This is a genomic window from Rhizobium sp. 3T7 (assembly GCF_020166565.1).
Lineage (GTDB): Bacteria > Pseudomonadota > Alphaproteobacteria > Rhizobiales > Rhizobiaceae > Rhizobium.
Window position 1 is genome coordinate 112,656 of sequence record NZ_JAIQXS010000005.1, and the last position, 111,960, is coordinate 224,615.

General features: G+C 58.7%; 113 protein-coding genes, 3 tRNA genes, 2 pseudogenes and 1 riboswitch (2 of these 119 running past the window's edge). Of the genes and pseudogenes, 70 read left to right on the top strand and 48 right to left on the bottom strand.

Going from position 1 to position 111,960, the window contains the following annotated elements:
* The 5 genes from clpX to K9B32_RS09710 all read left to right on the top strand — a co-directional run.
* Positions 1 to 928, top strand: partial view of an ATP-dependent Clp protease ATP-binding subunit ClpX gene (gene clpX / locus K9B32_RS09690; RefSeq protein WP_007792128.1) — the 3' portion only. 350 nt of this gene lie to the left of the window's left edge; 928 of the gene's 1,278 nt are visible here — the last part of the coding sequence; its start codon lies beyond the left edge, outside the window; the stop codon is at positions 926 to 928.
* Between the two features lie 415 nt (positions 929 to 1,343).
* Positions 1,344 to 3,758 carry an endopeptidase La gene (gene lon / locus K9B32_RS09695; RefSeq protein WP_007792121.1) on the top strand — a complete coding sequence of 805 codons (2,415 nt, stop codon included), beginning with the start codon at positions 1,344 to 1,346 and terminating at the stop codon, positions 3,756 to 3,758.
* 207 nt (positions 3,759 to 3,965) lie between these two features.
* Complete coding sequence (hupB, locus tag K9B32_RS09700) at positions 3,966 to 4,241, top strand: DNA-binding protein HupB (RefSeq protein ID WP_007531759.1); 276 nt, start codon at positions 3,966 to 3,968, stop codon at positions 4,239 to 4,241.
* A gap of 123 nt (positions 4,242 to 4,364) precedes the next feature.
* A riboswitch (FMN riboswitch) is annotated at positions 4,365 to 4,513 on the top strand.
* 81 nt (positions 4,514 to 4,594) lie between these two features.
* Positions 4,595 to 5,494: a DMT family transporter gene (locus tag K9B32_RS09705; RefSeq protein ID WP_224561693.1), complete on the top strand. Its 900-nt coding sequence runs from the start codon at positions 4,595 to 4,597 to the stop codon at positions 5,492 to 5,494.
* Positions 5,495 to 5,566: 72 nt separating this feature from the next.
* A complete protein-coding gene (locus K9B32_RS09710; RefSeq protein ID WP_224561859.1) occupies positions 5,567 to 7,777 on the top strand; it encodes an esterase-like activity of phytase family protein in 2,211 nt (736 codons plus the stop codon).
* Positions 7,778 to 7,840: 63 nt separating this feature from the next.
* On the opposite strand, the gene K9B32_RS09715 is transcribed toward K9B32_RS09710, so the two are convergent.
* Positions 7,841 to 8,827 (bottom strand): aldo/keto reductase, encoded by a 987-nt coding sequence (locus tag K9B32_RS09715; protein WP_224561694.1) that lies wholly within the window; start codon positions 8,825 to 8,827, stop codon positions 7,841 to 7,843.
* A gap of 314 nt (positions 8,828 to 9,141) precedes the next feature.
* On the opposite strand from K9B32_RS09715, the gene K9B32_RS09720 reads away from it, so the two are divergent.
* Entirely contained in the window at positions 9,142 to 9,543 is a 402-nt protein-coding gene (locus K9B32_RS09720; protein WP_037082545.1) for a cupin domain-containing protein, read from the top strand.
* A gap of 6 nt (positions 9,544 to 9,549) precedes the next feature.
* On the opposite strand, the gene K9B32_RS09725 is transcribed toward K9B32_RS09720, so the two are convergent.
* The 3 genes from K9B32_RS09725 to K9B32_RS09735 form a co-directional block, all read right to left on the bottom strand.
* On the bottom strand, positions 9,550 to 10,155 hold the full coding sequence (locus K9B32_RS09725) for a class I SAM-dependent methyltransferase (RefSeq protein ID WP_224561695.1): 606 nt from the start codon (positions 10,153 to 10,155) through the stop codon (positions 9,550 to 9,552).
* Between the two features lie 128 nt (positions 10,156 to 10,283).
* Positions 10,284 to 11,330, bottom strand: coding sequence for a GGDEF domain-containing protein (locus K9B32_RS09730; protein ID WP_224561696.1), 1,047 nt, complete (start codon positions 11,328 to 11,330; stop codon positions 10,284 to 10,286).
* A gap of 348 nt (positions 11,331 to 11,678) precedes the next feature.
* Positions 11,679 to 11,754: transfer RNA gene (locus K9B32_RS09735), tRNA-Val, on the bottom strand.
* Between the two features lie 399 nt (positions 11,755 to 12,153).
* On the opposite strand from K9B32_RS09735, the gene K9B32_RS09740 reads away from it, so the two are divergent.
* The 25 genes from K9B32_RS09740 to K9B32_RS09860 all read left to right on the top strand — a co-directional run bounded on the left by K9B32_RS09740 (position 12,154) and on the right by K9B32_RS09860 (position 36,052).
* Positions 12,154 to 12,230, top strand: a tRNA-Asp gene (locus K9B32_RS09740).
* Between the two features lie 53 nt (positions 12,231 to 12,283).
* Positions 12,284 to 12,360, top strand: a tRNA-Asp gene (locus K9B32_RS09745).
* A gap of 323 nt (positions 12,361 to 12,683) precedes the next feature.
* The gene (locus K9B32_RS09750) at positions 12,684 to 13,049 is read left to right on the top strand and encodes an NADH-quinone oxidoreductase subunit A (protein WP_224561697.1); all 366 of its coding nucleotides are present in this window, start codon (positions 12,684 to 12,686) and stop codon (positions 13,047 to 13,049) included.
* Positions 13,040 to 13,624 (top strand): NuoB/complex I 20 kDa subunit family protein, encoded by a 585-nt coding sequence (locus K9B32_RS09755; protein ID WP_007789655.1) that lies wholly within the window; start codon positions 13,040 to 13,042, stop codon positions 13,622 to 13,624. Before K9B32_RS09750 ends, K9B32_RS09755 begins: the two co-directional genes overlap by 10 nt.
* A 15-nt stretch (positions 13,625 to 13,639) precedes the next feature.
* Positions 13,640 to 14,242 (top strand): NADH-quinone oxidoreductase subunit C, encoded by a 603-nt coding sequence (locus K9B32_RS09760; protein WP_224561698.1) that lies wholly within the window; start codon positions 13,640 to 13,642, stop codon positions 14,240 to 14,242.
* Positions 14,243 to 14,314: 72 nt separating this feature from the next.
* Positions 14,315 to 15,505 (top strand): NADH-quinone oxidoreductase subunit D, encoded by a 1,191-nt coding sequence (locus K9B32_RS09765; RefSeq protein WP_224561699.1) that lies wholly within the window; start codon positions 14,315 to 14,317, stop codon positions 15,503 to 15,505.
* Positions 15,505 to 15,777: a hypothetical protein gene (locus tag K9B32_RS09770; protein WP_224561700.1), complete on the top strand. Its 273-nt coding sequence runs from the start codon at positions 15,505 to 15,507 to the stop codon at positions 15,775 to 15,777. The genes K9B32_RS09765 and K9B32_RS09770 overlap by 1 nt, the downstream gene beginning before the upstream one ends.
* 16 nt (positions 15,778 to 15,793) lie before the next feature.
* Positions 15,794 to 16,930 (top strand): NADH-quinone oxidoreductase subunit E, encoded by a 1,137-nt coding sequence (locus K9B32_RS09775; protein ID WP_224561701.1) that lies wholly within the window; start codon positions 15,794 to 15,796, stop codon positions 16,928 to 16,930.
* Between the two features lie 11 nt (positions 16,931 to 16,941).
* Complete coding sequence (nuoF, locus tag K9B32_RS09780) at positions 16,942 to 18,246, top strand: NADH-quinone oxidoreductase subunit NuoF (RefSeq protein WP_224561702.1); 1,305 nt, start codon at positions 16,942 to 16,944, stop codon at positions 18,244 to 18,246.
* Positions 18,247 to 18,251: 5 nt separating this feature from the next.
* Positions 18,252 to 18,887, top strand: coding sequence for a 5' DNA nuclease (locus K9B32_RS09785; RefSeq protein WP_224561703.1), 636 nt, complete (start codon positions 18,252 to 18,254; stop codon positions 18,885 to 18,887).
* Positions 18,888 to 19,107: 220 nt separating this feature from the next.
* Positions 19,108 to 21,189 (top strand): NADH-quinone oxidoreductase subunit NuoG, encoded by a 2,082-nt coding sequence (gene nuoG / locus K9B32_RS09790; protein ID WP_224561704.1) that lies wholly within the window; start codon positions 19,108 to 19,110, stop codon positions 21,187 to 21,189.
* A gap of 12 nt (positions 21,190 to 21,201) precedes the next feature.
* The gene (nuoH, locus tag K9B32_RS09795; protein WP_224561705.1) at positions 21,202 to 22,245 is read left to right on the top strand and encodes an NADH-quinone oxidoreductase subunit NuoH; all 1,044 of its coding nucleotides are present in this window, start codon (positions 21,202 to 21,204) and stop codon (positions 22,243 to 22,245) included.
* A gap of 40 nt (positions 22,246 to 22,285) precedes the next feature.
* Positions 22,286 to 22,777 carry an NADH-quinone oxidoreductase subunit NuoI gene (gene nuoI / locus K9B32_RS09800; RefSeq protein WP_224561706.1) on the top strand — a complete coding sequence of 164 codons (492 nt, stop codon included), beginning with the start codon at positions 22,286 to 22,288 and terminating at the stop codon, positions 22,775 to 22,777.
* 141 nt (positions 22,778 to 22,918) lie between these two features.
* Positions 22,919 to 23,533: an NADH-quinone oxidoreductase subunit J gene (locus K9B32_RS09805; RefSeq protein WP_224561707.1), complete on the top strand. Its 615-nt coding sequence runs from the start codon at positions 22,919 to 22,921 to the stop codon at positions 23,531 to 23,533.
* A 29-nt stretch (positions 23,534 to 23,562) separates the two neighbouring features.
* Complete coding sequence (nuoK, locus tag K9B32_RS09810; RefSeq protein WP_007531803.1) at positions 23,563 to 23,871, top strand: NADH-quinone oxidoreductase subunit NuoK; 309 nt, start codon at positions 23,563 to 23,565, stop codon at positions 23,869 to 23,871.
* 6 nt (positions 23,872 to 23,877) lie between these two features.
* On the top strand, positions 23,878 to 25,878 hold the full coding sequence (gene nuoL, locus K9B32_RS09815; protein WP_007789675.1) for an NADH-quinone oxidoreductase subunit L: 2,001 nt from the start codon (positions 23,878 to 23,880) through the stop codon (positions 25,876 to 25,878).
* On the top strand, positions 25,878 to 27,389 hold the full coding sequence (locus K9B32_RS09820) for an NADH-quinone oxidoreductase subunit M (protein ID WP_007789678.1): 1,512 nt from the start codon (positions 25,878 to 25,880) through the stop codon (positions 27,387 to 27,389). The genes nuoL and K9B32_RS09820 overlap by 1 nt, the downstream gene beginning before the upstream one ends.
* An 18-nt stretch (positions 27,390 to 27,407) precedes the next feature.
* Positions 27,408 to 28,853 carry an NADH-quinone oxidoreductase subunit NuoN gene (nuoN, locus tag K9B32_RS09825; RefSeq protein ID WP_132593990.1) on the top strand — a complete coding sequence of 482 codons (1,446 nt, stop codon included), beginning with the start codon at positions 27,408 to 27,410 and terminating at the stop codon, positions 28,851 to 28,853.
* Positions 28,853 to 29,617 carry a biotin--[acetyl-CoA-carboxylase] ligase gene (locus K9B32_RS09830; protein WP_224561708.1) on the top strand — a complete coding sequence of 255 codons (765 nt, stop codon included), beginning with the start codon at positions 28,853 to 28,855 and terminating at the stop codon, positions 29,615 to 29,617. The genes nuoN and K9B32_RS09830 overlap by 1 nt, the downstream gene beginning before the upstream one ends.
* 17 nt (positions 29,618 to 29,634) lie before the next feature.
* Positions 29,635 to 31,305: a ribonuclease J gene (locus tag K9B32_RS09835; protein WP_224561709.1), complete on the top strand. Its 1,671-nt coding sequence runs from the start codon at positions 29,635 to 29,637 to the stop codon at positions 31,303 to 31,305.
* Between the two features lie 3 nt (positions 31,306 to 31,308).
* Complete coding sequence (gene mce, locus K9B32_RS09840) at positions 31,309 to 31,713, top strand: methylmalonyl-CoA epimerase (RefSeq protein WP_224561710.1); 405 nt, start codon at positions 31,309 to 31,311, stop codon at positions 31,711 to 31,713.
* Between the two features lie 132 nt (positions 31,714 to 31,845).
* A complete protein-coding gene (locus K9B32_RS09845; protein ID WP_007789695.1) occupies positions 31,846 to 32,127 on the top strand; it encodes a DUF1467 family protein in 282 nt (93 codons plus the stop codon).
* A gap of 577 nt (positions 32,128 to 32,704) precedes the next feature.
* The gene (gene proS, locus K9B32_RS09850) at positions 32,705 to 34,027 is read left to right on the top strand and encodes a proline--tRNA ligase (RefSeq protein ID WP_224561711.1); all 1,323 of its coding nucleotides are present in this window, start codon (positions 32,705 to 32,707) and stop codon (positions 34,025 to 34,027) included.
* 16 nt (positions 34,028 to 34,043) lie between these two features.
* Entirely contained in the window at positions 34,044 to 35,354 is a 1,311-nt protein-coding gene (locus K9B32_RS09855) for a lipoprotein-releasing ABC transporter permease subunit (protein ID WP_224561712.1), read from the top strand.
* A 14-nt stretch (positions 35,355 to 35,368) separates the two neighbouring features.
* Positions 35,369 to 36,052, top strand: coding sequence for an ABC transporter ATP-binding protein (locus K9B32_RS09860; RefSeq protein ID WP_224561713.1), 684 nt, complete (start codon positions 35,369 to 35,371; stop codon positions 36,050 to 36,052).
* Here the strand turns inward: K9B32_RS09860 and K9B32_RS09865 are convergent, their stop codons facing one another.
* Both K9B32_RS09865 and K9B32_RS09870 read right to left on the bottom strand, forming a co-directional pair.
* On the bottom strand, positions 36,053 to 36,517 hold the full coding sequence (locus tag K9B32_RS09865; RefSeq protein ID WP_224561714.1) for a DUF5680 domain-containing protein: 465 nt from the start codon (positions 36,515 to 36,517) through the stop codon (positions 36,053 to 36,055).
* A 70-nt stretch (positions 36,518 to 36,587) separates the two neighbouring features.
* A complete protein-coding gene (locus K9B32_RS09870) occupies positions 36,588 to 37,172 on the bottom strand; it encodes a hypothetical protein (RefSeq protein ID WP_224561860.1) in 585 nt (194 codons plus the stop codon).
* Between the two features lie 303 nt (positions 37,173 to 37,475).
* On the opposite strand from K9B32_RS09870, the gene dnaE reads away from it, so the two are divergent.
* Complete coding sequence (dnaE, locus tag K9B32_RS09875; protein ID WP_224561715.1) at positions 37,476 to 40,973, top strand: DNA polymerase III subunit alpha; 3,498 nt, start codon at positions 37,476 to 37,478, stop codon at positions 40,971 to 40,973.
* A 2-nt stretch (positions 40,974 to 40,975) separates the two neighbouring features.
* Here dnaE and K9B32_RS09880 read toward each other — a convergent pair whose 3' ends face one another.
* Both K9B32_RS09880 and K9B32_RS09885 read right to left on the bottom strand, forming a co-directional pair.
* Positions 40,976 to 42,211, bottom strand: a complete 1,236-nt coding sequence (locus K9B32_RS09880; RefSeq protein WP_224561716.1) for a L,D-transpeptidase family protein — start codon at positions 42,209 to 42,211, stop codon at positions 40,976 to 40,978.
* Positions 42,212 to 42,304: 93 nt separating this feature from the next.
* Entirely contained in the window at positions 42,305 to 43,624 is a 1,320-nt protein-coding gene (locus K9B32_RS09885; RefSeq protein WP_224561717.1) for a DNA polymerase IV, read from the bottom strand.
* A gap of 45 nt (positions 43,625 to 43,669) precedes the next feature.
* On the opposite strand from K9B32_RS09885, the gene K9B32_RS09890 reads away from it, so the two are divergent.
* Entirely contained in the window at positions 43,670 to 44,257 is a 588-nt protein-coding gene (locus K9B32_RS09890; RefSeq protein ID WP_224561718.1) for a GNAT family N-acetyltransferase, read from the top strand.
* Here the strand turns inward: K9B32_RS09890 and K9B32_RS09895 are convergent.
* Positions 44,232 to 44,903, bottom strand: coding sequence for a hypothetical protein (locus K9B32_RS09895; RefSeq protein ID WP_224561719.1), 672 nt, complete (start codon positions 44,901 to 44,903; stop codon positions 44,232 to 44,234). The genes K9B32_RS09890 and K9B32_RS09895 overlap by 26 nt on opposite strands.
* A gap of 2 nt (positions 44,904 to 44,905) precedes the next feature.
* Positions 44,906 to 45,214 (bottom strand): DUF3572 domain-containing protein, encoded by a 309-nt coding sequence (locus tag K9B32_RS09900; protein ID WP_224561720.1) that lies wholly within the window; start codon positions 45,212 to 45,214, stop codon positions 44,906 to 44,908.
* 132 nt (positions 45,215 to 45,346) lie between these two features.
* On the opposite strand from K9B32_RS09900, the gene K9B32_RS09905 reads away from it, so the two are divergent.
* Entirely contained in the window at positions 45,347 to 45,718 is a 372-nt protein-coding gene (locus K9B32_RS09905) for a response regulator (protein ID WP_007531841.1), read from the top strand.
* Positions 45,719 to 45,736: 18 nt separating this feature from the next.
* Entirely contained in the window at positions 45,737 to 47,107 is a 1,371-nt protein-coding gene (locus K9B32_RS09910) for a PleD family two-component system response regulator (protein WP_224561721.1), read from the top strand.
* A 708-nt stretch (positions 47,108 to 47,815) separates the two neighbouring features.
* Here K9B32_RS09910 and rpmG read toward each other — a convergent pair.
* The 11 genes and pseudogenes from rpmG to K9B32_RS09965 all read right to left on the bottom strand — a co-directional run bounded on the left by rpmG (position 47,816) and on the right by K9B32_RS09965 (position 60,022).
* A complete protein-coding gene (gene rpmG, locus K9B32_RS09915; protein WP_003587245.1) occupies positions 47,816 to 47,983 on the bottom strand; it encodes a 50S ribosomal protein L33 in 168 nt (55 codons plus the stop codon).
* Between the two features lie 93 nt (positions 47,984 to 48,076).
* The gene (locus tag K9B32_RS09920; RefSeq protein ID WP_224561722.1) at positions 48,077 to 49,264 is read right to left on the bottom strand and encodes an MFS transporter; all 1,188 of its coding nucleotides are present in this window, start codon (positions 49,262 to 49,264) and stop codon (positions 48,077 to 48,079) included.
* Positions 49,265 to 49,523: 259 nt separating this feature from the next.
* Positions 49,524 to 49,979, bottom strand: a complete 456-nt coding sequence (locus K9B32_RS09925) for a DUF983 domain-containing protein (protein WP_224561723.1) — start codon at positions 49,977 to 49,979, stop codon at positions 49,524 to 49,526.
* Between the two features lie 32 nt (positions 49,980 to 50,011).
* The gene (gene rnr, locus K9B32_RS09930; RefSeq protein ID WP_224561724.1) at positions 50,012 to 52,384 is read right to left on the bottom strand and encodes a ribonuclease R; all 2,373 of its coding nucleotides are present in this window, start codon (positions 52,382 to 52,384) and stop codon (positions 50,012 to 50,014) included.
* Entirely contained in the window at positions 52,381 to 55,038 is a 2,658-nt protein-coding gene (topA, locus tag K9B32_RS09935; RefSeq protein WP_224561861.1) for a type I DNA topoisomerase, read from the bottom strand. The genes rnr and topA overlap by 4 nt, the downstream gene beginning before the upstream one ends.
* 444 nt (positions 55,039 to 55,482) lie before the next feature.
* A pseudogene (locus K9B32_RS09940) lies at positions 55,483 to 56,523 on the bottom strand (DNA-processing protein DprA).
* Positions 56,486 to 56,641, bottom strand: a complete 156-nt coding sequence (locus tag K9B32_RS09945) for an entericidin (protein WP_224561862.1) — start codon at positions 56,639 to 56,641, stop codon at positions 56,486 to 56,488. Before K9B32_RS09945 ends, K9B32_RS09940 begins: the two are co-directional and overlap by 38 nt.
* Positions 56,642 to 56,737: 96 nt before the next feature.
* A complete protein-coding gene (locus K9B32_RS09950; RefSeq protein ID WP_224561868.1) occupies positions 56,738 to 56,908 on the bottom strand; it encodes a Thivi_2564 family membrane protein in 171 nt (56 codons plus the stop codon).
* 231 nt (positions 56,909 to 57,139) lie between these two features.
* Entirely contained in the window at positions 57,140 to 57,760 is a 621-nt protein-coding gene (gene plsY / locus K9B32_RS09955; protein WP_224561725.1) for a glycerol-3-phosphate 1-O-acyltransferase PlsY, read from the bottom strand.
* 19 nt (positions 57,761 to 57,779) lie between these two features.
* On the bottom strand, positions 57,780 to 59,069 hold the full coding sequence (locus tag K9B32_RS09960) for a dihydroorotase (RefSeq protein ID WP_224561726.1): 1,290 nt from the start codon (positions 59,067 to 59,069) through the stop codon (positions 57,780 to 57,782).
* Positions 59,066 to 60,022 carry an aspartate carbamoyltransferase catalytic subunit gene (locus K9B32_RS09965; protein WP_224561727.1) on the bottom strand — a complete coding sequence of 319 codons (957 nt, stop codon included), beginning with the start codon at positions 60,020 to 60,022 and terminating at the stop codon, positions 59,066 to 59,068. Before K9B32_RS09965 ends, K9B32_RS09960 begins: the two co-directional genes overlap by 4 nt.
* Before the next feature lie 179 nt (positions 60,023 to 60,201).
* Between K9B32_RS09965 and K9B32_RS09970 the strand changes: the two genes are divergently transcribed.
* From K9B32_RS09970 to K9B32_RS09985, 4 genes are all read left to right on the top strand, one after another.
* Positions 60,202 to 61,851 (top strand): acyl-CoA dehydrogenase family protein, encoded by a 1,650-nt coding sequence (locus K9B32_RS09970; protein WP_224561728.1) that lies wholly within the window; start codon positions 60,202 to 60,204, stop codon positions 61,849 to 61,851.
* The gene (locus K9B32_RS09975; RefSeq protein WP_224561729.1) at positions 61,851 to 62,468 is read left to right on the top strand and encodes a GNAT family N-acetyltransferase; all 618 of its coding nucleotides are present in this window, start codon (positions 61,851 to 61,853) and stop codon (positions 62,466 to 62,468) included. Before K9B32_RS09970 ends, K9B32_RS09975 begins: the two co-directional genes overlap by 1 nt.
* 152 nt (positions 62,469 to 62,620) lie before the next feature.
* The gene (locus K9B32_RS09980; protein ID WP_224561730.1) at positions 62,621 to 63,283 is read left to right on the top strand and encodes a TetR/AcrR family transcriptional regulator; all 663 of its coding nucleotides are present in this window, start codon (positions 62,621 to 62,623) and stop codon (positions 63,281 to 63,283) included.
* A 293-nt stretch (positions 63,284 to 63,576) separates the two neighbouring features.
* Positions 63,577 to 63,909, top strand: coding sequence for a DUF6105 family protein (locus K9B32_RS09985; RefSeq protein WP_224561731.1), 333 nt, complete (start codon positions 63,577 to 63,579; stop codon positions 63,907 to 63,909).
* Here K9B32_RS09985 and ruvX read toward each other — a convergent pair.
* Positions 63,846 to 64,340 (bottom strand): Holliday junction resolvase RuvX, encoded by a 495-nt coding sequence (ruvX, locus tag K9B32_RS09990; protein WP_224561732.1) that lies wholly within the window; start codon positions 64,338 to 64,340, stop codon positions 63,846 to 63,848. The genes K9B32_RS09985 and ruvX overlap by 64 nt on opposite strands.
* Positions 64,341 to 64,457: 117 nt before the next feature.
* Here ruvX and K9B32_RS09995 point away from each other — a divergent pair, with 117 nt between their 5' ends.
* The 5 genes from K9B32_RS09995 (at position 64,458) to K9B32_RS10015 (ending at position 67,896) form a co-directional block, all read left to right on the top strand.
* Complete coding sequence (locus K9B32_RS09995) at positions 64,458 to 65,162, top strand: metal-dependent hydrolase (RefSeq protein ID WP_224561733.1); 705 nt, start codon at positions 64,458 to 64,460, stop codon at positions 65,160 to 65,162.
* 125 nt (positions 65,163 to 65,287) lie between these two features.
* Positions 65,288 to 65,575, top strand: a complete 288-nt coding sequence (gatC, locus tag K9B32_RS10000) for an Asp-tRNA(Asn)/Glu-tRNA(Gln) amidotransferase subunit GatC (protein ID WP_224561734.1) — start codon at positions 65,288 to 65,290, stop codon at positions 65,573 to 65,575.
* Between the two features lie 54 nt (positions 65,576 to 65,629).
* Entirely contained in the window at positions 65,630 to 67,111 is a 1,482-nt protein-coding gene (gatA, locus tag K9B32_RS10005; protein WP_224561735.1) for an Asp-tRNA(Asn)/Glu-tRNA(Gln) amidotransferase subunit GatA, read from the top strand.
* Between the two features lie 197 nt (positions 67,112 to 67,308).
* A complete protein-coding gene (locus K9B32_RS10010; RefSeq protein WP_318013323.1) occupies positions 67,309 to 67,596 on the top strand; it encodes an N-acetyltransferase in 288 nt (95 codons plus the stop codon).
* Between the two features lie 24 nt (positions 67,597 to 67,620).
* Positions 67,621 to 67,896 (top strand): hypothetical protein, encoded by a 276-nt coding sequence (locus tag K9B32_RS10015; RefSeq protein ID WP_224561736.1) that lies wholly within the window; start codon positions 67,621 to 67,623, stop codon positions 67,894 to 67,896.
* A 39-nt stretch (positions 67,897 to 67,935) separates the two neighbouring features.
* On the opposite strand, the gene K9B32_RS10020 is transcribed toward K9B32_RS10015, so the two are convergent.
* On the bottom strand, positions 67,936 to 68,193 hold the full coding sequence (locus tag K9B32_RS10020; RefSeq protein WP_224561737.1) for a YjhX family toxin: 258 nt from the start codon (positions 68,191 to 68,193) through the stop codon (positions 67,936 to 67,938).
* A gap of 293 nt (positions 68,194 to 68,486) precedes the next feature.
* Between K9B32_RS10020 and K9B32_RS10025 the strand changes: the two genes are divergently transcribed.
* On the top strand, positions 68,487 to 68,993 hold the full coding sequence (locus tag K9B32_RS10025; protein ID WP_224561738.1) for a GNAT family N-acetyltransferase: 507 nt from the start codon (positions 68,487 to 68,489) through the stop codon (positions 68,991 to 68,993).
* Here the strand turns inward: K9B32_RS10025 and K9B32_RS10030 are convergent.
* Positions 68,985 to 69,299, bottom strand: a complete 315-nt coding sequence (locus K9B32_RS10030) for a DUF1294 domain-containing protein (RefSeq protein WP_224561739.1) — start codon at positions 69,297 to 69,299, stop codon at positions 68,985 to 68,987. The genes K9B32_RS10025 and K9B32_RS10030 overlap by 9 nt on opposite strands.
* A gap of 139 nt (positions 69,300 to 69,438) precedes the next feature.
* Between K9B32_RS10030 and gatB the strand changes: the two genes are divergently transcribed.
* The 5 genes and pseudogenes from gatB (at position 69,439) to K9B32_RS10055 (ending at position 72,956) form a co-directional block, all read left to right on the top strand.
* Positions 69,439 to 70,941 carry an Asp-tRNA(Asn)/Glu-tRNA(Gln) amidotransferase subunit GatB gene (gene gatB / locus K9B32_RS10035; protein ID WP_224561740.1) on the top strand — a complete coding sequence of 501 codons (1,503 nt, stop codon included), beginning with the start codon at positions 69,439 to 69,441 and terminating at the stop codon, positions 70,939 to 70,941.
* Between the two features lie 4 nt (positions 70,942 to 70,945).
* Entirely contained in the window at positions 70,946 to 71,449 is a 504-nt protein-coding gene (locus K9B32_RS10040) for a GNAT family N-acetyltransferase (RefSeq protein ID WP_224561741.1), read from the top strand.
* A gap of 13 nt (positions 71,450 to 71,462) precedes the next feature.
* A pseudogene (locus tag K9B32_RS10045) lies at positions 71,463 to 71,923 on the top strand (GNAT family N-acetyltransferase).
* A gap of 104 nt (positions 71,924 to 72,027) precedes the next feature.
* Positions 72,028 to 72,426 carry an NADH:ubiquinone oxidoreductase subunit NDUFA12 gene (locus K9B32_RS10050; protein WP_224561742.1) on the top strand — a complete coding sequence of 133 codons (399 nt, stop codon included), beginning with the start codon at positions 72,028 to 72,030 and terminating at the stop codon, positions 72,424 to 72,426.
* A 104-nt stretch (positions 72,427 to 72,530) separates the two neighbouring features.
* Entirely contained in the window at positions 72,531 to 72,956 is a 426-nt protein-coding gene (locus K9B32_RS10055; protein ID WP_224561743.1) for a DUF2155 domain-containing protein, read from the top strand.
* Between the two features lie 3 nt (positions 72,957 to 72,959).
* On the opposite strand, the gene aat is transcribed toward K9B32_RS10055, so the two are convergent.
* The 5 genes from aat to K9B32_RS10080 form a co-directional block, all read right to left on the bottom strand.
* The gene (gene aat / locus K9B32_RS10060; protein ID WP_224561744.1) at positions 72,960 to 73,574 is read right to left on the bottom strand and encodes a leucyl/phenylalanyl-tRNA--protein transferase; all 615 of its coding nucleotides are present in this window, start codon (positions 73,572 to 73,574) and stop codon (positions 72,960 to 72,962) included.
* Positions 73,575 to 73,580: 6 nt separating this feature from the next.
* Positions 73,581 to 74,927, bottom strand: a complete 1,347-nt coding sequence (accC, locus tag K9B32_RS10065; RefSeq protein WP_224561745.1) for an acetyl-CoA carboxylase biotin carboxylase subunit — start codon at positions 74,925 to 74,927, stop codon at positions 73,581 to 73,583.
* A gap of 10 nt (positions 74,928 to 74,937) precedes the next feature.
* On the bottom strand, positions 74,938 to 75,411 hold the full coding sequence (accB, locus tag K9B32_RS10070) for an acetyl-CoA carboxylase biotin carboxyl carrier protein (RefSeq protein WP_224561746.1): 474 nt from the start codon (positions 75,409 to 75,411) through the stop codon (positions 74,938 to 74,940).
* Positions 75,412 to 75,433: 22 nt separating this feature from the next.
* Positions 75,434 to 75,871 (bottom strand): type II 3-dehydroquinate dehydratase, encoded by a 438-nt coding sequence (gene aroQ / locus K9B32_RS10075; protein WP_224561747.1) that lies wholly within the window; start codon positions 75,869 to 75,871, stop codon positions 75,434 to 75,436.
* A 144-nt stretch (positions 75,872 to 76,015) separates the two neighbouring features.
* The gene (locus K9B32_RS10080) at positions 76,016 to 76,774 is read right to left on the bottom strand and encodes a DsbA family protein (RefSeq protein WP_224561748.1); all 759 of its coding nucleotides are present in this window, start codon (positions 76,772 to 76,774) and stop codon (positions 76,016 to 76,018) included.
* Positions 76,775 to 76,984: 210 nt separating this feature from the next.
* Here K9B32_RS10080 and K9B32_RS10085 point away from each other — a divergent pair, with 210 nt between their 5' ends.
* A complete protein-coding gene (locus tag K9B32_RS10085; RefSeq protein WP_224561749.1) occupies positions 76,985 to 78,142 on the top strand; it encodes a pyridoxal phosphate-dependent aminotransferase in 1,158 nt (385 codons plus the stop codon).
* Positions 78,143 to 78,231: 89 nt separating this feature from the next.
* On the opposite strand, the gene K9B32_RS10090 is transcribed toward K9B32_RS10085, so the two are convergent.
* On the bottom strand, positions 78,232 to 79,239 hold the full coding sequence (locus K9B32_RS10090) for a ketopantoate reductase family protein (RefSeq protein WP_224561750.1): 1,008 nt from the start codon (positions 79,237 to 79,239) through the stop codon (positions 78,232 to 78,234).
* 70 nt (positions 79,240 to 79,309) lie between these two features.
* Entirely contained in the window at positions 79,310 to 79,525 is a 216-nt protein-coding gene (locus tag K9B32_RS10095; RefSeq protein WP_037117532.1) for a hypothetical protein, read from the bottom strand.
* A 198-nt stretch (positions 79,526 to 79,723) separates the two neighbouring features.
* On the opposite strand from K9B32_RS10095, the gene ftsZ reads away from it, so the two are divergent.
* Positions 79,724 to 80,752 carry a cell division protein FtsZ gene (ftsZ, locus tag K9B32_RS10100; protein WP_224561751.1) on the top strand — a complete coding sequence of 343 codons (1,029 nt, stop codon included), beginning with the start codon at positions 79,724 to 79,726 and terminating at the stop codon, positions 80,750 to 80,752.
* Positions 80,753 to 80,981: 229 nt separating this feature from the next.
* The gene (locus K9B32_RS10105; protein WP_224561752.1) at positions 80,982 to 81,179 is read left to right on the top strand and encodes a hypothetical protein; all 198 of its coding nucleotides are present in this window, start codon (positions 80,982 to 80,984) and stop codon (positions 81,177 to 81,179) included.
* Positions 81,180 to 81,418: 239 nt separating this feature from the next.
* Here the strand turns inward: K9B32_RS10105 and K9B32_RS10110 are convergent, their stop codons facing one another.
* The gene (locus K9B32_RS10110; protein ID WP_224561753.1) at positions 81,419 to 81,745 is read right to left on the bottom strand and encodes a hypothetical protein; all 327 of its coding nucleotides are present in this window, start codon (positions 81,743 to 81,745) and stop codon (positions 81,419 to 81,421) included.
* A gap of 2 nt (positions 81,746 to 81,747) precedes the next feature.
* The gene (locus K9B32_RS10115) at positions 81,748 to 82,002 is read right to left on the bottom strand and encodes a DUF2188 domain-containing protein (protein WP_224561754.1); all 255 of its coding nucleotides are present in this window, start codon (positions 82,000 to 82,002) and stop codon (positions 81,748 to 81,750) included.
* Between the two features lie 211 nt (positions 82,003 to 82,213).
* Here K9B32_RS10115 and K9B32_RS10120 point away from each other — a divergent pair, with 211 nt between their 5' ends.
* The gene (locus tag K9B32_RS10120) at positions 82,214 to 82,387 is read left to right on the top strand and encodes a hypothetical protein (RefSeq protein WP_224561755.1); all 174 of its coding nucleotides are present in this window, start codon (positions 82,214 to 82,216) and stop codon (positions 82,385 to 82,387) included.
* Positions 82,388 to 82,399: 12 nt separating this feature from the next.
* Here the strand turns inward: K9B32_RS10120 and K9B32_RS10125 are convergent, their stop codons facing one another.
* The 4 genes from K9B32_RS10125 to K9B32_RS10140 all read right to left on the bottom strand — a co-directional run bounded on the left by K9B32_RS10125 (position 82,400) and on the right by K9B32_RS10140 (position 86,095).
* Positions 82,400 to 83,338 (bottom strand): MBL fold metallo-hydrolase, encoded by a 939-nt coding sequence (locus K9B32_RS10125; RefSeq protein ID WP_224561756.1) that lies wholly within the window; start codon positions 83,336 to 83,338, stop codon positions 82,400 to 82,402.
* A gap of 133 nt (positions 83,339 to 83,471) precedes the next feature.
* Entirely contained in the window at positions 83,472 to 84,302 is an 831-nt protein-coding gene (locus tag K9B32_RS10130; protein WP_224561757.1) for an alpha/beta fold hydrolase, read from the bottom strand.
* Between the two features lie 270 nt (positions 84,303 to 84,572).
* Positions 84,573 to 84,794, bottom strand: a complete 222-nt coding sequence (locus K9B32_RS10135; protein WP_224561758.1) for a helix-turn-helix domain-containing protein — start codon at positions 84,792 to 84,794, stop codon at positions 84,573 to 84,575.
* A gap of 242 nt (positions 84,795 to 85,036) precedes the next feature.
* The gene (locus tag K9B32_RS10140) at positions 85,037 to 86,095 is read right to left on the bottom strand and encodes a LacI family DNA-binding transcriptional regulator (protein WP_224561759.1); all 1,059 of its coding nucleotides are present in this window, start codon (positions 86,093 to 86,095) and stop codon (positions 85,037 to 85,039) included.
* A gap of 212 nt (positions 86,096 to 86,307) precedes the next feature.
* Here K9B32_RS10140 and K9B32_RS10145 point away from each other — a divergent pair, with 212 nt between their 5' ends.
* The 11 genes from K9B32_RS10145 to K9B32_RS10195 all read left to right on the top strand — a co-directional run bounded on the left by K9B32_RS10145 (position 86,308) and on the right by K9B32_RS10195 (position 95,893).
* On the top strand, positions 86,308 to 87,582 hold the full coding sequence (locus K9B32_RS10145; RefSeq protein ID WP_224561760.1) for an amino acid ABC transporter substrate-binding protein: 1,275 nt from the start codon (positions 86,308 to 86,310) through the stop codon (positions 87,580 to 87,582).
* A gap of 69 nt (positions 87,583 to 87,651) precedes the next feature.
* Positions 87,652 to 88,398: an ABC transporter ATP-binding protein gene (locus tag K9B32_RS10150; protein WP_224561761.1), complete on the top strand. Its 747-nt coding sequence runs from the start codon at positions 87,652 to 87,654 to the stop codon at positions 88,396 to 88,398.
* The gene (locus tag K9B32_RS10155; protein WP_224561762.1) at positions 88,398 to 89,129 is read left to right on the top strand and encodes an ABC transporter ATP-binding protein; all 732 of its coding nucleotides are present in this window, start codon (positions 88,398 to 88,400) and stop codon (positions 89,127 to 89,129) included. Before K9B32_RS10150 ends, K9B32_RS10155 begins: the two co-directional genes overlap by 1 nt.
* Positions 89,130 to 89,141: 12 nt before the next feature.
* Complete coding sequence (locus tag K9B32_RS10160) at positions 89,142 to 90,020, top strand: branched-chain amino acid ABC transporter permease (RefSeq protein ID WP_224561763.1); 879 nt, start codon at positions 89,142 to 89,144, stop codon at positions 90,018 to 90,020.
* The gene (locus K9B32_RS10165; protein ID WP_224561764.1) at positions 90,020 to 91,063 is read left to right on the top strand and encodes a branched-chain amino acid ABC transporter permease; all 1,044 of its coding nucleotides are present in this window, start codon (positions 90,020 to 90,022) and stop codon (positions 91,061 to 91,063) included. The genes K9B32_RS10160 and K9B32_RS10165 overlap by 1 nt, the downstream gene beginning before the upstream one ends.
* A 65-nt stretch (positions 91,064 to 91,128) precedes the next feature.
* On the top strand, positions 91,129 to 91,911 hold the full coding sequence (locus K9B32_RS10170) for a glutathione S-transferase family protein (RefSeq protein WP_224561765.1): 783 nt from the start codon (positions 91,129 to 91,131) through the stop codon (positions 91,909 to 91,911).
* A 33-nt stretch (positions 91,912 to 91,944) separates the two neighbouring features.
* Positions 91,945 to 92,871 carry a dioxygenase gene (locus K9B32_RS10175; protein WP_224561766.1) on the top strand — a complete coding sequence of 309 codons (927 nt, stop codon included), beginning with the start codon at positions 91,945 to 91,947 and terminating at the stop codon, positions 92,869 to 92,871.
* A 2-nt stretch (positions 92,872 to 92,873) separates the two neighbouring features.
* On the top strand, positions 92,874 to 93,635 hold the full coding sequence (locus K9B32_RS10180; RefSeq protein WP_224561767.1) for an SDR family NAD(P)-dependent oxidoreductase: 762 nt from the start codon (positions 92,874 to 92,876) through the stop codon (positions 93,633 to 93,635).
* Positions 93,635 to 94,513, top strand: coding sequence for a 3-keto-5-aminohexanoate cleavage protein (locus K9B32_RS10185; protein WP_224561768.1), 879 nt, complete (start codon positions 93,635 to 93,637; stop codon positions 94,511 to 94,513). Before K9B32_RS10180 ends, K9B32_RS10185 begins: the two co-directional genes overlap by 1 nt.
* 32 nt (positions 94,514 to 94,545) lie before the next feature.
* Positions 94,546 to 95,550, top strand: coding sequence for a zinc-binding alcohol dehydrogenase family protein (locus K9B32_RS10190; RefSeq protein ID WP_224561769.1), 1,005 nt, complete (start codon positions 94,546 to 94,548; stop codon positions 95,548 to 95,550).
* Between the two features lie 10 nt (positions 95,551 to 95,560).
* Positions 95,561 to 95,893, top strand: coding sequence for a cupin domain-containing protein (locus K9B32_RS10195; RefSeq protein ID WP_224561770.1), 333 nt, complete (start codon positions 95,561 to 95,563; stop codon positions 95,891 to 95,893).
* A 116-nt stretch (positions 95,894 to 96,009) separates the two neighbouring features.
* On the opposite strand, the gene K9B32_RS10200 is transcribed toward K9B32_RS10195, so the two are convergent.
* From K9B32_RS10200 to K9B32_RS10210, 3 genes are all read right to left on the bottom strand, one after another.
* A complete protein-coding gene (locus K9B32_RS10200) occupies positions 96,010 to 96,843 on the bottom strand; it encodes a hypothetical protein (RefSeq protein WP_224561771.1) in 834 nt (277 codons plus the stop codon).
* Positions 96,840 to 98,033, bottom strand: coding sequence for a toll/interleukin-1 receptor domain-containing protein (locus K9B32_RS10205; RefSeq protein WP_224561772.1), 1,194 nt, complete (start codon positions 98,031 to 98,033; stop codon positions 96,840 to 96,842). The genes K9B32_RS10200 and K9B32_RS10205 overlap by 4 nt, the downstream gene beginning before the upstream one ends.
* A 102-nt stretch (positions 98,034 to 98,135) precedes the next feature.
* A complete protein-coding gene (locus K9B32_RS10210) occupies positions 98,136 to 99,032 on the bottom strand; it encodes a hypothetical protein (RefSeq protein WP_224561773.1) in 897 nt (298 codons plus the stop codon).
* A gap of 206 nt (positions 99,033 to 99,238) precedes the next feature.
* Here K9B32_RS10210 and K9B32_RS10215 point away from each other — a divergent pair, with 206 nt between their 5' ends.
* Complete coding sequence (locus K9B32_RS10215; protein ID WP_224561774.1) at positions 99,239 to 99,727, top strand: hypothetical protein; 489 nt, start codon at positions 99,239 to 99,241, stop codon at positions 99,725 to 99,727.
* Positions 99,728 to 99,760: 33 nt separating this feature from the next.
* Here the strand turns inward: K9B32_RS10215 and K9B32_RS10220 are convergent, their stop codons facing one another.
* From K9B32_RS10220 to K9B32_RS10245, 6 genes are all read right to left on the bottom strand, one after another.
* Positions 99,761 to 100,351 carry a TIR domain-containing protein gene (locus tag K9B32_RS10220; RefSeq protein WP_224561775.1) on the bottom strand — a complete coding sequence of 197 codons (591 nt, stop codon included), beginning with the start codon at positions 100,349 to 100,351 and terminating at the stop codon, positions 99,761 to 99,763.
* Between the two features lie 66 nt (positions 100,352 to 100,417).
* Entirely contained in the window at positions 100,418 to 101,086 is a 669-nt protein-coding gene (locus K9B32_RS10225) for a uracil-DNA glycosylase (protein WP_224561776.1), read from the bottom strand.
* On the bottom strand, positions 101,083 to 102,225 hold the full coding sequence (locus K9B32_RS10230; RefSeq protein ID WP_224561777.1) for a nucleoside triphosphate pyrophosphohydrolase family protein: 1,143 nt from the start codon (positions 102,223 to 102,225) through the stop codon (positions 101,083 to 101,085). Before K9B32_RS10230 ends, K9B32_RS10225 begins: the two co-directional genes overlap by 4 nt.
* An 11-nt stretch (positions 102,226 to 102,236) precedes the next feature.
* A complete protein-coding gene (locus K9B32_RS10235; RefSeq protein WP_224561778.1) occupies positions 102,237 to 102,851 on the bottom strand; it encodes a hypothetical protein in 615 nt (204 codons plus the stop codon).
* Positions 102,851 to 103,333: a TIR domain-containing protein gene (locus tag K9B32_RS10240; RefSeq protein WP_224561779.1), complete on the bottom strand. Its 483-nt coding sequence runs from the start codon at positions 103,331 to 103,333 to the stop codon at positions 102,851 to 102,853. Before K9B32_RS10240 ends, K9B32_RS10235 begins: the two co-directional genes overlap by 1 nt.
* A 66-nt stretch (positions 103,334 to 103,399) precedes the next feature.
* Positions 103,400 to 104,005: a dTMP kinase gene (locus tag K9B32_RS10245; RefSeq protein ID WP_224561780.1), complete on the bottom strand. Its 606-nt coding sequence runs from the start codon at positions 104,003 to 104,005 to the stop codon at positions 103,400 to 103,402.
* Between the two features lie 36 nt (positions 104,006 to 104,041).
* On the opposite strand from K9B32_RS10245, the gene K9B32_RS10250 reads away from it, so the two are divergent.
* From K9B32_RS10250 to K9B32_RS10265, 4 genes are all read left to right on the top strand, one after another.
* The gene (locus tag K9B32_RS10250) at positions 104,042 to 104,566 is read left to right on the top strand and encodes a TIR domain-containing protein (RefSeq protein WP_224561781.1); all 525 of its coding nucleotides are present in this window, start codon (positions 104,042 to 104,044) and stop codon (positions 104,564 to 104,566) included.
* 3 nt (positions 104,567 to 104,569) lie between these two features.
* A complete protein-coding gene (locus K9B32_RS10255; protein WP_224561782.1) occupies positions 104,570 to 105,211 on the top strand; it encodes a hypothetical protein in 642 nt (213 codons plus the stop codon).
* Positions 105,212 to 105,269: 58 nt separating this feature from the next.
* Positions 105,270 to 107,930: a patatin-like phospholipase family protein gene (locus K9B32_RS10260; protein WP_224561783.1), complete on the top strand. Its 2,661-nt coding sequence runs from the start codon at positions 105,270 to 105,272 to the stop codon at positions 107,928 to 107,930.
* 339 nt (positions 107,931 to 108,269) lie between these two features.
* Entirely contained in the window at positions 108,270 to 108,992 is a 723-nt protein-coding gene (locus K9B32_RS10265) for a hypothetical protein (RefSeq protein WP_224561784.1), read from the top strand.
* Between the two features lie 184 nt (positions 108,993 to 109,176).
* Here K9B32_RS10265 and K9B32_RS10270 read toward each other — a convergent pair whose 3' ends face one another.
* Together K9B32_RS10270 and K9B32_RS10275 are read right to left on the bottom strand one after the other, a co-directional pair.
* The gene (locus tag K9B32_RS10270; RefSeq protein ID WP_224561785.1) at positions 109,177 to 110,625 is read right to left on the bottom strand and encodes a hypothetical protein; all 1,449 of its coding nucleotides are present in this window, start codon (positions 110,623 to 110,625) and stop codon (positions 109,177 to 109,179) included.
* Between the two features lie 712 nt (positions 110,626 to 111,337).
* On the bottom strand, positions 111,338 to 111,960 hold the 3' portion of the coding sequence (locus K9B32_RS10275) for a hypothetical protein (RefSeq protein WP_224561786.1). Its footprint extends 34 nt past the window's final position; the window shows 623 of its 657 coding nt (coding positions 35–657); its start codon lies beyond the right edge, outside the window; the stop codon is at positions 111,338 to 111,340.

The window sequence follows — 111,960 nt, forward strand, 5'->3', positions numbered from 1 at the left end:
CATGCTGGTCGGCCCGACTGGCTGCGGCAAGACCTATCTTGCCCAAACGCTCGCTCGCATCATCGACGTGCCCTTCACCATGGCCGATGCGACGACGCTGACGGAAGCCGGCTATGTCGGTGAGGACGTCGAAAACATCATCCTGAAGCTGCTGCAGGCTGCTGACTACAACGTCGAGCGCGCTCAGCGCGGCATCGTCTACATCGATGAAGTCGACAAGATCTCCCGCAAGTCGGACAACCCGTCGATCACCCGCGACGTGTCTGGCGAGGGCGTCCAGCAGGCGTTGTTGAAGATCATGGAAGGCACGGTCGCCTCCGTGCCGCCACAGGGCGGCCGCAAGCATCCGCAGCAAGAGTTCCTGCAGGTCGACACCACGAACATCCTGTTCATCTGCGGTGGTGCCTTTGCCGGTCTCGACAAGATCATCTCCGCGCGCGGCGAGAAGACCTCGATCGGCTTCGGCGCAACGGTCAAGGCTCCGGACGACCGCCGCGTCGGCGAGGTTCTGCGCGAACTCGAGCCCGAAGATCTGGTCAAGTTCGGCCTGATCCCTGAGTTCATCGGCCGTCTGCCGGTCCTGGCGACGCTCGAGGATCTCGATGAGGATGCGCTGATCCAGATCCTGTCCGAGCCGAAGAACGCGCTGATCAAGCAGTACCAACGCCTGTTCGAGATGGAAGACGTGGAACTAACCTTCCACGAGGACGCTCTTCGCGAGATCGCCCGCAAGGCGATCGTGCGCAAGACCGGTGCTCGCGGCCTTCGCTCGATCATGGAAAAGATCCTGCTCGACACGATGTTCGAACTGCCGGCGCTGGAAGGCGTACGTGAGGTCGTTATCTCCGAGGAAGTGGCGCGCGGCTCCGCCCGTCCGCTTTACATCTACGCCGATCGACAAGACGAGAAGGCCAACGCTTCGGCGTGAGGCATTAGAGATATCTTTACGATACGAACCGTGAATTTAAGGGGCTTGCCGTCGGCAGGCCTCTTTCTATTTCAAAACCAGTGCACGACCTTGATAAATCTTGCTAAAGAGGTCTGAAAGCGCTTCTGCTGCCGTTGCGGATTTCCAAGTCCGTGGCAATTATGGAATGATTCCGTTGGTGTGTTTCGGCCTTGTGCGTTAGCCGGCGCGGATGTGGCAAGCGCCGGTCCAGCCTGGCGCTCCAGAGTGAAGGTGTTCCGTTGTAGCATAGCTGTCATGTCCAGGGGGACACCGGCCATGGCGCAGCTTGAAAAGCATAATCAGAACCTCCACTTGTTGTCTCAAGTGGAGTGCGGCCCGGTTCTAGTGGCCGCGCCAGAAGAGCCCGGCAACGGGACGATGGAAAGGAAATAAAATGACGAAGAAAACGTCAGTTGCGAGCATCGCATATCCGGTTTTGCCCCTGCGCGATATCGTCGTCTTCCCGCATATGATCGTGCCGCTGTTCGTCGGCCGCGAGAAGTCGATCCGTGCGCTTGAGGAGGTCATGGGATCGGACAAGCAGATCATGCTCGTCACGCAGATCAACGCGAGCGATGACGATCCGGAACCCTCTGCCATTCACAATGTCGGCACCGTCGCCAACGTACTGCAGCTGCTGAAGCTGCCTGATGGCACCGTCAAGGTTCTGGTCGAAGGTCGCGCACGCGCGGAGATCGACGCCTACACCGATCGCGAGGACTTTTATGAAGCCCTTGGCCATGTTCTCGAAGAGCCGCATGACGATCCGGTCGAACTGGAAGCGCTCAGCCGCTCGGTCGTGTCCGAATTCGAGAGCTACGTAAAGCTCAACAAGAAGATCTCGCCTGAGGTCGTTGGCGCCGCTAGCCAGATCGACGACTACTCGAAGCTTGCCGACACGGTTGCGTCGCACCTGTCGATCAAGATCACCGAGAAGCAGGAGATGCTGGAAACCACCAGTGTCAAGGCCCGCCTCGAAAAGGCGCTCGGCTTCATGGAAGGCGAGATCTCGGTCCTGCAGGTCGAAAAGCGCATTCGTTCGCGCGTGAAGCGCCAGATGGAGAAGACCCAGCGCGAGTACTACCTGAATGAGCAGATGAAGGCGATCCAGAAGGAGCTCGGCGACGGCGAGGAAGGCCGCGACGAGATGGCCGAACTGGAAGAACGCATCTCCAAGACGAAGCTGTCGAAAGAGGCACGCGAAAAGGCCGATGCCGAGCTGAAGAAGCTGCGGCAGATGAGCCCGATGTCGGCTGAAGCGACTGTTGTCCGCAACTATCTCGACTGGCTGCTCGGCATTCCGTGGGGCAAGAAGTCGAAGATCAAGACGGACCTCAACAACGCCGAGAAGATCCTCGAAGCAGATCACTTCGGTCTCGACAAGGTCAAGGAGCGCATCGTCGAGTACCTGGCTGTTCAGGCTCGCGCGACCAAGATCAAGGGTCCGATCCTGTGCCTCGTCGGCCCTCCGGGCGTCGGCAAGACCTCGCTCGCCCAGTCGATCGCCAAGGCGACTGGCCGTGAGTATGTCCGCATGGCGCTCGGCGGCGTTCGGGACGAAGCTGAAATCCGCGGTCACCGCCGCACCTACATCGGTTCGATGCCCGGCAAGGTCATCCAGTCGATGAAGAAGGCGAAGAAGTCCAATCCGCTCTTCCTGCTCGACGAGATCGACAAGATGGGTCAGGATTTCCGCGGCGATCCGTCGTCTGCTCTGCTCGAGGTGCTGGATCCGGCTCAGAACTCGACCTTCATGGATCACTACCTGGAGGTCGAATACGACCTGTCGGACGTGATGTTCATCACGACGGCGAACACGCTGAACATTCCGGCGCCCTTGATGGACCGCATGGAAGTCATCCGCATCGCCGGCTACACCGAAGACGAAAAGCGTGAGATCGCCAAGCGGCACCTGCTGCCGAAGGCCATCAAGGAGCATGCTCTGCAGCCGAATGAATTCTCGGTCAGCGACGATGCCCTGATGGCGATCAGCCAGCAGTACACCCGCGAAGCCGGTGTTCGTAACTTCGAACGCGAATTGATGAAGCTCGCCCGCAAGGCGGTGACCGAGATCATCAAGGGCAAGACGAAGTCCGTTCATGTGACGGCCGAAAACATTGACGACTATCTGGGCGTTCCGCGCTTCCGCCACGGCGAAGCAGAACGCGAAGATCAGGTCGGCGTGGTCACCGGTCTGGCCTGGACGGAAGTCGGCGGCGAACTGCTGACGATCGAAGGCGTCATGATGCCGGGCAAGGGTCGGATGACCGTGACCGGCAACCTGAAGGAAGTCATGAAGGAGTCGATCTCCGCAGCGGCATCTTACGTCCGCTCGCGCGCTGTCGATTTCGGCATCGAGCCGCCGCGCTTCGATAAGAGCGACATCCACGTGCACGTGCCGGAAGGTGCGACGCCGAAGGATGGTCCGTCGGCCGGTGTCGCCATGGCGACCGCGATCGTCTCGATCATGACCGGTATCCCGGTCGACAAGAACGTCGCGATGACCGGTGAAATCACCCTTCGCGGCCGGGTGCTGCCGATCGGCGGCCTGAAGGAAAAGCTGCTCGCAGCGCTTCGCGGTGGCATCAAGAAGGTGCTGATCCCGGAAGAAAACGCCAAGGATCTGGCGGAGATTCCGGACAACGTGAAGAACAACATGGAGATCATCCCGGTGTCCCGCATGGGCGAGGTGATCAAGCATGCGCTGGTCCGCAGACCCGAAGCGATCGAGTGGGATGGCACGGTGGAAACACCGGTCATTGCAACGGTCGAAGGGCTCGACGAAACGGGTGCAACCATAGCTCACTGAGCTTTGTTTGCCACATTCGTGCCCAATTGCTTAAAAACCCTGAAAAGGCTGGCGTTTTCGCCAGCCTTTTTTTGTGAAATCGACGCGCAGACTCTTGCATTTCCTTGATTTGCAGGGTCTTTGGGGTGCGGCGGGCCTGATGAACTCTATTCTGAGCCTAGCTTATAAATTTGAGTCGTTTCGAACCATTTAGAAAGGGGTGGAAACATGAACAAGAATGAACTCGTGTCCGCAGTTGCTGAAAAGGCAGGACTCTCGAAGACCGATGCTGCTTCCGCAGTCGACGCTGTTTTCGAAGTTGTCCAGGCTGAACTGAAGGGCAAGGGCGACGTTCGCCTCGCTGGTTTCGGTAGCTTCACCGTTTCCCATCGCGCTGCCACGAAGGGCCGCAACCCGTCCACGGGCGCAGAAGTCGATATTCCGGCTCGCAACGTGCCGAAGTTCACGCCCGGCAAGGGCCTGAAGGACGCCGTTAACGGCTGATATGAATTTGCTTGGCGGTCGGGCAACGAGACCGGCGGTGCAAGTTTCGAAGGGTTCGGCCACGGCCGGACCCTTTTTGCATCTCGCGGACTTGTCGGCACGCGAGGTATGTCTTACGGAAAATACTGTTCTCAGGGCGGGGTGAAAGTCCCCACCGGCGGTAAGGGCCTCGGCTCAAGCCCGCGAGCGCCTTTCGGCCGGTGCCAAAAGGGTCAGCAGATCCGGTGCAATTCCGGAGCCGACGGTTACAGTCCGGATGAAAGAGAATGAGCGGAGCGGGCGAGGGCGAATTCTGTCCTGGCTGCGGTATCGCGCTCATGCGTCCTGATTTGTGTTGGTTTCGGAAAGAAAACATGAATCAGACTTCCCCTACATTTTCTGCTTCGCGAGCAATGATCGGCGCTGCCTGGATGGTCGCTGCAGGCATCGCCTTCTCGATCCTCAATGTCGTCACGCAATGGCTGACGATGAAGCTCGCCTTCCCCTCCGCCTCCGCAGCCTTCTGGCAATATGCCTTTGCGCTGGTCTTCTCGTTGCCCTTTCTCCGGCGCGTCGGCTTTGGAGCAATGCGAACGCGCTATCCTTGGCGTCATGTCGTGCGTGTCGCCTTGGCAGCCTTCGGTGTGATGACCTGGGTCGCAGGGCTTGCGTCCGTGCCGATCTGGCAGGCGATCGCCCTGGTAATGACTTCGCCATTCTTCATCATCATGGGCGCACGCATCTTCCTTGGTGAATACATCGGCCTCGCACGGTGGGTGGCGACTGGCACCGGCTTCGTCGGAGCGATGATCATCCTGCAGCCCTGGTCGGACAGCTTCAGTTGGGCGGCGCTCCTTCCAATCCTCTCGGCGCTTCTCTGGGGCGCCTCATCGCTGATCACCAAGAGCCTTACCGGGGTCGAACGGCCGGAAACCATCACCGTCTGGCTGCTGGCCCTCCTGACGCCCATCAACGGCGGATTGGCGGTCGCCGCGGGCTTCAGCATCCCTTCCGGTATGACGCTCCTGCTTTTCGTTGCGGCAGGCCTCCTCACCGTGATGGCCCAGTATTTCTTGACACTTGCCTATTCAACGGCCGATGCCACCTACATCCAGCCCTTCGACGATCTCAAGCTGCCGCTCAATGTTTTCGCCGGCTGGTTGGTCTTTGGCTATGCGCCGACCGGCTATTTGTGGTTGGGGGCGATGCTGATCCTTGGTGCATCGCTCTTCATCATGAGGAACGAAATGAAGAAGGAACGGGAGACCGGCTAGCGCAGTCAGAAATATGACAGCAGTGTCATTCCGATGTCATGCCTATCCCGCAAAACCCCTTTGTTTGAATTCATGGGGGATTTCATGACAACTCTATCGCGCAAGACAGTGCTCGTTGCGGCGCTTCTGACGACGGCCGCGTTTCCGGCCGCCGCAGAGCCCGTTTTCAACCGCATCGCAACTTTTCCGGTGGCATCCAATCTGCCCGAGGGAAAAGACAAGCTTTCGGCCACTTCGGCGGAAATAATCACGGCCACCGACGACGGCATGACGCTGATCTATAGCGATAGCCCGCTCGGTGCGATCGGATTTGTCGATATCTCAGACGCCAAGGCGCCGAAGGCCGGGGGCGCGCTGATGATGGACGGCGAGCCGACCTCCGTGGCGTCCGCCGCCGGCAAGGCGCTGGTGGCCGTCAATACGTCACAGAGCAAGGCGAAGCCCTCGGGGCGCCTCGCGATCGTCGACGTTGCAACCAAGAAGATCGAGAGCACCTGCGATCTCGGCGGCCAGCCGGATTCGGTCGCACTCAACAAGGAAAAGACGCTCGGCGCGATCGCGATCGAAAACGAGCGTGAGGAAGAGGTGAACGACGGCAAGATTCCACAGATACCGGCAGGCGACCTCGCCGTGTTCCAAGTCAAGAACGGCACGGTCGACTGCAGCTCGATCAAGCACGTCACGCTGACGGGCCTTGCGGGCATTGCGCCCGAAGATCCGGAACCGGAATTCGTCTCGTTCAACGACCAGAACGAGATTGCCCTGACCCTTCAGGAAAACAACGAAATCGTCATCATTGACGCGGCAACTGCAACGGTGAAGACGCACTTCTCCGCTGGCAGTGTCGATCTGGCCGGCATCGATACCAAACGCGATGGCGCCCTGAAGTTCACCGGCGAACTCAAGGGCATCCCCCGTGAGCCTGACGCGGTGAAGTGGCTCGATAATAACCGCCTGGTTGTTGCCAACGAAGGCGACTATCAAGGCGGCTCGCGCGGTTTCACGATTTTCGAAAAGACCGGCAAGGTGCTCTACGAATCCGGTGCTTCCTTCGAACGTGCCGTCGCCAATATCGGCCACTATCCGGACAAGCGTTCGTCCGCCAAGGGCGTCGAGCCGGAAGGTCTGGAAGTGGCGACGATCGAAGGCCAGAAATACATATTCCTGCTCGCAGAGCGCGCCTCTGTCGTCGGCGTCTACAGGGATACCGGTGCGGAGCCAGAACTGGTCCAGATCCTTCCGTCCGGCGTTTCACCTGAAGGCGCTGTGGCCGTACCGTCGCGCAATCTTCTCGCGACCGCCAACGAAGTCGATCTTGGCGAGGACGGCGGCCCACGGTCGCACGTGATGCTCTACGAACTCGCCGAGGGCGAGGCTGCCTATCCGCAGATCGTTGCGGCTGAGAAGGATCGCAATCCGGTCGGCTTCGCGGCGCTTTCCGGTCTTGCTGCCATTCCGGAAAAGTCGGGACAGCTGTTTGCGGTCGGCGACAGTGTCCTCGGCATGCAGCCGACGATCTACACGATCGACGCAACCAGGAAGCCGGCCGTGATCACCGAAACGCTGACCGTAAAGCGCGACGGCCAACCGGCACAGAAGCTCGACATCGAGGGTGTGGCCGTTGATGAAAAGGGCTGGTTCTGGCTGGCGTCCGAAGGCAACACTGAGAAGCTGGTGCCGCACGCCCTCTATCACGTCAATCCGAAAGGCGAGATCAAGGAAGAGATCTCACTTCCGAAAGAATTGGCAGCTAACGAAATCCGCTACGGCTTCGAAGGTGTGACGATCGTCGGCTCCGGCGACGACGCGACGCTCTGGATGGCCGTCCAGCGCGAGTGGAAGGATGACGAGAAGGGCTTTGTCAAACTTGTTTCCTACAATCCGAAGGGCAAGGAGTGGGGTGCCGTCCGCTATCCGCTCGACAAATCCGAAGCGGGCTGGATCGGCCTCTCCGAAATCTCCGCTCATGGCGATAGCGTCTACATCATCGAACGCGATAACCTTGTCGACGACGCAGCGAGACTGAAGAAGCTCTACAAGGTAGCGATATCAGATCTGAAGCCCGCCAAGCTCGGTGGCGACCTGCCGGTCGTCAAGAAGATTGAAGCCCACGACTTCCTTCCGGAGCTGAAGACCGCCACCAATGGCTATGTCCTCGACAAGCTCGAGGGCTTCGTTTTCGATGCCTCCGGCAAGGCCTACGCGGTCACGGATAATGACGGCGTCGATGATTCCTCGGGTGAAACTCTGTTCTTCCAGGTTAATCTCGTCGGCACAAACTGAGATTGGCTCAGGCATGAAACAGAATGGCCGGGTCTGCGCCCGGCCATTTTTCTTGCGGCTGCCTTACCAGCGCTGGTGGACATAAGGAGCGACGAGGCGCTCGTAGATCTCGCGTGTGGCGTCCATCACCTCATGCGAGAGCGGCGCGAGACTTGCCGCCGCCGCGTTGGCGCGTGCCTGTTCGGCATTGCGTGCACCCGGAATGACGACGGTGACTGCATCGCTCATCAGGATCCAACGCAGCGCGAAGGCCGCCATCGTCGCGCCGGCGGGAACGAGCTTGCGCACTTCCTCCACCGCCTGCAGGCCGACCTCGAAGGGAACGCCAGCGAACGTCTCACCGACATCGAATGCCTCGCCGTGACGATTGAAATTGCGGTGATCGTCGCTCGCAAACTTCGTATCGCGGCTGATCTTTCCGGACAGCAGACCACTTGCAAGCGGCACGCGGGCGATGACGGCGATGTTCTTCCGCCGTGCCTCCTGGAAAAACAGGTGATCGGGCCGCTGGCGGAAGATGTTGTAGATGATCTGGATGCTGACGACGCCAGGATACTCGATCGCCTTCAGCGCTTCCTCGACCTTCTCGACGCTGACACCGTAGCCCATGATCTTGCCGGCCTTCTGCAGCTCATTCAGGCCTTCGAAGACCTCCGGGCGATACAGCACTTCCGTCGGAGGGCAGTGCAACTGCACGAGGTCGAGGCTGTCGACGCGCAGGTTCTTGAGGCTGCGATCGATGAAGCCTTCGAGGTTGGCCTTGGTGTAGCCATCTGCGACATGCGGGTTCAGCCGGCGCCCTGCCTTGGTCGCAACCATCGGCCGTTCGCCGCCACGGCTCGCGAGAACGTCGGCAATGATCTTTTCCGATCGGCCGTCGCCATAGACGTCGGCGGTGTCGATGAAGGTCATACCGGCGTCGAGCGCCGCATTCAGCGCGTCGCGGCCGTCTGCTTCGCTGACATCGCCCCAGGCGCCGCCGATCTGCCATGCGCCGAAGCCGATATTCGTGACGGTATGGGGCAGATGGCCGAAAGAATGCTGTTTCATAGAAATTCTCCGCGTGATGAAATGCCTCGCCCTAGCAGTCGCCCAGGCAAGGAGCAAGCGCCTGTAGCTGAGATAGGGCGGCACCGCCGGAGCGCCGCCATTTCTTCTGCGGAGCGACATGAACGCCACGATTCGGAGCGCGCTCAGCTGCCTTCCGCGGTTATCATCGGATTCGCTCCTGTCTCCGATTGGTGACAAGGCGCTGTGGCCAAGGCCACGCAGCCTGGGACCGAGCAATGCGTCGCTTGGACAATGAAGCCGCTTGGCTTACGGTCGCCTTGGACAGATCGTCATGCTCGAAAAAGGATACGTCGATGGAGATCAAACCCTGCGGATCGCGGCCCTCGATGAAGGCGCCGACAGAATATTTCACGGGGTCGGTCCGTCAGGACCCACTGATGGACGCACCAACCCCGGCAAGGGTGAGGGTGGTCAGCGTCACGTTCGAACCCGGTGCACGAACCGCCTGGCATACGCACCCGTTGGGACAGACCCTGATCGTCACCGCAGGCAAGGGGCTGGCGCAGAGCGAGGGCGGCCCGCTTCGTGAAATTTGCGCCGGCGACACGGTCTGGTTCGCGCCGGGCGAAAAGCACTGGCATGGTGCCGGGCCCGATACCGCAATGACCCACATCGCGATCCATGAAGCGCTGGACGGCAGCGCCGCCGACTGGATGGGACAGGTCAGCGACGAGCAGTACGCAGGAAAGGCCTGAAGCGGTTCAGAGGCGCTTCAGGCAATAGGAAAAGTGAGCGTGCGATTCGACCGTCAGGAACTCGAATTGCCAGCCATAGTCCTTGCAGAATTTGGTGACCGCTTCGACGACGCCGTAGACGATCGGCTTAACGGTATTGCCGGTGCAGAAGTCATGCCCGGCGATTCTTCCCGTTCGTTTCACTTTCTTCTCGCACAGCAGGAGTTCCTGCCAGGTGAGCTCGAAGGAATGATCGGTGTCGATGTAAGCCCAGTCGAGAAAGTTATCTTCAAATTCGGCGAGCTTTTCGAGCGATGTGCCCTGCATCAGGTGCAATTGGCCACTCTCTATCTGGTCTTTGAACTGATTGTGGATTTGATCGAGCCCCGAACTGTAGCGGTCCATGCTCCAAGGATCGATCAGGTAAAGCTGCGCAGGCCGGTTCTTCTCAAGGATTTCCGCCGTATACTCCCCAAAGGCAGCTCCAACTTCAACGCCGATGCCGCCGTTTGGGATACGGTAGAGCAGTTCGCCCCGATCAGGCAGTAGCCGTGCATTTTCCATATGGTGCGTGCTCAACTGTGTGCGCGGCATGCTAGCCCGCTGTGCCTGCCGTTGCTCGCGTGTCTTCATGATGATGTCTCGGATAATGCGTGTGTTGTTGGACCTTGCGGCCCGCGAGAACCGTCTTATAGCCAGCGCAACGCAATGTTGGCTAGGCTTCTTCGGGCGGTGCAACGACAGATCGCTGCGATCTGGTCCTACCGATAGATCAGCCAGTCCTTGGGCACATGCGAGACATTGGCCACACCATGGACAGAGACGTTGTCTCCGCCCGATGCCTTTGCCATGCCGAGCGCCTGTTCGGCGAATGCTATAAGCGCATCAGCCGTCCGGGCTTCCTTCGACATACATATCCCGACCGAGAATGAAATCGGCGCTGCCCGTTTTCCCGATACCGGATGCACCACCGGCAATCCCTTGAGCCGGTCACGGAGCCTATCGACAAGCCGCATGATCTCCGTCTCGTCGGCCGTTCGGAAAATGAAACCGAAGCGCCCCCGATCGAAGCGGCAGGCCAGATCCTTTTCACCGAACATCGCTTGGATCAACTCGCCGATTTTCTTGAGGACGGGCTCAAGAAGGTTTGGAACGGCCGCAATGGTCTCGTAGCGGTCGATATCCGCAAAGGCGATTCCGCACAGATCAGGCAGGCCTGATTTCTCATAGACATTGGCGAGTTCCTTGTTGAATACCCGACGGTTCCCCAGGCCGGTCACCGTATCGACAAATCTTGCGGCGTTTGCCGCGGCGGCCTCGCGCTGTACCTCCTCGAGCTTGTGGGATTTTTCCACCACCTTGGAAGCGAGCATTGCACTTTGCGCCTCGCGAGTATGTGTTGCCGAGCTTACCGATTGCAGCGATCGCGTGAGCGCGGCCGTGTCTGTCACATCATTGGCTTCAAAGACGCGTGCAGCTTGGCTGATGATACTTCCGTAGCGCGTCAGTGCTGACTTTTCCTCGTTGAGCAGGGAGAGAATGCTCTGCAGTTCCTGCTGCACCTGGCCGGAACGAGCCTCGAGCAGGCTGCCTTCGAAGTGGTGGGGCAGGTAACGGCGTCCGATTCCATCCAGGGCCTCCTGCGTCTTGACCGGGCCAAGTGATCTTAGCTCGCGGGCGAGATCCGGACTGTTGCCAGTCAGGGCCTCGAATACGAGCTCGTAGTTGCGCGGCAGCCCTTCGATTCCAAGTTGTTGCAAAACCGTTGCAATGCGAAAGGCTAGATTCGTGTGCGTGTTGGACTGCACCAGATGCCCTCTCCGACGTGACTTCGTATTTACCACTGACGAGACTGAGTGACACGAGCGGCGGCCATGGCCGGCTGCGTCACTGTTGCAGGCAAGCTATGCTGGACCTTTCCTGCAACCGCTTGCGCTGTGCCGGAAAGCAGAAGAAAGACGTATGTAGAAAGCCACAGGAACATCATGCTCCCCATGACAAACAACTTATGAGGACAATACTGAGCGCGCTCAATTAAAACGAAGTAAATGAGCACTCTGGCGCAGCGAGGGAGGTGCGCAACGCACGCCACTTGCTCGAGCGGATCCGATACGTCGCCATCATCAGCAGCAAGCTATGAGTATGTAGGAAAGAAATGGTGGGCGATGAGAGACTCGAACTCCCGACATCCTCGGTGTAAACGAGGCGCTCTACCAACTGAGCTAATCGCCCTCGCGAGATCGGTCCGGTTCGGCCCGCCGCGTCGGTGGCCGTGATCTATGCGGATCGCGGACAAACCGCAAGAGTGTTTGTGAAGATTTTTTGATTTTTTTGAATGGAGCTGCTCGCCCGGCTTTCGTCTCGGCGATTTCTGAGCTGTGGAAAGCCGCTGGCGAGTACAGGGTGAGGGCTCGAGGATTGATTGCTTGTGCAAGCCCGACAAGCACTCCTCTAATAATACACTGAATTTGCCTGGGGATTTTCGCTCTCCAAAAACAATTCGCAGACTGTCATCGTTTTGTCTCCAAAGCTGCTTGACACTCAAATGCGAACCCCTTAGTTAGCCGCTCATCGAAGCGGCGAAGCTGCTTTGACACGGACGCGAAAGCTTCCGGATCGCTTGAAATGAATGCGGGTGTAGCTCAGTCGGTTAGAGTGCCGGCCTGTCACGCCGGAGGTCGCGGGTTCGAGCCCCGTCACTCGCGCCATTTCAAAATGGAGTGCCGTGTGGCGCTTGGTCCGGTCCTTCTGTCCACGATGCGCGGGTGTAGCTCAGTCGGTTAGAGTGCCGGCCTGTCACGCCGGAGGTCGCGGGTTCGAGCCCCGTCACTCGCGCCATTTTCTTCTCTCATTCTGTAGTATTGTGTCCCGGGCGAGCGCCGGTTTTCGCTGTTCTCTCTTGGTTTGGACTTTCTCCTTTGTTGCGAGCCATGCAATATCCGACGGGCTGACATGCAGTCTGAATCAACTTGTGTGGATTTGTCGCGACATCATTGCATCTGCTTGATAATGTCGCGCCTCGACAGTCGAATTGGTGCTCTAAAAGTCTTGCGCCCTGGCGCTGGCTGCGCTAACGACGGCTCTGTTGCAACGCACGTTCGCTTGCCGGGCAATTGCCCATTTGTGCCTTCCTGGCGCAGCCGCAAGCAGGGATGAACCTGATGACTGGACTGCTCAGTTCCTATGTTCCGATCGCTATTTTTGTTGGTATCGCCCTTGTAATCGGCCTGGCGCTTCTGATTGCGCCGTTTGCCGTTGCCTTCAAGGCGCCTGATTCGGAAAAGCTTTCGGCTTTCGAGTGCGGCTTCAATGCATTCGACGACGCTCGCATGAAGTTCGATATCCGCTTTTATCTGGTGTCGATCCTCTTCATCATCTTCGACCTCGAAGTCGCCTTCCTCTTTCCGTGGGCTGTTTCGTTCGGCGCGATCGGCTGGTTTGGTTTCTGGTCCATGATGGTCTTCCTCGCTGTGCTGACCATCGGCTTTATCTATGAATGGAAAAAGGGAGCCCTGGAATGGGAGTAGCCCAAAGCGATAAGGCGCTCGTCGCGCCGCACCCGAAAGGCGTCATCGACCCGGCAACGGGCAAGCCGATCGGCAGCGACAGCGCCTTCTTTGGCGAAATCAACGATGAACTGGCCGATAAGGGCTTTCTCGTTACCTCGACCCGCGATCTCATCACCTGGGCCCGTACGGGCTCGCTGATGTGGATGCAGTTCGGTCTTGCCTGCTGCGCAGTCGAAGGCCTGATGCAGGTCTCCGGTCCGCGTTACGACATGGAGCGCTTCGGTGTCGCTCCGCGCGCGTCGCCGCGCCAGTCTGACGTCATGATCGTTGCCGGTACGCTGACCAACAAGATGGCGCCGGCGCTCCGTAAGGTCTATGACCAAATGCCGGAGCCGCGCTATGTTATCTCGATGGGATCCTGCGCCAACGGCGGCGGTTACTATCACTATTCCTATTCGGTCGTGCGCGGTTGCGACCGTGTCGTTCCTGTCGATATCTACGTGCCGGGCTGTCCCCCCACGGCAGAAGCGCTGCTCTACGGGGTGCTGCTTCTGCAGAAGAAGATCCGTCGAACCGGAACGATCGAGCGCTAAGGGCGGAGGACTGTCATGACTGAAGCCTTGAGCGAACTGTCTTCGTATCTCCGCGAGATGCGCGGCGATCTCTTTCTCGATGCAGCCATCAGCTACGATGAGCTTAACGTGACTGCGACGCCGGAAACGATTCTGGCGCTGCTGACGTTCCTGCGCGACGATGCGCGCTGCGGTTTCATCAGCATGATCGATATCTGCGGTGTCGACTGGCCACAGCGCGAAAAGCGTTTCGACGTCGTATATCACCTGCTGTCGCCGAAGCAGAACCTGCGCATCCGCATCAAGGTCGCCGTGGCTGACGGCGAGTCGGTGCCGTCGGCAACCGGCGTTTACAAGGGTGCCGAGTGGTTCGAGCGCGAAGCCTGGGACATGTACGGCATTCCCTTCTCCGGTCATGCTGACTTGCGCCGTCTTCTCACCGACTACGGTTTCGAGGGGCACCCGCTGCGCAAGGACTTCCCGACAACCGGTTACGTCGAGGTGCGGTATGACGATGCTGCCAAGCGCGTTGTCTACGAACCCGTCGAGCTGAAGCAGGAGTTCCGCAATTTCGACTTCATGTCCCCTTGGGAAGGCACCGAATACGTGTTGCCGGGAGACGAGAAGGCGGCGAAGTGAAGATGAGCCCGGATTTCTTGAAGCCTCTCTGTTCGCCGTCTCATGCCAATTGCCAGCGCGGAGCGCGTCGCTATGACTGAACATAACGTTCGCAATTTTACGATCAATTTCGGACCGGAGCATCCGTCCGCGCACGGTGTTCTGCGCCTCGTGCTTGAACTCGACGGTGAAATCATCGAGCGCGTCGATCCGCATATCGGCCTTCTGCATCGCGGGACCGAAAAGCTGATCGAGACGAAGACCTACCTGCAGGCCGTTCCCTATTTCGATCGTCTCGACTACGTCGCGCCGATGAACCAGGAACACGCTTTCGCGCTCGCCGTCGAAAAGATGCTGAAGCTCGAGATTCCGATTCGTGGCCAGCTGATCCGTGTTCTCTACTCGGAAATCGGCCGAATTCTGTCGCACATCATGAACGTGACGACGCAGGCGATGGACGTCGGTGCGATGACGCCGCCGGTCTGGGGCTTCGAAGAACGCGAAAAGCTCATGGTGTTTTACGAGCGCGCCTGCGGCGCCCGTATGCACTCTGCCTACTTCCGTCCGGGCGGCGTCCACCAGGACATTCCGCCGGAACTGGTCGAGGACATCGGCAAGTGGTGCGATCCGTTCCTGAAAATCCTCGATGATATCGAAGGGCTTCTGACCGACAACCGCATCTTCAAGCAGCGTAACGTCGATATCGGCGTCGTGTCGCTGGCGGATGCGTGGTCGTGGGGATTCTCGGGCGTGATGGTGCGCGGTTCGGGCGCTGCCTGGGACCTGCGCCGCTCGCAGCCCTATGAGTGCTATAATGATATGGAATTCGACATTCCGATCGGTAAGAACGGCGACTGCTACGATCGCTACCTGATCCGCATGATCGAAATGCGCCAGTCGGTTCGTATCATGAAGCAGTGCGTCGAGCGCCTTATGGGCAGTGCGAAGACCGGTCCGGTCTCGTCGATCGACGGCAAGGTCGTTCCGCCGAAGCGCGGCGAGATGAAGCGCTCGATGGAAGCGCTCATCCACCACTTCAAGCTCTATACGGAAGGCTATCATGTGCCGGCCGGCGAAGTTTACGCGGCTGTCGAAGCGCCGAAGGGCGAATTCGGCGTCTACGTGATCGCCGATGGCAGCAACAAGCCGTACCGCTGCAAGATTCGTGCACCAGGCTACGCGCACCTGCAGGCGATGGACTTCCTCTGCAAGGGGCACATGCTCGCTGACGTTACAGCCGTGCTCGGCTCGCTCGACATCGTGTTCGGTGAGGTAGACCGCTGATGAAGCTGTTGCCGCTTGTCGCCATCGTTCTTTTCGCTGCTTCGGGGGCCTTCGCCCAGGAAGTCGGCGGAATGGGGCCGAAGCTGGGCCAGGACGAGGTGCAGCCACCGGCGGCAAAGGCCTCGCTGGGTGAGCTCTTGTCCAAGGGCTATGAAATCAAGGCTGCCGTTCCGAACGGCGGCAAGTTCGTTGTGTTTTTGCAAAAAGACCAGTCGGCCTACGCGTGCGAGATGAAGTCTCTGACGGCATCGCAGTGTGGGACCATAAACTGACAAGGCGTGAGGAAGAATGTCCGTTCGTCGATTAGCCGAAGATCAATTCCAGCCTGCCGCGTTCGCCTTCAATGACGAGAACGCTGCCTGGGCGGAAATGACGATCAAGAAATATCCTGAAGGCCGTCAGCAATCGGCGGTCATTCCGCTGCTGATGCGGGCGCAGGAACAGGATGGTTGGGTCACGCGCGCCGCGATCGAACGGATCGCCGACATGCTCGACATGGCCTATATCCGTGTTCTCGAGGTCGCGACCTTCTACACGCAATTCCAGCTGAACCCGGTCGGTACGCGCGCCCATATCCAGGTCTGCGGGACGACGCCTTGCATGCTGCGCGGCTCGGAAAGCCTGATGGCGGTCTGCAAGAGCAAGATCCATCATCATCCCTTTGAGCGGAACGCCGAGGGTACGCTTTCCTGGGAAGAGGTCGAATGTCTCGGGGCCTGCGTCAACGCTCCGATGGTCATGATCGGCAAGGATACTTATGAAGATCTGACACCTGAGCGCCTTGACGAGATCATCGACGCGTTTGAGGTCGGCAATGGCGCAAGCATCGAGGTTGGTCCGCAAATCGATCGTCACTTCTCCTCGCCGGAAGGCGGCCCGACGACGCTGCTGAGCGACGAGCCGAAGGCAAAGAAGGCTTCCGCCAAGAAGACCGTCGCGGAAGCTGTGACTGCAACGGTCGATGCAGCACCGGTCCCGCCGTCCGAGGCTGCGCGTGTAAAGAGCACCGACGCCGAGACGAATGCTGCGCTGAAGACGCCGGCGACCGCTCCGAAGGCGGCCGCGAAGAACGTCAAGGCTGTTGAAGAGCAGCCGGCCCCTGCCACGGCTGTGCAGGTCGAGCATGCCGCAAAGCCCTCGCTCAGCGACAAGAACCGCCCCGCTGGCATCGAAAAGCCCGCGACGCCTGACGATCTGAAGATGATCTCCGGCGTCGGCCCGAAGATCGAAGCGACCCTGCATGAGATCGGAATCTTCACCTTCGCGCAGGTCGCGGGATGGAAGAAGGCCGAACGCGAATGGGTTGACGGCTACCTGAATTTCAAGGGCCGCATCGAGCGCGACGATTGGGTCAAGCAGGCCAAGGCGCTCGCCAAGGGCGGCGAAGCGGAATATATCAAGGTTTTCGGTAAGAAGCCGCGGTAAGAAGGTGAAGCATGTTACAAGATAAAGACCGCATCTTTACCAACATCTACGGCCTCAAGGACAAGTCCCTGAAGGGCGCGATGAGCCGCGGCCACTGGGACGGCACAAAGCAGATCCTCGAAAAGGGTCGCGACTGGATCATCAACGAGATGAAGGCCTCGGGGCTTCGCGGACGTGGCGGCGCGGGCTTCCCGACCGGTCTCAAGTGGTCCTTCATGCCGAAGGAAAGTGACGGACGCCCGCATTATCTCGTCGTCAATGCTGACGAGTCGGAGCCCGGTACCTGCAAAGACCGCGATATCATGCGCCACGATCCGCATACGCTGATCGAAGGCTGCGTCATCGCAAGCTTCGCCATGGGTGCGAACGCCGCCTACATCTACGTCCGCGGTGAATACATCCGCGAGCGCGAGGCGCTGCAGGCTGCTATCGACGAATGCTATGACTACGGTCTGCTCGGCAAGAGCAACAAGCTTGGCTACCCCATGGATATCTACGTCCATCATGGTGCTGGCGCGTATATTTGCGGCGAAGAGACCGCATTGCTCGAAAGCCTCGAGGGCAAGAAGGGCCAGCCGCGCCTAAAGCCGCCGTTCCCGGCGAACATGGGTCTCTACGGCTGCCCGACGACCGTGAACAACGTTGAGTCGATCGCCGTTGCTCCGACCATCCTGCGTCGTGGTGCGGGCTGGTTCTCCTCGATTGGTCGTCCGAACAACGTCGGCACCAAGCTTTTCATGCTTTCCGGTCACGTCAACAAGCCGTGCACGGTCGAAGAAGAAATGGGCATCACCTTCCGCGAACTCGTGGATCGTCACGCTGGTGGTATCCGCGGCGGCTGGGACAACCTGCTCGCCGTCATCCCGGGCGGCGCATCGTGCCCGATCGTCCCGGCCAAAGACATTATCGACTGCCCGATGGATTTCGACGGCCTTCGCGCTGTCGGCTCGTCCTTCGGTACGGCTGCCGCGATCGTCATGGACAAGTCCACCGACGTCGTCAAGGCGATCGCCCGCATCTCGGCCTTCTTCAAGCATGAGAGCTGCGGCCAGTGCACGCCGTGCCGCGAAGGCACCGGCTGGATGTGGCGTGTGATGGAGCGCATGGCCAAGGGCAATGCCCAGAAGCGCGAAATCGACATGCTGTTCCAGGTCACCAAGCAAATCGAAGGTCACACTATCTGTGCGCTCGGTGATGCTGCTGCATGGCCGGTGCAGGGTCTGATCCGGAACTTCCGTCACGAGATCGAAGCGCGTATCGACCAGTATACGGCAAGCGCGCTGGATCACGGGGCGGTTCTTGAGGCTGCAGAGTAAGCGCGATGACGACGAAGGCGTCCGACAGCATGAAGAAGGAAGGAGCGGCTGATTTCTCGGCCGACTTCGGTCGTCTTGCTGCCGAGATGCTGGAAAACGCTCGCGCGCTGCCCGTGCCGCCTGTGATGGTCAACCCCGCTGCGGCAATGGCTGCGGCGACGGCGATCGGTTTCGGCTTTTCGACACAGATGGCCGGCGCGTTTTTCGGAGCCTTGCAGGGTGCGCTCGATGCAACGAGCAAGCTGGCGGCAGTACTTGACGAAACGCCGCCCGATGAAGGCGAGCCTGAGGTCGAGATCCGGCCGGAGAATGTTCGCTCCACGCCTGCTAAGAAGGCAACCGCCAACGTCAAGCTTTCGGTTGTTCCGGCTCGGCAACCGGACGTAAAGCCCGAGGTGGTTACAAAGCCCGCATCGCGCGCCCGAAAGGCTGACGATCTGAAGCAGATTTCTGGCATCGGCCCGAAGATCGAGCAGGTCTTGAACGCCAAGGGTATTCGCACCTTCGCCGTCATCGCTGGCTGGTCTCACGAGGACGCGGCACGTATTGACGCGGAGCTCAGCTTTGATGGGCGCATTGCGCGTGACGGCTGGGTAGCGCAGGCCAAGGCGCTCGCCGCCAAGGGGCGCAAACGAAAGTAAGTTTCTTCGGCCGGAACGGCCGGAACAAGGTCAAGGCTGAAGAGTGAAGGGCAGGGGCCTGAAACCGCAGAGGCCGAAAGCTGATCCCGGATCTCGGGGTGAGCAGAGAATTTGAGCGACACCGACGCCAACGGGATAAGAAACCGGCCTGGCAGCGAAACTGTTGCAAAGTGGGTTTGTTTGCCGCCATCCGGCAAACGGAAAACAGGACTGAGTGACGATGGCAAAACTGAAGATTGACGGCAACGAGATCGAAGTTCCGGATCATTTCACGCTGTTGCAGGCGTGTGAGGAAGCCGGTGCTGAAGTTCCGCGCTTCTGCTTCCATGAGCGCCTTTCGGTTGCCGGCAACTGCCGCATGTGCCTCGTTGAGGTAAAGGGCGGCCCGCCGAAGCCGCAGGCATCCTGCGCCATGGGCGTGCGCGATATCCGCGGCGGTCCGAACGGCGAGCTTCCGGAGGTCTTCACCAACACGCCGATGGTCAAGAAGGCCCGCGAAGGCGTGATGGAATTCCTGCTGATCAACCATCCGCTGGATTGCCCGATCTGCGACCAGGGCGGCGAATGCGACCTGCAGGACCAGGCGATGGCCTTCGGCATCGACAGCTCGCGTTATCAGGAAGACAAGCGCGCCGTCGAAGACAAATATATCGGACCGCTCGTCAAGACGGTCATGAACCGCTGCATTCACTGCACGCGCTGCGTTCGCTTTACGACCGAGGTGGCCGGCATCTCCGAACTCGGCCTGATCGGCCGCGGCGAGGACGCCGAAATCACCACCTACCTCGAGCAGGCGATGACCTCCGAGCTGCAGGGCAACGTCGTTGACCTCTGCCCGGTCGGCGCGCTGACCTCGAAGCCGTTCGCCTTCACGGCGCGTCCGTGGGAGTTGAGCAAGACCGAAACGATCGACGTCATGGACGCGCTCGGTTCCGCCATCCGTGTCGACACACGCGGCCGCGAAGTCATGCGCGTGATGCCGCGCGTTAACGACCAGATCAATGAAGAGTGGATTTCCGACAAGAGCCGCTTCATCTGGGACGGCCTGAAGACGCAGCGCCTCGACCGCCCCTACGTCCGCAAGGATGGCCGATTGCAGGCAGCGACCTGGGGCGAAGCCTTCGGTGCGATCAAGGCTGCCGTGGCCGCGACCAGCGGCGAAAAGGTCGGCGCGATTGCCGGCGACCTCGCATCCGTCGAAGAAATGTACGCTTTGTCGGAGCTGGTGAAGTCGCTCGGTTCCGAGAATCTCGACTGTCGTCAGGATGGGACGGCACTTGATCCGTCGCTCGGGCGTGCAAGCTACGTCTTCAACCCGACAATCGAGGGCATCGAACAGGCGGACGCGCTGCTGATCATCGGCGCCAACCCACGCTTCGAAGCGGCCGTGCTCAACGCCCGCATCCGCAAGCGCTGGCGTCGCGGCAACTTCCCGATCGGCTTGATCGGCGAAGCCGGCGAACTGCGCTATGACTATGAATATCTCGGCGCTGGCCCGGATACGCTGAGGGATCTCGTCGACGGCAACCATGCCTTCACGAGGGTCCTGACGGATGCCAAGAAGCCGATGATCATTATCGGCCAGGGCGCTCTGTCGCGCACCGATGGCGCTGGCGTTCTCGCAACTGCAGCTAAGCTTGCCGGCACCGTCGGCGCGGTTGTCGAAGGCTGGAACGGATTTGCGGTCCTCCATACTGCTGCGTCGCGTGTCGGCGGCCTCGACCTCGGCTTCGTTCCGGGCGCAAAGGGCGTCAACGCTGCAGAGATGCTGGCGTCGATGGACGTTCTCTTCCTGCTCGGCGCCGACGAGCTTGATTTCGCCGCCAAGAAGGCAAAGTTGACGGTCTACATCGGCTCGCACGGCGACAACGGGGCCCATCATGCCGACGTCATCCTGCCGGCTGCTGCCTACACCGAAAAGTCCGGCACCTGGGTCAACACCGAGGGTCGTGTTCAGATGGGTAATCGCGCAGGCTTCGCACCGGGCGACGCCCGCGAAGACTGGGCAATCCTGCGTGCGCTTTCCGACGTGCTCGGCAAGAAGCTTCCGTTTGATTCGCTTGGCGAATTGCGTGCAAAGCTCTATGCGGCATTCCCGCATTTCGCAGCGCTCGACGAGATCGCTGAAAGCGACAGCGCCAAAATTGCCGCAGTTGCGAAAAAAGCCGGCAAGATGAACAAATCCGGGTTTGCGTCGCCGGTCAAAGACTTCTATTTGACGAACCCGATCGCGCGCGCTTCGGCCGTGATGGCCGAGTGCTCGGCATTGGCCCGCAATAACTTCAAAGTCGCGGCAGAGTAAGGGCAGGGGACTATGGAATCGTTTGTTTCAACTTATGTCTTGCCCGGCCTCCTTATGGTCGGTCAGTCACTTCTTCTCCTGGTCTGCCTGCTCGTCTTTATCGCCTACATCCTGTTGGCCGACCGCAAGGTCTGGGCGGCCGTGCAGCTCCGCCGCGGTCCGAACGTGGTGGGCCCGTGGGGCCTTTTCCAGTCCTTCGCCGATCTTTTGAAGTTCGTCTTCAAGGAGCCGGTCATTCCTGCCGGCGCCAACAAGGCGGTCTTCCTGCTGGCGCCGCTCGTGACCGTGCTTCTGGCGCTGTCGACCTGGGCCGTCGTGCCGCTGGCAGATGGCTGGGTCATCGCCAACATCAACGTCGGCATCCTCTACATCTTCGCTATCTCGTCGCTTGAAGTGTACGGCATCATCATGGGCGGCTGGGCTTCGAACTCGAAGTACCCGTTCCTCGGTGCACTGCGTTCCGCCGCGCAGATGGTGTCCTACGAAGTCTCGATCGGCTTCGTTATCGTCACCGTGCTGCTCTGCGTTGGTTCGCTGAATCTGACGGATATCGTCCATGCCCAGCAGGCCGGCCTCGGCACGCGTCTCGGTCTGCCGTCGTCGTTCCTCGACTGGCATTGGCTGGCGCTATTCCCGATGTTCATCATCTTCTTCATTTCGGCGCTTGCCGAAACGAACCGCCCGCCTTTCGACCTTCCGGAAGCAGAATCGGAACTCGTCGCCGGCTTCATGGTCGAATACGGCTCCTCGCTCTACATGATGTTCATGCTCGGCGAATATGCGGCCATCGTTTTGATGTGCTCGCTGACGACGATCCTGTTCCTCGGAGGCTGGCTGCCGCCGGTCGACGTGTGGTTCCTGAACTGGGTTCCGGGCGTAATCTGGTTCACGCTGAAGTCGTGCCTGGTGTTCTTTATGTTCGCGATGGTCAAGGCATTTGTGCCGCGCTATCGCTACGACCAGCTGATGCGCCTCGGCTGGAAGGTCTTCCTTCCGCTGTCGCTTGCCATGGTCGTTATCGTTGCATTCGTGCTGAAGCTGACGGGTTGGGCATGATCATGCCGGCCCTCGTTTCAAGCAATATTGGAGGTTGAAGATGGCAGGCTTGTCCAACGCTGTCAGCTCGCTGTTCCTGAAGGAATTCGTCAGTGCGTTCTGGCTGACCTTCCGGTACATTTTTAAGCAGAAGGCAACGATCAACTACCCGTTCGAAAAGGGGGCGGTCAGCCCGCGCTTCCGCGGCGAACACGCACTGCGTCGCTATCCCAACGGTGAAGAGCGCTGCATCGCCTGCAAGCTCTGCGAGGCGATCTGTCCTGCCCAGGCGATCACCATCGAAGCCGGCCCACGCCGCAACGATGGCACGCGCCGCACGGTTCGTTACGACATCGACATGGTCAAGTGCATCTACTGTGGCTTCTGCCAGGAAGCATGCCCGGTCGATGCGATCGTCGAAGGTCCGAATTTCGAATTTGCAACGGAAACCCGCGAAGAACTCTACTTCGACAAGGCGAGGCTTCTGGAGAATGGCGACCGTTGGGAGCGCGAAATCGCGCGTAACATCGCGCTGGACGCACCGTACCGTTGATCGAAATTGAAATGCCGGAGTGCCGCCCGTTGCGTGGCTTCCGGTCAACATGCACCGAGGCTTTGCCGGATCCCGTCCTGCGAAGCTTCATCGGGCAGGGAAACTCCCGGCTGCCCGGGGGAAGATGAAAAAGGCACCAACATGGGTCTGCAGGCTCTATTTTTCTATCTTTTCGCCTTTGTCGCGGTAGCGTCGGCGTTCATGGTCATTTGGTCGAAGAATCCGGTACATTCGGTTCTCTTCCTGATCCTGGTTTTCTTCAACTCGGCCGGCCTCTTCCTGCTGCTTGGCGCCGAGTTCCTGGCGATGATCCTGCTCGTCGTTTACGTCGGTGCCGTGGCGGTCCTCTTCCTCTTCGTGGTCATGATGCTCGACATCGACTTCACGGAGCTGCGCGCCGGCGTTCTCGAATACGCGCCGATCGGTGCGATCATCGGGTTGATCCTCGCGGCTGAGCTCATCGTTGTCGTCGGCGGCACGGTCATTTCGCCGGAGATCGCCAAGACGGTCGCGATGCCGATCCCGGCTATGACGGAGCGCACCAATACCGCCGCACTCGGCGACGTGCTCTATACGAACTACGTCTACTTCTTCCAGATCGCTGGTCTCGTGCTGCTCGTCGCTATGATTGGTGCAATCGTGCTGACGCTCAAGCATCGCACGCACATCAAGCGGCAGAACATTGCCAGACAGGTTGCCCGTAATCCGGCGACCGCCGTTGAGGTGGTCAAAGTCAAGCCGGGGCAGGGCGTTTGAGGCAGGCGCGAGCTTAAGGAACAAACACAATGGTCATCGGACTTTCCCATTACCTGACGGTCAGCGCCATCCTCTTCACGCTCGGCGTCTTCGGCATCTTCCTTAACCGGAAGAACATCATCGTCATCCTGATGTCGATCGAGCTCATCCTGCTTGCGGTCAACATCAACATGGTCGCCTTCTCGTCATTCCTCAACGACATCGTCGGCCAGGTTTTTGCACTGTTCATTCTGACCGTTGCTGCTGCTGAAGCGGCCATCGGTCTTGCAATTCTCGTCGTCTTCTACCGCAACCGCGGCTCGATCGGCGTCGAAGACGTCAATATGATGAAGGGCTGAGGGCTCATGTTTTTATATAAAGCTATCGTCTTTCTTCCCCTGATTGGCGCGATCATCGCCGGCCTCTTCGGCCGCGCGATCGGCGCCAAGGCATCGGAATACGTTACCTGCGGTTTGATGATCATCGCCGCCGTTCTCTCGTGGTACGTTTTCATTACGGTCGGCATGGGCCACCACGAAGGTGGTCCGATCAAGGTCGAGGTCCTTCGCTGGATCCAGTCCGGCGGCGTTGACGTTTCCTGGTCGCTGCGCATCGATACGCTGACCTCGGTCATGCTGATCGTCGTCAACACGGTCTCGACGCTGGTACACGTCTATTCGATCGGATACATGCATCATGATCCGCATCGTCCGCGCTTCTTTGCCTACCTCTCGCTCTTTACCTTCGCCATGCTGATGCTGGTGACCGCCGACAACCTGGCCCAGATGTTCTTCGGCTGGGAAGGCGTTGGTCTGGCCTCGTACCTGCTCATCGGCTTCTGGTTCAAGAAGCCGTCGGCAAACGCCGCTGCGATCAAGGCCTTCATTGTCAACCGCGTTGGCGACTTTGGCTTCATCCTTGGTATTTCCAGCCTGTTCGTGCTCTTCGGCGCGATCAATCTCGATACCATCTTCGCCAACGCTGCGAGCTTTGCTCCGGCCGAAGCCGGCGGCGAGGGCGGCGAAATCGTTCTCAACCTCTTCGGCATGCACCTGGACAAGGCACAAGCGCTGACCGGCGCCTGCCTGCTGCTCTTCATGGGCGCAATGGGTAAGTCGGCACAGTTCCTGCTGCATACTTGGCTGCCTGATGCGATGGAAGGCCCGACGCCGGTGTCGGCACTTATCCATGCCGCAACCATGGTTACCGCAGGTGTCTTCCTTGTCGCCCGCATGTCGCCGCTGTTCGAGCTTTCGCCAGATGCGCTTGTGTTCGTAACGACGATCGGTGCCATCACGGCCTTCTTCGCCGCGACTGTCGGCCTCGTGCAGAACGACATCAAGCGCGTCATCGCCTATTCGACCTGCTCGCAACTCGGCTACATGTTCGTCGCGCTCGGGGTTGGCGCTTATGGCGCGGCCATCTTCCACCTCTTTACGCACGCCTTCTTCAAGGCTCTGCTGTTCCTTGGTGCCGGCTCGGTGATCCACGCCGTCGATGGCGAGCAGGACATGCGTTACATGGGCGGTCTACGCAAGCACATCCCGGTCACTTTCTGGATGATGACGATCGGCACGCTGGCGCTGACCGGCGTCGGCATCCCGTTCACCCCGATCGGCTTTGCGGGCTTCTTCTCCAAGGACGTGATCATCGAGGCGGCTTACGCGTCGCACTCGCCGGTCGCAGGCTTTGCCTTCACGCTTCTGGTCATCGCCGCTCTCTTCACCAGCTTCTATTCCTGGCGTCTGGCGTTCCTGACCTTCTTCGGTCAGCCGCGCGCTTCGCACGAAGTCATGCACCACGTTCATGAATCTCCGCAGGTCATGCTGGTTCCGCTCTATCTTCTTGCCGCCGGCGCGGTTCTTGCCGGTGTCCTTTTCGAAGGCCGTTTCTACGGCGAGGAATACGCTGAGTTCTGGAAGGGTGCGCTCTTCACCTCCGAGCACAATGAACTGCTGGAAGAATTCCACCACGTTCCAGCGTGGGTCGGCCTCAGCCCCTTTATCGCCATGCTTGTTGGCTTCGTCACCGCTTGGTACATGTACATCAAGTCGCCGTCGACGCCGCGCGTCCTCGCCAAGCAGCATCGGGTTTTGTACCAGTTTCTCTTGAACAAGTGGTACTTCGACGAACTTTACGACTTCCTGTTCGTACGCTCGGCAAAGGCGCTCGGCCGGTTCTTGTGGCAAAAGGGTGACGTCGGCGTCATCGACACCTACGGTCCGAACGGCATCGCTGCCCGCGTCGTCGATGTCACCAACCGCGTCGTGCGCTTGCAGACTGGTTACCTCTATCACTACGCGTTCGCCATGCTGATCGGCGTTGCGGCGCTTGTTACCTGGATGATGCTCGGGAGTTCCTTCTGATGACCGATTGGCCTATTCTTTCAACGGTCACCTTCCTGCCGCTCGTCGGCGTGGTGCTCCTACTGCTGATGAATGAAAACGGTCCGAGTGGCCGCCGCAACGTGCTCAACATCTCGTTGATTACGACGGTCGCGACGTTCGTCCTTTCGCTCTTCCTCTGGATCGGTTTCGACAATGCGAACCCGGGCTTCCAGATGATCGAGAAGCATGGCTGGCTGGGCACCGGCATCAGCTATCATCTCGGCGTTGACGGGATCTCGATGCTCTTCGTGATCCTGACGACCTTCCTCATGCCTTTCTGCGTGCTGGCGAGCTGGCTGTCGATCGAGAAGCGCCTGAAGGACTACATGATCGCTTTCCTGATCCTGGAAGTGATGATGGTCGGCGTCTTCGTTTCGCTTGATATCGTTCTCTTTTACGTCTTTTTCGAAGCCGGCCTCATTCCGATGTTCCTCATCATCGGTGTCTGGGGCGGCAAGGATCGCGTCTACGCCAGCTACAAGTTCTTCCTCTACACGCTGCTGGGCTCCGTTCTGATGCTGCTCGCCATTATGGCGATGTACTGGCAGGCCGGCACCACCGATATTCAGGCACTGCTCGCCTACCAGTTCCCGCCACAGATGCAGACCTGGCTCTGGCTTGCCTTCTTCGCGTCCTTCGCGGTGAAGATGCCGATGTGGCCGGTTCACACCTGGCTTCCGGACGCGCACGTTCAGGCGCCGACGGCCGGCTCGGTCATCCTGGCCGGCGTGCTCCTGAAGCTCGGCGGCTACGGCCTGATCCGCTTCTCGCTCGGTATGTTCCCGGTTGCCTCCGAGTTCTTCGCACCGCTCGTCTTTGCGCTGTCTGTCATCGCCATCATCTATACCTCGCTGGTGGCGCTGATGCAGGACGATATGAAGAAACTGATCGCATACTCGTCCGTTGCCCACATGGGTTACGTGACGATGGGTATCTTTGCGGCCAACGCGCAGGGTCTGCAGGGTTCGATCTTCCAGATGCTGTCGCACGGCATCGTCTCGGGCGCTCTCTTCCTTTGCGTCGGCGTCATCTACGACCGAACCCATACCCGCGAGATTGCTGCCTATGGCGGTCTGGTCAACAACATGCCGAAATACGCTGTTGCGATGATGGTCTTCACGATGGCAAACGTCGGCCTGCCGGGCACCTCGGGCTTCATCGGCGAATTCCTGACCCTGATTGGCGTCTTCCGCGTCAACACCTGGGTCGCGCTCTTCGCCGCAACGGGCGTTATCCTCTCCGCTGCCTATGCGCTCTGGCTCTATCGCCGGGTCATCTTCGGCGCGCTGGAAAAGGAAAAGCTGAAGGCGCTGCTCGACCTTTCTCGGCGTGAACAGCTGATCCTCTATCCGCTGATTGCACTGACCATCTTCTTCGGCGTCTATCCGGCTCCGGTCTTCGATGTGACCGCTGCATCGGTAGACCAGCTGATCCATAGCTACACGGCCGCAGTCCAGGCAGCGCACGACGTTGCGCTGTCGATGAAATGATGACGGGACTTTTGGGACATGACCTCTGAAACAATTCTCGCAAGCCTGCATCTTTCCATTCCGGAGTTGATCCTCGCGGTCGGCGCCTTGGTGTTGTTGATGGTCGGCGTCTTCTCGGGAGAGCGCTCCGGCCGTATGGTCAGCGTTCTCGCGCTGATCGTGCTGGCGGCAGCCGCTCTCTGGCTGATCTTCGTTCCGAGTGAAGGCGTTGCTTATGGCGGCGTCTTCCTGTCGGACGGCTTCGGTCGCTTCATGAAGATCACGGCGCTGGTCGGCTCGATGGTGGCGCTCTTCATGTCGCTCGGCCTTGCCAGGGAAAACCAGCTCGACAAGTTCGAGTTTCCGGTTCTACTCGTGCTCTGCACGCTCGGCATTCTGCTGATGATTTCGGCCAACGACCTCATCTCGCTCTACCTCGGCCTCGAACTGCAGTCGCTGGCAATCTACGTCGTCGCTGCGATCAATCGCGACAGCGTCAAGTCCACGGAAGCCGGCCTGAAGTACTTCGTGCTCGGCGCGCTCTCCTCGGGCATGCTGCTATACGGCATGTCGCTGGTGTATGGCTTCACCGGCCACACGCAGTTCGCTGCGATTGCTCAGGCATTGACCGTTGACGGCGCGCGTTCGCTCGGCCTCATTTTCGGCCTTGTCTTCATCCTTGCCGGTATCGCCTTCAAGATTTCGGCCGTTCCGTTCCATATGTGGACGCCGGACGTTTACGAAGGTGCGCCGACCCCGGTCACGGCTTTCCTTGCAAGCGCCCCGAAGGTTGCTGCGATGGCGATGATGACCCGCATCGTCATTACCGCCTTCCAGCCGGTTCTGGCCGACTGGCAGCAGGTCGTGGTCTTCATTTCGATCGCCTCCATGCTGCTCGGCTCCTTCGCCGCAATCGGCCAGAGGAACATCAAGCGCCTGATGGCCTATTCGTCGATCGGCCACATGGGCTATGCGCTGGTTGGTCTCGCCTCCGGCACGCAGACCGGCGTCTCGGGTGTCATGCTCTACATGGTCATCTACATGGTCATGACACTCGGCAGCTTTGCGATCATCATGTCGATGCGCCGCAAGGACGGCACGGTTGTCGAGGAGGTCAACGATCTGGCCGGCCTGTCGACCACCAATCCGTTCATGGCGACGGTGCTGACCATCCTGATGTTCTCGCTGGCCGGTATTCCTCCGCTCGCAGGCTTCTTCGCGAAGTACTTCGTGTTTGTCGCTGCAATTGAGGCAAAGCTCTATGCGCTTGCTATCATCGGCATTCTCGCATCGGTCGTCGGCGCGTACTACTATCTCCGCGTCATCAAACTAATGTGGTTCGATGAAGCCACCGACGAATTTGCTCGCGTGTCCGGCTCGCTGCGCCTGGTCTTCGGTGTCTCCGGTCTCTTCGTTCTCGCCTATGTCCTCATCGGCGGTCCGATCGGCGGCGCAGCCGAGCTTGCTGCTGCGACGCTCTTTTGATGAACTCCGAGACACGGCGCCGGATATCGCTCGACGATTTCAGGCACGAGGCTCTGTCGGAGACATCGTCCACCAACAGCGAATGTCTTGCCCGTGCGCGGGCAGGGGACCGCGGTCTCCTTTGGATCACGTCGGAAAAGCAGACCGGCGGCCGTGGCCGCCGGGGTCGCCCCTGGGTTTCCGAGCGGGGCAATCTCTATGCCTCGCTTCTCCTTATCGATCCGGCGCCCATGGAGCGTCTGGGCTCGCTGCCGCTGGCGATTGCCGTCGCGGTGCATCAGGCCGTGCGCCAGGTGTTGCCGCACACGGCCGAGCGGCTGGAAGTGAAATGGCCGAACGATATCCTGATCGGGCGAAAGAAGACCAGCGGCATTCTCGTCGAGGCCGAAGCCCTGCCTGACGGGCGCCACGCGCTCGTCATCGGCATCGGCATCAATGTCGCTTTCATGCCCGGCAACCCGCTTTACCCTGTGACTTGCCTACGCGAGCAGGGGAGCTCTGCTTCCCCTGAAGAGGTTTTCGCGCATCTCTTCGCGTCGATGGCCGAAGTCCTCGAGGCATGGGATCGTGGCCGCGGAGTGCGCGAAATCACCGAACGCTGGCGCCAAGTCGCCTGCGGTATCGGCGAAAAGATAACTGTGAACCTGCCGGACCGGTCGATTTCCGGCAACTTCGCCGGAATTGATGATAATGGCCTGTTGATGCTCGATACTGGCGCAGGCAGGATGATGACGATTGCTGCCGGCGATGTCTTCTTTGGTTGATTGGAAAAAAGAATAATATGGCGAAGCAGGACGAATTGGTATTTCTGCCGTTGGGCGGCGTTGGCGAGATCGGAATGAATCTCGCCCTTTATGGCTACGGCCCGCCAGACCATCGCCAGTGGATCATGGTCGACTGCGGCGTCACCTTCCCCGGACCTGACCTGCCGGGGGTCGATCTTGTGTTGCCCGACATTCGCTATCTCGCAAGCGAGAGGAAGAGCCTGAAGGCGATCTTCATCACCCACGCCCATGAGGACCATTACGGCGCGCTTGCCGATCTATGGCCGGGCCTCAATGTCCCGGTCTATGCCTCGGCCTTTACCGCCGGGCTGCTCGAGGCGAAGCGAAACTTCGAGAAGTCGGCCATCGGTGAGATTCCGGTGACACTGTTTACGGCGGGCGATACCGTCAATGCCGGCCCCTTCAGTGTCGAGGGTGTCGCGGTCAACCATTCCATTCCCGAGCCGATGTCGCTGGTGATCCGCACACCACTCGGCAACGTAATCCATACTGGTGACTGGAAGATCGACCATGAGCCGTCTCTCGGTCCGCTGACGGACGAGACGCGTTTCCGCCAGCTCGGCGACGAAGGCGTCTTGGCGCTGATGTGCGATTCCACCAACGCCCTGCGCGACGGTGTCTCGCCCTCGGAAAAGGACGTCTCGGAGAGCCTGCGCAAGATCATCGAGAACGCCGAGGGTCGCGTCGCGGTGACGACGTTCTCATCGAATGTCGGCCGTATCCGCACAGTAGCCGAGGCGGCGGAGGCTGAAGGCCGCGAAGTCCTTCTGCTCGGCAGTTCGCTCAAGCGCGTGGTTGACGTTTCCCGCGATATCGGCCTGATGGAAGGCATAAAGCCGTTCATTTCAGAAGACGAGTACGGCTATATTCCACGCGACAAAGTGGTCGTCATACTTACGGGAAGCCAGGGTGAGTCACGCGCGGCCCTTGCCAAACTCTCGCGCGACGAGATGCGCAACGTGGCGCTTGCCTCCGGCGATATCGTCGTATTCTCCTCGCGCGCTATTCCCGGCAACGAGAAGGCGATTCAGGATATCAAGAACGGCCTCATCGAGCAGGGTGTCCACGTGATCACCGACAACGAGGCTCTTGTCCACGTTTCCGGACATCCGCGCCGCAACGAGCTGCAGAAGATGTACGAGCTGACGAGGCCGAAGATCGTCGTGCCAGTGCACGGCGAGGCGACGCACCTGACGGCACACAAGGAACTTGCGGAACAGTCGGGCATCTCGATCGTGCCGCGCGTTCGCAACGGCGACATTCTTCGTCTGGCGCCGGGACCAGTCGAGGTGATTGACGAGGCGCCGCATGGCCGCATCTACAAGGACGGCGCGCTGATCGGCGATTTTGACGAAATGGGCATCGGCGAGCGCAAGAAGCTCTCCTATGTCGGCCACGTCGCTGTCAACGTCGTGATCGACAGCCGCTACGATATCGTCGGCGATCCGGACCTAGTTGCAATCGGCCTGCCTGTCTACGACGACGAGGGCGACGAGATGGAAGACACGCTCTATGATGCTGCAGTTGGTGCCATCGAAAGCATTCCGCGGGCTCGCCGCAAGGATCTCGACTTGCTGCAGGAGTCGGTTCGCCGTGCTATCCGCGCAGCGGCAAACCAGACCTGGGGGAAGAAACCCGTGGTCACAGTTTTTGTTACGAAGGTCTGACGAATGCTCGGCCGGGTCAACCACGTTGCTATCGCTGTTCCCGACCTTGCGGCCGCAACGGCTGCATATCGGGACACACTCGGCGCAACCGTCTCAGCCCCGCAGGCTCTACCGGAACACGGCGTCACCGTCGTCTTCGTCGAGTTGCCGAATACCAAGATTGAACTCCTGCAGCCGTTGGGAACGGAATCGCCAATCGCGGCTTTCCTGGACAAGAACCCCTCCGGCGGAATGCACCATATATGCTACGAGGTCGGCGATATCCTCGCCGCCCGCGACCAGCTGATCCAACGCGGGGCAAGGGTGCTCGGCAGCGGCGCGCCGAAGATCGGCGCGCATGGCAAGCCGGTGCTCTTCCTGCATCCGAAGGATTTCTTCGGCACCCTGATCGAGCTCGAGCAGGTCTGAGCAAGCCTGCGGCAGAGTGACCGGAATCCCGCAAAAGATGGGAAGGGGTCTGAACCGGCTTTGAGTTGACGGTATTTCGGCCTATAAGCACGGCAACTGCGATAACCGCAGAGAGCCTACCGGGACAATTCGATGCTGCAGATATTTCTACAGGGCTTCGCCGTCTACTTTATCGTGTGGTGGATCACCCTCTTTGCCGTGCTCCCGATCGGCCTGCGCACGCAGGCAGAGGATAACGACGTCGTTCCCGGCACCGTCCCGAGCGCGCCGACCCGGTTCCGGCCCGTCTTTGTCTTCTCGATGACGACGCTCATTTCTGCCATCATCTATGCGCTTTGGTATATTGCTTCGAATTACTTCGGATGGGGCTTCGACGCCCTGCCGCAGATCGGCCCGTCATTTTCAAACGTCTAAGGGCGTTTGCCCAGTTTTTGGGCGGATGCAGATTGGGGCTATCATACACGTGTCATGAAGTTGCGGCATGGAGGTGCCGTAACGTGATACGGACATTGCGTAACGGCAGGCGAGCTATTCCAGAAGTTTTTTGGAGCAGCGAAAAGCCAAAAAAAAAACAAGGCTGAAAGCCTTGTTTTAAGTATCGCGTGATCCTTATCCGTTGCCGGGGCTGCGACAAGCGCGCCTAAGATCTGATCCTCCCAAGACTTGACCGCGAAATCGACAGGGATTTGAGCTCCCTGCCTGTTTTGTGGGCTAAAACTAGCTCAAAGATTGGGCTTTGTCATTAGGTTTTTTTGCATTTTTGCTACACTCCAGCAAATTTTTTCTGTTGATAAGAATTTCGTACAAACCATTATAATTCCGCCTTTTTCTTACTTTGTCTGCTTCGCAAGTGCGAACATGCTTTAACGGAAGGCCGCTTGAGCCCGTCGCGGGTTTCTTTCCTCTCGCGAAGCAGTTATGAACGCTGCCAATATTTGTGATCGCCTTCGATTCCGCGACCTGCGGTGTCTCAACAGCTCTGGAATTCGCCATGCGCCTGTCTCGCTATTTCATGCCCATCCTCAAGGAAAATCCCAAGGAGGCGGAGATCGTCTCTCACCGGCTGATGCTGCGCGCGGGCATGATCCGGCAGCAGTCGCAGGGCATCTATTCCTGGTTGCCGCTCGGCAAGCGCGTCCTGGACAAGGTCAACAACATCATCCGCGAGGAACAGAACCGCGCCGGCGCGATCGAGCTGTCGATGCCGACACTGCAGTCTGCTGAGCTATGGCAGGAAAGCGGGCGCTACGACGCCTACGGCAAGGAAATGCTGCGCATCAAGGATCGCCAGGATCGGCCGATGCTGTATGGCCCGACGAACGAGGAAATGGTCACGGATATCTTCCGGTCCTACGTGAAGTCCTACAAGAGCCTGCCGCTCAACCTGTATCACATCCAGTTGAAGTTCCGCGACGAGATCCGTCCGCGCTTCGGCACCATGCGCTCGCGCGAATTCATGATGAAGGACGCTTATTCCTTTGATCTGACGCGCGAAGATGCAGAGCACTCCTACAACAAGATGTTCACCGCCTATCTGCGCACCTTCGACCGCCTCGGCTTACGCGCTATTCCGATGCGCGCCGATACCGGCCCGATTGGCGGCAATCTCAGCCATGAGTTCATCATCCTGGCCGACACCGGCGAGTCCGAAGTGTTCTGCCACAAGGACTTCGTGCACTTTGATATCCCGGCCGAAGATACCGACTTCGAGAGCGTCGAGGGCCTGAAGGCTGTCTTCGACAAGTGGACATCGCTTTATGCAGCCACATCGGAGATGCATGACGAAGCTGCGTTCAACGCGGTCCCCGAAGGCGACCGCCTCTCCGCCCGCGGCATCGAAGTGGGCCATATCTTCTACTTCGGCACCAAGTATTCGGAGCCGATGGGCGCGAAGGTGCAGGGTCCGGATGGCAAGGAACATACTGTCCACATGGGTTCCTACGGGATTGGACCGACGCGCCTTGTTCCCGCCATCATCGAAGCATCGCATGATGAGAACGGAATCATCTGGCCAGCGTCCGTGGCGCCGTTCGATGCGGTCGTGATCAACATGAAGGCCGGTGATGCGGCGTGCGATGCGGCCTGCGAGAAGATCTATGCGGTGCTGTCGAACGCCGGCAAGGATGTCCTCTATGACGATACAGACGATCGCGCCGGGACGAAATTTGCGACCGCCGACCTGATCGGGGTTCCGCTGCAGATCATCGCCGGCCCGCGGGCGGTTGCGAGTGGCGAAGTAGAAGTGAAGGACCGCAAGACGGGCGCCCGTGAAACGATGACCATCAACGCGGCGATCAACAAGCTCTTGGGCTGAGCAGGCGGGAGGCAGAATGGCAGATGCAGCGGTGAGCCAGCAGCAGGGTTCCAAATCCGGCTCGGCGCCGGCCAGCCGGCCATTTTCCGCCTTCGAACGGCTTGTGGCGTGGCGTTATCTGCGTGCCCGCCGCAAGGAGGCGTTCATTTCGGTAATCGCCGGCTTTTCTTTCATCGGCATCATGCTCGGTGTCGCTACGCTCATCATCGTCATGGCTGTGATGAACGGATTTCGCACGGAGCTGATCTCCCGCATTCTCGGCATCAACGGGCACATGATCGTTCAGCCCGTCGATACGCCGTTCAACGACTATCCGGCGTTGACCGACAGGCTTGCTGCCGTGCCGGGTATAAAATTGGCGCTGCCGCTGGTGGAGGGGCAGACACTGGCGTCGGGGCAGGGCGGAGCAGGGACGGGCGCGTTGGTCCGTGGTATCCGGCCGGAAGACCTGGACAAGGTGAAGACTGTCTCCGGCAACATCAAGTCCGGCGACCTTGTTGGTTTCGCCGCAGGACAAGGCGTACTGATAGGCTCGCGTATGGCCGAGCAGCTCGGCCTCCAGGCTGGCGACAACATCACGTTGATATCACCGGAGGGTGACATTACGCCGATGGGCGTCAACCCGCGGGTCAAATCCTATAAGGTCTCGGGCATTTTCGAGATCGGCATGTCGGAATACGACGCCACGATCATCTACATGCCGCTCGAGGAAGCACAGCTCTATTTCAATGCCGAGGGGCTGGTTCAATCCATTGAACTCTTCGTCGACAATCCCGACGACATCGACAATATGCGCCCGAAGGTGGAAGCCGCGGCCGGCCGCCAGATTGCGATCACCGACTGGCGCCAACGCAACCAGACCTTCTTTTCGGCCCTGCAGGTCGAGCGCAATGTCATGTTCATGATCCTGACGCTCATCGTACTCGTTGCTGCGCTGAATATCATTTCCGGCCTCATCATGCTGGTGAAGGACAAGGGCAGCGATATCGCCATCCTGCGCACGATGGGCGCAAGCTCCGGCGCGATCATGCGCATCTTCTTCATGACAGGCGCGGCAATCGGTGTCGTCGGCACATTGGCCGGCGTTCTGCTCGGCGTCATTGTCTGTATGAATATCGAGAAAATCCGCGAGTTCTTCTCCTGGGTTTCCGGCACGGTGCTGTTTGATCCGCAGCTCTATTTCCTCAGCCAACTGCCGGCAGAAATGAGCCTCAGAGAGACGCTCTCCGTTGTGATTATGGCGCTGACACTGTCCTTCCTCGCCACCATCTTCCCGGCATGGCGAGCCTCCAAGCTCGATCCCGTGCAGGCCCTGCGCTACGAATAAGGAATGCCCTGTTCATGAAACGGAATACCGTTCTCAAGCTTTCCGGTGTCGAGCGCCACTACGGCCAGGGCGAGACGCTGCTCTCGATCCTCAAAGGTGCGGATTTTACGTTGAACGGCGGCGAAATCGTCGCCCTCGTCGCACCGTCAGGCACGGGAAAATCGACACTGCTGCATGTTGCCGGCCTGCTTGAGCATCCCGATGGCGGCGAGGTGACGATTAATGGCCATGCCTGCGACGGCTTGCCGGACGACAAGCGCACCATGATCCGCCGCAACGAAATCGGCTTCGTCTACCAGTTCCATCATCTACTGCCGGAATTCTCCGCGATCGAGAACATCATGATGCCGCAGATGATCGCTGGCCTGCCGCGCAAGGAAGCGAAGGAGCGGGCCGGCCAGCTGCTCGACTACATGCGGATCGGCCATCGCGGTACCCATCGCCCCGGGGAGCTTTCCGGTGGCGAGCAACAGCGCGTCGCGATTGCCCGCGCCGTCGCCAATGCGCCGAGTCTGCTGCTGGCGGACGAACCGACGGGAAATCTTGATCCGGAAACCGCGCGCTATGTTTTCGATGCCTTGGAAGCGTTGGTGCGCCAATCGGGATTGGCAGCGCTGATTGCGACCCACAACCACGAACTCGCCGCCCGTATGGATCGTCGTGTGACGATCGTCGAGGGCAAGGTGGTGGATTTCTAGCTAGGGGTGGATGAGCCCACCCTGATAATCGAGTTCGTAAGCCCGGCGCTCGTTCACGACGATTACTTCGCGGCCGCTGAAATGGCTGCAGTCGCCGGTGCTTTGATCGGCATAGAAACCGAAGGCATGCTCGAATTCCATGCCGCCGAGAAAGCGTCGGTATTCGCCATACATTTTCGACAGCGCAGCCTTGATGACGGTCCCCGCTCGTTCTCCGTCGATCAGCGAATGCTCAACGATGCGGCCGAAATAGTTCATCGCCCAGATCGGTTCGCTGTCCAGCCACACCACTTCCTGCCCCGCGAAATCCGTTCCGCCGAAGTAGCTGTCGAGATAGCGCCACGGGCCGCGCTGATAGCCGATGTCATGCGATCCCCTCCGGCAGGCAGACGATGGAATTCCACCGCCGACATAGGTATTGGCCTTGGCCTCGACGATAAAGCGGTTCAATTCGGCGATATCCATATCTTTGCCCTCCCGCTCGGCAGCCTCTCAATAACGGCGCCAATTGTAAAGAACAAAATAGGAACAAAGCCTATTGCTCGCAGATTGCTTGTCCTGTGTCGTCATTCCATTGGGCGATCGGTAGGGTGCGCGGTTCGGCTTTGACATCCTTGCCATTCTTCTGCAGCTTGCCGGTCAAGGCGTTGTAGTCGCAGGAACCGCCGGCATTGGGGTCGAGCGTGTCGTAGTGATTGTAGGTGTAGCCGGCGACGACAAACTGTTTGTTGCGATAGGCGACCGTCAGCGTCTGGTCCCAGCGGTCGCGGCCAATGGCGCTGTTCTGCGAATGAATGGCGATCGAGGATTTGCCGATAGCCTTCAACGAGGGTTCCTGTCCGAAGACGCCCTCGGCACTGGTGCTGCCCCAAATCTTGTTTGGCGCACTCAGCGAAAGTCGCAAGAGCTCGTGGTCGCTGTCGCGAAGATAGATGTATATGCCGATCTGACCGTCGCTGGCGCTGTCTGCAGGCGCGACTAGCAGTGCAAGATCCATTCCCCCGTCGCCATCCCAATCACCGGTCGCAGCATCGACGATGCGCGCGGCATCATTCTGCTCGGCATTGGCAGTAAACGCCGCCGATAAAGCCAATCCAGCAATTAATACAAACTTAAACATGCTTTTCTCCCGTCGCCACACCGCCAGCAGAGGCGAAAAGAATCCTGTTGACAAGAGAACAATAGCAGAACAAAATAAAAACATAAGAGAACAGGAGAGCCAAATGACTGACATGATCCGTGATATCGCAGCATTCACCTCCATCGCAATGTTCGTTGCCAGCTTCTCGCTGATCTGCATGGCAATGTAAGAATTCCGGGGACCGCATGGCTGCCATGCGGTCTGAACGCTTCCCTTCTCTGGACATCGACCCTTCAATGCTGAGAATAGCCGTGATTGATTCAGGTGATCGGAAGGCATGTCATGGCGGGTGCGGAGAAAGACGCGGTAAGCGGTTTCATCGGCGGTACGCCCGGCTTCGTTCACCTTCGGGTCCACTCGGCCTATTCGCTGCTTGAAGGCGCGCTGCCGCTAAAGAAGATCCTCTACAAGGCGTCGGGCGATAGCCAACCGGCGATCGCGATCACCGACACCAACAACCTATTCGTCGCCCTCGAGTTTTCTCAGAAAGCGATGGATGAAGGTCTGCAGCCGGTCATTGGCTGCCAGGTCTCGATCGACATGGAAGACGGCCTGGAGACGGAACGGCGTGGCGGCCAGCAGGCGCTCGTCAAGCTCCCGTCTTTGGTACTGTTGGCTGCGACCGAGGCCGGCTACGAGCGGCTGGTGGATCTCGTCAGTCGGGCCTATCTCGGCGGCGAGGGCGGTCAGTTGATCCACATTCGTGCTTCTTGGCTCGATGAGATCGGAACCGACGGCCTAATTGCTCTGACCGGTGCCTTGACGGGGCCGATCGATATGGCGCTGAAGGACGGCCATACAGCTCAGGCGGAAGCACGCCTTCTGCTGCTGAAGCGGCATTTCGGCGACCGACTGTATGTCGAACTGCAACGTCATGGCACCTATGACAAACGCCATGAGCAGAAGGTGATCGGTCTTGCCTATGAGCATGATTTGCCGCTGGTCGCCACCAACGAAGCATTTTTCCCGACGCGCGACGACTATGATGCCCACGACGCCCTGATGGCGGTGGCCCACAACGCCATCGTTTCGGACGATACGCGGTTCCGCCTGACGCCCGATCACTACCTAAAGAGCCGCGCCGAGATGGCGAAGTTGTTTGCGGATCTGCCGGAAGCGTTGGAAAACACCATCGAGATCGCGCGCCGCTGCTCGTTCATACTCAAGACGCGCAAGCCGATCCTGCCGCGCTTCACGGGCGCCACGGCCGATCCCGAGGAAGCGGAACGCGAAGAGGCGCTCGAATTGCGCCGGCAGGCAGAGGAGGGGCTGGACAATCGCCTCGCTACGCTCGGCATGTCGCCCGGCTACGAGGAGAAGGACTACCGTGAGCGCCTGGAATTCGAGCTCAGCGTTATCGAACGCATGAAGTTTCCGGGCTACTTCCTCATCGTTTCGGACTTCATCAAATGGGCAAAGCAGCATGACATTCCCGTCGGCCCGGGTCGTGGCTCGGGTGCGGGCTCTCTGGTTGCCTACGCGCTGACGATTACCGACGTCGATCCTTTGCGTTTCTCGCTGCTCTTCGAACGCTTCCTCAATCCGGAACGCGTTTCGATGCCCGACTTCGATATCGACTTCTGCCAGGATCGCCGCGAAGAGGTGATCCGCTACGTGCAGCGCAAATACGGCCGCGAGCAGGTGGCGCAAATCATCACCTTCGGTTCGCTGCAGGCACGCGCAGCACTGCGCGACGTCGGCCGTGTGCTGGAAATGCCCTACGGTCAGGTCGACAAGATCTGTAAGCTGGTTCCCAACAACCCAGCCAATCCGACGCCACTGTCGAAGGCGATTGAGGAAGAGCCGAAACTGCAGGAGGAGGCCGGCAAGGAGCCGGTCGTCGCGCGCCTGCTTGATATCGCCCAGAAAATCGAGGGCCTTTACCGCCACGCCTCGACGCACGCCGCCGGTATCGTCATCGGCGACCGCCCGCTGTCGAAGCTGGTGCCGATGTATCGCGATCCGCGTTCCGACATGCCGGTCACCCAGTTCAACATGAAGTGGGTCGAGCAGGCCGGCCTCGTCAAGTTCGACTTCCTCGGCCTGAAGACGCTGACGGTGCTGAAGGTCGCCGTCGATTTTGTCGCCAAACGCGACATCAAGGTGGATCTCGCTTCGATCCCGCTCGACGACAAGAAGACCTACGAAATGCTCTCGCGCGGCGAAACGGTCGGCGTGTTCCAGGTTGAAAGTGCGGGCATGCGCAAGGCGCTGATCGGCATGAGACCAGACTGCATCGAAGACATCATCGCGCTCGTGGCGCTTTATCGCCCCGGTCCGATGGAGAACATCCCGACCTACAACGCCCGCAAGCACGGCGAGGAAGAAATCGAATCGATCCATCCGACGATTGACTATCTGCTGAAGGAAACGCAGGGGGTTATCGTCTACCAGGAGCAGGTGATGCAGATCGCCCAGGTCCTGTCCGGCTACTCGCTTGGCGAGGCCGACCTTCTGCGCCGCGCCATGGGTAAGAAGATCAAGGCCGAGATGGACCAACAGCGCGAGCGCTTCGTCGATGGTGCCGTGAAGAACGGAGTGTCGAAGCCGCAGGCCGACAACATCTTTGAGCTTCTGGCGAAGTTCGCGAACTACGGCTTCAACAAGTCGCACGCCGCCGCCTACGCGATCGTCTCCTATCAGACCGCCTACATGAAGGCGCATTATCCGGTCGAGTTCCTCGCCGCGTCGATGACGCTTGATATGTCGAACACCGAAAAGGTCAACGACTTCCGCCAGGACGCCAAGCGCCTCGACATCGAGGTGATCCCACCCTCGGTGCAGACCTCGTTCCGCCACTTCGAAACCGGCGACAACAGGATCTATTACGCGCTGGCGGCGCTCAAGGGTGTCGGCGAATCGGCTGTCGATCATATCGTTGAGGTTCGTGGTGACACTCCATTCGCGAGCCTTGAAGATTTCTGCCTGCGCATCGATCCGCGACAGGTAAACCGCCGCGTGCTGGAAAGCCTGATCTTCGCCGGTGCTTTCGATTGCTTCGGGCTCGATCGCGCGCAACTGGCAGGTGGTCTCGACCGGATCATGGGCTATGCCCAGCGTGCGCAGGAAAACAAGCTGAGCGGCCAGTCGGATATCTTCGGCAGCGCTCTTTCGTCAGGCCCTGAGAAAATCTCGCTGCCGCCGTTTTCGCCGTGGCTGGCCTCCGAGAAGCTGCTTAAGGAGTTCCAGGTCCTTGGCTTCTACTTGACGGCGCATCCGCTCGATAGCTACCAGAACGTTCTGCAGAAGATGCGCGTGCAGACCTTCGCCGAGTTTTCGGCGGCAGTGAAGCAGGGAGCAAGCAACGGACGCCTTGCGGGCACCGTCATTTCCAAGCAGGAGCGCAAGACGAGGACCGGCAACAAGATGGGCATCATCGTGTTTTCGGATTCATCCGGTCAGTTCGAAGCCGTGCTGTTTTCCGAGATGCTGAACCAGTACCGCGATGTACTGGAATCTGGAAAGTCCTTCGTGATCACCGCGACCGGGGAGGAGCGGCCGGAAGGTGTCGGCCTTCGGCTGCAGACCATACAGTCGCTTGAGGAGAAGTCTCTGCAGATGCAGAAGGCTCTGCGCGTCTACGTGCGCGATTGCGGGCCGCTTCGCGCGGTCGCGGCGCACCTCAATGCCAAGGGTGATGGCCTCGTCTCCTTCATCGTGATTAAGGAGGAGGGCAAACGCGAGGTGGAGGTCGAGCTTCCGCAAAAATATCGCATCACGCCCGAGATTGCCGCGGCCCTTCGCGCGGCACCTGGCGTCGTTGACGTCGAGTTGGTCTGACGTCAGCCCCTTGTTAGGGTAATGAAGTCGGTTCCGTTGCCGGTCTCGGGTCCGAGGCCGGTGTCGGAAATCGTCAGTGTCGAGCCGGGGGTCAGCATGGCGTCGATTTTTCGCCGCGTCTCATCGGGAATATCGATACGGCTCAGAGCATTGGCGATCGGCGTGCCTGATATGATCGAGCTCTCGAGGCTGCTGATTCCAAGCCGCGTCATGGTTGCGCGCGAGAGTGTATTTGGAAGCGTCGCACCCATCCAGTCTGCCGAGCCGGTTTCGAAATCGATACTGCGTGCCATCAAGAAATGCGTGCCGAGGGCAAGGCGAGGGTTCGCGATCGAGATCGGCGCTTCAAGAACAGGCTGGAAACCTTGGCGGATCATGATGACGCCGCTCGGCGGCGTTCCCTTCCCGGCCGCGGCATAAACCGCCTTGGTGAGCGTGTCACTCATTGGTGACTTGTCTGCCGTGGGCTCAACCGGATATTTCGATTTGAAATCGCTGATCGCCTGCAGCGTTGCCGAGCCGAGCAAGCCGTCGGGTTCACCTGCGGCAAATCCGAGCTCATTGAGGTAGGTCTGAAGGTCGATGACCTCCTCGCGCAGGCTGCGGCGCGTGATGAGCATGCGGATCGGCGTGTCGTTCGCGGGCGCTCTTGCCGCCGGGGGGTGGGCAGCCGGTAGCGCGACGTCGTTCATCGCGACCTGAACGGGAGCCTGGCCGATCGCCGGCCGCAAAGCCGCGTCGGAAAGCAACGCTGCGGGCTCCGGCATGTCCGGCCGGAAGAGTGTCGGATGATCGATCGGTTCCGGTGTCACTTCTGCGTCGGTAATGACAACCGGAACGCCCATCTCAGTCATTTTGTAGAGCTGCGTGGCGAAGGCTGCCGGCATGCGGACGCAGCCGTGTGATGCCGGGTAGCGCGGCACGGAATTGGACTCGTGAAGCGCGATACCGGACCAGGTCAGCCGCTGCATGAAGGGCATCGGTGCAGCCGAATAGAGATTGGACTCGTGATATTTCTTCTTCTCGATGACGGAGAAGATCCCGCTCGGTGTTGTGTGGCCCGGTTTTCCCGTTGAAACCTTCGAGGTCGCCACGACCTCGGTGCCATCATAGAGCGTGAGCGACTGCAAATCCTTCGATACGAAGATCTGCAGCGTGCGTGCATCCGCAGCGAGTGCGGGGTGCAAGAGCGCGGTGGCCGACAGCAAACCGAGGCCAAAAACGAGACGCGAGAACATGTGACTCAACCGATACGCAATACTGGAGGGCCAGCGTATTCGGGGAAGCTTAAGGAAAACTTGAAATAAGGGACCTTGAGCCAGGCTCACATACTAGTGATCGCGCTTGCCGCCAAACGTATATCCGGTCTGGACGGTCCCTTTGCCGAACTTGTCGCGCAGCTTGTCCATTGCCGCTTCGGCGGCTGCCCTGCGGCCGGATTGTACATCGATAAGGTCGGGTGGATCGGCGCGCGCGGGGTCGCAAAGATCGGTCAGGCCGATCCCGATCAGGCGAAACTTCGTACCGTCCGTTTCCTTCAAGAGAAGTTCCAGCCCGGTGCGGAAGATCCGGTCGGCAAGCTGGGTCGGGTCTTCGAGTTTGCGATTGCGGGTGCGCGACTTGAAGTCCGCCGTCTTCATTTTCAGAACCACCGTCCGGCCGGCAATGTCGTGCTTCTTCAGCCGCCAGGAGACCTTCTCCGCAAGACTGCGCAGGATCGGAACGAGTTCATCGTAGCGGGAAATATCATCAAAGAAGGTTGTTTCGGAGGAAACGCTCTTTGCCGCATCGTTCAGATGGACTTCGCGGTCGTCGACGCCACGCGAAAGGCGCGCCAGTCGCTGCCCCATGCTGCCATATCGACGCATGAGGTCGTTTTCCTCCATCCCCTGCAACTGGCCGATGGTGCGGATGCCGTCAGCCTCGAGCGTAGCCGCAAATGCCTTGCCCACGCCCCAGATCGTCGTCACCGGCCGCGGGGCAAGGAAGGAGACGGCCTCTTCCCGGCCGATGACCGAGAAACCTCTGGGCTTTTGCAAGTCGGACGCGACCTTGGCGAGAAACTTGCAGTAGGAAAGGCCCACGGAGATGGTTATGCCGATCTCCTTCTCGATGCGCTGGACGAACTTGGCAAGCGTGCGCGCCGGCGGATCGTGATGCAACCGCTCGGTGCCGCAAAGTTCCAGAAACGCCTCGTCGATCGAAAGCGGCTGAACCAGCGGCGTCAGTTCCTGCATCAAGGTGCGGACCTCGCGTCCGACCTTGACATATTTTTCCATGTCGGGCCGAATGACCACTGCCTGCGGGCAGGCCTCCAAGGCCTTGAACATCGGCATCGCCGAACGAACGCCATGGATGCGCGCGATGTAACAGGCGGTCGAGACCACCCCGCGCTTTCCGCCGCCTATGATGACAGGCTTGTCGGCGAGCTCAGGATTGTCGCGCTTCTCGATCGCTGCGTAGAAGGCGTCGCAATCGATGTGCGCCAGCGTCAGCTTGTACAGTTCCTTGTGCCGCACGAGACGAGGGCTTCCGCACGCCGCGCAGCGGCGCGTTTCTGCCTTCTGCTCGGCAAGGCAGTCGCGACAGAAGCCGGGTGTCTTGGCGTACGCAAGTGTCATGACGGGAACAAAGATTGAACATTTCAACATTAGCCTTTAAACTTTTGAGTCTCAAGAGAGGCGAGGAGGTTTGCATTGGATATCGATCTCCGTTTCGAGCCGGTGACCGCGGACCGGTGGGGTGACTTCGAACGGCTCTTCGGTCCTCGCGGAGCCTTTTATGACTGCTGGTGCGTTGCCCTCCGTTTGCCTCATGCCGCGCGAGCGAAGATGGGGCCGGGAGAGCGAAAATCGCACATGCAGGGCCGAATAGCCGTCGGTCCGCCGCCAGGCATCCTGGCCTATGCTGATGACGAGCCGGTCGCTTGGGTCCAAGTCGGATCCCGGCACGACGTGCCGCAATTTAATTCGCCGCGAACGGTGTCCCGACCGGTGGAGGAAGGCGATGCTCACGATCCGTCATTCTGGGCGGTAAGCTGCTTTTTCCTGCTCGCGCATTTGCGGGGGCAGGGGCTTAGCCATCGTCTCCTTGCCGGTGCAATCGATCATGCGCGGCGTCACGGTGCTCGCTACCTTGAAGGCTGTCCCATCGACCGCGTCAAGCAATCGAAGTCGGTGATGCTTTGTACGGGGTCGACCGCGATCTTCGATGCGGCTGGATTTGAAGCCGTGGCAAAGCGAAAGGATGGCAGGCCGCTCATGCGGCTGGATTTGCGCTCGTGAGGGCATCGGCCGCAAAATGTGCCCTTAGCAGCTCTGCTGCATGGTCCCAGCCAGTGGCCGCCACGATGTTTCCAACCGGCGGTGGTGCGAACGGCTTGAAATCCGCGTTGGCCATCATGGTCAGGAGCAGGCACTCGGGCAGATGATCGGCAACGGAAAGGAGATTGCGCTGCATATCATCGATGAAGGCGACAGGCAGGCTTCGCCGATCATGAAGCCTTGCGACAACGGGCCCCTTGGGCTCCTCCGTGGCGATCAGGTCGAAAGAGAGGTCGAGCTGGTTGAGAAATTCTCGTCGGATACCGTGGTGCCGAGGTGGCATTGCGGTCAAGAAGACGATGTCAGCGTCGGCCGAGAGCGCCTGCAGCGTATCGACGGCCTTTTCCGCCGGCCTCTGCCAGAGGTGCTGGTTCGCGAAGAATACTTCCTCAAACGAATCGATGGCCGCTTTATCCAACTCGCTGCCATCGAGCAAAGAGACGATATTGCCGTAGAGGCGGAACGACCGTGGCAGGAGGTCGTAACTGTGCGAGCGCAGAAAAGCGGTAAAGGGAGTGAGGAACTCGAGAACCACTTCGTCGATGTCGCAGACGACCAAAGGCCGGTCGCCGAGGCGCACCTGGCTGATGTTGGTAGCAGTATCCATGCTCAATATTCTCCCGAGCCAAGTCCCGGCGGCGAAAAGTGCAGCCATGCCGCATTCAATGCGTCGGGCGCGGTGCCGGTCGCATGGCAAAAGGCCATCGCTGTCGGCTCGTGTTGCATGATGAAGTCCATCATGCCGGAAATAAACCCAGGATCGCTGACCGCGTGGCGGACTTGCGCCGGTTCGACGCCGGTCAGTGCGAGGAAACGACTGAACAGTTCCGGTTCGTCGGCAAGCCAGGTGAGAACGGAGATTGCGGTCAGCTGTGGATCGGCCGCGAGTTGTTTCGAAGTCTTGAAGTTGCTTTGCATTTCTCTGGGTAAATTACCTATTTTTCAACCAAATAGCGATAGTGTGCCGCCATCGGTTCTATGGAACCATGCCGCCGCATAAGTCTTCTTCTTGCGGGGAAGCGGTACCAGAACGGACGTAGGACGCGTGTCATGCCCAAACAGGTGATGATTGTAGAAGATAACGAGCTCAACATGAAGCTCTTTCGCGACCTTATCGAGGCGTCCGGCTACACGACGATCCAGACCCGAAATGGCATGGAGGCGCTCGATCTCGCGCGCAAGTACCGGCCGGACCTGATTCTGATGGACATTCAGCTACCTGAGGTTTCCGGTCTCGAGGTCACGAAATGGCTGAAGGAAGACGATGATCTGCACGTCATTCCCGTTATCGCCGTCACAGCATTTGCCATGAAGGGAGACGAGGAACGCATCCGCCAGGGCGGCTGTGAGGCCTATGTCTCCAAACCCATTTCCGTTCCCAAATTCATTGAGACGATCAAGACCTATCTGGGCGATGCCTGACGCATCGGAAAGAAGCCTATGACTGCGCGCATTCTGGTGGTTGATGATATTCCGGCCAACGTCAAGTTGCTTGAGGCTCGGCTAGTCGCCGAGTATTTCGACGTATTGACCGCCGGCGACGGCTATCAGGCCCTGGCAATCTGCGAGCGGAACCAGGTCGATCTTGTGCTTCTCGATATCATGATGCCTGGAATGGACGGCTTCGAAGTGTGCGAGCGCCTGAAAGCCAACCCAAAGACTTCGCATATACCCGTCGTCATGGTGACGGCTTTGGATCAGCCGGCCGACCGCGTGCGTGGCCTGAAGGCCGGCGCCGATGACTTTCTCACCAAGCCGGTCAATGACCTTCAACTGATCTCGCGGGTAAAGAGCCTCTTGCGGCTGAAGACGCTCAGCGACGAATTACGGATTCGCGCTGAAACCGCCCATACGATGGGAATCGACGAACTGCTACGCTCGGGCGAGGGACGGGGCGACGAAGCGGGCCAGGTCCTGCTCGTCGACGGGCGCGCCAATTCGCAGGAACGCATCATCAAGGCACTGAAGCCGATCGCCGACGTCTCCGCGATCTCGGATCCGCAGGCGGCTCTTTTCGAGGCGTCGGAAAATCCCTTTGAGCTTGTCATCATCAACGCCAATTTTGACGACTACGATCCCCTGCGTCTGTGTTCGCAGCTTCGCTCTCTGGAGCGCACGCGTTTTCTGCCGCTCCTGATCATCACGGAGCAGGGCGACGACGACATGGTGATCCGGGCGCTGGAACTCGGCGTCAACGACTATATCGTTCGGCCGGTCGATCCCAACGAACTGGTGGCGCGCAGCCTCACTCAGATGCGCCGCAAGCACTACAACGATCGCCTACGCGCGAGTGTCAAGCAGACGATCGAGCTTGCCGTCACGGATCCGTTGACCGGGCTCAGCAACCGCCGCTACCTGGATAATCACCTTAGCACGCTGTTCAACCGCTCTATGGCGCGGGGCCGCCCGCTATCGGTGCTGATCACCGATATCGATCGGTTCAAACAGGTCAACGACACCTATGGGCATGATGCGGGGGATGATGTGCTTCGGGAGTTTGCGAGCCGCATTCGCTCCACCGTCCGCGGCGCCGATCTTGCCTGCCGCTACGGCGGTGAAGAATTCGTGGTGGTGATGCCCGATACCTCGCCCGAGGTGGCCGCAACCGTCGCGGAGCGGCTGCGCTCTGTGGTCGAAACGACACCGTTCCTGCTGAAGTCGTCGGGGCAGGAGTTGAGCGTGACTGCCTCCTTCGGCATCTCGTCGCGCATCTCGTCGGTCGTTACGCCGGGGCAGTTGATGAAGCAGGCCGATCTGGCGCTCTACGAGGCAAAAACGGGCGGCCGAAATCGGGTCGTCGCCGCGGCTTGAGTAACACTTCTCTGAAGCATTTTGGGTCATCCACAGCTACCTGATGCATGCCTGCCGACGCGTGGCAGCCAAGTAACTTGAATGCAAAGCCGGCCATTTGACCTGAGCATTTGTTGGCTCTCGATATCGCGCCAAGCAGCTGCGGTACGGGCTCAGTGATAAAAGTGAGGATCAATCATATTTAGCCGGCGTTTCACAAGTAGCTGTGATAACCAAGCTTCGAGGCGCAAAGGCGCAAGCTAATACTATTGACCTATAGTTTCGCCCTTCTTTGTCAATTTGGCGCTATTCTTGCTATTGGAGGCGACTCGAAGCTCTAAAAACTGTCCCAAAGCCGTACTTTTAACCATAGAATCAGCCTCGGAGATCTAACCATTAAGAATTTGTTGATTTTCTTTCATTTTCGAGCAAATTATCGAACCATAAGAAGATAAGCACTCCCCGTGAGGAGTCTGAGATACCCCATGATGCTCAGGTCCGCCGCATCTCCTGGGTCGTGGGGTCGGTCGGCTGGTTTGCAACATTTAGCGGTTCCTCGTGCCGCGTTGCTTGCCGGTCGACCCCCTTTCAAGAAAACGTCGTCCTTTCCGCATTTACGGGAGGACGGCGTTTCTGTTTTCAGGCATCAGAAATCAGACAATAGAGCCGACGAACAAAAAAGCGCGCAGCCCGTGGGCGCGCGCCTTTTGAAGACGTCAGATCAAGCGATTACTTGATCTTGGTTTCCTTGAACTCGACGTGCTTCTTAGCGATCGGGTCGTACTTGGTCTTCGTCATCTTGTCGGTCATCGTACGGCTGTTCTTCGTCGTGACGTAGAAGAAACCGGTGTCGGCCGTCGACAGCAGCTTGATCTTGATAGTGGTAGCCTTGGCCATGGTCGTCCTGCCTTTAATAAAATGAAAGCCGTGGCAGGCCGGATAGGCTCCACGGCAAATTCTGGCGCGAAACTACGAATCCAGCCCGAAAAGTCAAGCCCGCTTTCGGAGGAAAAGCAGTCTGACGGCGGAAAGCAGGGCATAAAGCCCGAAGAATCCAGCGATCGCCCAGGCAAAACCGTTGTTGCCGGCAACGTCGATGGCCGCGCCGATGACCTGCGGTCCGGCCACTGTGCCAACCGCATAGCAGAACACAAAGGCCGCGTTGGCCGCCGCGAGGTCGGAGCCGGTCAGGCGCGAGCCTAGGTGACTGAGGCCCACCGTATAGAGTCCCGCAACGCAGCCGCCCCAGAAGAGGAGAACCGCCGCCATCAGAATCCAGCTGTGCGCGAGGACCGGCAGCATCAGGGAACCGATCAGGCCCATGAAGGCCATGGCGGCCAGCAGCGGACGCTTGTCCTTCATGCGGTCCGAAAGTAGGCCGACGGGAATCTGGAAGATCACATTGCCGATTCCCATTACCGTCAGCAGCAGGGCTGCCTGCGATTCGGTAAAGGCGGCGCGCACAGCATAGATAGGGAACAGCGCCAGACCACCGGCTTCGACGGCCCCGAAGATGAAGACGGCAGCCGTTGCTGTCGGCACCAGGAAGACGTAGCGCATGAAATGCAGTTCGGGTTTCTCTTCGAGGACCGGACTCTCATACCGCGCGATATAGATCGGAATGGCTGCCAGCAGAATGGCGCCGGCGCCGACAGCAAACGGCAGGATGCCATCGCTGCCGAGAATCGAAAAGAGCAGTGGTCCGCCGGCAAACCCCAGTGACAGGACAGTGGCATAGATGCCGAGCACGAAACCCCGCTTGGAAGGCGGCGAGGCGGCGTTGATCCAGAATTCCGACAGGATGAACAGCGTCGTTGTCGCGCCGTGAAAGGCGAAACGCAGCGGAAACCACATCCAGAAATCCTGGGCGTAGTAGAAGGCGAGCGCGCTGATCGCTGAAATCACGACGGCCCAGATCATGGTCGGGGCGACACCATATTTGTGCGCCAGCTTCGTGGTGATGGGCGCAGCCGCCATCGCGGCAACCCCGGCCATCGCCGTGTTCAATCCGATAAGCGTCGACGGAATGCCGCGCTTTTCGAGAATGATGCTGAGAAGCGGAAGCCCGAGGCCGATTGCTATGCCGACAGCGGAGATGGACGAGACGGCTGCCACCAGCGAGGGCCAATGAATTTCTTCGACATCGCCTGCTGCTGTGCCGTTTCGCGGCTGAGACATATACGCATCCTTAGAGACCTGCTGCACAGAATCGCTCACCGCGAAGCACCATAGAAAGGCACAGGCGTGCCAAATCCGAGTGACGGCTGTGCTTTACAAGATGAAACGCGCTGGCGGCAATAACCTGGATGATCTTGAATGGATATAGTCAAGGAACCTTACCGAATAGGCATGAGATTTCGCCCCGCGGAGCCGCAGCACCGTTGGGCGTGCCACTACACGTCAATTGTGTCGTGAAGGTGAAGGGGCAGGTACGCGCCTAGCGTTTGCGGCCCGGTATCTCGTAGGCGTCGTGATCGTCGGTTTGTCCACCGAAGCCGTGCATCTTCAATGCCCATTGCAGGCCGATGACGCCGCCTTTGATCGGCTGGATGATCAGCAGTGTCGCCAGCAGCGTGATAGGCGTCCAGATCGCGAACGTAAGCCAGAGGGGCATTGGCCAAACAAGGTCAGTTGCCATGTAGCCGCCGATGATGAGATGGCCGATGACTACGATCGCGAGATAGGGCGGCAGGTCGTCCGAGCGATGATGGTGCATGGCTTCGCCGCAGGCAGCACAATTGTCCACCGGCTTTAAGAAGCTTTTGAAGAGTTTGCCGCTGCCGCATGCGGGGCAGGTGTTCAGCATGCCGCGCTTGATAGAGCGGCCAAGCGGACGCTCCACCTCCTCACTGCCTCCGTAACGGATTGCCTGGTCGGTAGAGGTGGTCGTCATCGTTCGTTTCCTTTCGCGGCGTCCGTACACGCCTATCGCCGCCCTCTTGGCGGCCTTGTTCCGGCCTTCTTGCGCGCCCGGCTTGCGTCGCGCCGGCCCGCCTTGTGAAACGAACGTACAGCGGTCGGCATCTTTCGCCCTTCGCTGATCATCTCGAAGCGTAGCGCACCGGCAAGCGGAATGGCTTCTGCAAGCTTGACCGTGACACCGTCGCCGAGGCGATATCCAAGCCCGGTCTTTTCGCCAGACAGCGCCTGGTGTGCCTCATCATAGATGAAGTAGTCCGTTCCGAGCGTAGATATAGGAACGAAGCCGTCCGCTCCATAGTCCGGGAGAGTGACAAATAGTCCCGATTTCGTCACACCTGATACGCGTCCTTCGAATTCTTCGCCGACGCGACCGGCAAGATGATGGGCGATCAGGCGGTCCACCGTTTCGCGCTCTGCAGCCATGGCGCGCCGCTCGAAGGTGGAGATCTCGGCGGCGATGTCATCGAGCACCCCTTCCTCATCGGGGGTGATGCCGCCTTCGCCGAAGCCGAGCGAGCTGACCAGCGCACGATGCACGATGAGGTCCGCATAGCGGCGGATCGGCGAGGTGAAGTGCGCGTATTTCATCAGGTTCAGGCCGAAATGCCCGATATTCTCGGGGCTGTAGATCGCCTGGCTCTGCGAGCGCAGCACCATCTCGTTGACCATCGTCTGATGCGGGGTATCATCGGCCTTGGCAAGGATCATGTTGAAATTGTTGGCGCGCATGTTGCCGCCCTTGGCGAGCGATATGCCAAGGGTCGCCAGAAACTCGCGCAGCACTTCCTGCTTGGCGAGTGTCGGGCCGTCATGGATGCGATAGATCAGGACCTGCCGCTTCTTCTCCAGCGTCTCAGCGGCCGAGACGTTGGCCTGGATCATCATTTCCTCGATGAGCTTGTGGGCATCGAGGCGTGGCGGCACGAAGACACGATCCACGGTGCCATCCGGCTTCAGCAGGATCTTGCGCTCCGGCATGTCGAGTTCGAGCGGCTGGCGTCGCTCGCGCCCGCGCGTCATCACCCTGTAGGCATTCCAGAGCGGCTTCAGAATGGGTTCCAGAAGCGGTCCCGTCTTGTCGTCGGGTTTTCCGTCGATCGCTGCCTGTGTCTGCTGGTAGGAGAGCTTTGCCGCGCTCTTCATCATGATGCGATGGAAGGTATGGCCGATCTTGCGGCCGTCCTTCGAAAACACCATGCGTACGGCAAGCGCCGGGCGGTCCAGACCTTCTCTCAGCGAGCAGAGGTCGTTTGAAATCCGTTCCGGCAGCATTGGCACGACCCGGTCGGGGAAATAGACCGAGTTGCCGCGTTTCAGAGCTTCGCGGTCGAGTGGCGAATTCGGCCGCACGTAATAGGAAACGTCGGCGATGGCGACGGTGACGATGACGCCGTCCGGATTGTCGGGCGAAGGATCTGTCTCGGCATAGACCGCGTCGTCGTGGTCCTTCGCGTCGGCCGGATCGATGGTGATGAGCGGGACATCACGCCAATCCTCGCGATGCGACATTGTCGCGGGCTTGGCATCATCCGCCTCGGCGACGACCGCCGGCGGGAATATGTAGGGAATGCCATGTGCATGTATGGCGATCATCGAGATCGCCTTCTCGGATGCAACGGAACCGATGATCGACAGCACCTTGGCGCGTGGCAGGCCGAAGCGACCGAGGCGAGCGACTTCGACTTCGACAAGATCGCCGTCCTTGGCCTCGCCCTTGTACTCGGGGTCAATCACCATTTCCTCGCCGCGCCGCTCAATCGGCAGCAGACGGCCGGCTCCACCCGGCGCATCCTTGAAGACGCCAAGCAGCGCGCCGCGGCGCTTGTCGAGGATCTTGATGATGCGCGCCGTGTAGGCTGGTCCGCCGCGGTCTGCAGCCGGAAAGATCTTTGCCAGGATGCGATCGCCCATCCCGGCAACGGGGGCCTTGCCCTTGCCGTTGCGTCCCGCCGGGGACGTGGACTGGCGGATGGCGACAGCGGGTGCAACGCCCTGGTCATCGGGCCACTCGGCCGGACGGCCGATCAGTTCGCCGTCCTTGTCGCGCGTCGTGATGTCGAGCACGGTGACGGGCGGCAGGGCGCCCGGCCGGATCAGCGACTTGCGCGTCTTCTGGAGCATGCCTTCCTGCTCCAGTTCGCGCAGAAGGTGCTTGAGCTCGACGCGGCTTTCGCCTTTCAGCCCGAAGGCCTTCGCCAGTTCGCGCTTCGACGCCTTCTGCGGATGATCGGCGATGAAACGCAGGATCACTTCGCGGGAAGGCAGCGTGCCGTGAGCCATGTTCAGCGGTTCGGCTGCGGGTTGCTGGCTGGCGCGTCCGATCTTGCCCGGACGCTTGCCCATGCCCTTCGTTCTTTCCCGCGGGATTTTGCTCACTCTTTGCTCTTTTTCGTCTTTGCCGGCGCCTTGGCCTTCGCCGTCTTCGGCTTGGCGGCGGTCTTGGTCGTCTTGGTTTCGGCGGCCGCGGCCTTCGCCTTCGGTTTTGCCTTGCTCTTCGCGGCCGGTGCCTTGCCCGCCTTGGCGACGATCAGCGCCAGCGCTTCCTCGACGGTCAGTGCCTGCGGATCAGTGCCCTTCGGCAGCGTCGCATTGACCTTGCCCCAGTTCACATAGGGGCCGTACTTGCCGTCGCGAACGGTGATTGCGCCGCCGTCGGGATGGTCGCCGAGTTCCTTCAGCGCTGCTGCTGCCGTCCGCCCGCGTCCGCCCGGCGCCTTGCTCGCTTTCTCGGCGATCACGGTCACAGCGCGGTTAAGACCGATCGAGAAGACGTCTTCGACGCTTTCAAGGTTGGCATAGCCGCCATCGTGCAGCAGGAACGGCCCATAACGACCGATGCCCGAAGAAATCATCTTGCCGGTTTCCGGGTGCTTGCCGATGTCGCGTGGCAACGAAATCAGAGCCATCGCCTTTTCATAGTCGATGTCCTCTGGTTTCCAACCCTTCGGCAGGGAAGCACGCTTGGCATCCTTGCCATCTCCACGCTGTATGTAGGGACCGAAGCGCCCGGAACGCAGCGTCAATTCTTCGCCGGTCACCGGATCGGTACCGAGATTCTTCGGCTCGTTCAGCGCAACGCCCTCGGCTTCCGAACCGCCTTCGGATGAAAGCTGGCGGGTATAGTTGCATTCCGGATAGTTCGAGCAGCCGACGAAGGCGCCGTATTTCCCAAGCTTCAGCGACAGATTGCCCGTGCCGCAAACCTGGCAGATGCGCGGGTCCCCGCCGTCTTCGCGTTTCGGGAAAACAAGCGGCGCCAGCGCCTCGTTGAGCGAGTCGAGGACGTTGGTGACGCGAAGCTCTTTCGTGTCCTCGATCTGGGAGAAGAAATCCTTCCAGAAGTCGCGCAGAACCTGTTTCCAGTTCAGCTCGCCGGCGGAGATCCGGTCGAGCTTCTCTTCGAGATCCGCCGTGAAATCGTATTCGACATACTTGGTGAAGAAGCTTTCGAGGAAGGCCGTCACCAGCCGTCCCTTGGCCTGCGGGATGAGTTTGCGCTTGTCGATGGTGACATATTCGCGGTCCCGCAGCGTCGCCAGCGTCGCAGCATAGGTCGAAGGGCGCCCGATGCCGAGCTCTTCCATCTTTTTGATCAGCGACGCTTCCGAGTAGCGCGGTGGCGGTTCGGTGAAGTGCTGGGTCGAATTGATCTTCTGCTTCGCGAGGGTCTCGCGCGCATTGATTTCGGGCAGGCGACCACCTTCGTCACCCTCGTCGCTCTGTTCGCCATCTTCCTTCTGGTCGGTGTAGGCGGCGATGAAACCATCGAAACGGATCACCGAGCCGACAGCGCGCAGGCCCGCCTTCTCGCCGTTGTTGTCGGCGGTAATTTCAGCCGTCGTGCGCTCGATCTCGGCCGAGGCCATCTGGCTCGCGATACCACGCTTCCAGACCAGGTCGTAAAGCTTGATCTGGTCGGCATCGAGGAACTGACGCACTCGATCGGGCGAGCGATTGAAGTCGGTTGGCCGGATTGCTTCGTGGGCTTCCTGTGCGTTCTTCGCCTTGGTCGAATAGAAGCGAGCTTTTTCGGGCATGTAGCGCTGGCCGAATTGATCGACGATGGCCTTGCGTGCCGCATCGATGGCTTCGGGCGCCATCTGAACGCCGTCCGTACGCATGTAGGTGATCAGACCAACCGTCTCGCCCCCAATGTCGACACCCTCGTAGAGCTTCTGGGCAATCTGCATGGTACGAGACGCCGAAAAGCCGAGCTTCGAGGAAGCGGCCTGCTGCAGTGTGGAGGTTGTGAAGGGTGGTCCCGGGTTGCGCTTGACCGGCTTCGCCTCGACGGTATCCACCACATAGGTGGCACCCTCGAGAAGCGCTTTCAGTTTGCCGGCTTCCTCGCCGTTCGCGATAGAGCGAGCCTGCAACCGCTTGCCATTCGCTGCAACCAGCCTTGCCTCGAACTCGTCGCCTCGCGGCGTCTTCAAGAGAGCCGAAAGGTTCCAGTATTCTTCAGAGATGAAGCGCTCGATTTCGGATTCGCGATCGCAAACGAGGCGCAGCGCCACCGACTGCACGCGGCCGGCTGAACGTGCGCCGGGAAGCTTTCGCCAAAGTACTGGCGACAGGTTGAAGCCGACGAGATAGTCGAGGGCGCGGCGAGCCAGATACGCATCAACCAGCGGCACGTCGATATCACGCGGGTCGGCCATCGCATCGAGGACGGCCTTCTTCGTGATCGCGTTGAAAACGACCCGCTTCACAGTCTTGCCGTTCAGCACGCGCTTTTTGTTCAGCATGTCGAGGACGTGCCAGGAAATCGCTTCACCCTCGCGATCCGGGTCGGTTGCGAGAAACAGGCTGTCGGACGACTTCACCGCATCGGCAATGTCCTTGAGCCGCTTGGCTGACGCACTATCGACCTCCCACAGCATCTCGAAATCTTGATCGGGAAGAACCGAGCCGTCTTTGGCAGGTAGATCGCGGACATGGCCGAAGGAGGCGAGCACCTTGTATCCGGAGCCCAGATACTTGTTGATCGTCTTTGCCTTGGCAGGCGATTCTACCACTACAACATTCATCATGGTTCTCTAAAAAAATGTGCCAGGCCGGCGGATAAGCAGATGGAATCCCTGCCGTGCCAAGATAACCGGTTCCTCGACATGGACAGGGAAATCGTTTCGGTCAAGTGGTTTGACTGCATTTTTACGCATTATAACGCTATACAACTAATGCGAGATAGTAAACGTATTTCAATTTGTGATAATTGAGGTATCGTTTTTGAACTGTGGTTCCGGCTAGCCGAAAAGGCAGCGTTTCTCTTTCCTCAGAGACTATCCCAGGGCGGCCAAGTTCGCAAAGAAAGATACCGGACGATCCGGCTCGCATGAGACCATCGCCTTCACAAGGCAGATGCTTGCTGAGTTGCGACGGGTGGCGGAAAAAGAGAACGCCGATATGCTGTCCAATCTGATCGAGATGGCCTATGTGGAGGCTGGCGATCTGCAGGCCCGGATGTAGGGATCTCAGTCGCCCATCGCAAGAGAAACGAAGCCGCCGGGATGGCGATGAAGCCGTCCGGCAATATCCAGCTCCAGCAGGACAAGATAGACCGAAGACGCCGGCAGACCGGTGTGACGGATGACGTCGTCGATCTCGACAGGCGTCGGGCCGAGCGCATCGACGATAAGTGAGCGATCGGATTCGTCAGGCGGAAGCATGGAACGGCCCCCTCTCGCTCCGGCTCCTCGACGACAGGAGTTGAGTAGCGTTCGATCTGCAAGAGGGCTTCGGTAACGTCACCCGGAGCGGTGACAATCATTGCGCCGTCCTTCAGCAATCCATTGGTGCCATGACAGCGCGGACCGAGCGGCGAACCCGGTACTGCGAAAACCAGCCTGCCGAACTCGCCTGCAAGCCTTGCCGTGATAAGCGAGCCCGAGCGCATCGCCGGTTCGACGACGACGACGCCGAGCGAAATGCCGGCGATAAGCCGGTTTTGACGCGGAAAATCGCGTGCGCGTGGCTCCCAGCCGAACAGCATTTCGCTGATGGCGAGTCCGTTTCCATTCCAGATGTCGTCAAGCAGGCCAGCATTCTCCGGTGGATAGGGCTGATCCAGACCTCCGGCCATGGCCGCCACCTTTCCGTTTCGAGGCTTGCGCGATGCGCTGCCGTATCGATGCCGCGCGCAAGACCGAAGACAACCACATAGCCTGCCTGGCCGCATTGGCGCGCAATCGTGGCAGCGAACTTGGCTCCACTGATCGAGGCATTGCGGGAGCCAACAATGCCGACTGCCGGCCGCGAGGAAACGGAAAGATTGCCTTTGACGGCAAGTAACGGCGGAGCGCCGGCTCGCCGATACCGACAAGCCGGGCGCCAAAGCGTCGGGCTGCCTCCAACTCCCTATGCGCTTCGCTCTCCGTTGCTATCCTGACGGACCGCGTAGCGCAGCCGCGTGCAGAAAGCTCGGGCAGGGCGGGCTTCATTTTTTTAAGCGCGCGCTGAATGAGTGCCAGATGCAGGCTAGTAAGCAGCTGCGTTACCAACGCGCTGGCCAGCATTTTGCGTTGCGTTGACCGTGTTTGCGGTGTCCCTACCCATGCCTCTGATGGTGTTCGCACACGACGACAGTGCCACAAGCACGCACAGTGCGGCGCTGACTTTACCAAGGAATGACATTGTCATTTTGATTTCCTTTATAAGAGAGCACGCTATGTAACATGCCGGGACCCGAAGGTTGCGGATGCTCCAAAGGGATGTCCGGCCCGGCGATGGCTAGAAAACAGCGAGGTATTTCAGCAGCGACACGATACCGATGATAATCACAATGATCTGGGCGATCTGCCGCGTCCTCGCATCGATCGGCAAACGTTGGACCAGGTACAAAACCAGGATGATTACTAGAAACGTGATCAAAATTCCGATGACAACGGAAGTTCCGATCATTCTTTACCCCTAGATCAAGAAAACTGTCTTATCACATACCGTTAACTAGGGCGGGGCCTCAAAATGAAAAGATCAATGTTGTATAGTCTGGGCACAAGATATTCAGGTCCATTCACGCGTTGGGCGGTGGAAAATCAAGCCAAGATATTGATTTAAATCTGTATATGGAGCTTGAGGCCCTGTCGTTCCGTCAGCGCAATTCCCTTTGGCCTTGCGCTGCGAGTGTCCATCCTATCCCTTCGCCCCGATTTTGCTTTCCGTCCCGCTCATCAGGCGGGAGATGTTGGCCTTGTGCTTCCAGAAGGAGATTGCAGTCATGATCGCCATGACAACTGCAACCTTTTCGGCCCCCAGCATCCACAATGCAACCGGAATGACAAGCATTGCAACCAGTGCGGAAAGCGACGAGTACCGGGTCGTGAAGGCGACCGCCAGCCAGACCGCAGCAAAGGCAAGAACCATGATTGGTGCAACGCCGAGCAGCGTGCCGATATAGGTGGCGACTCCCTTGCCGCCCTTGAATCCGATCCAGACCGGGAAGAGGTGCCCGATGAAGGCGAAGAAGCCTGCAATCAGCGCTGCTTCGTTACCCAGGAAGTAGCCGACAATCCAGGCGGCTGCGGATGCCTTCAGTGCATCGAGAAGAAGCGTTGCGGCAGCAAGCTTCTTGTTGCCGGTTCTGAGCACATTGGTCGCGCCGATATTGCCGGATCCAATGCTGCGCACGTCGCCAAGTCCGGCCGCCTTCGTCAGGATCAGGCCGAAGGGGATGGAGCCGAGCAGGTATCCGATGGCGGCTGCCGCCAAAGCGATCGGCAGCGTGATCTGCCACGTCATGAGATCCGAGACCATGTTCCCTCCGGTGGTCTTTTTATATCGTATGCACGCACTGTCCGGCGACGTAGGTCGCGACAGCGCGTCCGCTGAAGCGCGCGTCTTCGAACGGCGTGTTCTTCGAGCGGGAAAGAAGCATGTCCTTCGAAACAAGCCAAGGGTCATCGAGATCGATCAGCGTAATATCTGCTTTCGCTCCCGGCTTCAGCGTGCCGGCCTCGAGGCCGAAGATCTGCGCCGGCCGCGTCGACATCGCATCGATGAGGCGCATGAGGCTTACCTGACCGCTGTGATGCAGGCGAAGCGCCGCAGCAAGCATCGTTTCGAGGCCGACGGCGCCGTCCGCAGCCTCGCCGAAGGGCAGGCGCTTGGTGTCGACGTCCTGCGGATCGTGCGAGGAGACGATGATATCGATTGCACCGCGGGCCAGCGCATCCACCATCGCCACGCGGTCGTCTTCGGACCGCAGCGGCGGGTAGAGCTTGAAGAAGGTGCGGTACTCGCCGATGTCGTTCTCGTTGAGCGAGAGATTGTTGATCGAGATGCCGCAGGTCACGGTAGCGCCGCGGCTCCGGGCAAGTTCAATCGCTTCGACCGATTCCGGCACGGAGATCATCGCGGCGTGGTAGTTGCCGTGCGTCAGCTTGGCGATGCGCAGGTCGCGTTCGAGCGGGATGAGCTCGGCTTCCTTCGGAATGCCACCGAGACCAAGCCAGCTCGCGAACAGTCCCTCATGCATGACGCCGGTGGCGCCGAGATATTTGTCGCGAGTCTCGCAGGAGATCACCGCGCCGAATTCACGTGCATAGGTCATGACCCGGCGCAGGACCTGGGTGTCATGGACGCTGGAGCGGCCATCGGTGAACGCAACGGCGCCTGCTTCCATCAGCAGGCCGATCTCGGTCATTTCTTCACCTGCAAGGTGCTTGGTGATCGCCGCTGCGGGATAGACGTTGACGAGTGCCTTGTCCTTCGCCGTCTTCTTGACGAACTCGACCAACGCGATGTCGTCGATGACAGGATCGGTATCCGGCATCATGATGATCGACGTGACGCCACCGGCGGCTGCCGCACGGCTCGCCGACGCGATCGTCTCGCGATGCTCTGCGCCCGGTTCACCGATATGAACGCGCGCATCCACCAGGCCTGGCGTGGCAACGAGGCCGGTGCAATCGCGCACTTTGGCGCCAGGGGGCGTGCCCTGGTTCTGCGCATCCGCACCGGCTGCAACGATCACGCCGTCCTTGACGATGATGATGCCGACTTCATCGAGATTGCGCGAGGGGTCGACGATGCGAACGTTCTTGAGGACGATCGAGTTGCTCATGCGCCGGCTCCTTCGGTGCGTGGACCCTGATTTTGCGAGACGAGCAGTGTCTCCATCACGGCCATGCGCACCGCCACCCCCATTTCTACCTGTTCTGCGATCACGCTCTGCGGTCCATCCGCTACCTCGGAGGAAATCTCGACGCCACGGTTCATCGGGCCGGGATGCATGACCAGCGCATCGTCTTTCGCCGCCTTGAGAGTTTCGGCGTCGAGCCCGTAGAAGTGAAAGTATTCGCGCACCGAGGGCACGAAGGCGCCGGACATACGTTCGCGCTGCAGGCGCAGCATCATCACCACGTCGGCGTCCTTCAGGCCTTCCTTCATGGAATGGAAGACTTCGACGCCCATATCGGCAATGCCGGCAGGCAGCAGCGTTGCTGGAGCAACGACGCGTACGCGCGCGCCCATGGCGTTTAGCAGCAGGATGTTCGACCGCGCAACGCGGGAATGCAGCACGTCACCGCAGATCGCGACGATGATGCGCGACAGCTTGCCCTTGGCGCGGCGGATTGTCAGCGCGTCGAGCAGCGCCTGGGTCGGATGCTCGTGCTGGCCGTCGCCGGCGTTCACGACCGAGCAGGAAACCTTCTGTGCGAGCAGGGCGGCTGCGCCGGCGCTGGAGTGGCGGATAACCAGCACATCGGGCCGCATCGCGTTCAGCGTCATCGCCGTGTCGATCAGCGTCTCGCCCTTCTTCACCGAGGAATTGCCGACCGACATGTTCATCACGTCGGCGCCGAGGCGCTTTCCGGCGAGCTCGAACGAAGATTGTGTACGCGTCGAGGCTTCGAAGAAAAGGTTGATCTGCGTGAGGCCTCTCAGTGTCGACGTTTTCTTCTCCCTTTGCCGGCTGATCTTGACGGCCTCGTCGGCCTTGTCGAGGAGAAAGGTGATATCCTGCTCTGTGAGCCCTTTGATACCGATGAGGTGGCGGTGGGGAAAGAAGACCATGAACCTGCCTCTTGCTGTCGTCTGCGGGGTCTATAAAGAGTGCGCCGGGCGGCGGCAAGCTTGCGCTGTGGGAAAGGCCCGTCTCCCCCTGCAATTTTGCCCGAATTCAACTATTGCAGAGATAGGGAAATTATAACTTCCGGTTTCCCTTTGCCTGCCTCTTGCACTAGAAGCGATTCATGACGCCCGCCGAAGAGAAACTCGCCGAACTCAACCAGCCGAGCCTGTGGTCCGGGATCAATGCCTACAGGTCCGATCCGCTGATCGTGGACCTGACCGGCACGCTGCCGCGCGGGATCCGCGATGATCTCGACAATATGGGGCGCTACGTGACCTCGCCGGAGGCGCAGGAGCTGGCGCGCATGGCGAATCAGGGCACGCCGCAGCTGCGCACGCATGGTCCGCGCGGCGAGCGGCTGGATGTCGTCGAGTTCCATCCGGCCTGGCACGCGCTGATGCGCCGTTCGATGTCATCGGGGCTTCACTCGTCGGTGTGGGATCCGCAGGCGGATACCGAGGCGAAGGACCAGGCGCACAAGGTCAGGGCGGCGCGCTTCTATCTGACGGCGCAGCTCGAATCTGGCCATCTTTGCCCACTGACAATGACGAGCGCCTCGGTCGCGGCCCTTTCCGCCTCGCCGGCCGTTCAGAAGGATTGGGCGCCGAAGATACTGTCGCGCAAGTATGATTCCACGAACAAGCCGGCCATGCAGAAGTCCGCCGTGACGATCGGTATGGGCATGACGGAGAAGCAGGGCGGCACCGACGTCCGCGCCAACAAGACGACGGCCGAAAAGGTCAGCGAAGGCATCTACCGCCTGTCCGGCCACAAGTGGTTCATGTCGGCGCCGATGAGCGATGCCTTCGTGATGCTGGCGCAAACGAAGGATGGGATGGGCTGCTTCCTCGTTCCTCGGCTGCTGGAAGACGGTTCGGCGAACGGCCTCCACTTCCAACGTCTGAAGGACAAGGTCGGCAATCGCTCCAACGCCTCGTCCGAAGTCGAATTCAGCGATACCTTCGGCTTCCTGCTCGGCACGCCGGATGGCGGCATCCGCACTATTCTCGACATGGTGACGTTGACGCGCCTCGACTGCGCGCTGGCCTCCTCGGGCATGATGCGTGCCTCGCTCGCGGAAGCCGTGCACCATACCCGCGGGCGCAGCGTCTTCGGCAAGATGCTCGTCAGCCAGCCGATCATGACACGTGTCTTGGCCGATATGGCCCTTGATGTGGCGGCCGCGACAGCGCTGTCCTTCCGCCTCGCCGAGGCGTTCGACCGGGCGCGCGGCAGTGCCGAAGAGGCGGCCTACGCCCGCGTCATGACGCCGGTTGCGAAATACTGGTGCTGCAAGATCGCGCCGTCACTGATCTACGAGGCGATGGAGTGCATCGGCGGCAGCGGCTACATCGAGGAGCGCCCGATTGCCCGTCATTATCGCGAAGCGCCAGTCAACGCGATCTGGGAAGGCTCGGGCAACGTCATGGCGCTCGACGTGCTACGCATCCTGAACCGCGGCAAGGATCTCTTCGAGACCGTGTTTGCCGGGCTCGCGCGCGATCTCGGGCCGGCCGGCAAGAAGACGATCGACGTGCTGCGCGCCGCGATGGCGCTCTGCGAGCGGGACGAGGGCGCTGCGCGTCTGCTGGTCGAACAGCTGGCACTCGCTGCCGGCGCCGCCGAACTGTATCGCCTGGGAGCAGGCCGGATCGCCGACGCCTTCATTGAGACGCGGCTCGCAGGCGGCTGGCGCTCGACCTACGGCATGCTGGATTCGCGCTTCGACGCCAGCTACATCGTCGATCTGCTCTATCCGCCGGCAACCTGATGACTATACTGCGCCCCGTCCGTGCCGATGATCTCGAACAGGTCTATCGAATCTCGCTGGTGACGGGCGATGCTGGCCGCGATGCATCCGAGTTGCATCGCGACGGCAAGCTGATCGGCCATGTCTACTCAGCGCCCTACGTCTCGCTCAGTCCCGAAACGGCTTTCGTGGCAGAAGATTCGGAAGGGGTTGCCGGCTATATTGTCGGTGTCTTCGACACGATTTCCTTCGAGGAGCGGCTTGAACGCGATTGGTGGCCGGCGCTTCGAGAGACGTACGCCGATCCACAGGGCGATCCGGCCAGCTGGGATGCGGATCAGAAATACATCGCCGCGATCCATCACCCGTCTCGGGTGCCTGCCGCGATCGTCGAAACCTTTCCAGCCCATATTCACATGAACCTTCTGCCGCGCCTTCAAGGCCAGGGGATGGGCACCGGGCTTCTTGACCGATGGTTGAAGAATGCCCGAGCCGCCGGCGTAACAGCGGTCCACCTCGGTGCCAGCGCCGATAACCATGGCGCCCTGCGCTTCTGGGGTTCCCGTGGGTTTGCACGTCTCGAACCTCCCTTCGTGGATGCTTCCGATCCGACGGCCTGGTTTGGGCAGGAGCTCTAGGGCCAAGCAGCGTCATGTCGCCGAACGGTGACAGCGCCCTGACTGCCGTCACCCTTGGCAGGCTCTGTCCACAATATTTCAAAGGCTTGTCCGTTGTCGGTGTGGGGCGGTGTTGCTACTCACCGCAAAGTGACAATTCGGACCGAATCCTAATGCTCAATGATCCCATGGTGCTAACGCCCGTTGCCGACGCAATCCGTGTCGAACCGGAAAAACGTATCCGAGACCGAAGCGCGACGGAGAAGGCAATCCTTGAGGCAGCCAAGTCGCTGCTGGCGGAGGAGGGGTTCCAGAATTTCGGGGTCAACGCAGTTGCCCGCCGCGCGGGATGCGACAAGCAGTTGATCTACCGCTACTACGGCGGCTTGAATGGCTTGGTGGAGGCGATCGGCGCGGATCTTGGCACCTGGGTCAAGGACCGCATTCCCGAAGACACCGGCGGCATGTTCCTTCTGACTTACGGCGACCTGATGGAGCGCTTGTCACTCTTGTTCCTCGAGGCCCTGAGGGATGATTCGCTTGTTCGTCGCATCGTTGCCTGGGAAGTTTCCGAAAACACCGAGCAGGTGCGGCGGCTTTCCGAGGCGCGTTCGAAGGCCTTGGCAAACTGGCTCGACCGGATGCGCGGATCGCTGACGCCGCCGAAGGGCGTCGATGTCGTGGCCGTCAATGCGATTCTGATCGCAGCCATTCAGCATCTCGTTCTTTCCGCCTCCGCCGCCGGTCAGTGCGCTGGGCTGGCACTCAAGACGCCGAAGGATTGGGAGAAGGCGGCAACCGCCCTGAAACGCATCGTTCGCGGCGTCTACGGCTGAAGCAGAGACGGTCTTTCCACAGGCCTTCCGTCGCGCGTTAACCTTAACAAATGGTTTACGTTGCGCCTCTCCGGTTAAGAAGTCAGGTTGCTGGGCAGTCCAAAGCGTGGGGTGTCTGGAACCATGGGAACCAAAATCGCGAGAGCCGCGTTTCTTGTTGCCGCGATGATGTTTTTCGCTGTGCTTGCGCTGGATATCGCTGTGCCGGCGCTGGTTGTGGGTTCTATAGCGTTGTCGATCTGGTTGGTTTCTTACGAGGGGCTATCCATTCGAAGAGAACGAGAGACGACCGCATGAAGTGGTTTCTGATCTTCTGGGCCGGTCCCATTGTCTTCTTGGCCGGATGGTACTGGCTTTCCTATTACGACATGAACTTCGGCATCTTCATGCTGAGCAGGCAGGTTCATGACCTGACCTTCGAGATTTATGGGAAGATCCTCGGCATTCCGCCGGAAACCATTCCGCCGCTGGTCGCCCGCGCGATCGCCGTCGACAGTCTCGTCGTTTTCGCAATCATTGGGTTCCGCCGACGCAAGGCGATTGCCGCCAGGTGGCGTGCTCGTCACGGATCCAAGTCGTCGGATGCCGCTTTGCCGAGCAAGGAAAGCCTGTCCAGCGCTCCCTGAAGAATGAAGCTTGCCGCGGCCGAGTCGATGCGCTCGGCACGCTGCCTGCGCGATACGTCCATTTCCAGCAGAGCACGCTCGGCGGCGACCGTCGACAGCCGCTCGTCCCAGTACACGAAGGGCAGATCGGTCTTCTGCTCCATGTTGCGCACGAAGGCCCGCGTTGCCTGTACGCGTGGTCCGGCCGATCCGTCCATATTCATCGGCAGGCCGATAACGAAGGCGGCAACCTTTTCCTTCGTGGCAAACTCCAGCAGCGTTACCGCGTCGATCGTGAATTTCTCGCGTTTGATGACAGGCCGGGGCGTCGAAAAGCGCCGACCGAGATCGGACATAGAGAGCCCGATCGTTTTCGTGCCGAGATCGAGACCCGCGATCGCCTGTCCCGGCTGCAGCACAGTCGCCAGTTCCTCAATCGTCAGCACCGTCATCGTCGTTTTATCCCGTCAAAAGAAATTGAAGCAGCGTCGCTTTTCTTTGTGGCCGCATCGGATATGTCCATAACCAGCAAAGCAGGCTTTTGCATCCCATAATAAAAGGAGAATTTCATGAAGATCACTTGGCTTGGTCACTCCGCTTTCCGCATCGAGATCGGAAAGGCGAAAATCCTGCTGGATCCGTTTCTCACGCACAATCCGTCCTTTGCGGGCCAAAATGCAAAGGATGTCGCGAGCGGTGTTACACATATCCTGCTGACCCACGGTCACGGTGACCATGTCGGCGATACCGTCGCACTTGCCGAGGAGACTGGCGCGGTCGTTCTCGCAAACGCCGATCTTGCCGCCTGGCTGAGCTCGAAGGGCCTGAAGAAGATCGAAGCGGGCAACACCGGCGGTACGATTTCGTTCGACGGCTTCTCGGCGACCTTCACCAACGCGCTGCATTCCTCCGCCCAGATCACCGAGGATGGCGTTTCGCACGCGCTTGGCAATGCCAACGGCCTGATGCTGCACTTCGACGAGGAGGCTTCTATCCTCGCCATGGGCGACACCGACATCTTCTCCGACATGGCATTGATCAACGAGCTGCATCAGCCCGACATCGGCCTCATGCCAGTCGGCGACCGCTTCACCATGGGGGGTGCGGTGGCGGCATTGGCCTGCCAACGCTACTTCAACTTCAAGACCGTCATACCCTGCCACTACGGCACCTTCCCGATCATCGACCAGACGCCCGAGAAGTTCGTCTCCGGCATGGACGGATCGAAGACAGCTGTGAAAACGCCGAAGCCGGGCGAAAGCCTCTCTCTCTAGTCGACGTCTGTCGAAATCGCTTCGATTTCGGAGAAGGAATTCCACGCAATCCAAATGCCATGCCCGTTGCGCACAGCGGGCATGGCCTTTATAGCGGGTAGGAAAAATCCCATCCGGAGAATGTTATGTCCGTCGACTTTACCACCGTTAAGCGCGTAGCGCGCCTTGCCCGTATTGCCGTCTCGGAAGAAGAGGCAAACCGCATGGTGGGCGAGCTGAATGGTATTCTCGGCTTCGTCGAGCAGCTCTCCGAGGTCGATGTCGAAGGCGTCGAGGCAATGACATCGGTCACTCCGATGGAGATGAAGAAGCGCACGGACGACGTGACCGACGGGAACAAGGCCGCCGACATCGTCTCGAATGCGCCTGTCACCGATCAGAATTTCTTCCTGGTACCCAAAGTCGTCGAATAAGGCTCTCGCTGCTTTCCGACCTCCGTTGCCATTCCAGATTTGAAGCGAATTACTATGAGCGAACTCACCAGCCTGACTATTGCCGAAGCCCGCACGAAGCTGCGCGCCAAGGAGATCAAAGCAACCGAACTGACCGAGGCCTATATCTCGGCAATCGAAGCGGCCAACGAAAAGCTCAATGCCTATATTAAGGTCACGCCCGAGAAGGCGCTGCAGATGGCGGAAGCCTCAGACGCGCGTCTCGCCGGCGGCAAGGGCGGTGCGCTCGAAGGCATCCCGCTCGGCATCAAGGACCTGTTCGCGACCGAAGGCATTCATACCCAAGCCTGCAGCCACATCCTGGATGGTTTCAAGCCGCACTACGAGTCGACCGTCACCCAGAACCTGTGGGACGACGGCGCCGTCATGCTCGGCAAGCTCAACATGGACGAGTTCGCGATGGGCTCTTCCAACGAAACCTCTTACTACGGCGCGGTGATCAATCCCTGGCGTTCGGCCGGCTCCAACCAGCAGCTGGTGCCAGGCGGTTCCTCCGGTGGCTCCGCAGCGGCCGTTGCAGCCCACCTTTGCGCCGGTGCGACGGCGACCGATACCGGCGGTTCGATCCGCCAGCCTGCAGCCTTCACCGGCACGGTCGGCATCAAGCCGACCTATGGCCGCTGCTCGCGCTGGGGCACGGTGGCTTTCGCCTCGTCTCTCGATCAGGCCGGCCCGATTGCGCGCGATGTGCGCGATGCCGCAATCCTACTGAGGTCGATGGCGTCGGTCGATCCCAAGGACACGACCTCCGTAGACCTGCCGGTTCCGGACTACGAGGCGGCACTCGGCCAGTCGCTGAAGGGCATGAAGATCGGCATTCCGAACGAATACCGCGTCGACGGCATGCCAGAGGAAATCGAAACCTTGTGGCAGCAGGGAATTGCCTGGCTGAGAGACGCAGGCGCCGAGATCGTCAACATCTCGCTGCCGCACACCAAATATGCGCTGCCGGCCTACTACATCGTCGCCCCCGCCGAAGCCTCGTCGAACCTCGCCCGCTACGACGGCGTCCGCTACGGCCTGCGTGTCGACGGCAAGGATATCGTCGACATGTACGAAAAGACGCGCGCCGCCGGCTTCGGCAAGGAAGTCAAGCGCCGCATCATGATCGGCACCTATGTTCTCTCGGCCGGCTACTACGACGCCTACTACATCAAGGCCCAGAAGGTTCGCACGCTCATCAAGCGCGATTTCGAACTGGCCTTCAATGCCGGTGTCGATGCGATCCTGACGCCCGCGACACCGTCGTCCGCCTTCGGCGTCGCCGACGAAAACCTTGCCTCCGATCCGGTCAAGATGTACCTGAACGACATCTTTACGGTGACGGTCAACATGGCCGGGCTGCCCGGCATCGCGGTTCCGGCCGGCCTAGATCACAAGGGCCTGCCGCTCGGCCTGCAGCTTATCGGCAAACCGTTCGACGAAGAAACGCTGTTCAAGACTGCGCATGTGATCGAGCAGGCCGCGGGCAGGTTCACGCCTACCAAGTGGTGGTAAGCGAGCTGACAATCCGGAAAATGACCGTCGCGACCATCACATGTCGGCGAAGTCGGTTTTGCGGCATGGAAATCCAGCGGCGCTGGCGAAGCTGGTTTCAACCGGGCTGACGTCATCGAAGGTGCCCGCAGAGCATTCTTCGACTATCCCGCTACAGCAAAGGGCGATGTCCCATCGTCGTTGAGTTCGAAGGTAGGATAGCCGGCTGGGGCGTCCGGGAAGACAAACCCAATTACATTTCTGACATCTGGATCGATCCCGCCTGCCAGGGCCGCGGCATCGGTTCCGCCCTAGTGTGCTACTTCATTGAACGCATTGCCGCTGGCGGCTTCAAAGTTGCAAAAATCCACACCCGCGCTACCAATGGCGGCGCCATCCGACTCTATGAGCGGGCCGGCTTCTCGATCGTCTGGCGCGGTAAGAAATTCGATGCGGAACTCGGCATTCCGCTCGAAAAGGTGCATCTGACGAAGCGTCTCGACTGAAGGCGCAATTTCGGGGGGAGGCCAATGGCTAAACAGGATCTTGCAGACATGATCGAAGCATTCGACCGTCTCGCGGCGGCGGGGTTCACCCTGGGCGACGAATGGCAGGCCGTGCATGCAATCTGCCAGGCGCATGAAGGCGAAGCGCCTTTCGATTGGGGTCATGCCATCTGCCATCGTATCGAAGGCGACGACTGGAATGCTGACTACTGGTATCGCCGTGCTGGCAAGCATCGCGGGAGCGGCTCGGTGGCCGAGGAATGGTCGGTGATGAAGGCGGAGCTTACCAAGCATTTTTGAACGAAAGCCGCGCGCCCAGGCGACGCGCGGCTCGGGTGGCTATCTGTTGTCCTGTTCGGCTCTTACGAGAACGAGTCCTCTTTCGGTAATCCGGTAAGGCTTGCCGCTCGAGGATTTGATGGCCCTCTTCTGCTTTAGCTTGCGAAACAGCTCGACGCCGAAGCCGGGATAGACCCAGCCGTCGCGGGTGAAGCACTTCACCGCCTCGATTTTCCGGTTGTCGTCGCGTTCGATTTCAATCCGGCCACCTTGGGCCAATAGGTGCAGGATGCGCTGCTCCGTGCGTGAAATATCCATGGAATGTTGATCCGGTCGTAGCGCCTTGAGGAGGCGCGTAAAAACGATCTGGCGTCCGATCGGACGTCAGGGCTTCGTTTTTTCGGGCCCGTGCGCGCAAGAAAAACCTGCGGGCAGGGGCCTCTACCGAGTCTGAGAAGACGAGTTCAACATGAGGTCGTCATATCCGCTGACCGCAATTTCGTCAAGTTTTGCAACCGATGGGGGTGTTGAATCGAGCCTCGCGCTCGAAACCCAAGGCTTTGATAACGCGGTGATTCGGTGTTTACTTCTGCGGAAACGCGGAGGGGCTATTGATCCACATTCGCAATGCCCGCGAAGGCGAAGCGGAGCTTTTGAGCGAGATCGGAATAAGGGCCTGGCAGAAGGCAATGGCATCCATCGGCGAAGGGGATGCCATGGTCGATGCCGCGCGAAGCGCGTTTTTCGATTTCGTTGCGGGTAGCTGGATCACCGTCACCGTCATCGAATGGAACGGGCATGCAGCAGGATGGGCGGCGCGCGAGACGCTCGACGAGAAAATCTCGGATTTCTGGATCGATCCTGCCTTCATCGGTCATGGTCTCGGCACGGCACTGTTGCAGGATATCGAGAAAGACATAGCAGCACAGGGCTTCGATACGGCGATGATGCAGACGCATTCCGGAAACTCCGAAGCCATCCGCTTCTTCCAGAAGCGTGGATACGCAATTCATTGGCTGTCGATTGCCTACAATCCCAAGCTCGACCGCGATGTCCCCTCAGTCGGTTTGTCAAAGGCTCTGGAATCGGCGGACGACGGCACGTACGGCCTAGTCTAGCAGCGTGCCGTCCAACACGTCGTAGCCGAGGGCGCCTGATAAAAGAAGCGCGGTCAGCATATGAAACATGACAATGGCCCTAAGGATCGATCGGAACGGTTCTTTCTGCGTCTTGTGACGTAGGAGCCTTTGCGCGCAAACCGCACCCAGGCTGCCACCGACGAATGCGAGCGTCAGCAAGGTTTTCTCGCTGATCCGGCGCTGATGATGGCGAGCGGCCTGCTTGTCGAGGAAATAGATCGAGTACACGAAGGCATTGAGTGCCAGGAAGAGCCCGATGATCATAAGAATATCAGTCGCCGTCATGTGCGCGACGCTAACGACATTGCGTTAACACACCCCAAACCGGCTGGCCCGCCCAACGGGACAGCCGAAAGCCTTGCACCGGCAAGCCATTTCCGTTACCTCACCAGTTGAAAAGAACAGCCTCAAAAAGAGCATCCCAATGACCATTGTCGACGTTCGCACGCCTGATCCGAAACGCTTCATTCCCGGCGCCACTGGCGATTGGGAAGTCATCATCGGCATGGAAGTTCATGCACAGGTGCTGTCGAATTCGAAGCTGTTCTCGGGCGCGGCAACGGAATTCGGCAAGCCGCAGAATTCCAACGTGTCGCTCGTCGATGCGGCCATGCCCGGCATGCTGCCCGTCATCAACGAGGAATGCGTCAGGCAGGCCGTCCGCACCGGTCTTGGCCTGAAGGCGCAGATCAACAAGCGCTCGCTCTTCGACCGCAAGAACTATTTCTATCCCGACCTGCCGCAGGGCTATCAGATTTCACAGTTCAAGGATCCAATCGTCGGCGAAGGCAAGATCGTCATCTCGCTCGGCCCGGATCGTCAGGGCCAGTTCGAGGACATCGAGATCGGCATCGAGCGGCTGCACCTGGAGCAGGACGCCGGCAAGTCGCTGCACGACCAGCACGCCACCATGTCCTATGTCGACCTGAACCGCTCGGGCGTCGCGCTGATGGAGATCGTCTCCAAGCCGGACATGCGTTCGTCGGATGAAGCCAAGGCCTACATGACGAAATTGCGCTCGATCGTGCGCTATCTCGGCACCTGCGACGGCAACATGGACGAGGGCTCCATGCGCGCCGACGTCAACGTCTCCGTCCGTCGCCCGGGCGAAGGCTTTGGCACCCGTTGCGAGATCAAGAACGTCAACTCCATCCGCTTCATCGGCCAGGCGATCGAATATGAAGCCCGACGCCAGATCGGCATCCTGGAAGATGGTGGCGCGATTGAGCAGGAAACCCGTCTCTTCGACCCGAATAAGGGCGAGACGCGTTCGATGCGCTCGAAAGAAGACGCGCACGATTACCGCTACTTCCCAGACCCGGATCTTTTGCCACTCGAGTTTGACGATGCGTTCGTCAAGGCGCTGGAAGCCGACCTTCCGGAATTGCCCGACGACAAGAAGGAGCGCTTCGTGCGCGAACTCGGTCTCTCGGTCTACGACGCTTCCGTTCTGGTCTCGGAAAAGGCGATCGCCGACTATTTCGAAGCCGTGGCCGAAGGTCGCGACGGCAAGGCAGCCGCCAACTGGGTCATCAACGATCTGCTCGGTGCCTTGAACCGGACAGGCAAAAGCATCGAGGAGACGCCTGTCTCGCCGGCGCAACTCGGCGCAATCATTGATCTTATCAGGGCGGAGACTATTTCAGGAAAGATCGCGAAGGACCTGTTCGAAATCGTGCTGAACGAAGGCGGCGATCCTGCCGAGATCGTCGAAGTCAGGGGCATGAAGCAGGTGACCGATACTGGCGCGATCGAGAAGGCGGTCGACGAGATCATCGCCGCCAACCCGGATCAGGTCGCCAAGGTCCAGGCCAAGCCGACACTTGCCGGCTGGTTCGTCGGTCAGGTGATGAAGGCGACCGGCGGCAAGGCAAACCCGCAGGCAGTCCAGGCTCTGGTCAAGGCGAAGCTCGGCATCGAGGAGTAAGACCGTGTATTTCGTGCGCACCGCCAGCGAGGGTGATCTAAGCAAGATGCGCACCTTGCTGGATGAGGGCTTTCGCGCGACCTATGCTGGCCTCTATGGCGAAGCGAAGGTAGCCGAGCTCATTGCGCATCTGTTTTCGCCGGCGGCGCTGCAGGCGCGGCTGGCGAAGAAGAATGCCGAGTTCCTCGTTGCCGATAACGGCAAGGATATCGGCGGTATCGGTTACGCCGCCATGTCGGATGAAATGACGAAGACGGTCATGCTGCATCTGCTCTATGTCCGTCCGCCGCTGCATCGCCAGGGGATTGGTCGTGAAATCTTTGCCGAGCTGGAAACCTGCTTTCCCGACGCCGAGATCATGCGCCTCGAGGTAGAGCCACGGAACACGACGGCAATCGCCTTCTATCACGCTCATGGCTTCGAGGATGTCGGCCGCAACGAAAATGACGGGCCGGGACAATCCGGCATACCGACGCTGATCCTCGAAAAACCTCTCGAACAGCGCTAGCTTTAGTGTGACCATGAGCCAAACCATCATTCGCGAGGCGGGCAGCGCCGACGTGGCGGCACTCGTTGCCATCTTTGCTGGGATGAACTCGGCGGTCACGGCGATACGACGGCGCCTGAGGCCTTCGGCGACTATCTCCGGGCTTTCGAGTGGGTCGCCTCATCACGCGACCAGACGCTCTACGTCGCCGAACGCGAAGGGCAGGTCGTCGGCACGTTCCAGACGATGATCGTGACGACGCTGGTTGGCAGGGGCTCGTCCTCGATGATCATCGAGGCGGTGCAGACGCGGGGCGACATGCGAGGACAAGGTATCGGCACCCTGATGATCGAGTTTGCCATCGCGGAGGCAAAACGTCGCGGTCTTCGGCTCGTGCAACTGACCTCGAACGCCAGCCGCAAGGATGCGCACCGTTTCTATGAGCGACTGGGCTTCAAGCAATCGCATCTCGGCTTCAAGATGGCGCTGAAATGAACCGGTGTGGCGCCGGAATCACTGGACAATGTGGATCGCTGGCGGCATAAGCGAGGGATCAAATTCTGGTCCCGCTCGCCGTCCGGCTAGCTCAAGGAAAAGACATGAAGAATCTCCTCGTGCAAATCTTCACCTGGTGGAACGGTCAGACGATCGGTACGCGCTTTGCGACCTGGCGTTTCGGCAAGCGCGTCGGTGAAGACGAATTGGGCAACATTTATTACGAAGGCGGCATGTCGTCCTACGGCCTGCCGAAGCGTTGGGTGATCTATAAGGGCTATGCCGAGGCCTCCGCAATTCCACCGGGCTGGCACGGCTGGATGCATCACCGCACGAACGTTCCGCCGAGCCAGGAAAACTACGTCGCCAAGGAATGGCAGAAGCCGCATCGCGCAAACCCGACGGGTTCGCCGCAGGCTTATCGCCCGCCTGGATCATTGGTCGTTCCTGGCGAGCGTCCGCGGGTTACGGGCGACTACGATGCCTGGACGCCTGGCAACTGAGCAGGCCACGCCGGCCCCGCTTTTGGCCACAATTGACCATTACCCGCAGAATGGCCGCAGCGATTGCGGCCTTCGATCTTAAGATGCTGTGGAGACGGGCAGATATGAAGCTTTTCACGCGGAAGAATCTCCTGCGTTCCGCCGGGCTCTCCCTGGCGCTTGGCCTTCTGCCGCAGGTCGCCTCCGCTGCGCGCATCGAGAACTCGGTCGCTGTTTTCTCCGGCCTCGACAAGATCACCGGCCGCATCACGACGTTCGATGTCTATGTCAACGAGACCGTGCAGTTCGGCGCGCTGCAGGTGACACCTAAGGCCTGCTATTCGCGCGATCAGGCCGAAGCGCAGAAGATAGATGGTTTTGTGGAAGTCGACGAGATTACGCTCGACCGCAAGATCCGCCGCATCTTCACCGGCTGGATGTTTGCCGATAGCCCCGGCCTCAATGCCGTCGAGCATCCGATCTATGACGTCTGGCTGAAGGACTGCAAGCAGAACTCGGACGTGCCCGCGCCCGACAGGGCAGCCAACTAATTCTCAGAATTCCAGGTGCGGCGATTCCATTGCTGCCGCGAGTATGTGAGCGTACTCCTCCTTGGGAACATCGATGGCTCCGAAAGTCTTTAGGTGCTCGGTCGTAAACTGTGTATCGAGCAGGGTAAACCCCTTGGTCCGAAGCCGTTCCACGAGTTGAACGAGGCAGATCTTCGAAGCGTCCGTCCGCCGTGAGAACATGCTTTCGCCGAAGAACGCCGAACCCAGCGACACTCCGTATAATCCGCCGACAAGCTCGTCACCGTCCCATGCCTCGACCGAGTGCGCGTGGCCGATGCGATGCAGCGTGGAATAAAGCGTCTTGATCGTTTGATTGATCCAGGTGCTCGGCCTGTCCCCGGTCTCCGCCGCACAGGCTGCGATCACCGCATCGAAATCGTAGTTGAAGCGGATGTCGAAAGGCTTGCGTCGGATCGTCTTGGCGAGGCTTTTGGAAACGTGGAATCCATCAAGCGGCAGCACGCCGCGAAGATCGGGCTCGACCCAGAATATCTCTGGGTCATCAGCCGATTCGGCCATCGGAAAGAGACCGATAGAGTAGGCGCGCAGGAGGATTTCTGGTGTTATGCCTGGAGACTTCCTGCGCGATCCTGCCATTCTCTGTTACGCCGGTTTTTTGGCCAGATAGTTTTCCAGCCAATGGATATCATAGTCGCCGTTGGCGATGTCTTGATTGTCCACCAGATCTTGGAACAACGGAAGCGTGGTCTTGATGCCGTCCACGACAAACTCGTCCAGCGCGCGACGCAGACGCATCATGCATTCGACACGCGTGCGACCGAATACGATGAGCTTGCCGATGAGGCTGTCATAGTAAGGCGGGATCTTGTAGCCCTGGTAGGCGCCGCTATCGACGCGAACCCCAAGACCACCCGGCGCATGGAAGTGCGTGATGGTGCCCGGGGAGGGCACGAACGTACGCGCGTCCTCGGCGTTGATGCGGCACTCGATGGCATGGCCGTGGAAGTTGATCTCTTCCTGCCTGACGGAGAGCCCGCCGCCGGAAGCAACGCGAATCTGCTCGTGAACCAGATCGATGCCGGTAATTGCCTCGGTAATCGGATGTTCCACCTGCAGACGGGTGTTCATTTCGATGAAATAGAACTCGCCGTTCTCGTACAGGAACTCGATCGTGCCGGCGCCGCGATACTTCAGCTTTTTCATGGCATCGGCGCAGACCTGGCCGATCTTCATTCGCTGCTCGACGTTGAGGGCCGGGGAGTTGGCTTCTTCCCAGACCTTCTGGTGGCGACGCTGCAGCGAGCAATCGCGTTCGCCGAGATGGATCGCATTGCCTTCGCCATCGCCGAACACCTGGATTTCGATGTGGCGCGGCTTGCCGAGGTACTTTTCCATGTAGACGGCATCGTTGCCGAAAGCGGCTGCCGCTTCGGTGCGGGCCGTCGACCAGGCTTCGATCAGGTCGGCCTCGGACTTGGCAACCTTCATCCCACGGCCGCCGCCGCCGGCGGTTGCCTTGATCAGCACCGGATAGCCGATTTCAGCAGCAGTCCGCAGCGCTTCTTCCTCGGTCTTCACTTCGCCATCGGAGCCCGGAACGACGGGGATACCAAGTTCTTGGGCGGTCGTCTTGGCGGTGATCTTGTCGCCCATAAGGCGGATATGTTCCGCCGTCGGACCGATGAACGTGATGCCGTGCGCTTCCAGTATTTCCGCAAACTTGGCGTTTTCGGACAGGAAGCCGTAGCCCGGATGCACGGCATCGGCGCCCGTGATCTCGCAGGCGGCCACGATCTGATGAATGTTCAGATAGCTTTCGCGCGAGGGCGGCGGGCCGATGCAGACGCTTTCGTCGGCCAGGCGCACATGCATGGCATCGGCGTCGGCAGTCGAATGAACTACGACGCAGGGAATGCCGAGCTCCTTGCATGCGCGCAGCACGCGAAGCGCGATTTCCCCGCGATTGGCGATGAGGATTTTCGAGACCATGACGCTCGCCTTATTCGATGACGACGAGGGCTTGGCCGTATTCGACGGGGCTTCCGTCCTCGACGAGGATTTCGGTGACCTTGCCGGACTTCGGCGAAGGGATCTGATTCATGGTCTTCATCGCTTCGATGATGATCAGCGTCTGGCCTTCCTTGACGGTGGCGCCGAGCTCGATGAAGGGACGTGCACCCGGAGCCGGAGCCATATAGGCCGTTCCGACCATCGGGGCGCTGACGGTGTTGGCAGGGTTGCGCGCGGGCACCGCAGGCGCCGCGGCGGCGGCCGGAGCTGCAGCGACCGGCGCTGCAGCGGCAAATGCAGGCGCAGCAATCGGAGCCTGAACGTACTGGGTGTTGCCGGCGCGTGAAACGCGAATGCGCAGATCGTCCTGCTCGACTTCGATTTCCGTCAGATCCGTGTCGTTGAGGATGTTCGCGAGGTCGCGGATCAGCGCCTGGTCGATACCGTTTTTCTTCTCAGCCATGAGTGTTTGCCCTGTGTTCTTCTTATGCCGTGAGACTCTTCAGCGCATGCAGCGCCAGAATATAGCTATGGGGCCCGAAGCCGCAGATGACGCCCTTAACCGCAGGCGCAATCATCGACTTGTGGCGGAATTCTTCTCGCGCGTGAACGTTGGAGATATGAAGCTCTACCACCGGAATGGAAATAGCGCGAATTGCGTCGTGGAGCGCGACCGACGTATGCGTGTAGGCTCCGGCGTTGATCGCCACGCCAACGGCCTTGTCGTTCGCTTCGTGAAACCAGTCGACGAGCGTACCTTCGTGATTGCTCTGGCGAAAATCGATATCGAAGCCGTGCTCACGCCCAGCCGCCTTGCAATCCGCCTCGATATCCTGAAGCGTCTTGCCCCCATAGATGCCCGGCTCTCTTTTGCCGAGCATGTTCAAGTTGGGCCCGTTCAGGACGAATATCGTTTGCGTCATCGAGTGTTCCATCAAGTGCGAGACGGCAACCTATAGACTCCCAACGAACCTAATGAAAGCCCTTTGGGAAACGCAGCCGGAATCGCGCCACATTTGTCCACATGGCTGAAACGCTTCGATTTTGGCGATTTGATGGGCGCCGTCTCAGCAACTGGTCTTGCCGCAGGCGCGCATGTTCTTGACCTTGGCCTCAAGGTCGTCGAAGCCAACCGCGCCCTGAACCAGTTCGTTGCCGATCACGTAGGACGGCGTACCAGTGATGCCGAGGCTCTGGGCAAGTTGATAGGTCTCCTTCACGGAGGCATCGCTGGAGCTCTTGGTCATCTCGTCACGGATTTGCTTTTCGCTGACGCCAAGCGACCCGGCGACTTCAATTGCGCTCGCTTCGTCGGCGCGGCCATCACTGCTGAGAAGCGCGATATGGAACTCGCTATACTTTTCCGGCGCCAGCTTGCGGAATGCATCGGAGACCTTGTGGGCGGCGACCGATTCCGGGCCGAGGATCGGGAATTCCTTGAGCACGAAGCGGACATTCTTGTCCTTTTCGAGCATCGTCCGCATATCGGAAAGTGCGTGTCGGCAATAGCCGCAATTATAATCGAAGAACTCGACGATCGTGATGTCGCCCTTCGGGTTGCCGATCGTCATGTCATACTTCGAATCGAAGATCGTCGACTTGTTATCAGCAATCACTGCATTGGCTTTGACGAGGCGCGCCTGCTCCTGCTTCTTCTGCAGGGCATCCTGAACATCCAGCATGATCTCCGGATTTTCGATCAGATACTGCTTGATGAACTCGCCGAACTCCTTCTTCTGCGCTTCATCGAGCGCCGCTGCCGGGTAGGCCGTTGCCACCGAGGCAGTCAGCGCCAGTGCGGTGAAGATTTTCGGAAGTATGGCCATTATATCCTCGTTATCAGCAGTTCGTATGCATCGTTCTAGGCGCCGGATAACACTGCCCGGTTAACGGCGGAACTCAGATCCCGTCAAATTATGGTGCGTCCGGTCGTCTTCAAACAGGAATTTTCGCATCCGCTGTTCAATCGCGGGATTGTGATGATCCGATTATTGCGGCAATTGTCTGGCCGCAAGCAAAGTTAGAGAGAAGCGACCTTGTTTTCCATTTCCCAACGCAGCGAAGTCGAGCCCTTTCATGCCATGGATGTTCTGGCCGAAGCGACAAAGCGGCGAGCGAGCGGTCACCCGGTTATTTCCATGGCTGTCGGACAGCCCTCCCATCCGGCGCCACGCGCTGCTCTGGAGGCCGCACAGGCGGCGCTCGTCGAGGGCAGGATCGGCTATACGGACGCGCTCGGCACGGCGAGGCTGAAACATGCGCTGGCCGGGCACTATCGCAACCGTCACGGGCTGGAAATCGATCCAGCGCGCATCGCGATAACCACCGGTTCTTCCGCCGGCTTCAACCTTGCCTTTCTCTCGCTGTTTGATGCCGGAGACGCGGTCGCCATCGCCCGGCCGGGCTATCCTGCCTACCGCAACATTCTCGGGGCTCTTGGGCTTAGGGTGATCGAGGTACCGGTGATTGCCGACACGCATTTCACGTTAACACCCGAGAGCCTGGAGGCTGCCCAAACTGCAAACAACGTCAGACTGAAGGGCGTGCTGCTGGCGAGCCCCGCCAACCCCACTGGCACGGTGACCGGTCGCCAGGGGCTGAAGGCGTTGGCCGACTATTGCGCGGCGAATTCGATCGCGTTCATTTCAGACGAAATCTATCACGGGCTGACTTTTGCCGGCGAAGAGACCAGCACGCTGGAATTGACCGACGAGGCGATCGTCATCAACTCCTTCTCCAAATATTATTGCATGACCGGCTGGCGCATCGGCTGGATGGTGCTGCCCGAGCGGCTGGTGCGCCCCATCGAGCGTGTCGCGCAAAGCCTCTACATCTCGCCGCCCGAACTCTCGCAGATCGCTGCGACAGCAGCGCTCAGCGCGACCGCGGAACTCGAAGTCTATAAGGCAAGCTACGCCGCCAACCGCGAGTTTCTGCTGAAGCGTCTGCCGGAAATCGGCCTGTCCATTGCCTCGCCGATGGATGGTGCCTTTTATGCCTATGTCGACGTAACGCGCTTCACCAATGACAGCATGGCGTTCGCCAAACGGATGCTGGCAGAGATCAACGTCGCCGCGACGCCGGGTCTGGATTTTGATCCGCTGGAAGGCAATAGGTCGATGCGCATGTCCTACGCCGGCTCCGAGGCAGAGATCGTTGAAGCAGTCGAGCGCATTGCAGCGTGGTTGCAATAATTCTATGTCATAGGCGGTTGTGGAGGCTTCCTAAATCAATTTCGGAGCGGCTCACTAGAAGGCAGCAAGCCGCTCGACCCTTCGCGCACTCACGTCACCGGTCGGCAATTCTCCCGGTCAAGCTGCGACACCAGCGCCAGGATCGTTTCGGAAACCGGTGTCGGCGTTGCGGTCAGGCGGCCCAGCGAAACGACCATTCCCACCAGCGGCGTAATCTCCAGCGACTTCCCCGCCAGGAGGTCTTGCAGCATGGAGGTGCGAACCGGCCCGATTTGCCGGGCCTGTTCCAGTCGCTGCTCGATGGACATCCCGACATTCGCGCCAAGTGCCTCTCCAACAGCCTTTACCTCCTTCATAACCTTGCCGATCTGATCGGTGATCGCGGCATCCGCCATCAGATCGGACATCAATGATCGCGTCAGCGCGCTGATCGGGTTGAAGGAGGCGTTGCCCATCAGCTTGCTCCAGATATCGTCGCGGATGCGGCTCGAGAGTCTCACACCGATATCGGCGCGCTGCAGGAGCGCTTCGATGTCGCGCAAATCTGCAGTGATCTCGCCGGACGGCTCGCCGAGAATAAAGTGGCCTTTGTTGCTGAGCCTGATCTCGCCGGGCTTGCTGACTTCTGCGCCCTGGTGGGCAACGCAGCCGATCACGCGCTGCGGACCGACAAGGCGCCAAAGCTTGCCGTCCTCATCGAGCTCGTCGAACTGCCGTTCCGCATGCCCGCTGTCCTGGTCGCGATGAAAATACCACCACGGAATGCCGTTGAGGATCATCATGACGCGTGTGCTATCTTTCAGCAGATGGCCGATCCCCTCTGCGGCGGCGCTGAGCTGATGGCCCTTCAGCCCGGTGATGACGAGATCCTGCGGCGGCAGTTCCCTCGGATCGTCGGTAGCTGTCAGATTGACGGTGACGGGTGCTTCTGCGCCGGCTTCAATGAGACGCAACCCATCGCTCCGGATGGCCGCGAGATGAGCGCCGCGGGCAACGACCGAAACCGTTGCCTCTGCGCCGAGCGATAAGGCAAGCTTGGCGGCGATGGCGCCGCCGAGTGCACCGGCGCCGAAGATGCAGATATTCTTGAGGGACATGCGATGATCTTTCCGCGATTGGTGGGTCGCGCAGAACTTAGGTCATCGCTTCCTCAAGGCGAATGATTTTTTAGTGACCGCTGCCGGGAAGAAGCTCGTTGCGGCGAAGCTCGTCGATGGCTGCCACCGCATCTTCCGCAGACCAGCCCGCGCGAATGGCGGCGCCGATCATCCGGACCTCGGCCTCCTCTTCGATCTTGAGGAACAGCGGTTCAAGGGCCTCTTGGGCGGTAAGAATATGCTCGTTTGGAGGGGTAACTGACTGGCGGGTGGCGGGCGTAGGCATCTGCACGGTACTCCTCTCTCTGGCAGGGGATGATTCAAAATAAAGCGCGAGGGCAAAAAAGGTTCCGGATAAAGTTTCAAGAGGGTGTCATCTTGTTCTTTCGCCCCGGCTCTGCCTTGTTGCGCGGCTAGGCTGATGCTCGATTCGGTTCCCGACAAGAGGTGGAGCCATGACGAAAAACGCACGAAGGAGATTGCGATGACGAACGCCAAGAACGGGATTTCCGAAATGCGACCGAGAATTACAGTAATTGGCGTCGGCGGCGGCGGCGGCAATGCGATCAATAACATGATAGCGGAAAATCTCGAAGGCGTCGATTTCATCGCGGCCAATACGGATGCGCAGGTGCTGGCGACATCGAAGGCATCCCGCCGCATACAGCTTGGCGCGCATGTAACCGAAGGGCTGGGGGCCGGTTCGCTGCCGGAAGTCGGTCGCGCAGCCGCCGAAGAATCGATCGATGAGATCATGGATCATCTGGCTGGCTCGCATATGTGCTTCGTCACCGCAGGCATGGGGGGCGGCACCGGAACGGGGGCTGCACCTGTTATTGCCCAGGCCGCCCGCAACGCCGGCATCCTCACGGTCGGAGTGGTTACTAAGCCCTTCACCTTTGAAGGCAACCGCCGCATGAAGACAGCCGATGTCGGTATCGAGGCGCTCCGCGAGGCGGCCGATACGGTGATCGTCATCCCGAACCAGAACCTTTTCCGCATCGCCGATGCGAAGACCACGTTCGCGGAGGCCTTCATGACCGCCGACCGCGTGCTTTATGCCGGTGTCGGCTGCATCACCGACCTGATCGTCAAGGAAGGCCTGATCAATCTCGACTTCGCGGACGTGAAATCCGTGATGCGCGGCATGGGTCGGGCGATGATGGGTACCGGCGAGGCTTCGGGCGAGGGGCGTGCGATGAAGGCAGCCGAGGCTGCGATCGCCAATCCGCTGCTCGACGATATTTCGATGAAGGGCGCCAGGGGCGTTCTGATCTCTATCTCCGGTGGCACCGATATGACGCTCTTCGAAGTGGACGAAGCGGCAAGCCGCATCCGGGACGAGGTTCAGGATGAGGCCGATATCGTCGTTGGTGCGATCTTCGACCGCAACCTCGACGGCAAGTTCCGCGTCTCGGTCGTCGCGACAGGCCTCGACGCGGTGGCGGTTGGAACGCAGGCTCATCAGGGCGTGGCACTCGGCCAGGACATGCAGACGCGTACGCTGCAGTAAACCGTCCTATCGCCTGCGTGTCCGATCGGGCGCGCGGGCTTTCCTGATTGATGTCGTTTCGGTGTGGTGTTGCCGTTGCGCCAGCGGCTGGCGCAGATCGAGGAATGGCGCGAACGAGCCTCGCGGCCGATTTCCCGAAGGCGTAAGGTCGCCTCCGTAGCACCGACGCCCGCAGAACCAGAGCGGCGGGCGAAACGGGCATCGCGCATCTGGCGATGGAGGACATCGAATGGTGAAGTTTGGCTATTTTCTTGCCGGTCTGCTCATCCTGATCGGAGTGGTCTGGATGGGACAGGGCAGCGGCTATTTTCCCTATCCGGAAGAAAGTTTCATGATCAACCAGACGCCTTGGGTCTATTGGGGCGCTCTTGCCGCGATCGTCGGAATTGTTGTGATTGTGGTGACGAAAAACGCGCAGCACCGGTAACGATCGGGCCTGTGGCTTAGCATATCTGCGTGGCCAACCGCGCTGACGGGACTGCGACATTCAACGGACGGGCAGGGTAAGCTGCCTGCATGGCATCACTGGTTGGTGACATTGATCTGGGCGAGGGCACGTCAAGGGGGCACCGGATTCGGCATCTGAGGCCCTAGAATAATTCGCCGGCAAAAGAATCCTCTGGGTGAGCTTCCGCCGGCGAAGGATGTGATCTGTACAGAAGCGCCTTACGCTCGGCGCGAACGAGCATCCGTCATATCGGGCCGCGTGCCATCAGGAGCGCGAAGGCCGTAGTGCTTGCTTGCAAACACCCATTCCACATTGCCGGGCTCGAACGGGCGGCGCGGGTTTCTCAGCGCCATCCGGCGCTCGGAGAGGCTGCGCGGCAGGGTGTCGATCATATCATTGACGAAGGTTTCAACGCTGTCTTTCCAGCGGGGCGAGATCGAAACATCGACGCCGCCAAAGCGATGGAAGTCAGGATGTTTGCGGGAATAGCATGCGCCGAGCATCCAGGCATGCTGCTGCTTCAGAAAACGTTCTTTAATGGTCATTCCTAGTCTTTTTCCTTGGCGTCATCGACGACATCGGCTTCGGGGCGGTCGCCTCCGTTCGACCGTTCCCTTGTCCAACTGCCGTCTGCACGCTGATATGTAATGTCCGCATCCTGGCCACCGAGCTGTTGTCGCTCTGCGGCGTGTTTGGCCGCTGCCAGTGCTTCTTCGTGAGTTGGGAAAGTTTCCGACCAGACATCGTCCAGGCGGTAAGCCCAGGCGCCATCATGTTCGGCGACGTGGTAGGTAATCGACATCGATCTTTCCTTCAAGAACTTTTCGCAGGAATTTGCATGGGGCTCCACGCAGATTGAAAAGCTGCAACGCGGCTCGCCCCATGCTTGTTCCCTCGGTGCCTGGCCTGTGTGGGGCTGGATTCGGCGGGAGGTGCGATCTTGCGCGGGCGCGGAACGCTTCATAGGTTTGAGGCGTTGATGGATTCGTTCAACGCCTTTCAATAGGAACCCCATGCGCGCTCAGTCGAAGCCGTTCATCGTCGAAGTCAAATCATCCCGCCGCACGGAGCGTCGCCAGTCAGCGTCGATCTGGGGCAACCTCGATCTCGCAGCCGTTGCCGAAGAGATTGCGGAAGAACTGCCGCAGGCGGCCGTCGCGCCGGCAGAAGCCGCCGACGCGCAGTAACCGCTTCGAAACCTAGGCCGAGACAAACCGGTAGGACGTATCCTTGCGTTCTGCATAGCCGACGCCCGGGTAGCTCCAGTGATAGCCGAGCATCTTGAGCTTGTCGGTCGCGGCGCGATCCAGCAGCATTTGGCGGGTCTTCAGCGCGATCTCCGGCTCGGTATCGAAGCCGAAATGCCAGGCGGGATGCTCAAAGAAGATCACGTCATTGGTGCAAGAGTCGCCTGTGATCAAAAGGTCGCCGTCTCCAGCCAGTTCGATTGAGACATGGCCCGGTGTATGCCCGCGGGTCTGCAGGATCCGCATCCCTGGAATGATCTCCTGATCGGGCCTCACCAGCGTCAGCCTGTCCTTGACGGCAAACAGGTCACGCTGCGCACCGCGTGCGAAGTCATGAAGCGCGGATGGCATGTGCGTCTCGTAGTCCTTGTCGGTCCAGAAGCTCCACTCTGCTTCGCTCACGAAATACTGCGCGTTCGGATAGCGCACCTTGCCATTGGCGGTGGTCGTGGCGCCGGTGTGATCCGGATGGGCGTGGGTGAAAACGACCTTGGTGATCGCTTCCGGCGCGATGCCGAGTGATTGCAGGTTCGCCGCCAGTTTGCCGGCGCTTGTTTGGAAATGGATGCCGGATCCGGTATCGATGAGGATCAGGTCGTTGCCATGGCGGATCAGCGGAATGTTGGCCTGAACAGGGGCGGCTGCCGAACTGCCGCCCAGCCGCTGCATGATCGCCTGGCACTCCTCGGGCGTGGCATCAGGCAGCAGAATCTCCGCGGGGAGTGTCAGGAAGCCGTCGCTGACGACGGTAATGTCGAACGCGCCGTGCTGAAAGCGGTGGAAGTCGGCTGCAATCGCGTTGCGCGAGGCAAGCATCGCCGCTGCGGCAGCCGTCAGCTTCAGCAGGTCGCGTCGGGACAACCCGCTCGGAATGGTATCTCGTAAGGTCACGAGCGTCTCCTTTGATGAGTAGATGTTGGTGTGCGGCAGGCGGGTCCCCAAGGGATCCGCCTGCGAATGTTCGAACGGTGTTCATCCGTCACGATCGCCGGTCCGTAGAGAGCCCGGCGGATGATGCGCCATCTCAGTCCAGGAAGAATTCCAGCAGATCGGCGTTGATGACATCAGGATGCGTGGTGCACATGCCATGCGGGAAGCCGGCATAGGTCTTCAGCGTGCCGTGCTTCAGGAGTTTCACCGAAAGCGGTGCGGAGTCGGCATAGGGAACGATCTGATCGTCGTCGCCGTGCATGACCAGCGTCGGCACCGTGATCCGCTGCAGATCCTCGGTGAAATCCGTCTCGGAGAACGCCTTGATGCAATCGTAGTGAGCCTTGGCGGCACCCATCATCCCCTGCCGCCACCAGTTCTCGATGACGCCCTGGCTGACTTTGGCGCCCGGGCGATTGAAGCCGTAGAAGGGACCTGCCGGGATGTCGAGGAAGAACTGGGCGCGGTTGGCGACAAGCGCCGCGCGGAAGCCGTCGAAAACCTCGAGCGGCAGGCCGCCCGGGTTCTTGTCCGACTTGACCATGATCGGCGGCACGGCGCCGATCAGCACGGCCTTGGCGACGCGGCCGGGCTTTGCGCGCGCGACGTAGTGGGCGACCTCGCCGCCGCCGGTCGAGTGGCCGACGTGGATCGCATTCTTCAGATCGAGCGCATCGGTAAGCGCGGCGACGTCCGCCGCATAGGTGTCCATCTCGTTGCCCTGCCACGTCTGGCTGGAACGGCCGTGTCCGCGCCGGTCATGGGCAATCACGCGATAGCCTTTGTCCAGAAAGAACATCATCTGCGCATCCCAGTCGTCTGCGCTGAGCGGCCAGCCGTGATGGAAAACAACGGGCTGGGCATCGAGCGGACCCCAATCCTTGAAGAAGATTTCGGTTCCGTCCGTGGTCTTGATGAATGGCATGATCAGGGTCCCTCTTTCTGGATTGATTGCTTTGATGGCGGCAAAGACACGTGAGCCTCCCTCGGGACGCCCATGTCATCGGGCACCCGGGCTCAGCCCGCTCCGCCCGCTGCCACGCTACGTCATGCACATGACGAGGCTTTTAGCGGCGTCGCGAACCAACGCTAATTTGATGCAAATGATCCAGAATGGAAGATGCGGGTTTGAAGAATGATGGCGCAGGAAAAGGCAGGCGCTGGAGCGGGAACCTGCGTCAAGCCACGGGAAGTATCAGGCGTGCTCGTCATCTGGTGCTATGAGGTCGACATGACTAACACCCAGAGCTTGAGCCAATTCGTAGAGCGTTATCACAGTGGGGTTTCGTCGCCCGCGCTCAAGGCCACTCAAATATTGCTGACTGTAGCCGGAGCGTGCCTCGACGTCTTCTTGCGTCAGGCCTTTCTCGTGGCGCAGACGAGCAAAATTACGGCCTACCAATTTGCGCATATCCATGCCCGGAAGATCGCCGTTTACATCTTTTAAGTTTATCAACTATAGTATTTAATCGGTGATGCCGCTCAGCGGTACCGACCACCGAAGGCAACATAACTGGCATCTTCCCACGGTCGGAGCTCGACGTTGACCCGATGCGTTCATATCGTCGACCTGGGCCCTCAGAACCGTGGGCTAAAAGTTGAAAGCTGACGGCCATAGGGGAGGGGAGATGTCACTTGACGACTTGAAGGAATAATTCACTAGTTTGAAACGGGGGCCGAGCCCGTGCTGCTGCGGACCACAAGCTCTACAGGCAAGATAGTCTCCCTCGGAGCGGTGCCATCGCCGTTCAATAGCTGCAACAGGATGCCCGCCGCCGCCTTTCCGGCGCCGAATTGCTGGATGCGGATAGTTGTAAGCTGAGGCTGAATGAGGTTTAGGAATGGCATGTCGTTGAAGCCGGTGACCGATATCTGCTCCGGACATCCGACATTTCGCTCTCTCAATGCCTCAATCGCTCCAAGAGCCAGTCGATCGTTGGCGCAAAGAACCGCTGTGAATGGCTTGCCCTTAGCTAATAGGTTGAGAAGGCAACGTGCCCCTTCTGCCTCGTCGAATCGTGAAGCAACCTCGATCAATTCATCTTCGACCTCCACATTCATGTCATCCGCCGCCCGTCGAAAGGCAGCTAAACGAAGTTGGCCGGTCGATAAATCCTGAGGACCGGATATATGGGCAATGCGCTTATGACCAAGGTCGCGAAGATGCCGCAGCATTTGGCAGATCCCGGAATCATCGTCATTGACGATCGAAGGTATGGGCGAACCGTCAACCTTTCGGTTCAGCGTCACCACAGGCAACCCGTCATCAACCGCCTTTGCGATTGCGGGATCGTTTCGCAGGACCGCCGCATGAATAATCCCATCGACGCCTCGGTCCCGCAAAACATCGATTAATCGTTCCTCCCGTTCTGGATCACTATCCGTATTAACGATGATCGAGGCGTAGCCTAGCGGTTCGAGAACACTCTCAATCCCGCGCAGGATCGGCGGGAAAATAACGTTGGTGATGTCAGGAATTATTACCCCAACAGTCATGGTCCGATTGGTGCGAAGCCCTGCGGCAATCCGATTGGGGCGGTAACCAAGCGTCCTGGCCGCGGATTGAATTCGATTGGCGACTTCCTCTGTAATGTGCTTGCATTCCACAGGATCGAGGGCACGGGAGACTGTCGATACGTGAACCCCGGTCTCGCGTGCTATGTCCTTCAATGTGATACGTTTTTTTAGCATGTGCTTGGACCCTTCAATGGAGGCCATACTAGCGTCTCCTGATATTTAAGCAATCGATTGCATGAATTTGTTGACGATATGATAAGACGTATGCTACCTCCTAATGCAATCGATTGCGTAACCCAACTTGATCCTCGGTTCATGGAGGTGACCGTGGAGTTTCACGGTCGGAGTGCGGCTTTTGGCGAGGCTTTACGCAATCGATTGCACAGCAAGTTTCGGAGAATGGAGGAGCCTCGATGAAACTTTCAGTCCTTCTAGCAACCACTGTCCTGGCGTTGAATGCAGCAGCCGCTCATGCGGAAGATATCAAGATTGGCGCGTCGCTACCTATTACCGGCGGCCTTGCCGTCAGTGGCGAAAAGCATAAACGCGGTTATGAGCTGTGCACGAAACTGATAAACGACGGAGGTGGAATCCTCGGTCGTCCAGTTGATCTCGTTGTCAGCGACAATCGTTCGGACCCGGCAACCGCAATCAATCAATACGAACGGTTCATCAACGTCGACAAGGTCGATGCCGTCTACGGAACGTTTTCGAGCCGCCTGACCTATCCCGTGGCAAGCATATTGTCGAAGTACAACATGGTGCACCCCGTGCCCTCCGGCGGTGCGTTGCGCATCTACGAGCAGGGCTACAAGAACCTCTTCTATTTCCAGGTTGGCGCGGCGGAATACACTGGAAAAGACGTAATCAACGTTATCAAGGACCTGATTCCTGCGGGGCAGGGACCGAAGTCAGCTGCCATCGTCCACGCCGACGACTTCTTCGCAAATGCGATCGCATCTGGCCTGCTTGGCGAGAAGGTAGTCGACGCGGCAACAAACAAGCAGATCGCCGACCTCGCGCCAGGATATCTCAAGGAAGCGGGCATTGACGTCGTCATGCAGGAAAAGTGGCCGGACGATGGGTTCAATGACTGGCTCAACCTCGCCAACTCCATCAAGCGTTCTGGCGCCGAACTGATTGTCGGTCTGACGGCATCGGAGGAAGAGGCCGTACAGCTGACCCGTGCGCTTAAGACAGTCGGCGCGACGCCGAAGTTCGTCTACCTCAGCCAGGGCGCTCAACACGAGTTTATCGAGGGTGTCGGCGCAAGCGCCGCCGAGGGCGTCATGGTTCACGCCAACTGGCACAAGGATGCTCCCTTCGAAAGCACGTTGGCAGGAAAGCCGTTCACCAATGCGGACTTCGTCAAGGCCTTCAATGCAGCCTATGGCGTCGACCCCGACGAAGACAGCGCCATCCCGTTCGCTGTCTGCCAGGGGATTGAGCAAGCCATTGCGGGATCCGGTTCGACGGACAACGCAAAGATGGCCGAATGGCTTCACGCGCGTACGAAGGACAGCCCGGTGCGGACCGTGCTTGGACGCTTCTCCTGGGACGATCGCGGCCTCGCGAAGGACAAGTCGTACATCATGACGCAATGGCAGGGCGGGCAGCTGAAGTTCGTCTATCCCAGGGACGAGTTTCAGGGAGTTTCGCCGCTGAGCTATCCCAAGGCGGGCTTCTGACAAAACCTCGAGCGGGGCGGACAAGAGTCGCCTCGCAAACCAAGCCAGCGAACGAAGGAGGATCGGGCGATGCTAGAGGTCAGAAACCTATGCAAGTACTATGGAGGGCTGCGAGCCGTGGACGGCGCTTCCTTCACGGTCGAGAAAGGCTCGATCACAGCGTTGATTGGACCCAACGGAGCAGGAAAAACCACCGCGTTCAATTGCATCAGCCGCACCGTCACGCCGACGTCCGGTGAGATATGGCTCGACGGTGAGCGCATAGAGCAGCTGCGCCCGCATAAGATCACGGCCAAGGGCCTCAGCCGCACCTTTCAGATATCGCGCAATCTATCGGACATGACGGTCATCGAAAATGTCATTGTCCAGTCCAAGGTCAATGGACTCCGCGGCCTCTTCCGTCCAGCAATCAGCCGCGAGGAAAAAGAAAAGGCGATGTCGATCCTGGAGTTTCTGGGGATCACGCGCATCGCCTACGAGGACGGGCACAATCTTTCCTACGGGCAGAAAAAGCTCATGGATTTGGCCGCGCTTTTGATGTCGGAACCGAAAATCATCCTGCTCGACGAACCTGCAGGTGGCGTCAATCCCACGCTGATGGAGGAAATCGTCGATCGGATTCGGGCGCTCAATGAAATGGGCCTCACGGTCCTTATCGTCGAGCACAACATGGATCTCATCATGCGGCTATCCCACAAGGTTGTGGTCATGGCGCAGGGCAAGGTCATCTGTTCGGGCCCCCCGGATATCGTTCGCAAGGACGCACAGGTTCTGGATGCCTATCTTGGTGGCGTACTGGAAGAGGAGGCGGCCTGATGCAGGAACTCCTCCAAGTCACAAATATCACCGCTGGCTACGGCGATGGCCCGGCAATCCTCGATGGTGCCAGTCTGACCGTCGAACCGGGCAAAGTGCACTGCATTATCGGTCCGAATGGAGCAGGCAAGTCGACGCTGCTGAAGTCAATCTGCGGTATGCTCAAAATCCGCAAGGGCGACGTGATATTAAAGGGTAAGAGACTGAACGGGATGCGTCCCGACCAAATCCTGCGGGAAGGCATCTGCTTCGTGCCGCAGGAGCGTGCGCTCTTTCCAAAGATGACCGTACGAGAAAATCTACGGATGGGTGGCTTCATTCTCGATGGCCAGAAAGAGCTTCACCGGCGCGTTGACGAAATCCTGGAGCGTTTCCCGATGCTTAAGGAAAAGGCTGATCAGCACGCCGGGACGATGTCGGGAGGCCAGCAGCAGACGTTGGCGATGGCCCGCACGCTGATCATCAAGCCGAGTATCGTCATGCTGGACGAACCCTCGCTCGGTCTGGCGCCGAAGGTAATTCAAGAGATGTTCGACATCATGAAGATGATGTCAGCGGACGGCATCACAGTGTTGCTCGTCGAGCAGAATGCCCTGATGGGGCTCAAGAATTCCGATTGGGGCGTTGTGCTCGATCTTGGGCGAACCCTCTTCCAAGGGCCTGCGTCAGACATTCTCGCCGACCCTCGAATCCGGGAACTCTACCTTGGTGGCAAGAAAGCTGCCGCCTGAAAGGGGAACAACATGGCTCAATTTATCCAGATATTGGTGCTCGGGCTCGCGCTCGGCGGCGTCATAGCACTTATGGGATCAGGACTGTCGTTGGTCTTCGGCGTGATGCGGATCGTGAACCTTGCACATCCGGCTCTGATCATCGGCGGAGCGTATATTGCCTACTGGGCTTTCAAACTCCTCGGCCTCGATCCCATCCTCATGGTTCCGGTCGCTTCGATCGCAATGGCAGCCGTCGGGGTGGTGCTTTACAAACTCCTCTTCGAGCGCGAGGCCAAGAACGCGAAGTATTCCGAGATGACGGTGCTGCTGACCTTCGCGCTCGCGACGATGGCAGAAGGATTGCTCGGCGGCATGTTTACGAACACGCAGCGCATTACCTCTCCGGCCTACGCGACAGACGCGATCTTCATCGGTGATCTCTTCATTCCGAAGGGTCAGCTCTACGCCGGTATTGTCTCGCTGCTGATTATCGGCGGTCTGACGCTGTTCCTGAAATACTCGCGGCTCGGCTACGCGATCCGCGCCACGACACAGAACCGCGAAGCCGCTGAACTACTGGGCGTCAACGTCAACGCGATCAGCATCCTCGCCTTCGCTATCGGGATCGGTCTCGCAGGCGCCGCTGGGTCGCTTGTCAGCTTCGTCTTCAGCTTCTTCCCGGCCAAGCATTGGGAATGGATCGCTATGCTGATGTCGGTCGTCGTGCTCGGCGGTATGGGGAGCATCCTCGGCACCGTCGTGGCAGCCCTCGGCCTGTCGGTCGTCGCGGCCTTCGTCGGCACCTGGATCGGCGCGACATGGTCGACGATGACATTCTTCCTCGCACTTTTCATTGTCCTGCTCGTCCGGCCACAGGGCCTGTTCGGCGAAAAACCGGAGATGGCGTAATGACGGTCACATTCCCTCACTCAAGCACGAACAGCGTGGTTGAAGCCCGGCGTGCGCATAACGAGAAATTGGCGCTGAAGGCCGATCAAACGCGAGCCACCTGGTTTCCTTTCGCGCTGCTCACGATCCTGATTGCGCTGCCACTTTTGCAGTTCGCAGGCAATTTCAACTACCTCCTTCATCTCGTGCTTTTTGCCGCTTCCTTTGTCGCGATGGCTTCCGGATGGAACATACTAGGGGGCTTTGCAGGCTATATCTCCCTCGGCCATAGCGTCTTCTTTGGCATCGGTGGCTACGTGGCCGGAATGCTGCTTGCCCGCTACGGTATCTCAACGATCGTGACCGCCCCGCTGGCTGGCCTCATCGCAGCGGCGGTCGGTTATCTCGTCGGGCTCGTCACATTGCGGGTACGCGGACCGAGCTTCATTATCTCCTCGATCGCACTGCTGATGATTGCGCGGATCCTGTTCGACAACTGGGCATTCATTGGCGGCACGAATGGCCTGACATTGCCCTCGAATAGTCTCTCGGCTCAATGGACCAAACTGCCGTACTACTACGCGTTTATCGCCATTGCCGCTTTCACGGTCTGGGCAAGCTACAGGATCAAGCACTCAAAGTTTGGTCTTGGTCTCCGCGCCATCTCCAAGGATGAGATCAAGGCGGAAAGTGCCGGGATAAACACGCGGCTGTACAAGGTACTGGCGTTCGCGCTGTCGGCCTTCTTCGTTGGCATGGCCGGAGCGGTGTGGGGTGAGTACCTGACCTACCTACGGCCCAACATTTTCCTGATCATCGGCATCTCGGCCAACATGGTCCTGATGTGCATTCTCGGAGGAAAGGGCACGATCGCGGGACCAGTCATTGGAGCTGTCGCCATCGTCGCGCTCAACGAACTGTTCGTGGCGACAATGGGTGCCTCCGAACTCAACATTCTCGGAACGGGTCTGATCATGGCGCTTGGGCTTGTCTTCTTCCCTCTCGGCCTGGTGGGAACTCTTGCCAAGAAAGGCAAGCTTCCCCGGATTTTGAACTGGGACTGACGACAGCCCCATAACCGATCAACACCATGGTGACGGACTTGCCCAAGGGGCAGGAGGAGAAAGTCATGTCCGAATTCGTACTCTACAACGCGCCACAATCGACCTGCAGTCAGCGTGTGCGCTACACGCTTCACACCAAGGGAAGGGCCTTCGAGGAGCACAGACTCGACCTGTTCAGGGGTGACCAACTGACGCCCGAATACCTCGCGATCAACCCGAATGGTCTTGTTCCGACGCTGGTTCACAACGGCACGCCCGTCGTCGATTCCGCCGTCATCATGGAATATCTCGAAGATATTCTGGGCGACATCGCGCCTCTGCGTCCGCGGGCTGCAATGGAAGTGGCGAGGATGCGGGCAATGATGCGCTTCATCGACGAGGTTCCAACACCGGCCGTCCGCGTTCCGTCATACAACCTGGCCTTCTTGCCGCATTACCAGGCAATGACGGAAGAGGAGTTCCTCGCCGTTTGTGAAAGTAAGCCGCTGCGACGCGAGTTCCTCTTGAAAATGGGGCGAACGGGCTTTCCCCAGTCGGAAATGGACGAAGCGATTGGGCGGTTGAAGCGGGGGATCGACCGCATGGCTCACTGGCTGCGCGAAAGTGGCGGCCCTTGGTTGCTCGGCGCTGAACTGACACTGGCAGATATCGCCATCATGCCGGTGATCGTTCGGATGGACGACATCAACCTCGGTCAGCTCTGGGCCGATGCGCCCCAGATCGATCTTTGGCTGCGCAACGTCAAGGCGACTGATGCCTTCGCGCGGACCTATTATTACGGGTCTCTGCTGACCGAAAAATACCCTCATCTGCAATCCCTGCAACGGACGGCGCACGTCGCCGCATAAGCGGCCGCGCCAGCACACAGGAGGAGACAAGCAATGCAACACGTAACCATCGAACCCCGGCTAATCGCGACGATCGCGGACGTGACGCCAACGGTACTGACCGCAATGGCGAAAACGACCAATCCGCGCCTCAAGGCAATCACGGATGCGTTGATCAACCATCTTCACCAATTCATCATCGAGACCCGTCCGACCGAAGAAGAGTTCGAGTTTGGGCTGCGCTGGATCGCTGCGCTCGGCCACCACACCCATGAGACCAACAACGAGGTGGTACTGGCCGCCGATGTTCTCGGCGCGTCGACCCTCATCGATCTGATCAACAATGACGGCATGCAGGGCGAGACCATGTCGGCACTTCTCGGTCCGTTCTATCGTGGCCACGCGCCAGAATGCGTCGACGGCGAGTGTATCGCCCGATCCGAGACGCCGGGACCGACGCTGTTCTTCTCCGGTCGCGTGGTCGATATCGATGGAGCGCCTGTCGCAGGTGCCAAGCTCGACATCTGGCAGGCTTCTCCCGTGGGACTCTACGAAAACCAGGACAGTGACCAGGACGACTTCAATCTGCGCGGCGTCTTTCATACGAACGAGCAAGGAAGCTTCCGCTTCAAGTCGGTCAAGCCCGCTGGCTATCCCGTCCCGACGGATGGCCCGGTCGGCGTTTTGCTGCATGCCCAGAAGCGTCATCCGATGCGGCCCGCCCACATTCACTTCATTGTCTCAGCACCTGGTCACAAGACGCTGATTACACAGATTTTCTCCGACACACAGGAAGCCCTCGTAACCGATGTCGTCTTCGGTGCGAAGGCTCAGATCGTGGGGGATTTTGTCGAGCATCTTGAGCCGCATCCGGATTATCCGGGCGAGCAGCTGCCTTTCTACACCTGCGAATACACATTCAAGCTGCTCGACGGCGACCCGACATATCCCATCCCGCCAATCTCTGGAACGAAGGCCTGACAATGAGTGAGAATGTTCAATTCGACACCCTCAAGGGTCTGGTCGCGATCGTAGTTGGCGGGTCCGGCGGTATCGGCAGCGAAACATGCCGCCTGCTGGCCCAAGCCGGTGCCACAGTCGTGATCGGCTATCGATCCGGGGAGGCCAGGGCGCGTGAGATCGCGGAGGCGTTGCCGGGAAGCGGCCATATCGCGCTGCGGGTTTCGATAGAGGATACGTCATCGATCCAGACCTTCTGTGCCGCGGCCCTTTCCGCTTGCGGGCGTGCCGACATCCTCGTGAATGCCGCGGGCGTGACAAAGCCGGTTCCACATGCCGATCTCGACGCACTGACGGACGAGATCATCGACCAGGTTTTCGTGAGCAACTGGCGAGGGGTGTTTGCGACTATTCGCGCCTTCGCTCCGGCGCTAGCCGCTAACGGCCACGGCCTGGTCGTAAACGTGTCGTCGATTGCCGCCTTCACAGGCATCGGATCGAACATCGCCTATTGTGGCGCAAAAGCGGGCCTTGACATTATGACGAACTCGCTTGGCCGCGCCCTCGCTCCGGCGGTTCGGGTCATGGCTGTCTCCCCGGGAGTGGTCGATACCGAGTTCGTTCCCGGTCGCGGGCAAGAGTTCAAGGATAAGACGGCAGCTGCAACGCCGCTGAAGCGTCTCACCACGCCGACCGACGTGGCCGAGGCCATCCTTGCCTGTGCAACGCATCTTAAATTCTCGACGGGGACTAGCATCGTCGTCGACGGTGGGAGGCATCTCTAATGCAACAGAACGTTATCATCACCTGTGCGATTACCGGCAATCTCACGACCCGCGAAAATCACCCGGGTCTCCCCGTGACACCTGAGGAAATTGCCAACTCCTGTCTTGAAGCAGCGGACGCGGGCGCGGCCATCGTCCATATCCACGTCCGCGATCCGGAAACGGCAAAGCCGTCGATGGAGATTGCATACTATCGCGAGGTCATCGAACGGATCCGCGCGAAGAACAATGCGGTCATCCTCAATGTCACCACAGGCCCCGGCGGTCGCTATCACCCAAGCGATGAAAATCCCGCCGTTGCAGGTCCCCGGACCACGTTGATGCGGCCCGAGCGACGTGTCGAACATATAGTAGCGTTAAAGCCCGACATCGCCACGCTCGACCTTAACACGATGACTTTCGGAGCCGAGGTGGTGATCAATACGCCCGGCAACGTGAAGATCATGGCGGAGATCATCGAGAGCACCGGTGCGAAGCCTGAACTCGAGGTTTTCGACACAGGCGACATCCAGCTTGCGCACGATCTCCTTAAGGCCGGTGTGCTGAAATCTCCCGCCCTGTTCACGATCGTCACCGGCGTGAAGTATGGCCTCCCGTCGACAACGGACGCGATGGCGACCGCCGCTCGTATGTTACCGCGCGATGCCGCCTGGACTGGCTTCGGCGTCGGGCGGATGTCGTTTCCAATGGCGGCACAAGCCTATCTGCTCGGCGGACACGTCCGCGTCGGCCTCGAAGACAACTCATACATCGCCAAAGGAGTCCTTGCGAAAGGAAATGGCGAACTTGTCGAGCGGGCTCGCGACATCATCGAAAAGATGGGTGGCGCCATCGCAAGCCCACCGCAAGCCCGCGACATTCTCAAACTGCAGTCTTGAACCCAATGGCTGTTCTCAGAAAGGACAATACTATGAACATTCAGATTGATGCGAAGTTGGGCAAGGCGCTGCGGGTTAGCGGCCCGTCGCCCGATCTCGACAACCTTCAGATCGAGGTCGCCGACGTTGGCGTGCCTAAGCCTGGTCCAGGGCAGGTACTGGTCGAGATCATGGCAGCCGGTGTCAATCCGAGCGACGTGAAGGCGTCGCTTGGGCATATGCCGCATGCAGTCTGGCCACGCACGCCTGGGCGCGATTTTGGCGGCATCGTGCGCGAGGGACCAAAACACATGATCGGCATCGAGATCTGGGGTGGTGGTGGCGAATTGGGCATCAGCCAAGACGGCAGCCATGCCAAATGGATGGTGCTGGATGAGAAGGCTGTACGGCAAAAACCTGCCAATTTCACCATGGAAGAGGCGGGCTCCATAGGTGTTCCCTTTATCACGGCGTACGAGGGGCTACGTGAAGCAGGTGGCGTTCAGCCAACCGATGTCGTCCTTGTCTGCGGCGGCAACGGCAAGGTCGGCCAAGCGGCAATTCAGCTTGCGACCCTAGCGGGCGCCAAGGTCTTCGCGGTCGAGTACAACGCTCAACCGCTGATGGGCCATACGAATGGCCCCGTCGAAATGCTGGATAGCAGCAAGGATGACGTGGCGGCGATAGTTCGCGAGCGGACCAACGGCCATGGTGCCGATATCGTCTTCAATACCGTCGGCAGCCCGTATTTCGAATTGGCCAACAAGGCGATGGCTAAACAGGCGCGGCAAATCTTCATCTCTACTTTCGATCGCGCCGTACCGTTTGATATCTTCAACTTCTTCCGTGGTCGGCACAAATATATCGGCATCGATACGCTCGCCCTATCGTCGGTCGACGGCGCCCGCATCTTCGACCGGCTGAAGGGGAAATTCGAGGAAGGTCTGTTGAAGCCTTTCCCGATCAATCCCGCTACCTGCTACGGCCTCAGTGACGCGGCCAAGGCATACGCATCCGTCCTGCGCGGAACGTCGGACCGCGTATTGCTGAAGCCGTGAGGCAGCCGACATGCAAGTAACGCGATACAAGGAAGCTCGGCCCTACGAGGCGGCCGAGCACTATGACATGCAATGCCTGCGCCTTCAGGGGAAGGAAGCAACGAACACCGACACCATCTGGATTGGCCTGTCGCACCTGTTGCCTGGTGCGCGGACCTCCCTGAAGGATGCGGCCGTTGAGAAAATCTACTTGGTGATTTCGGGCGAAGTAACGGTTGAGACAACGACCGAGTCAGTAGCGTTGGGACCGCTCGATAGTTGCAGACTAGCACCTGGCGAAGCGCGGGCGCTATTCAACCGGTCCGGTGCCCCGGCGACCATTCTGCTCGCGATGCCCGTATAAATGATTGGTGTCCTCCAAAGTAGGCGGACACCAATCATGAAAGCAGTGGTCAGAGACTGGGTGCTACAAGCAATACGAGCCAGTTCGCCCACGTTTGACCACGGCCACGGGTAGGCTCAATGCCTAGCACTCGTCCCTTTGTGGGCGCCCAGCTTCGATTTCGTAAGGCCCCGGAGGACCAGCACCATTGCTTGATCAATGTGAGGAGTGCTGGCGAGCACCTTGTTTTCCTCCATCGACAAACCGTTCTTCAGGCCCTTCCCCTTGAATGGACCGAATTTCTCACGACCCGGCCACTCCCGGGTACTATTTGATTCCAATAGTCCGATTGCCTCGGCGACATCGCGAGCACAGCCGCCGAAGCCTCCCAATATATAAAGTGGCTGCTTGTCCTGAAGGGAGTACAGCGCTTCCTCGGCAATTCCTGGCATGTCACCCATGAACTTATCTACCCGGCCCCCAAGAATGATCCTTGCGTCGGTTTCAGCCAGCATGGTGTGGCGCATCGCGGACAGGCCTTTCGCCCATTCCGGTTCTGTTGGCATTTGCTTCGGCAACTGATGGCGCTCTTCCAAACCGATTTCTTTACCGTCGATGTCCAATAGACGAAGCTCCGCCGTACCCTCAAGGTCCGCGGCGGTTTCATCAAGGTCCTTGAGTTCTTGTTTAATATGGACCGGCCATGCGAGGTAGTTCGTCACCCCCACCATGTTTTGACTCTTGGTATCGCGCCGATACCGCGCTGCCAGTTCGAAAAGGAGTCGGCTGAAACCGTCGCCGCGAAGGTCGCCGCCATAGACGAGTTTCGCGCCAAGTGCGAGTGTGTGCCGCGCTATTTCGGTCATCGCGTCTCGGAGATGCTCATCACGGAGTCCCAAGGCGGGCATGTCCGGGCTCTCGGAAGTTGACACCGCGATTGAACGGTTATCTAGGACGTCGCGATAGGTCATCTAACTGCTCCTGCTAGCCACTCGGTGGCACTGCGTAGCTGTATCTTTGGGGCAATCTTATGAAACAGCCGCTCTTCCTCCGCGCCAAGTGGAGGATCGGGGTAGACGACAACCCACTTCTTACCGCCTGCCTGGGGAACAAGGGTCGCGAGCGAAATCAGTTCCGGCGGTCTAGGCAAGAAAGTGATGCGGGCCTTCTTTTTCTTAGGACGCATTAGCTCAACTCGGCACTGCCACAAAAAGTCCCTTAGAATCTCGTCCAATAACGCGCGTATGACAATATCCACCCGTCCGGAATTCTCATCATCCAATCGAATAATTGGTACATTTCCGAGGTAGGGAAAGCCTCTTTCGTCCTTATCGGCAAGACAGTTCGCGATCACAAGCGGTCTATTGTGGCGTTTAGCCTCAACTATCTCGCGTCGACACCATTCTCGGGACGAGAATGAATCAGTGTGGACCGCGATGACAGCGCTCACCTTCACTTGGGAGAGCAGTACATTTTGAAACCGCAGGCCAGGCGGTATGTCGTAAACGTCGAAGAAACTCCCTAGTCCGTCGCTACGAGTTAATTTCGCGCGGATCGCTTCGGAAACCCGTTCACCTGCCTTGTTCCCGTCGTGCTTCGAATGACTTAAAAATATGTCCACTTTCTTCAGATAGCGGAGCAAGGCTTTTTCGCTCTTACCCGGCTTTTGCAGATAAGCGAGGTAATGTCGGAGCATTCGGCAGAATTGGAAGGTCAAGTGGCCGATCAACTTGCCGATGAGGTCGGGAAGAGTACCTTCCCAGTCGTACCAACGTATGGCCTGCTCGCCGACTTGAAGGTCTCCAATCACGCCCTGTTCAAGGACCACCGGAAAAAGCCGCGTGCTAAGCCCACCTGCATCGGTTTGACTGGCGAGCGTGTGAAGAAACTCCAACCACACCGGGTCACTCACATATTCCTTGTCAACAAGGGTAATGACCGCCGAGGTTTCGGCGGCTGAAAAGTCGATGGGCAGGGGCTTGGCGGTGTCTTCGGCGACAGCATAGCGATAGACCACGCCCATGCCTGTGCCGCCGGTAATCTTCTCGTAGCTCTCTCGACGAAAGTGATCGAATAACGCCTTCGCGATGTCACGTCCCAGCGCAAATTTGGGATGCCAGACGATATAGACGACGATAAACGGACGAGCCGTATCAACCATGCAATTCCTCGAATTCGCTCAGCTTTTCGGGCGAGCATATTTGAAACACAAGAATAGTACACCTGGCACAGGCGTACTCGCCCGGATGGAGGCGATGAGCCGTCACGCAGTACGATAACCTGACCTATTAGCGGGTTTCGGTTCACCCCAATTTTTGATGATCGATGCGATGGCGGCTATGATTTCGCTGTCAAGCGGTGCAGAAATCACTTGGGCAAGATCGTCACGAACTTTGTCTGGGATGTAGTCGCTTAACTTATCAAGTCGGTCCATGGCCTCAAGGTAGCCCGGCTGTCGGGGGGAATTGTCCGACGTCGATTGCTCAAGGCCAAGCGCCTCCGCAATCGCGCGTCCACAACCGCCGTACGCAGCAAGCGGGACTATGGGCTTGCGACCCTCGAGTACGCCGATCAGCTCCTCGGCTACACCTGGAAAAAATCCGAAGTAATGATCCTGGGGGTTGCTGAGAAGGCCGGTCTTGCCCCCTATGGCTATACATGCGTCAACTTTCTCAGCCTTGATGGAGCGAGCGAACGATAACGCAGCGGCGTCGTCAGCATTCGACACAGACGAGGGGAACGTGCGGCGGCTGAATAGGATCGGCTGACTATCGACTGGCGCCACGGATATCTGCCCTCCATCAATCGACAGATAGCCGAAGGTGTCCTCCACACACGCCCATGTCGCTATGGCGCCTGTGGTTCGTTTTTGGAGTACCTGCTTTACACGATCAAAGCCCGCACGCACGAGGCTTGGCTCATCCAAAACGTGCACGAAAACAGGCATATCTGCCCGTTGGCTGGAAAAGGGTGAGGAAAGACGCTCTGTCAGGCCGTTCAAATCCAAATTTCCGCCGTAGACCACCTGGGCGCCCATCTCCACTAAAGACGTGCAAAGATAAACGGTTGCCTCCTCGAACATCACCTTGAAATTATTATCTTCCGCTTGCGGAGGCCAGCTCGCGGCTATCAGTATCGTTGTATCGGCAAGTTCGGACATAGACTAACCCTTGGGATGGTTTCGACCAGAAAATTAGCGGTTCGCGTGGAGCAATGGGATTGAGCTAAGGCCTCAGCATAGATTATTGATGCGACTATCGGTAGTAGGGAGGCGGACACCCCTTCCAAGGAGATTTTATGCTTCTGACTACGGCGGAAGACCTGGCCAAGTAGGCCGAGGAGTTGAAAGGTGAGACCGAGAGGGGGGTGCCGCTTGTAGCGACAGCACTCATCGACGAACTTCTTAGAGAGACGCTGCAGGCGTTTCTTTGCGAATGTTCCTCCTCCGCCAAGTTAATCGCAAACGGAAACGCGGCACTCGCGACATTCTCCTCTCGTGCGGAGGCTTGCCGCGCCTTGGCTCTGATTGATGATTTTGAGTACTCCGAGATAAATTTGCTGCGGAAGATCCGCAACGAGTTCGCCCACGCCCGCCACGGAATATCTTTCACGCAGAGCAAGGTGCGAGGCCTGTGTTCTTCATTGGAGAGCCCGATACCCGATGAGCCCGGTTGGCCGGTCAACGATGCTCGCTTCCGCTTTACAAACGCCTCGCTGCACATCGTGCTTCGGCTTTATCCCCGAAAAGACTGGGCGCTGCTAGCGAAACGGAAGGTGAAAGATTGGGGCGCGGACAACTATCGTTTTCCACCATCGGCTGGCGATGCAACAGATGTGACCGACGCCGCGGATTGAAGGCGATTACCGCTGGCATTTGGGTACTAAGAATCACGTCGTTCGCTTGCGTTCCTTTATCTCACTGTCGCCTTTAATCCACTTGTCGTGGGCGGCGTATTTCGTTTCACTCTCGGAAATCCAAAGTCGATCGAGCTTCGTCGTTGAGTCCTCAGCGTGCTCAACGTAGGGATAAATCCCTAAATACTCCTGGCCAACGTAATTCGATTTCGCCTTTTCCGTTACAGGGAATACCCCTACCTTGCCATGTAGGCCGTCCGCATATCCAAGCTCCCACGGCATCCATTTTGAAATATGCGAGTTGTCACTGTGAAGATAGAGAAGGGACTTCGATTGGCGCAACCGCGTCCTAAGCGTTTCAGCCGTGTCCTTCGTAACCTTGTCCGGGGTCAGGCTTGGGTCGACAAACTTGTCGACGTACACGGTCAGGCCGTAGCCAATCAAAACCTCTCGCACGCCCAAAATGATCTCATGGGGCTCCTGAGACGAGTAACTTAGGAAAACATCGTACTCATCCAGTGGATTGACAGATGCTTCCTCCAAGATCGCTTTGGCAACCTTGTGTCGACTGCTGGCAATTGCTTGGGCCCGTGCCTTGATTTCCGCCTCTGTAAATGTAGTCAAGGGCTCGTCCTCTTGCCTGATCGATATGCGCAAAATGGCGTTGCTGGAGGCACGTCGTCCCGCAGTTCAAAACATCGACAATTGCGGGGAGGGGGTGTTGACCGCCGGTAACTTGTACAGGCTTTGGATTCCGGAAATGAAATCGGATTGTCCACCGTAGCTCGGGTGACGCACCTGCGTTGCATCAATTGCAAGGTCAGCAAGCGCGAGTTGCGAGTCCCGCCCAACAGCAACAACAACTCGAGGGCTAAGGACCTCGAGAAGCCAACTGAGCAAGGGCCTGCACGCATTCCGCTCGACGCGCGTATGGCAACGATTGGAATGCGGATCACCCGGTTCGTGTGGGTGTAGCGGAAACACGTTCCAAAGGAAAACAGGGCGTTGGATGCGGTTTAAGGTCTGCCAGATCACCGTCGCAGTTCGTTCGGCCAACGCCGGGCCCTTGGTTGCGCGAACCAAGGGTAGGTCGCCATATAGAGTCGAATGATCATTGAGATGAGCCTCGTCCGTGAGTGCGAGACCCGTGCGGCGGCCACCACGGTACCCAAGGTCACGAGCGATCCAGATCGAGTCGACTTTTCGGTCGATTGCGGCATCGAGCACCAGTTTCAGATTTGTGCGCCGTATAGCCGGTGCGTCATCCTGATCGAAGTCCCCGCATGCGTCCGAGTATGGGTTGAAAGCGTCCTTGAACGAAAGGTCGGCCAGCGCTTCAACGAACTCAGCGGTGTTCATTCTTGTAGGTCCTCTATCGACAGCGACCGCTTCTCTACATCAAGCTTGATCTTACCGCGACGTTTTTCTCTGAGGAACCGGAAGGCGTGATTTCCCTGAAGGATCGCGTCCTCCCAAAGCCATAGAGGTGAGGCGTACACCTCATAACCACGAACGAACTGCCGCACGTTCTTCAGAAGAGTGAGACTTAGGTCACCTGGTCGTTGATCTGCAAAGAAATCGAAATCCTTAGCAATACCAAAGACGTACGTGGCGACGCCCTCTTCGATGAGGACGGCACGGGCGCCGTCTTCGCCTTCGTCAACTTTGGCCTTGCTTTTGCGCTTGCGCTTGAGGAGCGCACGAGTAACGGGTGACCAGCCCAGGACAGCAGCATAGGCATAGTGGAAAACATCGTGAAAGCGGTAGTCGTCCGGCTCCATGATGTTGTCGGTAAGGCGATCTCCGATGAATAAGCCCCGGCAGCTCTGAAGCACGTATCGCTTGCCGTTGCTGGCATCACGTTCGTAAATGTCGATTTCCAAGCTTCGCGGCAACTGTTCATCGGGAGGGAAGTCGGTGTCGAACAGAGCGGGAAAAACCCGCTCCCGCGGCCATCGATCCTCGGTCTTTCTGAGGTTGGCGCGTGCCGCATCTTCCAGAAGCACTTCTGCTTCGTTGGCCGCCTGGACGAGGTGATTCAGAACGCTGTCGAGACGGGTACGCAGTAGAATCTTGTCGCCATGAGAGGCATCTACAGCGGCGGCAAGTTCCCCGGTTGCTGCCGCCAGACGCAGCAATGTCTTCTCGAACTGTGCGCTTGGAGTGTTGAGAGGCAAGGCATGCTGCGGCTGAAGGGCGCTGAATGGCAGGTCTCTACCGGTTTCCTCTCCCGCTAGAGCCGCGAGTTTGATCTCGGCGTGGTCGGCAATGATGGCCAGGTACCACAGAGTATCCCCTAGCTCCTCTAGAACGGTTTGCTCGTAGCCAATGATAGCGGCCTTGTCGCGCTGCCGCTTCTTAACTTCGCTCAGGAGACTGCCAACCTCCCCAACCAACCCAAGAACAGGCAGGTCAAAGCCATTTCCCTTGTCACGCGTCCGGTCGCTTCGCGATGCCAGCTTTTGATACTCATTCAGTCCAAGCGATGGAGCAGCCATCGAAACTCTCCTTATCGTAAGCTCAGCCACTCAAGCGGTGATCCCTGCACCCCTCTCGGTGAGACAGAATCTAACCAGCCAGTCAGCTTGTTCTCCATGGCTACATCATCAAATTTCGACCGACCGATCCCAGCCTTGCAAATGTGCCTGCCGCCATCGTCGTGGAGGTTTGCAGGGAACTCGGGGCCTTCCCCGCCGAAATACACGTAGTCGTCGCTCAGAAGCACGCGATCGACACTCGTGTCGTTCGCCACATGCTTCGGGTTCGGAGTGCCGTCCGGTTTGCTGTGGAAAGAATCGCGCTGCGACCAGCCACCTGCCGCCGGAAAATATATGTTATCGCCAGCGCTCTGTTTACGGCTGCCGTTCCGAATGGGCTTCTTCCGCTCAAAACGGGGGTCGGCGTTGTACTGCTCGAAGGTCAGTGTTTCGGTGACCCTCATGGCGAAAACGATATGACCGCCGCGATTGACGGTGCGCTCAGCACTGCCGCAACCTACAATCCAGTCGCCGATGTTCGCGTGCTCTCGAATTAGCCGCACGCATGTCGCAAGGGAGCAGATCCCATAGAAAGGGTTGGGCGCGAACCCACTGTCATACCTAACGACATAGGAATAAATGCTCATCACTTAGCTCCACAAGGATGGCGCTTAATCGGTAGGATTGGCGCGGCCGTGCCGTCTGGCAATTCCGACTTATCCTGGTCTTCCACGATGGCTTCGACGATGGAGTTGCCATGCCATCCCACCATCGCGTCGTGGTACTCCTTCAAAGCGTCAGGTAGTTCGCATCCGTGCTCTCCCTCGGCCCACACGCCAACAATCCTCTTGCCCAGCTTCGCGGCATATTCGATTTCCCAGTTCACCCAAGTGCTTTGGCGTGTCTCGGCTGTCACGTAGACAATCAAGGTCCCGGCCCATTGAATTTGAGGGGCAAGAATGGAGTTCTTGATGTACTCCTCGCTGGATGCGTTGTTTGGATTGTTCGAATTGATCGAGGAATCACGAATATCGAGGTTGTGGTCGCTGAGGATCTTCTTCAGCTTCGGCAGACCCTCGTCGTCTTCATGAATGTGGCTGATAAAAACGTTCTTTAAGAAGCCTGTCATTTCTCACACTGTTTGGCCTAAGCTTTCGGTATCTCAAATTGTCTGCCGCGACATTCGGTTGGCATTTTACGCTCTAAGGGCTTCCGCAATAGAGGCCTCGACGGAGTCGACCGCGTCAGCGATGGTCCCGATGTTTCTTATGATGCGAACCTGATGGTTATTGGCCTCTTGCGCGGAGAGGCGTGCGTAGCCATCGCGCAGGGCTTGCCAGTAGACAAGCTCTTCGGTTCGGTCGATTGGGCGATCTCGATCGATCAGAAAAGCGACCGCTGGCTTGATTTCGCCCCAGACAGTCACTTCGGCCGCGACGAGTTCCTTCAGCGCCTTCTGTTCCCCACCACCAACGCTTCCGTAGACGAGGGTCGACCACCAAAATCGATCAAGGACCACATTCCTTCCCTCCGCGATCCATGGCTTAATCCGTGTCTCGATGACGTCGATATGGGCTGCAATATGAAGCGTTTGACGAGCCAGTTCCGACATCACCTTGATGCCGAACTCCTGTGGCGAGTGATGTATCCGATAGATGGCTTTACCAAGTGTGCCTTCGTCGCGGCCGGGGAAGCTCAAAAACTTGAACGTTTCGCTTGATAATTTGGCCTTCAGTTCCTGTACGATCGTAGTCTTGCCGACTCCGTCAGGCCCTTCAAATATCAACAGTTTTCCGGCCATGCGCCCTCCCGCGACTATCGAAAACAAATTCAACCTATGGTACGTGAGTCGTCAAGAAGATGGAGAATAGAAATGGCTGGTAGGCGACATGTTTTTATTAGTCATCATCACGCCGATGATGAGCACGTCACGAAATTGACGGACTCCCTCGCTCGCAAGGGATGCGAAATTCGAAACAGTTCGATCAGGGCGAAGCCCGCGAACCAGGAGCGCCTTGCCAAGGGGCTGGTCAGCGACAACGCAATCAAGCGCCTTTTGAGGATAAAAATGTCCTGGGCGTCGACGGTTATCGTTCTCATAGGAAAAGAGACCCACGCTCGACCCTGGGTCAACTGGGAGATCAAGAAGGCTCACGAGCTTGGCAAGCGCATAGTCGGCGTTTTCACCAGGGGTGGTACCGAAGCTGATATTCCGCCTGCCTTCGAGGATTATGGTAGTGCTTTGGTGAACTGGAATCCGGACAAAGTTATTGATGCCGTCGAAGGCAGGGATAATGATTTCCGTGAGCCTGACGGGTCCTCACGCGCTCCTGTTCACATTCCATCCACGTCGCGCTGCTGATCCATGGCTGTCTATATCTACGTTGTAGCGCGAGACTTTGGCTTTGCGCCCAACCCGTTTCATGGAGTTTGCACCCTCGCAACCTGCAAACCCGTCGTTCGACGAATGGCCAAGGTTGACGACTGGGTTTTTGGAATGGGCGGTACGAAGCTCGGCGCGGTAGGGCGGTGCATATTTGCGATGCAAGTGACGGAGGCTCTTTCCTTCGACGAGTATTGGGCTGACCGACGATTTAAAGACAAGAAGCCGGTCCGCAATGGAAGCCGAACGATGATGCTCGGTGACAACATTTATCATCAGAACAGCGGAGGCTGGCACCAGCTAGATTCCCACCACAGTCGTCCAGACGGATCCCCCGATACCCATAACGTTAAAACAGACACGGGAACGGACCGGGTCTTGATATCAGAGCACTTCTATTATTTCGGCAAGGACGCGCCCGAGGTCCCCAGTACCATTCTCGCCGAAATCGGGTACAGAAATATCCGCGGACACCGCGTCTACATGAACGATGAGTGCCAAGGGTTGCTTGATTGGCTGATGATAACCCAGTCATCCAACCTCAATCGCGTCGTCGACGATCCTTTTCAGTTTCACCAAAGCGCCGCCCGATATTCGGTGAGCGAAGACAAGATCTTGGACTGAGCGTCCTCAGTTTGTACCAATGCAGAGCCCACCAGGGCAGATTCGAAGGATTGTTGCTATGGCAAGAGGCGATCCGCAGCCTGTCGTAAAGAAAAGCACTTTTCAGTTGGAACTTTTGAAACTCCGAGAGCGATCGATTTTCGGCACGGAGTTCATGAATGTATACGGCAGCATGGACTGGACGGAAGACGGTCCGAACATTGCCGCCGCGCACCGTTTTCGTACAACGCTGATATCTCGGATCGCAACGGCCCGTCTTCCCTATGGGAGCGGTACCGAGAAACGTGCCCTCAAGAGCATAGTCGAACTCTTTGCGAATGCCCGGGAAGTCACGGCTGAAAATGTGGGCTGCGGTACGTTCGAGATCCTCGTTTGGCACACCCTCAACGCGGTCGTAAGACCGTTCACCGCAAAATGGCATCCTCTTAGCGAGGCCGGAGCCCTTGAAGCGCTAGACTCCAGTGATGAGTTCAGGGCGGAACTTTATCGGGTGCAAGGGGAACTCCGGCAATTGGAGCGTGCGCTTGCCCTTCTTGAAGGCGGAATGGCGTCCTATGATCCCTCGACGCCAATTTCCTCTAGCACGAGCGAAAAACCCCCTTCCAAGGCCGTTTGGCGACCAGCCGGTAATATACCTTCATTCAGCGATATTGAGCGGGCCGCGGTCATCAGCCGCCGATCTAACACTAACTACAAGGTCGCGAACGAGGATGACTGGGCAGCTGGGCTCGCTCTCTCTGGGGGTGGGATCAGAAGCGCAACCTTTTCTCTCGGTGTCCTTGCGGCGCTCGCTCGGCGAAATTTGCTGCCCGCGTTCGACTATCTTTCGACCGTCTCAGGCGGCGGATACACGGGATGCTTCCTGACTTCCTTGCTTGGGCAAAAGGACCTTCCTGAAGGTATGGGGCTTGCCAGCAATCAGGAACCGTTCAAGCGAACCGAAAAAGAATCCACCATTCTGATGGGGGTCCGGCAGCGTGCCAGCTTCCTCTCGGCTGGCTTTCTTGAACGTTTGCTCTTGGTTATGCGATCAACCTACGGGGTGTTCGTGAATGTGTTGGTGCTGTTCGGCGCAATAGCGTTTTTTGCTGCGATCGAACTCAGCATACGTTGTGGCGTGGCTCGTTGGGATATCCCATCCTGGCTTGCTTGGTTATTCCCACTTGTTGCGTTGTTCCTGCTTGCCTTTGTCGCGCGGAAGGAAAAGCTGCAGCTCAAAGAGCTAAATCGCGTTCATTTGGCCCTGGGAGCGCTATTTTGCTTCCCACTGGCTGGGATGGCATTCCAACTATTTCATACCGCGATCGATGAACTCACTAGTGCCTCCATTGTCCCCGGATTGAGCGGACTTTCCGCGACCCTATTGGTTGGCGCAACGCTGATGGCGATCCTGGGGGCAGTCTTCGCCGTGTACGCCAAAGCTCGACCCGCTGCCGCCATCGCCATAACGCCAATTTTCCTACTTTTCGTCGAACACTCGTTTTTCGCGGTGTTCCGGGTGGTGCCCCTTTACCAAACGATGGTTTTGCTGGCCGCCATCGCGGTGTTCGGCGGACTACTTTGGTTGTGGGTCGACGTTAATGAGACATCGCTCTACAGATATTACCGATCTAAGCTAGCTACAGCGTTCATCCACACCGAGGGAGACAACCCGCCCCCTAAGATAAGCGAGCTTGCGTGCGGCGCCACATTCTATCCGATCATAAACTGCGCGTTGAACGCTCCGGGATCGCAAGACCCGAAAATGCGCGGGCGTCTCGCGGACGTCTTTTCGTTCACACCACACATGACCGGCAGCAATCTGCTGGAATACAGCAATACCGGTCGATGGGAGACATGGAATCCGAAGCTTGATCTGGCGTCAGCAATGGCACTGTCAGGAGCGGCTGTTTCCCCTCAAATGGGCTTGCGTACGACACGGCGCGGTAGTTTCTGGCTGACGCTGTTCAATGCGCGTTTGAATGCCTGGCTGAAGAATCCACTAAAAGCAGCTGAAGGCGAGAAACCACCGTCCGGCTTCACTTGGAGTCGCCAGGGGCCAAGCCTTAGGTACCTGGTTCATGAATTCATGGCGAATGCCAACGAAGATCTGCCTTATGCGAATATCTCGGACGGTGGTCATATTGAGAACCTTGGAGTTTACGAACTTCTGAGGCGCCGCTGCCGATATATCGTCGCAATCGACGGTGAATCCGACCCGAGGATGACCTTTCACGCGCTCACTAATCTTCAGCGGCTGGCCTATATCGACATGGGTATCTTAATCGATGCCGAACTGGACGAGCTGCGGCTACAGGAGTCTGGTTTCAGCCGCTCGCACTTCAGGTTCTGCCGAGTTCGGTACCCCACCGGTGATAACAAGGACCCATGGGAGATTGGATACCTTCTCTACGTCAAGCTCTCCTTGACGGGAAATGAAGGCGAGTTTCTAAGACGGTACCGCCTGGATGAGCCCATGTTTCCACATCATTCGACGGCCGATCAATTCTTTTCGGAAACGCAGTTCGAGGCCTATCGATCGCTCGGAGAGCACGTCGGCGAAAAGCTCTTCATGGAAGCGATCATCGAGAAACTGGCCGAAAAGCCTGAAATCGGTGTGAAAGAATGGATGGAAAAGTACGCCAAGAACTTCTTGAACGAGGCGGAATCGGCGGATTCGCGACCTCCTTTGTCATCAACCAACGGAACAGCACAGGAGGACGTCCGGGATGATCATTGATTCATCGAAGCAATATGCCTGGCCGGGAGCGGACCGCTTGTGGCGAACACTCTACCGGTCCTGGTTGCCGCCGACACCTCTAAGTCCTCGGGGCACATCGCCGCCGACCACTTGGCGGCGATGAATAGGTTTGGCCACTTGTCGGAGCGTCCCTGAAGCATCAGGGCTCCCACTGATTGTGGGCGATTGCAATCGCCTGGGGCCTTATGCTCAGTCGTGACCTTCAAAGAGAGTAAGGGCCACGCTGACCAAAATATCGACAAGTAATCTAGATTGTGAGACAAATACTATACACGCAGAAAGCTATGGGGCGGACTGCCTTTCCTGAGAGCTAAACAGATGAATTCTGTACCTATCAGATTTGTCGCTGTTTTTGCATTCGTGACGTTTGCGCTCGGCCACAGCGAACCCGCTCACAGCGGGGCTTTCAGCGGGGAAGGGGCCCCAAAAATCCGTCCGCTCTCTACAGCCAGTATGCTAGGCCCAAAACCACGCGCTGTTGATCTACTGCGGTCCCTGTCCGACGAATTGTCGAAGCAAACCCAGCCAAAATTAGTTCAAGCGGACAGCCCACAAAAGGAGGAGGAGAACCCCGTCTGCACGGTTATGGGAACTTATCGGCCCTCCATCAATGAACACCAGCTTCTTACGAACAATATGGCCCTATCTGACGTTCTTTTCGGTAATTTTTTCGTCGTAAATTACTTAATTAAGAAATGCAAAGACGGCGGCAATTTCATAGATTGTTCGCTGGAAGAGCCGAAAATATTCCTGCTTGATGAAAAGCATCAAGATGAAACGTCGATTTCCGAACTAGCCAAGGTCTCGTTCAACAATGGCATTCATCCCGATGAGATCTTCATCAAATCTGAACCTGACATTCAAGAGTGGAAAGAGATTGTCAGTAAACAATGCGGGTTTCCATTCAGCCAAGCTGAGAGCGGGATGGTCTCCGTTAAGTTGAAAAAGGCCCTCAAGCCGGGCAAATTCACTCTCGCTTTCGCTTATAAGCGAGACCAAAAAGAGCAACTCATCAAGTCCAATTTTTCGGTGTCGAAATAGGGTCGCTTGCAGGCATTTGTCGAGAGATTGGTCCGGGATCTAGCGGTCCTACAAAGAAGCGGGCGAACTCAAAGGCGAAAATTGATCGCTTCTGCTAAGGCAGCTGTCGCCTCTAGTTTCTTGGGACAACCTACGATTTGCTCGCGTACCATCGATCAAGCGGTCAATGGATCGTTGATGGGTTTTAATCAAAAGGATTGAGGTCCGGTTTTCTCAGAAAAGAATTGCTTCCTCCGAATATTTGCCCCGGATTATTGATGACGGAGTTATCGCCCCCGGTAAGTTGTCCCGGATTGTTGAATACCGAGTTCGGCCCTCCGAATATTTGACCGGGGTCATTGAAAACGGAATTTGGTCCTCCAAAAATCTGTCCTGGATTGTTAAAAACGGAGTTCGGGCCGCCAAAAATTTGACCAGGGTTGTTTATTACGGAATTTGGGCCGCCGGAAAGCTGTCGTAGGCGCGTGACCACAAATCCATTCTTGCCGACCAAGTCGTTGCTGTCGCCAAAGCACCCGTCACCTCCCCATCCATCAGTGACACATTTTTGAAGTTCGCGTTGAAGTAACCGACCACCTGTGCACGCTGCGGCTGCATACGGCTGGGCTCCTGTCTCTGCGACGCACTCAAGGGCGATCTGTTGCTCCGGATTTAGATCTAGGGACAAAAGCTTTGTACCCACACAGGTAGCGTACCCGGTCGCGCTACCATCCGACCGTGCGGCGCATTGCACAGCCGCCCTTTGTTCCCTCGACATGTCATCGCCGAGCAGCGCTTCACCTGCGCAAGCAGCAAAAGACGCTGTGCTTCCGCCATCCTTCGCACAACTCAGGACTTCCTGTGCTTCGGGTGTGATGGCGTCCGGCAGAAATTCGGACGCCATGCAGGTGCCAAAGTCTTTGAAATTGCCGCCCGACTGGGAGGCGCACTCCAAAGCAACTTTCTGCTCCTTGGGGAGGTCACCCAAAAGGGCGCTGACAGCGCATTCGGTAACCTCGTACGCGTCGTCGTAGTTCGAGGCACACGCCACCATTTCTCTGTGCTCGGGAGCAAGCTGGTACTGTGCAGAGCAAAGCGAAAACTCGGTCAGGGATCCACCAGAGGAAACGGCACATTCGAGATTACTCTCCTCAGCAAAATCGAGCTTGCCCTCGACAAGTGCTTCGGCAGCGCACGCAGCAAATTCGAGGTTATCCGTACCTTCCTTGTCCGCACAGTTTACGATACGACGGTCTGATCTGCTCAGTTTGGATTTCTTGAACCAGTCTCCAACGCATTGTGTGAATGAATCTTCGTCGCCCTCAGACTTTTGGGCACACTCCATGGTGGCTCGTTGTTCAATGGAAAGCTTGTCACCAATGAATTTGGCGCCAAGACAATTCGCTACCTGTGTCTCATTGTCCCAACCCAGTTCCAACCCACCTGTGCAGTTGAGGATATCAAGTTGGTCTTGAGGCAAAACAAGTGCCCCGCCCATACAACCCACAAAGTGGTTCATATCTGTACCGGCCGATCGAGCGCACTGCCTAGCCATTGATTGCTCACCCTCGGCAGCAGATGCGTCGATTAAACTGAAATTGCCAAGCAAGAACAGTAGCAAAACGAGCATAAACTTCGACACGGAGATGTGCATGGGAGCCCCCGCAAGCAACTTCCAAGAGTAAAATGAGATTACACCATTTCTGTACTACTACAACCCTCGCTTTCGGGACCACAAGTTAAGCGATGCTACGAGTAGGATCTCAATTCTCGCTGGCGACAGGGTTGGCCACTGTTAAACAACATTCAAGACGTTTGCTTCTTTCATTCGTTAAAAGAACACTCTCGTGAAACGAGAGAGTACTAAAAATGCAGTTGCCGCCAGGGTATGAGACTGAAGACAGAATTTTCCTGAGTTTTCCACCTCTGGGAGAGCGAGGTTTGGACCTCACGCTTTGGCTTCGAAATGAGGAGCCTAATGCACCCTATATTGTTGCATACTTGTTTAGCGAATCGCGGTCGATGCGCAGATCGACAGGCCGCGCCCGGAGAACGCAACAGCTCAGGATCTCAATTCGTAATCTGATCCGAACCGTCGCGCCGGAAGTCGAACTAACCCCCAAAGGGCGTCTAGCGTATATTGGCTTGCAGCAGGGTTTCGTTGAAGATGCCATCAAGGAGCTTCAATTAATCGTTGAGCCCGCTGATCACGGCCGAGGAGGCTTTCCGAAAGCCACCAGAAGGAGCTAAGGATTTGCGTAGTCGCGGTTGTCGCGGCAGCCGCCATCACAATCCAAGAATGCTTGCTACACGCCACGCCACGCCGACGCTGGAGCCCCGCCGGTTAAACGACGGGGCTCCGCGTTTCACGGTTGAGGCGAAGGTCCTTCCGGACTTGCCGGTCGGCCAAGCTCGCTTCGTGCAACCTCAAACTGCTTGTCGAGGTATTCAAGAAGCCGTTCACCTAGGAGCGCAATCTCCCGATCGGCTTCTGACCATCTGTACAAGGAACCATCCTGTAGCGAGAGAACAGCAATGTCGTCGGGCCTCCCGTGCTCTGGGTAACGCGTCGCGACCGTAGAAAGTGCTGCTCTAACTAACTGGCCACTCAACCTATGCTGCGTGTTCCACAAATGAACTGCTGTGCGCCGACCATCCAGTTCAATAAGAAAGTTGGCGGTAAACTCGACCTTGTAGAAGCCGTTCGGGCTGGGGAAGAGAAGACCCTCAGTCGTTTCAAGCACACCAGGATTTTTCTGCTTCCATTCAAAAAAGCGCTTGAGACCGCGCCGGGCAGACTCGCGTTCTGAATGCTTTGTAATGAGTGCCGTCGAATCCAATGCTTGCTGAGGCGAAAGTTCCCCGAACGCAACCTGCTGAACCCGGGTCTTCAAGCTCTTGTGATAGTCGTAACCGCCGCCGCTAGGACTGCACCGTTCGCGCACAAGGCGTTTCTGGGGTTTCGGGTTCGTGTTGAGGAGTTTCAAAA

Coding starts and splice junctions, on each gene's coding strand:
- K9B32_RS10095 (WP_037117532.1), bottom strand. CDS start 79,525: ATGCCTACGCCCGCCACCCGCCAGTCAGTTACCCCTCCAAACGAGCAT.
- K9B32_RS10145 (WP_224561760.1), top strand. CDS start 86,308: ATGAAACTTTCAGTCCTTCTAGCAACCACTGTCCTGGCGTTGAATGCA.
- K9B32_RS09785 (WP_224561703.1), top strand. CDS start 18,252: ATGACGACGAAGGCGTCCGACAGCATGAAGAAGGAAGGAGCGGCTGAT.
- K9B32_RS09905 (WP_007531841.1), top strand. CDS start 45,347: ATGCCCAAACAGGTGATGATTGTAGAAGATAACGAGCTCAACATGAAG.
- K9B32_RS10030 (WP_224561739.1), bottom strand. CDS start 69,299: ATGACGGCGACTGATATTCTTATGATCATCGGGCTCTTCCTGGCACTC.
- K9B32_RS09900 (WP_224561720.1), bottom strand. CDS start 45,214: ATGCAAAGCAACTTCAAGACTTCGAAACAACTCGCGGCCGATCCACAG.
- K9B32_RS09980 (WP_224561730.1), top strand. CDS start 62,621: ATGCTCAATGATCCCATGGTGCTAACGCCCGTTGCCGACGCAATCCGT.
- K9B32_RS09720 (WP_037082545.1), top strand. CDS start 9,142: ATGGAGATCAAACCCTGCGGATCGCGGCCCTCGATGAAGGCGCCGACA.
- K9B32_RS10235 (WP_224561778.1), bottom strand. CDS start 102,851: ATGAGCATTTATTCCTATGTCGTTAGGTATGACAGTGGGTTCGCGCCC.
- K9B32_RS09775 (WP_224561701.1), top strand. CDS start 15,794: ATGTCCGTTCGTCGATTAGCCGAAGATCAATTCCAGCCTGCCGCGTTC.
- K9B32_RS10165 (WP_224561764.1), top strand. CDS start 90,020: ATGACGGTCACATTCCCTCACTCAAGCACGAACAGCGTGGTTGAAGCC.
- K9B32_RS10210 (WP_224561773.1), bottom strand. CDS start 99,032: ATGTCCGAACTTGCCGATACAACGATACTGATAGCCGCGAGCTGGCCT.
- K9B32_RS10120 (WP_224561755.1), top strand. CDS start 82,214: ATGCGCGCTCAGTCGAAGCCGTTCATCGTCGAAGTCAAATCATCCCGC.
- K9B32_RS09870 (WP_224561860.1), bottom strand. CDS start 37,172: ATGTTTAAGTTTGTATTAATTGCTGGATTGGCTTTATCGGCGGCGTTT.
- K9B32_RS09960 (WP_224561726.1), bottom strand. CDS start 59,069: ATGAGCAACTCGATCGTCCTCAAGAACGTTCGCATCGTCGACCCCTCG.
- K9B32_RS10105 (WP_224561752.1), top strand. CDS start 80,982: ATGGTGAAGTTTGGCTATTTTCTTGCCGGTCTGCTCATCCTGATCGGA.
- dnaE (WP_224561715.1), top strand. CDS start 37,476: ATGGCGGGTGCGGAGAAAGACGCGGTAAGCGGTTTCATCGGCGGTACG.
- K9B32_RS09755 (WP_007789655.1), top strand. CDS start 13,040: ATGGGAGTAGCCCAAAGCGATAAGGCGCTCGTCGCGCCGCACCCGAAA.
- K9B32_RS10080 (WP_224561748.1), bottom strand. CDS start 76,774: ATGGCCATACTTCCGAAAATCTTCACCGCACTGGCGCTGACTGCCTCG.
- K9B32_RS10055 (WP_224561743.1), top strand. CDS start 72,531: ATGAAGCTTTTCACGCGGAAGAATCTCCTGCGTTCCGCCGGGCTCTCC.
- K9B32_RS10260 (WP_224561783.1), top strand. CDS start 105,270: ATGGCAAGAGGCGATCCGCAGCCTGTCGTAAAGAAAAGCACTTTTCAG.
- nuoL (WP_007789675.1), top strand. CDS start 23,878: ATGTTTTTATATAAAGCTATCGTCTTTCTTCCCCTGATTGGCGCGATC.
- K9B32_RS09805 (WP_224561707.1), top strand. CDS start 22,919: ATGGGTCTGCAGGCTCTATTTTTCTATCTTTTCGCCTTTGTCGCGGTA.
- K9B32_RS10230 (WP_224561777.1), bottom strand. CDS start 102,225: ATGGCTGCTCCATCGCTTGGACTGAATGAGTATCAAAAGCTGGCATCG.
- accB (WP_224561746.1), bottom strand. CDS start 75,411: ATGGCTGAGAAGAAAAACGGTATCGACCAGGCGCTGATCCGCGACCTC.
- mce (WP_224561710.1), top strand. CDS start 31,309: ATGCTCGGCCGGGTCAACCACGTTGCTATCGCTGTTCCCGACCTTGCG.
- K9B32_RS10245 (WP_224561780.1), bottom strand. CDS start 104,005: ATGGCCGGAAAACTGTTGATATTTGAAGGGCCTGACGGAGTCGGCAAG.
- K9B32_RS09710 (WP_224561859.1), top strand. CDS start 5,567: ATGGGGGATTTCATGACAACTCTATCGCGCAAGACAGTGCTCGTTGCG.
- K9B32_RS09855 (WP_224561712.1), top strand. CDS start 34,044: ATGGCAGATGCAGCGGTGAGCCAGCAGCAGGGTTCCAAATCCGGCTCG.
- K9B32_RS10225 (WP_224561776.1), bottom strand. CDS start 101,086: ATGAACACCGCTGAGTTCGTTGAAGCGCTGGCCGACCTTTCGTTCAAG.
- ftsZ (WP_224561751.1), top strand. CDS start 79,724: ATGACGAACGCCAAGAACGGGATTTCCGAAATGCGACCGAGAATTACA.
- K9B32_RS09910 (WP_224561721.1), top strand. CDS start 45,737: ATGACTGCGCGCATTCTGGTGGTTGATGATATTCCGGCCAACGTCAAG.
- K9B32_RS09885 (WP_224561717.1), bottom strand. CDS start 43,624: ATGTTGAAATGTTCAATCTTTGTTCCCGTCATGACACTTGCGTACGCC.
- K9B32_RS10130 (WP_224561757.1), bottom strand. CDS start 84,302: ATGCCATTCATCAAGACCACGGACGGAACCGAAATCTTCTTCAAGGAT.
- K9B32_RS10115 (WP_224561754.1), bottom strand. CDS start 82,002: ATGTCGATTACCTACCACGTCGCCGAACATGATGGCGCCTGGGCTTAC.
- nuoG (WP_224561704.1), top strand. CDS start 19,108: ATGGCAAAACTGAAGATTGACGGCAACGAGATCGAAGTTCCGGATCAT.
- K9B32_RS10200 (WP_224561771.1), bottom strand. CDS start 96,843: ATGACCTATCGCGACGTCCTAGATAACCGTTCAATCGCGGTGTCAACT.
- nuoI (WP_224561706.1), top strand. CDS start 22,286: ATGGCAGGCTTGTCCAACGCTGTCAGCTCGCTGTTCCTGAAGGAATTC.
- K9B32_RS09765 (WP_224561699.1), top strand. CDS start 14,315: ATGACTGAACATAACGTTCGCAATTTTACGATCAATTTCGGACCGGAG.
- K9B32_RS10110 (WP_224561753.1), bottom strand. CDS start 81,745: ATGACCATTAAAGAACGTTTTCTGAAGCAGCAGCATGCCTGGATGCTC.
- aat (WP_224561744.1), bottom strand. CDS start 73,574: ATGGCAGGATCGCGCAGGAAGTCTCCAGGCATAACACCAGAAATCCTC.
- ruvX (WP_224561732.1), bottom strand. CDS start 64,340: ATGACGGTGCTGACGATTGAGGAACTGGCGACTGTGCTGCAGCCGGGA.
- K9B32_RS10175 (WP_224561766.1), top strand. CDS start 91,945: ATGCAACACGTAACCATCGAACCCCGGCTAATCGCGACGATCGCGGAC.
- K9B32_RS10240 (WP_224561779.1), bottom strand. CDS start 103,333: ATGACAGGCTTCTTAAAGAACGTTTTTATCAGCCACATTCATGAAGAC.
- K9B32_RS09820 (WP_007789678.1), top strand. CDS start 25,878: ATGACCGATTGGCCTATTCTTTCAACGGTCACCTTCCTGCCGCTCGTC.
- K9B32_RS09835 (WP_224561709.1), top strand. CDS start 29,635: ATGGCGAAGCAGGACGAATTGGTATTTCTGCCGTTGGGCGGCGTTGGC.
- K9B32_RS09970 (WP_224561728.1), top strand. CDS start 60,202: ATGACGCCCGCCGAAGAGAAACTCGCCGAACTCAACCAGCCGAGCCTG.
- K9B32_RS09925 (WP_224561723.1), bottom strand. CDS start 49,979: ATGACGACCACCTCTACCGACCAGGCAATCCGTTACGGAGGCAGTGAG.
- K9B32_RS10270 (WP_224561785.1), bottom strand. CDS start 110,625: ATGCACATCTCCGTGTCGAAGTTTATGCTCGTTTTGCTACTGTTCTTG.
- K9B32_RS09985 (WP_224561731.1), top strand. CDS start 63,577: ATGAAGTGGTTTCTGATCTTCTGGGCCGGTCCCATTGTCTTCTTGGCC.
- nuoK (WP_007531803.1), top strand. CDS start 23,563: ATGGTCATCGGACTTTCCCATTACCTGACGGTCAGCGCCATCCTCTTC.
- K9B32_RS10190 (WP_224561769.1), top strand. CDS start 94,546: ATGAACATTCAGATTGATGCGAAGTTGGGCAAGGCGCTGCGGGTTAGC.
- K9B32_RS09965 (WP_224561727.1), bottom strand. CDS start 60,022: ATGGTCTTCTTTCCCCACCGCCACCTCATCGGTATCAAAGGGCTCACA.
- K9B32_RS09895 (WP_224561719.1), bottom strand. CDS start 44,903: ATGGATACTGCTACCAACATCAGCCAGGTGCGCCTCGGCGACCGGCCT.
- K9B32_RS09705 (WP_224561693.1), top strand. CDS start 4,595: ATGAATCAGACTTCCCCTACATTTTCTGCTTCGCGAGCAATGATCGGC.
- K9B32_RS09975 (WP_224561729.1), top strand. CDS start 61,851: ATGACTATACTGCGCCCCGTCCGTGCCGATGATCTCGAACAGGTCTAT.
- topA (WP_224561861.1), bottom strand. CDS start 55,038: ATGAATGTTGTAGTGGTAGAATCGCCTGCCAAGGCAAAGACGATCAAC.
- K9B32_RS09950 (WP_224561868.1), bottom strand. CDS start 56,908: ATGATCGGAACTTCCGTTGTCATCGGAATTTTGATCACGTTTCTAGTA.
- K9B32_RS09860 (WP_224561713.1), top strand. CDS start 35,369: ATGAAACGGAATACCGTTCTCAAGCTTTCCGGTGTCGAGCGCCACTAC.
- nuoF (WP_224561702.1), top strand. CDS start 16,942: ATGTTACAAGATAAAGACCGCATCTTTACCAACATCTACGGCCTCAAG.
- K9B32_RS10050 (WP_224561742.1), top strand. CDS start 72,028: ATGAAGAATCTCCTCGTGCAAATCTTCACCTGGTGGAACGGTCAGACG.
- gatA (WP_224561735.1), top strand. CDS start 65,630: ATGAGCGAACTCACCAGCCTGACTATTGCCGAAGCCCGCACGAAGCTG.
- K9B32_RS09920 (WP_224561722.1), bottom strand. CDS start 49,264: ATGTCTCAGCCGCGAAACGGCACAGCAGCAGGCGATGTCGAAGAAATT.
- K9B32_RS09865 (WP_224561714.1), bottom strand. CDS start 36,517: ATGGATATCGCCGAATTGAACCGCTTTATCGTCGAGGCCAAGGCCAAT.
- K9B32_RS10195 (WP_224561770.1), top strand. CDS start 95,561: ATGCAAGTAACGCGATACAAGGAAGCTCGGCCCTACGAGGCGGCCGAG.
- proS (WP_224561711.1), top strand. CDS start 32,705: ATGCGCCTGTCTCGCTATTTCATGCCCATCCTCAAGGAAAATCCCAAG.
- K9B32_RS09725 (WP_224561695.1), bottom strand. CDS start 10,155: ATGAAGACACGCGAGCAACGGCAGGCACAGCGGGCTAGCATGCCGCGC.
- K9B32_RS09845 (WP_007789695.1), top strand. CDS start 31,846: ATGCTGCAGATATTTCTACAGGGCTTCGCCGTCTACTTTATCGTGTGG.
- K9B32_RS10185 (WP_224561768.1), top strand. CDS start 93,635: ATGCAACAGAACGTTATCATCACCTGTGCGATTACCGGCAATCTCACG.
- K9B32_RS10265 (WP_224561784.1), top strand. CDS start 108,270: ATGAATTCTGTACCTATCAGATTTGTCGCTGTTTTTGCATTCGTGACG.
- aroQ (WP_224561747.1), bottom strand. CDS start 75,871: ATGACGCAAACGATATTCGTCCTGAACGGGCCCAACTTGAACATGCTC.
- hupB (WP_007531759.1), top strand. CDS start 3,966: ATGAACAAGAATGAACTCGTGTCCGCAGTTGCTGAAAAGGCAGGACTC.
- lon (WP_007792121.1), top strand. CDS start 1,344: ATGACGAAGAAAACGTCAGTTGCGAGCATCGCATATCCGGTTTTGCCC.
- plsY (WP_224561725.1), bottom strand. CDS start 57,760: ATGGTCTCGGATCTCATGACGTGGCAGATCACGCTGCCGATCGCTTTG.
- K9B32_RS10255 (WP_224561782.1), top strand. CDS start 104,570: ATGGCTGTCTATATCTACGTTGTAGCGCGAGACTTTGGCTTTGCGCCC.
- K9B32_RS10205 (WP_224561772.1), bottom strand. CDS start 98,033: ATGGTTGATACGGCTCGTCCGTTTATCGTCGTCTATATCGTCTGGCAT.
- nuoN (WP_132593990.1), top strand. CDS start 27,408: ATGACCTCTGAAACAATTCTCGCAAGCCTGCATCTTTCCATTCCGGAG.
- K9B32_RS10155 (WP_224561762.1), top strand. CDS start 88,398: ATGCAGGAACTCCTCCAAGTCACAAATATCACCGCTGGCTACGGCGAT.
- gatB (WP_224561740.1), top strand. CDS start 69,439: ATGACCATTGTCGACGTTCGCACGCCTGATCCGAAACGCTTCATTCCC.
- K9B32_RS10020 (WP_224561737.1), bottom strand. CDS start 68,193: ATGGATATTTCACGCACGGAGCAGCGCATCCTGCACCTATTGGCCCAA.
- K9B32_RS09770 (WP_224561700.1), top strand. CDS start 15,505: ATGAAGCTGTTGCCGCTTGTCGCCATCGTTCTTTTCGCTGCTTCGGGG.
- K9B32_RS09830 (WP_224561708.1), top strand. CDS start 28,853: ATGAACTCCGAGACACGGCGCCGGATATCGCTCGACGATTTCAGGCAC.
- K9B32_RS10140 (WP_224561759.1), bottom strand. CDS start 86,095: ATGGCCTCCATTGAAGGGTCCAAGCACATGCTAAAAAAACGTATCACA.
- K9B32_RS10150 (WP_224561761.1), top strand. CDS start 87,652: ATGCTAGAGGTCAGAAACCTATGCAAGTACTATGGAGGGCTGCGAGCC.
- K9B32_RS09715 (WP_224561694.1), bottom strand. CDS start 8,827: ATGAAACAGCATTCTTTCGGCCATCTGCCCCATACCGTCACGAATATC.
- K9B32_RS09945 (WP_224561862.1), bottom strand. CDS start 56,641: ATGTCATTCCTTGGTAAAGTCAGCGCCGCACTGTGCGTGCTTGTGGCA.
- accC (WP_224561745.1), bottom strand. CDS start 74,927: ATGGTCTCGAAAATCCTCATCGCCAATCGCGGGGAAATCGCGCTTCGC.
- K9B32_RS09995 (WP_224561733.1), top strand. CDS start 64,458: ATGAAGATCACTTGGCTTGGTCACTCCGCTTTCCGCATCGAGATCGGA.
- K9B32_RS09760 (WP_224561698.1), top strand. CDS start 13,640: ATGACTGAAGCCTTGAGCGAACTGTCTTCGTATCTCCGCGAGATGCGC.
- K9B32_RS10160 (WP_224561763.1), top strand. CDS start 89,142: ATGGCTCAATTTATCCAGATATTGGTGCTCGGGCTCGCGCTCGGCGGC.
- nuoH (WP_224561705.1), top strand. CDS start 21,202: ATGGAATCGTTTGTTTCAACTTATGTCTTGCCCGGCCTCCTTATGGTC.
- K9B32_RS10015 (WP_224561736.1), top strand. CDS start 67,621: ATGGCTAAACAGGATCTTGCAGACATGATCGAAGCATTCGACCGTCTC.
- K9B32_RS10135 (WP_224561758.1), bottom strand. CDS start 84,794: ATGGATATGCGCAAATTGGTAGGCCGTAATTTTGCTCGTCTGCGCCAC.
- K9B32_RS09880 (WP_224561716.1), bottom strand. CDS start 42,211: ATGTTCTCGCGTCTCGTTTTTGGCCTCGGTTTGCTGTCGGCCACCGCG.
- K9B32_RS09750 (WP_224561697.1), top strand. CDS start 12,684: ATGACTGGACTGCTCAGTTCCTATGTTCCGATCGCTATTTTTGTTGGT.
- K9B32_RS10180 (WP_224561767.1), top strand. CDS start 92,874: ATGAGTGAGAATGTTCAATTCGACACCCTCAAGGGTCTGGTCGCGATC.
- gatC (WP_224561734.1), top strand. CDS start 65,288: ATGTCCGTCGACTTTACCACCGTTAAGCGCGTAGCGCGCCTTGCCCGT.
- K9B32_RS10250 (WP_224561781.1), top strand. CDS start 104,042: ATGGTACGTGAGTCGTCAAGAAGATGGAGAATAGAAATGGCTGGTAGG.
- K9B32_RS10090 (WP_224561750.1), bottom strand. CDS start 79,239: ATGTCCCTCAAGAATATCTGCATCTTCGGCGCCGGTGCACTCGGCGGC.
- rpmG (WP_003587245.1), bottom strand. CDS start 47,983: ATGGCCAAGGCTACCACTATCAAGATCAAGCTGCTGTCGACGGCCGAC.
- K9B32_RS10170 (WP_224561765.1), top strand. CDS start 91,129: ATGTCCGAATTCGTACTCTACAACGCGCCACAATCGACCTGCAGTCAG.